The organism is Enterococcus sp. AZ095a (assembly GCF_050546735.1).
Lineage (GTDB): Bacteria > Bacillota > Bacilli > Lactobacillales > Enterococcaceae > Enterococcus_D > Enterococcus_D entomosocium.
This window is the reverse complement of record NZ_CP172953.1, coordinates 1,880,687-1,996,029: the sequence shown is the minus strand read 5'-3', so window position 1 is coordinate 1,996,029 and position 115,343 is coordinate 1,880,687. Positions and strand designations below refer to the sequence as shown.

The window sequence follows — 115,343 nt, the reverse complement described above, 5'->3', positions numbered from 1 at the left end:
TACTGAATGAAATCGGGGAAAAAGAAGCCTTGATCGTTAATGTCGTTGATATTTTCGATTTTAATGGTTCATTGATCCCAGGACTGCACCGCTTCGTCGGCAATAATCCTGTTTTATTAGTGGGCAACAAGGTGGATATTTTGCCAAAATCTTTGAAAAAATCGAAGATGACCCAATGGATGAAGGAACGTGCTCATGAAGCTGGTTTAAGACCAGTGGATGTATTATTGACGAGTGCCAAGAAGCCAGGTGAAACGGAAGCTTTACTGCAAGCGATCGAAACGTATCGTGAAGGTCGTGATGTGTATGTGGTTGGTGTGACGAATGTTGGAAAATCAACATTGATCAATCAAATCATCAAACAAACAGCAGGGATCAACGAGCTGATCACCACTTCGCGATTCCCTGGAACTACATTGGATAAAATTGAGATTCCATTGGACGACGGGCACTTTTTGATCGACACACCAGGAATCATTCATCGTCATCAAATGGCACACTATTTAGGTAAAAAAGATCTGAAAATCGTGGCACCAGCCAAAGAAATTAAACCGAAAGTGTATCAATTGAACCCTGAACAAACCTTGTTCTTAGGGGGACTTGCCCGTTTTGATTTCATACAAGGAGAACGAAGTTCGTTTGTTGCCTATGTAGCGAATGATGTGGCGATCCATCGGACCAAATTAACGAAAGCCGATGAGTTTTATGAGAAACATGTTGGTGGGCTGCTGCAGCCGCCGCGAGCAGATGAAGTGGCGGATTTTCCTGAACTCGTCCGTTTCGAATTTTCAATCAAAGAAAAAACCGATATCGTTTTTGCTGGACTTGGCTGGATCACGATCACCAAACCGTGTGTCATCGCTGGGTGGGCGCCAAAGGGTGTCGATGTGCTTAGACGTAAAGCATTAGTATAAGGAAGAAGGAAGAATATGGACTTACGAGGAAAACAAAAAAGATTTTTACGAAGTGAAGCGCACCATTTAAACCCGATTTTTCAAATCGGCAAAGGCGGCTTGAATGACGCGATGATGGCGCAAATTGAAGAAGCGCTAGAAAAACGAGAATTGATCAAAGTCTCATTGCTCCAAAATACCGATGAGGTTGCTGACGAAGCAGCTGAAACGATCCGTGAGAAAGTCGGCTGTGAAGTGGTACAGATCATCGGACGAGTAATCGTTTTATTCAAACCGTCAAGCAAAGAAAAATACCAAACGATTTCAAGCAAAGTTCGTTCAATTTAGGAGGGAGAAGGCATGCAAGGACAAACATTTGGAAAGGTACAAACGGTTTTAGAGACACAAACACAAGAACTGGTACCGAAAAAGCAAGTGGGCATTCTTGGTGGGAATTTTAATCCAGTACACTACGCACATCTGGTCATGGGTGAGCAAGTAGGGCAAGCATTAGGGCTGGATAAAGTTTATTTCATGCCTGAGTATTTACCGCCTCATGTTGATGAGAAAAAGACGATCCCAGCGGAGCATCGCTTAGCGATGTTGGAGTTGGCGATCGCCGATAATCCGCGATTTGCTGTAGAGACCATTGAGTTGGAACGAAAAGGTAAGAGTTATACGGTTGATACGATGCGGGAATTGACAGCTAAGAATCCAGATACCAATTATTATTTTATCATTGGCGGGGATATGGTGAACTATTTACCAAAATGGCATCAAATCGATGAGCTGATGGAATTGGTGACTTTTGTGGGGGTTCGCCGTCCAGAAGTGCCGATCGATAGCCCATACCCGATTATTTGGATCGATATCCCGCTAATGGATGTCAGCTCAACAACAATTCGTAAAAAAATGCAACAAGGTTGTTCGGTTCGCTACTTATTGCCAGATAATGTGTTACACTATATTCAAGAAAAGGGGTTGTACTTGGATGAAGAGTGAACACTACACACAAGCAGAACGGGAACTTTTGATGCAAAAGGTCCAAATGCAGATGAGTCAAAAGCGCTTTGAGCATGTGTTAGGTGTCGAAAAAACGGCCGTTGCCCTTGCGGAAAAATATGGTGCTTCACCGGTCAAAGCCAGTATCGCTGCCTTGACGCATGATTATGCGAAGGAACGCAGCGATGAAGAATTTCAATTAGTCATTCGTAGAGACGGATTCGACTTGGATCTCTTGAACTGGAACAATGCTATCTGGCATGGACTCGTCGGTGCTGATTTCGTTCAACGAGAATTAGAAATCGATGACGAAGAAATCTTACAAGCGATCCGTTTGCACACCACCGGAGCTGCCAAGATGAGCCTGTTAGATAAAATCATCTATGTGGCAGATTATATCGAACCCGGTCGTACGTTTCCTGGAGTCGTTGAAGCCAGAGAAATCGCAATGATCGACTTAGATGCCGCTGTTGCTTACGAAACGAAACATACCTTGCTTCATTTGATCGAAACAGAAGCAGTTATCTACCCAAAAACGATCGAAACCTACAATTTTTGGGTAGCCAAATATAGGAGGGAATTACCATAGATAGTCAGAAAATATTAGAAATTGCTGTAAAAGCCGCCGATTCAAAACATGCCGAAGATATTATGGCATTAGATGTGCGGGAAATCTCTTTGCTAGCAGATTACTTTGTGATCTGTTCAGGAAATAGCGAACGTCAAATCAATGCGATCATTGATGAAGTCATCGATAAAGAAGAAGAAAATCAAGTATCTGTTCGCCGTGTCGAAGGAAAAGATGGTGGAAAATGGGTCTTGATCGACTTAGGTGACGTGATCGTTCACGTATTCAGTGCCTCAGAACGTGCTTTTTACAACCTAGAAAAATTATGGTCTGATGCGCCGCTTGTGGATCTTAATGAATGGGTCGTGGCGTAATGGCTTACGAAACCTTCGCATTTGTCTATGACGAAGTAATGGATTCCAGTCTCTATAAAAAGTGGCTGGATTTTTCTTGTCGTCATTTAGGAAAAAGAAAACAGCTGTTAGAATTGGCTTGTGGAACCGGTGCGTTAGCCGTTGAATTTGCCAAGGCTGGGTTTGATGTGACTGGGTTAGATCTTTCAGAAGAGATGCTGATGATCGCTAGTCAACGGGCTGAAAAAGAAGAGGCGGCTGTGCAATTTGTTGCGGGTGATATGCTGGATCTCGTAGATATTGGCACCTATCAAGCTATTACTTGCTATTCTGACTCCCTTTGCTACATGGAAGACGAGCAGAGTGTGCAGCAAGTTTTTGATGGTGTTTACAGTTGTTTAGAAGAAGATGGCGTCTTTTTATTTGATGTGCATTCCTTATATCAAATCAATGAAGTGTTTCCTGATTATAGCTACCATTACCAGACGGATGAATTTGCCTTTCTTTGGGAAAGCTATCAAGGAGAAAAAGACCATAGCATTGAACATTTCTTGACCTTTTTTGTTGCACAAGAGAATGGGTTGTTTGAACGCTTAGATGAGCTTCATCAAGAAAGAACCTATCCTCTCGAAAGCTATTTAAGAATGTTAGAAAATGCTGGTTTTGCTAATGTTGAATGCTACGCTGATTTTATCGATACAAAACCAAATGAAAAAAGCCGTCGCTGGTTTTTTGTCTGCCATAAGTAACCGTTATGTAAAACAGGAGGGATGTCGATGAAGGCTTGCGGACTAGTCGTAGAATATAACCCTTTTCACCATGGCCACCAATACCATGTGGACAAAGCCAGGCAAGAAACCAACGCTGATGTCATTGTAGCCGTGATGAGTGGGAATTTTTTACAGCGTGGTGAACCAGCAATCATCGATAAATGGCAACGAGCCCAAGCGGCATTGCAAAATGGCGTCGATTTGGTCGTTGAACTGCCATCCGCTTGGGCCGTCCAGTCTGCTGATTTTTTTGCAGCGGGAGCGATTAGGATCTTACAAAATCTGCAATGTGATTCTTTGTGTTTTGGTACAGATGCGAAACAACCCTTTGACTATGCAAAGTTCGCTCAGTTTGAAAAAGAAAATCAGCGGATGATCGATGACGCATTTCAACGCATAGCTAGGCAAAATGCTACCTATAGTCAAAAAATGAGTATGGTCCTCAGTGAGCTTTATCCTGAGTACCATGCAGAAAAAGACCAGCCGAATCATCTGTTGGGTATGGCGTATGCACGGGAAGTGTTGTGTTATGAAAAACCAATGAGGCTTGTTCCCATTCAACGAATTGCGGCCTCTTATCATTCAGAACAATTTAAGCATCCAACGATCGCTAGTGCCACAGCCATTCGTCAAGGACTCAAACAAGGTGAAGCTGTTGTGGATTTTGTTCCTGAAGCAACACAAAAATTTCTTTCGCAAACAACAGTCGACTGGGAAGCCTTTTGGCCGTATCTTCAATACCAGATCATTTCTGCCCCCCTCGAAAAATTAGCTGCTATTTACCAGATGGAAGAAGGACTAGAATATCGACTAAAACAATATGTGACTGCGGCGGATTCGTTTGCAGATTTTATCAAGTTGTTAAAGACAAAACGCTATACCCAAACGAGACTGCAGCGTCTTGCTTGTTATGTATTGTTCCAAGTGACAAAAGCTGAAATGAAGGAAGCCCAAGCACATCCCTTTATTCGAGTCTTAGGCTATACAAAGCAAGGGCAGCACTATTTAAAAGAAGTCAAAAAAGAGCTGACCCTGCCGCTGATCGCTAAATTCGGTAAGAAAGAAGCACAGCGCTACGGCTTGTCATTGCGGATCGACCAGATTTATCAGCAAGGGAATGCTCAAATCTCAGAACAAAATTTTCGAAGAATTCCGCTTTTTATTGATAAATAAGTGAAAATTGCTTCACAGAACGCCATTTGACAAGTATAATGAATAAGGATTTTTAAAAACAAGAAAGCGAAGTGAAATCATGGGTCGTAAATGGGCAAATATCGTAGCGAAAAAAACTGCTAAAGATGCAAACAATAGCCGAGTTTATGCAAAATTTGGAATCGAAATCTACGCAGCAGCAAAATCGGGTGATCCTGATCCTCACGCGAACCAAAAATTACGCTTTGTTATCGAACGTGCGAAAACCTACAATGTGCCAAAACACATTATTGACCGTGCGATTGAAAAAGCCAAAGGTTCTGGCGATGAACAATACTCAGAACTTCGATATGAAGGATTTGGACCAAATGGATCAATGGTGATCGTCGATACTTTGACAAACAACGTCAACCGTACCGCAGCCGATGTTCGGGCCGCTTTTGGTAAAAACGGCGGGAATATGGGTGTTTCTGGGGCAGTTGCTTATATGTTTGATAACACAGCATTATTTGGCTTTGCTGGTGACGATGCCGATGAAATCTTAGAATACTTGATGGACAAAGAGATCGATGTTCGTGATGTTGTTGAAGAAGATGGACAAATTATCGTTCACGGTGAACCAAGTGACTTCCATGCCATTCAGGAAGCCTTGAAAGAAAAAGGAATCACCGAATTTTCAATTGCTGAAATGCAAATGATTCCTCAAAATGAAGTAACCTTAACTGGCGATGATCTAGAAAAATTCGAAAAAATGATCGATGTATTAGAAGATCTTGAAGATGTTCAAAATGTCTATCACAATGTGGCAGACGCTGAAGAATAAGACATACTGGCAGCCTAGAGGTGATCTGGCTGCCAGTTTTTGGTGTTTTTTTCATCAACCTTCCGTTGTTTAGTCAAGTGAAAAAAACAAGAGAGCGAGAAGCACTTCTCTTGAAAATTCTTCAATATTCATCGTCTTTTCAGTTGGTTTCCAGACATTTTATATGTTATGATTTACTACATAAGCAAACAACTCGTTAGGGGGGCAGACATGGAAGAAAAAATCGTTTTAGAGCCATTTAATCGAATCTTAAGTGGTTTTGAAAAGCTAGCAGAAGTGTCTGTATCGATTTCTGACTGCTCGGCTCTTTGTCGGAAATATCAAAAGTATGGGGTGGAAGGGTATCGTCTAGGCGATTATCGTGGTTCTTCTTATTTGAATCGTTATTTAAATGTCGTCGTTGATCGCGCACCCTTGTTAATTTATAAAGAGCGATTCTTGATTCCTTTGGTCTTTCGCATGTCGGAATACTCTGAACGGCTCTTTATCGATGATTATCGAATGGAAGGGTTCTTCATGCTGTTGGATTGGCTTTTGGAACACCGACCAGAAAAAGCAATTATTGATTATAAGCGAACGCGTGCTTTACCTCACAGAAAAGAATTGGTGATCGATAGTTCTTATGTGCTTTTTCGATTGACGGAAATTCTCGACGGTGCTGGTTTTCCTCTTAGTCGCTTTACAACGATCGAGGAATTTAGTCAATGGAATCGTACCCATCGTTTGATCGATAATGGCAGTATCGGACGTCATACAAAATTATTTGTTCCAGAAGATCCGGAACACGTTTCTGAGCTGCAGATGATTTTAACAATCGTTGGGATGCGTTATCCAGAAACCCGCTTATTTATTGGCGAATTAAAAGGCTAAAAAACATCACAATCGGCTGGTTTCATTTGAGAATCAGTCGATTGTGATGTTTTTTTGTTAGGTTATTCGTCAATCCGTGATGCTTCTTGAAACTGATAAGTGGCAGGATCAGCTTTCACTAGAAGCGGCAATTCTTCTTGGGTAAGGACGGTCAACTGATGCATCGCCCGTGTCGCCATTGTATAAAAAATCAATTGGTCTTGTTCAGTCGCGAAAGTGGCACCTGGTGTCCAGACAAATACTTGGTCAAACTCTAGCCCTTTTGCTAAAAAGGCCGGGAAGATCATGACATTGCGTTTCATGAAGTCTTCTTCAGAGGTGATCAGCTGCACTTGTTCCTGCATTGTTTCTGTCAGCTGGGCATATAACTGCTGGCAATCCTTTGCGGTTTTACAAATGATCGCGGTGCGCCAACGCTGATTCTCCGCTGCCTTTCGAATACTGGTTTCTAGGAAAGCCAGATTTTCAGATTCAGTTCCTTTAACAATTGTTGGTACCGCACCTTTACGAGCCGTCAATTCCACTTGATCACTGCCAACTAAAAATTGATTGGCGAAATCTGTGATTTCCTTAGTCGAACGATAGCTGGTTTTCAATTGATAACGTTTCACGCTTTCGTGGGGGAATAATTCTGCTAATGCTCCGACGATCGTTTCATTGCCATAAACTTTTTGGTTCAAATCGCCGCACAGGGTGATACCAGCCTTTGGATAAAGCTGACGCAGCAGAGCCACTTGTGCTGGTGGAAAATCCTGCATTTCATCGATAAAGATAAACCGAGCTTTTTCTTCGACGTGAACAGGATAAAGCTGTTTGATCAGTAAGAAAAACAAAACGGCGTCTTCTTGTTTGATTTGTCTTTGGCGCATTCCTTGGCGAATGTTGGCAATACTTTGCTGCCAAGCCGCAGCCTCGATGCCAGTTTCTTTGACTGCAGCAGACTCAACCGATTGTAAAAAGTGTAAGTATTGCTTGGCTTGGTTGATAAACTGAAAGTTTTTCACTCCCCGCGTCAAGGAACGGAACTTCTTACGGACGATCTGCTGTCTGAGTTTCTTCCGCAAACGGCGTTCGTTTTCTTCGCTGTATTCTTGATGAGGATCGTTGGTAAATACTTGTTGCAATTGCTCTTCGGTCGCTTCTTTGACCCAGTCTTTTTTGGCTTCATCTTTTTCCAAGCCGCCGATTTTTTTTAATAATTTTGTTTGAAGCAGTTGGGTTCTTTGGTAAATCGGCAATTCATGATTGGTTTCTTGGTACCAGCGGCGAATCTGTTCTTTTGTCAAATAGGTTTGCCCTTGGATTTTTAGATCACGGAACAAGGGGCCGATCGGTGCAATCGAACGGACATAACGGTTGATTTTTTCCACCAAGAAAAGACTACTTTTGATTTTTTCAATGGCATCATCGTCGCCGCTTAAAAAGTTCTCTTCTTGTTGGGTTTCTTTTGTTACTTCATAGCCAGTCAGAATCAATTGGATAAAGTGGTGGAAGGTTCTTGTGGGCACTTCACTTTCCCCTAATGAAGGCAGGACCATGGATATATAGTCAGAAAACAAATGATTGGGTGAAAACAGCAAGACTTGTTTTTCGTCCAGCCATTTGCGATTACGGTAAAGTAAAAAGGCGACCCGTTGCAATAAAGCAGAGGTTTTCCCACTTCCAGCAATCCCTTCGATCAGTAAAAATTTATTGGTGGTATCACGAATAATTTGGTTCTGTGCTTTTTGGATCGTTGAAACGATGTTACGCATTTGAGAAGAAGAGGCCTCATCCAAGATTTCCAATAAAAATTCGTCATTGATGATCTCCGAAGTATCGACCATCGATAAGATCTCACCATTTTGAATTTTAAACTGGCGTTTTAAGAGCAGCTCTACCGTAAAACGGTCGGTGTCTGTTTCGTAGAATGTTTCACCAAGTTCTCCTTCATAGTAAAGATTAGCGATCGGTGCGCGCCAGTCAATGACGATCGTTTCTTCCTCTTTGTCTCGTAAAGAAGCGATCCCTAAATAGAGGGTCTCGGTTTCTTGCTCTTCTTTGAAATCGATTCGAGCAAAGTAGGGATTGCCTGCCATCGTTGTTAGGGTTTTGACGCGTTTTTCTTGTGATTCTGCGGTTTGATACTTGATCAGCAGTTCTTGTTCATGCTGCTGGTACTCGATAACTGATTCATAAAAGGCTTCACTGTCGCCTCCGCGAATTTTCTTATCGGCGATTTCTTTTAATTGATCATCCATTTTAGCGGCTAATTCTTGTTTTTGCTGCGAAAGGATCGCTTGTTCTCTGTGGATCAGAGCAATGGTTTCATTGACATGTTGTTGTTCTTTTTGACGTTCGTTCACGAAGGATCCTCCTTAAAAAAATTGCGACATAAAATTATAGCATATTTTCCCTGTGAATGTCGTGGAAAAAAAGAAACTATGCTAATATTTATAAAAAGAGCTTAGGTGTTCAAAAACGAAACGAAATAGAGGTGGAAAAGGTGAGAGAAGAAGCAGAATTGCGCCAATTGATCCTGTCTGTTGGGAAACGTGTTGGGGCACGTGCCATCGGTTTATCTGGTTCACGGACCGATCCACAGGCGCCAAAAGATATTTTGCAGGATTTTGACGTGGTCTTCGTGATGGAGGATATTCAGCCTTTGGTCGATGATTCTTCATGGTTAGAAGCCTTTGGATCAATCATGATCAGGCAAACACCGGAAGCTAGCACGATTTATCCACCCAGCTTGGGTGGTTGTTTTACCTACTTAATGCATTTTCAAGACGGAGCACGAATCGATCTCATGCTTTGTCCTCTTGCACTGGTCGATCGTCTTGCTAAAGAACCAGGCTTGCAGCCGCTGCTTGATCCAGACCAATTACTAAGTTTTGCTAATCAAGCAAATCATTCGCATTACTGGATCAAGCGCCCGACCCAAGCCGCTTTTCAAGAACACTGCAATGAATTTTGGTGGGTAAGCACGTATGTTGTGAAAGGGCTGCTTCGAAAGCAGCTGATTTATGCTGCGGATCATTTATATACCATTTGTTGGCAAGAGTTGTTATGGATTGAAGATTTGTTTGTTGCCCATGCTCAGCAATTTCAGGTGAGTACTGGGAAAAATCATAAATACCTGCAGTCGTTTCTAACGGAAAAGGAGTGGCGGGAATTGACCTCATTGCTTGATTTTTCCACGATCACTGCTTGCGGTCAGTCCCTTTTGAAGATGCAAAAACGATTTGATAAGCAAGCAAAGAAAATCAGCGAGAAATTAGGGTTGGCCTATGATTGGCAAGAAGCTGAGAATGTCCAAACATATACGAAGTATTGGAGTGAAAAAAATTGGCAGATGAGACCAGAGAACCAAAAATAAAAGACAGTCAGATTCAAGCGTTTTGGCAGCGGTTTTTAAAAGCAAATCCAAGAAATCAATCTTCTCTGACCTATGAAGATGCTTGGTCCTTTGGTGATACTTCAGAAATGGCGGATGAACTGGCAGCACTTGTTTTAGCTGGCAAAAAGACAGCGACGACCTCCGCCGCTGCGCTCTATGAAATCGAGCAAGAAGCATTGCCACAATCAGAAACGTATAGTGTCCTTTTAGATGGTTCGGATGTACCAAGAGCTGTTCTTTATTTAGAGTCAGTGTCGATCGTGCCATTTGATGAAGTGACAGCAGCGTTTGCCTTTTTAGAAGGGGAAGGAGATCGCACTTTGGCTTATTGGCGCCGTGTTCATGAAGCTTTTTTTCGACGAGCTTATGCCTCAGCGGGGTTGTCTTTTCACGATCAAATGCTATGCGTTTGTGAAAAGTTTTCTGTCGTGTATCAGGAGGAATAAAGACACGTTTTTCTTTGGAAATCATGGGAATAGCTTTTGTCTTTTTGAAAAAGGTGTATAATCAAAAGCAAACAAAGGAGGAAATCGTATGCCATTTATTCATGTCGAACTAGTTGAAGGGCGTTCGCAAGAACAACTGACGAATATGATGAAAGAAATCACTGAGGCGGTCCATAAAAATACGGGTGCCCCTAAGGAGCATATCCATGTCATCATCAATGAAATGAAGCAAGGAACTTATGCTGTGAATGGCGATTGGAAATAATTCTCTTGCTTTTTCTTGTAGGTAGTGGTTTAATTGAGCCATAATCGATCAATAAAAAAGACACCTGAGTTTGAGAGTCTTCGATAAGAGAGGGAAATCTTGGCTGAAAATTTCCTGGAAGAAAACCAAAGGATGACCACTTTTTTAGACCTCTGTCGAAACGGAGGCGGTTGAACCGTTATCTCATGAAGAGGAAAACAGACTTTTTCTGTTTTCGAACAATAGGTGGAACCACGAGTGATCGTCCTAGTATCGTAACCGATACTAGGACTTTTTTATTGATTGAAATCATTCAAAGGAGGACATTCATATGTCATTATTTATTACATTTCCTGATGGCGCAAAAAAAGAATTTGCTGTTGGGGTAACAACTAAAGAGATTGCTGAAAGTATCTCGAAAAGTCTTGCAAAAAAAGCCTTAGCTGGAAAAGTCAATGGACAACTGATCGATCTTTCACGTCCGATCGAAGAAGATGCAACGATTGAGATCGTGACACCCGATCATGAAGACGCCTTAGGTTTACTTCGTCATTCGACAGCTCATTTAATGGCTCAAGCCATGCGCAGACTCTATCCATCGATCCATTTTGGAGTAGGACCTGCAATTGATTCTGGTTTTTACTATGACACAGACAATGGGGAAAACCCAGTAACTGCGGAAGATCTACCAGCAATCGAAGCAGAAATGATGAAAATCATTAAAGAAAATCTGCCAATTGAACGACGTGTATTAACAAAAGAGGAAGCTTTGGCTCTTTTTGCTGAAGATCCATACAAAGTTGAGTTGATCACAGAATTACCAGATGACGAAACGATTACTGCCTATCAGCAAGGAGAATTTGTTGACTTATGCCGCGGCCCTCATGTCCCATCGACAGGTCGTATCCAAGTGTACAAATTGTTATCAGTAGCCGGAGCCTATTGGCGTGGAAGTTCTGATAATCAAATGATGCAAAGGGTATATGGAACAGCCTTTTTCGATAAGAAAGACTTGAAGGAATTTATTCGTTTACGAGAAGAAGCAAAAGAACGCGATCATCGTAAATTAGGGAAAGAATTAGAATTGTTTATGTTGTCCCCTGAAGTCGGCGCGGGTTTGCCTTTCTGGTTGCCAAAAGGAGCAACGATCCGTCGTACGATCGAGCGTTATATCGTGGATAAAGAAGTTAGCCTTGGGTACCAACACGTTTACACACCAATCATGGCAAACGTGGATTTATACAAAACATCAGGGCACTGGGATCATTACCACGAGGACATGTTCCCACCAATGGATATGGGGGATGGCGAAATGCTGGTTCTACGACCAATGAATTGCCCGCATCACATGATGGTTTACAAAAATGACATCCATTCGTATCGTGAACTACCAATTCGGATCGCTGAATTAGGAATGATGCACCGCTATGAAAAATCAGGGGCACTATCAGGGTTGCAACGGGTTCGGGAAATGACCTTAAATGATGGTCATACATTTGTTCGTCCTGATCAAATCAAAGAAGAATTCAAACGGACACTGGATCTTATGGTGGGCGTTTACGAAGACTTTAATATTACTGACTATCGTTTCCGTTTAAGTTATCGCGATCCACAAAACAAAGACAAATATTTTGATGACGATGCGATGTGGGAAAATGCGCAAACAATGCTAAAAGCGGCCATGGATGAATTAGAATTGGATTATTTTGAAGCTGACGGTGAAGCAGCTTTCTACGGACCTAAACTAGATGTCCAAGTGAAAACAGCTTTAGGTATGGAAGAAACCTTGTCAACGATCCAATTGGATTTCTTATTGCCTGAACGGTTTGATCTAACATATGTTGGTGAAGATGGCGAAAACAATCACCGTCCAGTGGTGATCCACCGCGGAATCGTTTCAACGATGGAACGTTTTGTGGCTTACCTGACAGAAGTCTATAAAGGGGCATTCCCGACTTGGTTGGCACCAATCCAAGCATCGATCATTCCGGTCTCAGTCGAAGCCCACAGCGACTATGCTTACGAAATCAAAGAACGCCTGCAAGCGCAAGGACTGCGAGTGGAAGTGGATGACCGCAACGAAAAAATGGGGTATAAGATCCGTGCATCACAAACCCAAAAAATTCCTTACCAAATTGTTGTTGGGGATCAAGAAGTCAATGATGCGACAGTCAATATCCGTCGCTACGGCAGCAAGGAGACCCAAGTCGAAGAATTGAATCTGTTTGTTGATGCAATGGCTGCTGAAGTGAAAAATTATAGCCGAGCATAGCTTTTGGTTCAAAGAAAACGAATGATTTTATAGTATAGGCACCTGCTTTCAGCAGGTGCTATTTACCTTTTTTAATCTATAAAAAATAAAATGATTAGATTTTTTTTTGTTTTTGTGAATAAAATCGTGTATAATTAGTATGTGATAAAAAGGAATAAACTAGAAGGAGTTTGTGATGAATTATAATTACGGAGTTAGAAAGAAATCGGTTGTATCGGTCATTTTATTAACATTTATTACTTGTGGCATTTATACATTCTTTTGGATGTACCAAACAACCAAAGAGCTGGCAGAATACAGCGGGGATAATCGTCTTTCGCCAGAGACGTCGATTTTACTCACGATCCTTACTTGTGGATTGTATCAAATTTATTGGTGGTACCGAATTGCGGATATCTTTATGAGTGCACAACAGCGAGCGAATATGCCTCGTCTGAGTGACAACAAAATTCTTTTTGTCGTCTTGAGCCTGTTTGCTTTTGATTTCATCAACATGGCGATTTTACAAGGTGATATGAACCAAATGTGGGAAGCGGCTGATCAAAATGCCATGACCTCATCTAACAATACAAATGATTCGTCTGATTCAGATGATTGGGTAGATTATTGATTTGTCCGTTTAAATGGTTAACGGGGTTTCCTTGTCCAGGTTGTGGCATGACGCGCGCCTACTTGCACTTATTTCAGGGTGATCTTGAAGGTGCGCTGCATTTTCATCCCTTGTTTTGGTTAGTGCCGATCGTATTCGGAATCGTTTTATTCAAAAAAAATCCGAAAATCAGCAAACTTTACTACAGTCACAACCTGTGGGTGACATTGACACTTTTGGTACTAGTGGTTTATGGTGGTCGGCTCTGGCTTCATTTTCCACATGACGCGCCAATGGACTTTGATCCAGAGAGCATTTTCCCACAACTACTACGTCGGATTGGTCAAGTGATTCACTAACAGCCATTCACCCAAGCATTAAAAATCTTTAAGAAAATGCTTTGTTTTTTTCTGAAAGCGAAGGGAACATGCGACAGTAGTTGAATCTTTATGAAAATTGTGTTATATTTACAATGTAATGATACTTAGAGTGAGTGAGCGGTTTTTTCGCTCACTCTTTTTAATGGAATGAAGTTCGTTTCGTTGAGAAATAAAGGAGGCGATGTTGTGAGTACGGTAGTGGAAACTGTTACAGATATAGTGACCCCTATTCTGGATGCGCAAAAATTTGAATTAGTTGAAGTAGAATTCGTGAAGGAAGGGAAAAATTGGTTTCTTCGTGTGTTCATTGATAAAGAAGGCGGAATCGATATCGAGGAATGTGCCTTTGTCAGTGAACAACTTAGTGAACAATTAGACCAATGCGAACCTGATCCTATTCCACAGGCCTATTTCTTGGAAGTTTCTTCCCCTGGCGCCGAGCGTCCATTGAAGAAAGAAGCAGATTATCAACGGGCAGTCGGCGAGTACATTCATGTTTCTTTATATCAACCGATTGATGGAGAAAAACAGTTCGAAGGCTTTTTACAGTCATTCGATGAAAATCAGCTAGTTATGAAGACCCGAATCAAAACCAGAGAAAAAGAACGAACGATCGACCGGAAAAATATTGCCAAAGCTCGTTTAGCCATTCAATTTTAAACACGGAGGAATGAAAGAATCATGAGTAAAGAAATGTTGAATGCATTGGATGCATTAGAAGCAGAGAAAGGCATTTCAAAAGAGATTGTCATCGATGCCTTGGAAGCGGCATTGGTTTCAGCGTACAAACGTCATTACGGGCAAGCACAAAATGTGGAAGTAGAATTTGATCAGAAAAAAGGCAATATCCACGTCTATGCAGTCAAAGAAGTGACAGAAGAAGTCATGGACTCGCAACTAGAGGTTTCATTAAAAGAAGCGATGACAATCAACCCCGCTTATGAAATCGGCGACAAAATCCGCTTTGAAGTAACGCCTAAAGATTTTGGTCGTATTGCGGCGCAAACGGCAAAACAAGTCATTTTGCAACGGGTCCGTGAAGCGGAAAGAAACATTATCTATAACGAATTTAGTGCGTACGAAAAAGACATTTTGCAAGGAATCGTTGAACGCCAAGACAATCGTTATATCTATGTAAACTTAGGCAAAATTGAAGCCGTGCTTTCAAAACAAGACCAAATGCCAAATGAGTTTTATCAACCCCATGATCGGATCAAAGTATTCGTTTCTCGTGTTGAAAATACTTCAAAAGGACCTCAAGTATTCGTTAGCCGCAGCCATCCAGATTTGCTGCGCCGATTATTTGAACAAGAAGTGCCAGAAGTATATGATGGTACTGTAGAGATCGTAAGTATTGCTCGTGAAGCAGGGGATCGTGCCAAAGTTGCTGTTCGTTCCTTTGATGCCAACGTCGATCCAGTCGGCACTTGTGTTGGCCCTAAAGGTCAACGGGTTCAAGCGATCGTCAATGAACTAAAAGGCGAAAACATGGACATCGTGGAATGGAATGAAGATCCAGCGATCTTCATCGCCAATGCGTTGAATCCAGCAGAAGTCAGCGACGTTATTTTTGATGTTGATAATCCGAAGGCTTGTACTGTTGTCGTGCCTGATTACCAACTATCATTAGCGATCGGTAAACGCGGACAAAATGCTCGCCTAGCAGCCAAATTGACTGGCTTCAAAATCGATATCAAATCAGAAACAGACATGGAAGAATTTTATGCGAAGCTGGATGAAGGCGACTATATCGATGAGTATGATGCCAATGCTTCAGAAGCTGCTGAAGAAATCAGTACAGAAGCAACAGAATCTGCAGAAACAGTTGATGAAGCGATCCTTCCATCAGACATGACTGCGGATGATTATGAAAATGTTGAGTTTGACGAAAAATAGTTGAGGTGAGATCGTGATGAAAAAACGAAAAATTCCTTTACGAAAATCAGTGATTTCAGGCGAAATGCTACCTAAGAAAGAAATGCTTCGTATCACTCGTTCAAAAGAAGGCGTTGTTTCCATCGATCCGACAGGAAAAATGCCAGGTCGGGGAGCTTATATAGCGATCGAACCGGCTGAAGCCCAGAAAGCATGGGATAAGCGTATCTTGGATCGAGTGCTGGAAATGAAATTGACAGATGAATTTTACCAAGAACTATTGGACTATGTAACGCACCAAAAAGCGCGAAAAGAGTTATTTGCAAATGAATAAAACCAAAGCATTAAATATGTTAGGACTAGCCATGCGTGCTGGGAAATTAGTAACTGGTGAAGAAATGACTTTAAAAGAGATTCGCAATGAGAAAGCTGCTTTAGTCATTATCGCCAGTGATGCTGGTAAAAATACACAAAAGAAAATTAAGGACAAAAGTTCTTATTACGAAATTCCGCTCCTAGATGCATTTTCTGCTGATGAAATCAGTGCGGCCATTGGGAAACCAAGAATGGTCATTGGCATCTTAGATCAAGGATTTGCAAGGAAGGTGCAGGAATTAATATTAGGTTAGGAAGGTGATTGCATGGGAAAAAAAAGAATTTATGAACTTGCAAAAGAATGGAATAAGTCGAGCAAAGAGGTTGTTGAAAAAGCACAATCTTTAGGCTTTGATGTCAAAAATCATATGGGCGCGATCTCAGATGGAGAGGCGCAAAAATTGCAGCAGTCATTAGGCGGCAATCCAAATGGTAAAACATCTGCAAACTCAAATCCCGCAAATCAGAAACCAGCCAACCAGCCGGAAAAACAAGAACAAAAGAAATTTAAAACGCAAAGAAATAATCCTAACTTCCAAAACCGTCATAACAATCAAAGTCAACAGCGAACTACGCAAAGCAATAACCGTCCTGCTGGTCAAGGACAAGTAGATCGCACGAACAGTCAAGGAAGTAACAGACCAAATAACCAAGGAAGTCATAATCGAGTGAATAACCAAGAGAATCGTAACAATCAAGGGCAACAAAACCGCCCAACAAACCAAGGACAACAAAACCGTCCGAATAATCAAGGGCAACAAAATCGCCCAACAAACCAAGGACAACAAAATCGTCCGAACAATCAAGGACAACAAAATCGTCCGAACAATCAAGGACAGCAAAACCGTCCAAACAACCAAGGACAACAAAATCGTCCGAACAATCAAGGACAGCAAAACCGTCCGAATAATCAAGGGCAACAGAATCGCCCAACAAACCAAGGACAACAAAACCGTCCGAATAATCAAGGGCAACAAAATCGCCCAACAAACCAAGGACAGCAAAACCGTCCAAATAACCAAGGGCAACAAAACCGTCCGGCCGCTCAATCTGCAGGAAATACGCAAGGGGCAGACCGTAACAATAACCGTCCGCAAGGATCGAATGATTCTCGTGGAGGAAATCAAAACCGCGGCAAGTCAAACTACGGTGGACGCAACAATAATTTCAACAATAACAATCGCAACAAATTCAATAAAAAAGGCAAAAAAGGCCGTCAGCAGACGGAAAAGAAACCGCCAGTTCCAGCACGTAAATTCCGTGAGCTACCAGAAGTATTGGAATATTCAGAAGGCATGAACGTAGCGGATATCGCGAAAAAAATCTACCGTGAACCAGCAGAGATCATCAAGAAACTCTTTATGATGGGGGTTATGGTCAATCAAAACCAACCTTTAGATAAAGATACGATTGAACTGCTTGCTACCGATTACGGAATCGAACCACAAGAAAAAGTTCAAGTGGATATCGCAGACATCGATAAATTCTTCGAAGCAGAAGAACAAATTGAAGAGAATTTAGTATCACGACCACCTGTTGTGACGATCATGGGTCACGTTGACCACGGGAAAACAACATTGCTTGATACTTTACGTCATTCACGCGTAACAAGTGGTGAAGCTGGGGGAATTACGCAGCATATTGGCGCTTACCAAATCGACATCAATGGCAAACCAATTACTTTCTTAGATACTCCTGGACACGCGGCCTTCACTAGTATGCGTGCACGGGGAGCAAGTATCACCGATATCACGATTCTTGTTGTCGCCGCTGATGATGGAGTGATGCCACAAACAGTAGAAGCGATCAACCATGCGAAAGCAGCAAAAGTGCCGATCATCGTTGCAGTAAACAAAATCGATAAACCAGGTGCTAACCCACAACATGTGATGCAAGAATTAAGTGAACATGAGTTGATCCCAGAAGCTTGGGGTGGCGATACGATCTTCGTTGAAATCTCAGCGAAATTTGGGCAAAACATTGAAGAATTGCTTGAAATGATCCTCTTAGTAGCAGAAGTCGAAGATTTGAAAGCTGATCCTACCCAACGGGCGATCGGTACAGTCATTGAAGCGCGCCTTGATAAAGGAAAAGGTCCTGTAGCAACACTATTGGTTCAACAAGGGACTCTTCATGTAGGTGATCCAATTGTTGTAGGGAATACTTTCGGTCGTGTTCGCGTAATGACGAATGATTTAGGTCGTCGTGATAAAGCAGCTGGACCTGCTACACCAGTCGAAATCACAGGATTGAATGATGTGCCTCAAGCAGGTGATCGTTTCGTTACTTTTGAAGACGAGAAAACAGCTCGAGCAGCGGGTGAAGAACGTGCAAAACGTGCTTTGATGGAGCAACGCGCATCAAGCAGTCGTGTGACATTGGATAACTTGTTTGAAAGTCTAAAAGAAGGCGAACTGAAAGAAGTAAATGTCATCATCAAAGCAGACGTACAAGGTTCAGCTGAAGCATTAGCTGCTTCATTGAAGAAAATCGATGTTGAAGGTGTGCGAGTGAACATCGTCCATTCAGCCGTTGGTGCAATCAATGAAAGTGATGTAACGCTAGCAGCAGCAAGTAATGCCATCATCATCGGATTCAACGTCCGTCCAACACCGCAAGCCAAACAGCAAGCGGAAGCGGAAAAAGTCGATATTCGTTTGCATCGCATCATCTACAAAGCGATCGAAGAAATCGAAACTGCGATGAAAGGGATGCTTGATCCTGAATTCGAAGAAAAAATCACTGGTCAAATGATCGTTCGTGAAACATACAAAGTATCTAAAGTGGGCACGATCGCAGGTTGCTACGTAACGGAAGGCAGTATTCGCCGTGACAGTGGCGTCCGCGTGATCCGTGACGGCATCGTTATCTATGAAGGCAAACTTGCCAGCTTGAAACGCTTCAAAGATGATGTCAAAGAAGTGAAGCTAGGGTTTGAATGTGGCGCGATGATCGAGAAATTCAACGATCTTAAAGTTGATGACGTGATCGAAGGCTATGTCATGGAAGAAGTACCGACAAAATAACGGAATGACAACTATACAAGGAGGCTTTTTGAATGGCTAACTATCGAGATCGCCGAGTGGCACAAGAAATCTTAAAAGAAGTCAATCAAATTCTTCGTAAAAAAGTTCGTGATCCTCGCGTGCAAGATGTGACGATCACAGATGTACGAGTAACTGGAGATTTACAGCAAGCAACGATCTTTTACAGCACCCTAACGGACTTAGCTTCAGATAAGCAAAAAGCCCAAGCAGGACTGGAAAAAGCAACTGGCTTGGTTCGTCGTGAATTAGGTCAAGCGTTAACGCTCTATAAAGTTCCAGAAATCCAATTCGAATTGGATGAATCAGTACAATACGGGAATAAAATTGATGAAATGATTCGCGCATTGCACTCAGAAGAATAAAAAAAAGAGCAGCTTCCAATCGAAGCTGTTCTTTTTTATTTGAAAAGAGCATCAGGTATTCATCAGTAAAGTTACCAGTCCAGCAACACCTGTCCCCAAGAGCCAGCCTCCGATCACATCTGTTAAAAAATGGATCCCTAAGTAGACTCTGCTAAAGCCGATCATAAAGCTTAACAAAACTGCCAGCAGAGTCATCGGAAGGACTGCTGAGGGAACCAATTGTCCAAGATTCAAGGCGATCGTTCCGTACATGGCAGCGGATGTGGCAGCATGGGCACTAGGAAAGCTGTGATCTTTTTCTTCAACTAAACGATGATCGATCGGACGATCTCGTCGGACGATCCGTTTGATCAGGTAAGCAGCTGCTGATACTATGAAGATACTGACTGCTGTTTTTGGTGCAAGATCCGCCCGCGATGATGGAAAGACAAACAATAGTAAAGCGATCGCAACTGTCGGAAAGGCTTTTCCTAAATTGGTAAAAAAGTGCATCATGCGCGTCAAAGAAGGCGTACGGCTCTGGATGATCTGCAAAGCAAACGCTTCTTCCCAACGCTGCATCGTGCCGAGCTGAATCATGATCAAAAAGATGGCAAATCCAATAAATGACCCTATCGTTAAAACAACCATTTTAGGACCTCCTTATATGCTTAGTTTATCATGTAATGAGAAGGAGCGAAAAGGATTTTGTCGTGCAATGAATTTTTTTTATATGTTATAATAAGCAAGTTGAAGTGAAATGGAGGAATACGATGGACGGGATTTTACCATTATGGAAAGAGCGTGGACAAACAAGTCACGACTGCGTGTTTAAATTACGAAAAATATTAAAGACAAAAAAAATCGGACACAGCGGCACACTAGATCCTGACGTGGATGGTGTCTTGCCCATTTGTATCGGAAAAGGAACGAAGATCGTCGAATACTTGGTTGATTCTGGAAAAGTCTACACCGGGGAAATCACCTTGGGCTTCAGTACCACTACAGAAGATCGGTCGGGGGATATCGTTGAACAACAAGCACTAACTCGTCCGTTTACGAAGACAGAAATCGATCAGGCAATGAAACAGTTGACGGGGACGATTACCCAGATCCCGCCGATGTATTCGGCGGTCAAAGTCAATGGCAAACGACTTTACGAATATGCTCGCAACAATGAAACTGTCGAGCGACCACAGCGCAAAGCAGAAATTTATTCCTTCAAACGAATTTCAGAGCCGGTTTTTCATGAGGACAATACGCAAAGCTGGCGTTTTGAAGTTTCTTGTGGAAAAGGGACTTATGTTCGCACGTTAGCGGTCGACACAGGAAAATTGCTGGGTGTACCCGCGCATATGTCTGATTTGACTCGCTTAAAAAGCGGTGGTTTTTCTAAAGAACAATCTTACACGATTGCAGAGGTGCAAAAGGCAGTCGATGAACAACGTGTTTCGGAACTACTGCTACCGGTGGAATATGGGGTATCGGAGTTTGTTCAAGTGACGATCGATGCGGACCTCTGGCAGAAAGTAAAAAATGGCATGCGCTTGCCTTTCAGCGTGTTTGGATTACAAGAGCGCCCAGAGGAATTAGTGGCGATTTTTTATCGAGAACAATTGATCAGTATCTATAAAGCTCATGACAAATACCAAGATATGATGAAACCGGTAAAAGTCATCCGTACAGAAATAGGAGAATGAACATGGAAATCATTGAAATGAGACACCCTTATGATCACGAAACGATTCCTGATGAGGAGATCGTCTTAGTGTTAGGCTTTTTCGATGGCGTACATCTAGGTCATCAGAAAGTCATTGAAACAGGACGAAAGATCGCAGAAGAAAAAGGGTTAAAATTGGCATTAATGACCTTTAATCAACATCCCTCGATCGTTTTTCAAAAAGTCGATCCTGAAAAAATGCAATACCTGACCAGCTTGGCTCAAAAGGAAGCGCATATGGAAAAGCTTGGAGTAGATATTCTTTATATCATTGAGTTTACTTCTGCTTTTGCAAATCTGGCACCACAGGTGTTTGTGGATGAATACATGATCGGTCTGCATGCAAAAGTTGTTGTTGCTGGATTCGACTATACCTACGGCAAGAAAGAGATAGCCAACATGGCGCTGTTACCAACATATGCAGAAAATCGTTTTGAAGTTGTGACTGTCGCGCAAGAATCGTTTGATGAAGAAAAGGTTAGCTCCACACGCATTCGCTCTGCCCTACAAAATGGCGATATGGCACAAGTCAATCGCTTGTTAAGGTATATTTATGAATTTGAAGGAACCGTCGTTCACGGTGATGCTAGAGGACGAGAACTTGGGTTTCCAACCGCGAATATCAAAGTAAAGAGCACCGTTCGGTTGCCAAAAGAAGGCGTCTATGTGACGGAAATCAAAGTCGGTGACAAGTGGTATCCATCGATGGGATCGATTGGTCACAATGATACGTTTGGTCAGGGGCGCCAGTTAACAGTTGAAATCTATATTCTTGATTTTCACCAAGATATCTATGGTGAAACCGTGGCGATCCGCTGGCATCATTTCTTACGTGATCAAGTCGCTTTCAATGGCGCACAAGCGTTGATCGAACAATTAAAGCAAGATGAACGAGACACTGAAACTTATTTTGATGGGCTTTCTGAAGAAAACTAAGCATTCGTAGTGAAAAGAAGCGTTTCTGGCTTCTTTTCACTTTTTCTTTTTCTTTCTTTTTATAACGTAGTTTATTTGAATTCTAATGCTTTCCCCATGAGGAAAAAACGTTTTTTCGATATACTAAAAAATAGGCAAAAATGATAATTTATGCAGAACGCTGCAAAGGGAAAGGGAGAGAAAAAGTGACAATTGGAAAAAAAGCGAAAAAGGGGAAAGAAAAGAAAGATTTAACTAAAATGAAAACGCCTCATACGTATGTCATCATCTTTGGGGTCGTATTGTTGGCGTGGTTGCTGACTTTCTTAGTTCCCGCTGGAAAATTCAGTACACAAGAAATCGAGTATACCGATGCAAATGGGGAAATAAGTACCAGAACGGTCTTGATGCAAGATTCGTTTCGTTATGCCTACCCGTTAGATAACGAATACGTCTATCAACAGTTGAATCAATTGGAAGACGATCCACAAGAGTTGGAAGAATTAGATGTCGATCCTGAGGCTTTAGCAGCTGTTCTAGCTGAAGGGCCTAAAGAGTTGTCCCAGAGTCAATTAGATGAGGTGGGACTGACCGATGACACGCTTTACAGTCTTTACGGCGAAAAAATTTATGATACTTCTGAAAAACTGCACAAAACAGCCAAGGTTTGGGGAACTGATGACTTTAACGGTTTCGGCTTCTTAAATTTTGTTTTTGAAGGATTGGTTTCTGGTGATAAATACGGCTCAGCAGTTGGGATCGCAGCACTGATCCTAGTGGTCGGTGGTGCGTTTGGTATTATCATGCAAACCGGAGCGATTGATGCGGGGATCTTTGCATTTATCAGCAAAACTCGTGGATTAGAACGCTTGGCATTGCCGCTGTTGTTCTTTGCTTTTTCATTTGGGGGCGCTACCTTTGGGATGGCAGAAGAAGTCATTCCGTTTTCGATGGTCATGGTGCCTTTCGTGATCGCATTGGGGTATGATTCGATCGTGGCGGTCACCGTCACCTATGTCGCCTCCCAGATTGGAAATGCCACCTCGTGGATGAGTCCGTTTAGTGTGGCAGTAGCTCAAGGGATCGCAGGTATTCCCGTTCTTTCAGGCGCAACGTTCCGAATCATCATGTGGGTCGTGGTTACCGCACTATCCGCAGGGTACCTCATGATCTATGCCGAAAGAATTCGCAAGAATCCTGAGAAATCGCTAACGTATCAATCGGATGCGTATTTTAGAAATCATCTTGAAAAAACCTCCAGTGAGCAAAAACCATTTTTATTAGGTCATAAATTGATCTTGGTTGAAATGCTGGCGGTTTTGATCTGGATCGTATGGGGTGTGACGCAGAAAGGCTACTATATTCCCGAGATTGCTTCTCAATTCTTTGTTATGGGCTTAGGGGCAGGAATCATAGCGGTTCTTTTCAAATTAGAAAATATGGGCTTGAATGATGTGGCGAGTGCCTTTCAATCTGGTGCCTCAGAATTGGCAGGAACTGCAATCGTTGTAGGGATGGCCAAAGGGATTCTTCTGGTTCTCGGCGGTTCTGATGCCAATGTGCCGTCAGCGTTGAATACGATTTTGCACAGCATCGGCGGTTTGTTAAGCAATGTTCCAGCATTTATTGGTGCCTGGTTCATGTACATTTTCCAAAGCTTCTTCAATTTGATCGTGACTTCAAATTCAGGTCAAGCTGCATTAACCATGCCGATCATGGCGCCATTAGCCGATCTTTTAGGTGTCTCTAGACAGATCGCTGTCTTAGCTTATCAATTAGGCTCGGGCTTTATGGATGCCTTCACTCCAGTATCGGCAAGTCTGATCGGTGTCTTGGGTGTCGCAAGAATCGAATGGGTGAAATGGGCGAAATTCCAGATCAAAATGCAAGGTTTCTTATTTGTATTAGGAACGATTTTTATCTTTATTGCGGTCGCAATCGGCTTGCAATAAGAAGCAATCAGGCACAAGGAGGAAGCACTTATGAAGGTGATACGACAAGCAGAGGTTTACGCTCCTGACTATTTAGGAAAAAAAGATATTTTATTAAATGAAGACAAGATCATTGCTATTCAAGATTCGATTGAAGGAGGATTCTCAGGTGTTCCTCTTGAAGAAATCGATGGCACAGGGTTACTCGCTGTGCCCGGCTTTATTGACTGCCACTTTCATATCTTAGGAGGTGGCGGGGAAGGCGGCTTTCAAAACCGGACACCAGAAGTGAAATTGAGTCAATTGACCTCTGCAGGAGTAACGACAGTGGTTGGCTGTTTAGGTACTGACGGAGTAGGCAGAGATATGACTGCCTTGATCAGTAAGGCGCGTGGACTAGAGGCGGAAGGCATCACGACTTATCTTTATGACGGTTCGTATCGATTGCCTTTGGCGCCCGTCACGGATTCCATCATCCAAGATTTTTTGACTATCGATAAAATTATTGGTATCGGTGAAATTGCCGTTTCTGACCATCGTTCTTCACAACCAAGTTTCGAAGAATTTACCCGCGCGGTTGCGGATGCTCGTGTTGGTGGGATGCTTTCTGGAAAAGCAGGTATCGTAAACGTCCACTTAGGTGGAGGAAAGAAAAAATATGAGCTGCTTTTACGAACCATCGAAGAGACAGAGATTCCAATCAGCCAATTTTTACCGACACATGCCAATCGGACCAGCGAGCTTTTCGAAGCAAGTATTGCTTTTGCAAAAATGGGTGGAACGATTGATTTTACGGCGAGTGAAGATCCTGATTTCTGGGAAAAAGAAGACGATGAGGTTCGCTTCAGTAAAGGATTGAAACGTTTGTTAGCAGAAGGGATCGGCCTGGATCAATTTACCATGACCTCTGATGGGCAAGGCAGCCTCCCGTACTTTGATGAAAACAATCAATTCATAGGTCTGGGTGTCGGCAGTTCGCGAGCGCTGATGGTAGGCATTAAAGAAGCAGTCCAAAAAGAGCAGATTCCATTGGAGATCGCCATTCGAGCAATCACTTCCAATCCAGCGAAAGTATTGAAGCTTGATCAAAAGGGACGTCTTGCAGCAGGGATGGATGCTGATATTTGCTTGCTGAACAAAGACTCATTAGCAGTAGAAACGGTTCTAGCAAAAGGCAGAACAATGGTAGAAGAACAAGAAGTAAAAGTGTGGGGTACCTTTGAACAACTAACATAAGAAGAATTCAGTTTTAACAGACTAAGAAACGGTTGTTTTTCTAAACAGAGTTGTAGAAGAAAATAAGCAGCCCGATCCATGACCAGCATTTACTGGACTTGATCGGACTGCTTTTTTCAATTAAACGCAAGTATTCTTAAGCTTGCAACTCATCCAATTTCTTCATGTCTTCTTCAGAAATTTCAAAGTCAACTTTGGCATTGTCAGCAATGTATTCTTCATGAACGGATTTTGGCAATGGCAGAATGTCTTTTTGTAGCAAGTAACGAATTGAAAGTTGTGGAATAGATTTTCCATAGGCTTCAGCAATCGTCTTCACTGCATCGTTATCGAGTAAACGACCAGTAGCGATTGGTGAATAGCCTTCCACTAAAATTTCGTGCGCTTTGCAAAATGTCAATAGTTCTTCATTTGTGCGGCCAATATGGTAAATAAACTGGTTGACCATCGGTTTCACATCGCAATGATCAAAAATATTTTGCAAATCTTTTTGATCGAAGTTGGAAACACCAATCGATTTTACTTTTCCACTTAAGTAGGCTTCTTCTAATGCTTTCCAAACATCGATGTTTTCAAGATAAAAATCTTTGTTTTCTGGATTGTTTCCCATGATTTTCCAAGGACGAGGGGCATGGATCAAAATCAAATCGATATACCCTAAGTCAAGTTTTTTTAGAGAAGCATCAATGCTATCAACCGCTTCTTGGTAGGTCTTTAACTCAGCAGGTACTTTCGTGGTAACAAAAATTTCATCGCGGGCAACGCCTGAATCGCGCACAGCTTTCCCAACCGCTTCTTCGTTTTTGTAAGCTGCCGCTGTATCGACATGTCGATAACCATTTTGAATGGCAAATTTTGTTGCGTTGTAAGCATCTTCTGGAGAAGATTGCCAGGTTCCAAGGCCAATCTTAGGAATTGCCAGTTTGTTCTGCAAGGTAAATGTTTCTTGTAATATCACGTATCTCAACCTACTTTCATCGCTTTTTTTTGTTACATCTTCCATTATAAAACGTTTTCTTGTTTGAAACAAATCAGACGCTGAAACTTTTGAGGGAAATTGACTTTCAAAAGGATCTTTGATACATTATCAGCAACCTAAACACAGAAAGATGTGGAAAAAATGGATTTTGTTAAAGAAGATTTTGCCTATTATCGGCGCTCTTTTGAATTGATGTATCGCAGTTATTTCCGTAGAAGAATGATTGCCCTTGGTGTGGCGATTTTGATTATCTTAGGTTATTTACTTTTGTTACAAGAAAGTTTGCTTTTAAATATCATTTTGCTAGTTATATTGCTAGGCATAATGGCGTGGTTGGTTTCACTTTATCAGCGAGCGAGTGAGGTCGTACTTGCTTTCGAAGAAGAAAATCAGGTGCCGCAAATTCATCAACTGACAGAATTTGAGGATCATTATGCGTTCCAAATGAATGATGGAACAACGATGCGCGTGAAGAAAAACGGCAATCGCAACTTTCCTTCCAATAATAAGCAGTACACGTTGATGGCAGGCTATAAAAAAGTTTTCTTTGTGCAACAACCCTTGATGATTTTTTATTATGACCTCTTGGAGATGAAGTATGATGAAGCGTATCGTTTGAAACGAAACCGCCAAAACGGGTTCAATCGTTGGTCGCGTTATTTCAGTTTTCGCTCCTTTAAGGGATCGATTGGCAATGTCTTTCAATTCTTGCTGGGAAATATTTTCTTCTTATTTATTGCGTATCGGTTGATCCGCTATCTGATCGATATTTTGCTGCACATTTTATAACTGTTACCAAGGTGAAGATTCTCATCGTTTTCATAGACTGGTGAAAAAGATGATAGGACTTAATTTTTTTAAAAAGGTATACTTAAGTCAGATAAGACAAGCAATTGTCTTTCATGAATAAGAGTCCTGCTCTTGTTAAGTAAGCCGTCAACAACAGCTTATCTATTGTGGCGTTAACAGTTTGGGGGAAGTGTTAGTTCTTGTAACAAACAGATTTTTTTCTGGGCGGGATAAGAACAAAAGCGGTATTTTACCGTACTTAATAAGAGTAGTGCTCTTTATTTTTTCTATGAATATTTAAAGACATCACTTCTTGGAAGTGGTGTTTTTTCTTGCTTAAAAATAGTCCAAGTGATAGGAGAATTCTAAGAACTATGCTACAATGAGTGCCGGTGCTCTCAGCGGTGGGAGCAAAAAAGAAGGTAGAGGAGAATTACTTAGGAATGCCTGAAGGTCAAACAATAAACGATCCATCTACAAAAAGCGCGCAAAATATTTCTGCGTATATACATATACCTTTCTGTGAACATATCTGCTACTACTGTGACTTCAACAAAGTGTTTTTAGAAGGGCAGCCAGTGGATGAGTACATCGAAGCGTTACTAAAAGAAATTGAGCTGACCCTCTTGCGTCAGCCTCTCAATGAGGCGAAAACGATTTATATCGGCGGCGGGACGCCAACGTCGCTTTCGGCGAACCAACTGGATCGATTGCTTTCAGGTGTGCATGAATTGCTGCCAACACACACAACCAAAGAGTTTACAGTGGAAGCAAATCCTGGTGATTTGAGTGAAGAAAAAATGCTGGTTTTGAAAAATCATCAAGTCAATCGCTTGTCGATGGGGGTCCAGACCTTTGATAATCGCTTGCTTAAAAAAATTGGCCGCAAGCATACCGCTGAAGATGTTTATTCAACTATTCAGCTGCTGGAAAAACATGATTTTCAGAATGTGACGATCGATTTGATTTATGCACTTCCGGGACAAAGCATAGAAAGCTTCCGTGATACACTGACGCGAGCGATTGATCTCGGGTTGCCTCACTATGCGATGTATTCTTTGATTTTAGAAAACAAAACCATGTTTATGAACTGGGTTCGCCAAGGGAGAATGGCACTGCCTTCTCAAGAAGCTGAAACGCAGATGTTTGATGAGGCGATCGCCGCGATGACAAAAGCTGGATTGAACCAATATGAAATCAGTAATTTTGCACGACCAGGGTATGAGTCCTTACATAATCTAGTGTATTGGAACAATGAACATTATTTTGGCTTTGGGGCAGGCGCCAGCGGGTATCTTGGACAGACTCGCTATAAGAACAAAGGTCCAATCCAGCATTATTTGAAACCATTACAGGAAAATCAGTTGCCAATCCACGAAATCGAAGAATTGACAACCAGCAATCAAATGGAAGAGGAACTGTTTTTAGGCCTTCGTAAAAAGGTCGGCATTTCAAAAATACAGTTTGCAGAAAAATTCGGGAAGTCTTTTCAGGAAATCTATGGTTCAACGAGCGAACAGTTGATTCAAAAAGGCTGGTTGGCTAGTCAAGGTGACCGTGTCTTTTTAACGAAAGCTGGGATGTTTATTGGCAACGAAGTGTTTGAAGCATTTCTCTTGGATGGAGAAAAATAAGAAAGAACGAGTAAGAGAAGTAGCCATTTCGTGCTGCTTCTTTTTTTGATTTCTTTTTTAGCACTCTCTTAGAAAGAGTGCTAAAAAAGTGATGCAAATACTTGACATTCCTAGCAAATATGGTATATTTATAATCGTGTTAGCACTTAATAGGAATGAGTGCTAACGGAGGAGTGGATAAAATGTTGACACCTAGACAACAAATGATTTTACACCTCATCATCCAAAATTATACGAATACTGGTCAGCCCACGGGCTCGAAGCGATTGATGGAAGATGGGGTTGAAGCTAGCTCTGCCACCATTCGTAATGAGATGAAGGCGCTGGAAGAAGCTGGACTTCTGTTAAAGACACATTCATCTTCAGGGCGTGTGCCGTCAATAAAAGGGTATCGCTATTACGTTGATCACTTATTGAAGCCATCGGAAGTTGACCAAAACGAAATTCAAACCATTCGTCATTCTTTTGGAAAAGATTTTCATGAAATCAATGAAATCATCCAGCAGTCTGCCACGATCTTGTCCAACTTGACTAGCTATACAGCGTTGTCTCTCGGGCCAGATATGAAGGAAAGGAAATTGACCGGTTTTCGAATCGTCCCATTGAATGCACGACAGATCATCGCGATCATCGTGACGGATAAAGGGAATGTCGAAAATCAAGTCTTTACTCTTCCTGAATCGATGAGCAGCGAAGATTTGGAAAAAATGGTAAGGATCATCAACGACAAATTGATCGGTGAGCCTCTAATGACGGTCTACCATCGTTTAAGAACAGAGATTCCTATGATTCTGCATAAGTATTTTCAAACGACTGACGGAATCGTTGATCTCTTTGATACGATGCTGAGCCACATTTTTGAAGAAAAAATCTTCGTCGGCGGGCGAATGAATCTTCTGGATTTTGAACCGACGCAAGATGTTAGTCAGTTCAAATCGATGTATTCATTTATGAAAAATGCAGATCAGCTGACACAGCTGCTGGCGCCAAGAGATTCTGCGATTCAAATCAGAATCGGCTCTGAGCTTGGTAATGACTTGTTACAAAATATGAGTTTGATCCAAGCTAGCTATGAAATCGAAGGTCATGGACAAGGAACGATCGCTTTATTAGGTCCATCAAGTATGCCGTATTCACGGATGTTTGGTTTGATGGAAGTTTTTCGAGGCGAGTTAGCAAAAAAATTGGCCGATTATTATCGCGCATTAGACGCTGCCAATGAATAAGCGGCAATGAAACAAATCGTAGAAGGGATGGTTGAAACGTGACGGAAAAAGAAGAGCGTTTAGATGAAGAATTAGATAAATCTGCTGAAGAAACCGCAGAAACAACTGAATCTTCAAATGAATCAACTGAAACTGAAGCACAGACTCCTCAACCAGAGGAAGAAGCAGTGGAAAAAAGCGAATTGGAACTTTTGCAAGAAAAGAATAATGAATTGGAAGATCAATTCCTGCGTGCTCGTGCAGAGATCGCAAATATCACTTCACGTAACCGCAACGAGCGGGAACTTTTACAAAAATACCGCTCGCAAGATCTTGGCAAAAAACTGTTGCCAGCAATCGACAATTTGGAACGAGCGATGGCAGCAGATGTCGATCAAGACCAAGCGGCGAATTTGAAAAAAGGCGTTGAAATGGTTCTTGAAAGTCTGCGTCAAGCCTTAAAAGAAGAGGGAATCGAAGAGATTCCTGCTGAAGGTGCAATGTTCGATCCGAACTTGCATCAAGCGGTGCAGACTGTACCTGCCTCTGATGAAACACCGGCAGACACAATCGTTACTGTCTTGCAAAAAGGGTATAAATTGCATGATCGTGTCTTGCGTGCAAGCATGGTCATCGTTGCACAATAGTTCTTTCTATCTATAAGTAGATGTTTAAATTAAAAAAGGGAGTGTATTACTTATGAGTAAAATTATCGGTATCGACTTAGGAACAACAAACTCAGCTGTTGCTGTCCTTGAAGGCGGCGAAGCAAAAATCATTACGAATCCAGAAGGAAACCGTACCACACCTTCTGTTGTCTCATTCAAAAATGGTGAGATCCAAGTAGGGGAAGTTGCAAAACGCCAAGCAGTGACAAATCCTAATACGATTTCTTCTATTAAACGCCATATGGGTGAAGCTGGATACAAAGTAGAAGTTGAAGGCAAATCGTATACACCACAAGAAGTTTCCGCAATGGTTCTTCAATACATCAAAGGATTTGCTGAAGACTATTTAGGGGAAAAAGTTGAAAAAGCAGTCATCACTGTTCCTGCATACTTCAACGATGCACAACGTCAAGCAACCAAAGATGCTGGTAAAATTGCCGGTCTTGAAGTAGAACGGATCGTCAATGAACCAACTGCCGCAGCTTTAGCTTATGGGTTAGATAAAACAGATAAAGATGAAAAAATCTTGGTCTTTGACTTAGGTGGCGGTACTTTCGACGTATCGATCCTTGAATTAGGTGATGGCGTCTTTGACGTATTATCAACTGCTGGGGACAACAACCTAGGTGGGGATGACTTTGATAACAAAATCATCGATCACATGGTAGCAGAATTCAAAAAAGAAAACGGCATTGATCTTGGAAAAGACAAAATGGCTTTGCAACGTTTGAAAGATGCTGCTGAAAAAGCGAAAAAAGACTTGTCAGGTGTAACAAGTACACAAATCAGCTTACCGTTTATCACAGCTGGCGATGCTGGTCCATTGCACTTGGAAATGACCTTGACTCGTGCGAAATTTGATGAATTAACAGCAGACTTAGTAGAACGTACAAAAATTCCAGTACGTCAAGCTTTGAAAGATGCTGGTCTATCACAATCAGAAATCGACGAAGTGATCTTAGTTGGTGGTTCAACTCGTATTCCGGCAGTAGTTGATGCTGTACGTAAAGAAACCAATAAAGAACCAAACAAATCAGTAAACCCAGATGAAGTGGTAGCGATGGGGGCTGCGATCCAAGGTGGCGTGATCACTGGGGATGTGAAAGATGTTGTCTTACTAGACGTTACACCATTATCATTAGGTATCGAAACGATGGGTGCTGTCTTCACAAAACTGATCGATCGTAACACAACGATCCCTACAAGTAAATCACAAGTCTTCTCAACTGCAGCAGACAATCAACCAGCCGTTGATATCCATGTCTTGCAAGGGGAACGTCCAATGGCTGCTGATAACAAAACATTAGGAAGATTCCAATTGACGGATATTCCACCAGCACCTCGTGGCATCCCTCAAATCGAAGTAACATTTGATATCGATAAAAATGGGATCGTTAATGTTTCTGCAAAAGATTTAGGTACACAAAAAGAACAAAAAATCACGATCAAATCATCTTCAGGTTTATCAGATGAAGAAATCGAACGCATGGTAAAAGATGCTGAAGCAAATGCTGAAGCCGACAAACAGCGCAAAGAAGAAGTTGATCTACGCAATGACGTCGATGCATTGTTGTTCACTGTTGATAAAACATTGAAAGAGCTTGAAGGCAAAGTGGATGCAGACGAAGTCAAAAAAGCGGAAGAAGCTCGTGATGAGTTGAAAGCTGCGGTTGAAGCAAACAACTTAGAAGAAATGAAAACGAAACGTGATGCTTTGAATGAAATCGTACAAAACTTAACCGTTAAATTATACGAACAAGCAGCACAACAACAAGCACAAGAAAATCCAGAAGCTGCACAAGGCGGCGCAGACGATGTGGTTGACGCCGACTTTGAAGAAGTAGACGGTGACGATAAATAATCGCTGTTTGTGAAAAAGCCAAAGTCACCGCTTTGGCTTTTTCTTATGAATTTGCGAAACGTATTTTTCTAGAGCGAATTATATGCTAAAATACGAGAGACGCAAGAATAGAGTGGAGGGAAGCCAATGGCAGACAAAAGAGATTATTATGAGGTCTTAGGTCTACAAAAAGGGGCTTCGGATGACGAAATCAAAAAAGCTTATCGTAAGCTTTCAAAACAATATCATCCAGACATCAATAAAGAACCTGATGCAGAAGCAAAGTTTAAAGAGATTTCTGAGGCCTATGAAATATTAAGTGATTCCCAAAAAAGAGCTGCTTATGACCAGTATGGTCATGCTGGTACCGATCCGAACTACGGAGGCGGTTATGGCGGTGGATTCGGCGGCTTTAACAGTGGCGGATTCTCCGGTGGCGGTTTTGGTGGATTTGAAGACATTTTCGAATCGTTTTTTGGTGGTGGAGGCGGCAGAGCAGCCAATCCTAATGCACCTCGACAAGGAGCAGACTTGCAATATGCGGTTGATCTTTCCTTTGAAGAAGCGATTTTCGGAGTGGAAAAAACTGTTCAATACAATCGTGAAGAAACCTGTCATACCTGCGGCGGGAACGGGGCAAAACCAGGTACTTCACCAGAAACCTGTCATAAATGTCATGGTGCAGGTACTATCAATGTTGAACGTCAAACACCGCTTGGTCGTGTAATGAGCCGTCAAACCTGTGATGTTTGTCATGGAACTGGGAAAGAAATCAAAGAACCATGTACAACCTGTCATGGTACTGGCCATGAAAAGAAAAAACATAATGTAAAAGTCAACGTGCCTGCAGGTGTCGAAGATGGACAACAAATGCGTTTATCTGGCCAAGGGGAAGCTGGAACCAATGGTGGTCCTTATGGGGACCTATACGTTGTTTTCCGTGTGGAAGAAAGTGATATTTTTGATCGTGACGGTTCAGAGATTTATTACGAGTTGCCGTTGAACTTTGTCCAAGCAGCTTTAGGAGATGAGGTCAATGTGCCAACCGTTCACGGGAATGTGAAGTTAAAAATCCCAGCTGGGACCCAAACAGGTACGAACTTCCGCTTACGCGGTAAAGGAGCACCTCGCTTACGGGGAGGCGGCAATGGCGATCAACAAGTCAAAGTGAAGCTGATCACACCTAAGAACTTAAATGAGGAACAAAAAGAAGCATTGCGGGCTTATGCAAAAGCTAGTGGTCATGAAACCACCGAACAACAACCAGAAGGGTTTTTTGATAAAATGAAAGATGCTTTTGGTGGGAAAAAGAAATAACAAGTAAATAATCCAATTCATGCCCTTATAAAACCATCAGTTTTATAAGGGCATGAGTGTTTGTATGGCTATAAATGTGCAGTATGTGCGAGAATCGAATCTTCTTGGCCATCTTTTTTTCTTTTCCTTTGAAATCGCTTGCTTAGTGTGTCACAATAAAAGTAGACCAATTGAAGGAGGAGATACAATGGAAAGAATATTTGCGAGTCCGTCACGATACGTTCAAGGAAAAGGAGTATTGAAGGATGGTTTATCTCACATTAAAGATCTAGGAAAGAAAGTGCTGCTTTTGACCGATGAAACAGTTTGGAAAATTGCCGGGGAAGATTTATTTGAAAATCTCAAAGCGGCTGATTTAGGTCCGGTAAAAGAAATTTTTGGTGGAGAAGCTTCTGCAAATGAAATCGATCGTATCGTCTCTAAAGCCAAAAGCGAATCCATTGAAGTAATTGCTGCATTAGGTGGCGGGAAAACCATCGATACTGGGAAAGCTGTTGCGGATGAATTAAACATACCGATTGCTGTTTTGCCAACGATCGCTTCTACTGATGCACCAACTTCGGCACTTTCTGTTATTTATACAGATGAAGGTCGCTTTGAAAAATATCGTTTTTACAACAAAAACCCTGAACTTGTCTTAGTGGATACAGCCGTTATTGCGAAAGCGCCTGCCAAATTACTTGCAGCGGGTATTGCGGATGCACTAGCAACCTATGTCGAAGCACGCGCCGTTGCCCGAAGCCATAGTAAGAATATGGTGGGTGGTATTCAACCAATTGCCGGCATGGCAATCGCTGAAAAATGCGAAGAGATTCTTTTTGAGAATGCACTGAAAGCCTATCAAGCAAATAAAAAACAAGTCGTTACCGAAGCTTTTGAACAAATCGTGGAAGCCAACACTCTGTTAAGTGGTTTAGGCTTTGAAAGTGCTGGTTTGGCAGCAGCTCATGCGATCCATAATGGCTTGACAGCCCTTGAAGGAGACGTCCATGATTTGACTCATGGGGAGAAAGTTGCTTACGGGACACTTACACAATTGATGCTGGAAAACGCGGATCCTGATGAAATTGACCAATATATTGAGTTGTATCAGGCGTTGGAATTACCAACGACATTAGCTGAAATGCATCTTTCTGATGTTAGCGATGCAGAGCTTATGAAAGTCGGTAAACAAGCAACCATCGAAGGGGAGACGATTCACAATATGCCGTTCACGGTATCCGCAGAAGATGTTGTAGCCGCGATCAAAGCCGTGGATGCCTATGTGACTGCTTATTATCCTCTTTAATGTTATTTTATAATCGTTCATTGATCGATACTTGTTGATTAAAAAAAATATTTGACAAAAAAAAAGAGTCGTGCTATTTTGATAACAAGCAAATTAAAGGAGGGAACAAGACATGACGAACTTCAACACACAAACTACCTGTTGTTGTTGTATGGTGCAAAAAGCAGCATACCCATTTGTCATGCCTATTATTAGTTCCTTTGTCGCAGCAGATCGCTGATTTTTTTAGTGATTCGCTTCTATCCGGATAAGACGACATTTTTTTGGGGTACTGATGTAATAGTCAGTAGCCCTTTTTGTTTGCTTTTTTTTACCGCTTTCAATGGCGACGGCTGATGATTGCAAGCCAAAATATGTATATGAAGCTTACAAGTTTTGCCTAAAAATCTGAATAAGGAGTCAAACGATGATCGTTAAAAATGTAAAAGAATTGATAGGGCATACCCCGCTCTTTGAATTTGATGCCGCAGCTTTAGGCGGAAAAAAGGGAAGTAAAATCTATGCGAAACTTGAATATTTAAATCCTGGTGGCAGCATTAAGGACCGCTTAGGAAAGTACTTGATCGATGAGGCATTTCGAGAGCGTACAATCAATCATGAGACAACAGTAATTGAACCGACAGCCGGAAATACCGGGATTGGCTTAGCTATTGCCGGGATCGAGCATGGACTAAAAATGATTTTTGTTATTCCGGAGAAATTCAGCATTGAAAAGCAGCAATTGATTGAGGCATTAGGCGCAACTATCGTTCATACACCAACGGAAGCTGGCATTCAAGGGGCAATCGAAAAAGCAAAGGAATTAGCAAAAGGACAGCCGAATAGTTTTATGCCATTGCAGTTTCATAATCAGAACAATCCTGCAGCCTATCAAGCAACATTGGGGCCTGAGATCTATCAGGAATTACATGGAAAAATTGACAGCTTTGTTGCAGGCGCTGGCAGTGGTGGTACTTTTGCGGGTGTCGCGACGTACTTAAAGAAGCAAAAATCAAGCACTCGTCTTGCTGTTGTTGAACCGGAAGGATCAATCTTGAACGGCGGTCCTGCCTATGGCCACGAGATTGAAGGGATCGGTGTTGAGTTCATTCCACAATTTTTTGACGATTTGCTTATTGATAACATTTATACGATAAGTGATGCCGAAGGCTTTGCCTTTACTCGTTACTTGGCAAGAAACTATGGTCTGCTTGTTGGAAGTTCAAGTGGAGCCGTGATGGCAGCAGCAGTAAAAGAAAGCCTCGAATTACCAACCGGAAGCTCGATCGCCACAGTCTTTCCCGATGGTGGCGACCGCTATCTATCAAAAAAGATTTATGCTGGCCAATCAGCAATCACACCATTCATAGGAGGAAAAAACAATGCATTTTAATACAAAAGTAATTCACGGCGGTATCAGCGAAGACGAACTCACCGGTGCAGTCAGTGTGCCAATCTACCAAACATCTACCTATCGGCAAAATGCTCTTGGTCAGCCAAAGCAATATGAATACAGTCGTTCAGGCAACCCAACTCGTTTTGCCTTAGAAGAATTGATTGCGGATCTTGAAGAAGGCGCTCAAGGGTTTGCTTTTGCCTCTGGATTAGCAGCCACCCATGCGATCTTCACGCTTTTTCAGACAGGAGATCATGTCATTTTAGGAGATGACGTTTATGGTGGGACATTTCGTTTGCTTCATCAAGTATTAGAAAAAAGCGGGTTGACTTATTCACTTGTCAAAACCGATGATTTAGTTGCTATTGAAACAGCCATTCTTCCGGAGACCAAAGCGATTTTTCTGGAAACACCGACGAATCCGCTGTTAAAAATCACGGATATCAAATCGGTTGCGAGACTAGCTGCCCAGCACGATCTCTTGACGATCGTGGATAATACCTTTGCGACGCCATATTTTCAAAAGCCGCTACAATTAGGCGCAGATATTGTGATTCACAGTGCTACCAAGTATCTCGGTGGACACAGTGATGTAGTAGCTGGATTAGCGGTTGCCAAAGAGCCGCTAATCGCCGAAAGAATTGCCTTTTTACACAACGCTATTGGCGGTGTATTGGGGCCTCATGATAGCTGGTTGATCCAGCGAAGCATCAAAACACTTGCTTTGCGGATGAAAGCACATCAAAACAATGCGATGAAAATTGCCCACTACTTACAAGCACATCAAGCTGTCGCAAAGGTTTATTATCCAGGATTGATTGACCATGAAGGTTATGAGATCGCCAAATCACAGATGTCTGGGTATAGCGGTATGATATCTTTTGAACTAAACGATGAAACGAAAACAGCCGGCTTTGTTGAATCATTAAAGATTTTTACTTTAGCAGAAAGTTTAGGTGGGGTGGAAAGTTTGGTTGAAGTGCCAGCCGTGATGACTCATGCCTCAATCCCTAAAGAAATCCGCCAGCAATCGGGGATCAAAGATGGCCTGATTCGGTTGTCGGTTGGCATCGAAGACAGTGAGGATCTTCTGGCGGATTTAGAACAAGCGTTTGAAAAGGCAGGTAGCTAGTGATGGGCAGAGAGTTTATTCCAATTTTTTCTGACTGGGCAGCTGAGTACGATGAAACAGTTGCAGGTAAGGATGAAGAATATCGAGCGGTTTTTTTCAAATATGAACAGTTACTAGCTGAAATTGCTGAAAAGGCAGGGCGGTCTGTGGTAGAATTTGGTAGTGGAACTGGAAATCTAACACAAGCTCTACTTACTCAAGGAAAAAACGTGCTGGCAATCGAGCCATCGCCAGAGATGCGGCGGATCGCCAAGTCAAAACCCAGTCTTTCTAAAGTGACTTTTGTAGATGGTGATATGGAGGTTTTTCCTGAAATCACGGATGTAATCGATACGATCGTTTCTACCTATGTTTTTCATCATCTTACGGAGGACGAAAAACAACGGGCAATCGGCAAATATGCGGCGATGCTGCCAAAAGGCGGGAAAGTGCTTTTTGGGGATACGATGTTTCTTTCCCTAGCCCGAAAAATGGAGCTAATCGATGAAGCGCGGCAAGCTGGACACCAGCGACTAGCCGCTGATCTGCAACGGGAGTACTATCCAGTTACTGCGGATATCGAACGATATTTTCGCCAACATGGGTTTACCAGTCGTTTTAAGCAAATCAATGAGTATGTTTGGCTTGTGGAAGCACAAAAAGAGTAGGAGAGAAGTACAATGAAAATGAATGTTGAAAGCTTTAATTTGGATCATACGAAAGTCAAAGCACCTTATGTACGGGTTGCCGATAAAAAACAAGGAACAAATGATACCATCATCAAATATGATGTTCGTTTGAAGCAGCCGAACCAAGCACATATGGATATGGCAAGTCTGCATTCTTTAGAACATTTGACGGCAGAGTTGATTCGTAATCATGCAGATTATATCGTGGATTGGTCACCCATGGGATGCCAAACCGGCTTCTATCTGACTGTCTTGAATCATGACGATTATGAAGAGATTTTGACAGTCCTAGAAAAAACCATGAAGGATGTTTTGCAAGCAACTGAAGTACCTGCCAGCAATGAAGTGCAATGCGGTTGGGCGGCGAACCATACCTTAGAAGGTGCGCAAAAATTAGCGCAAGAATTTCTTGATGAACGTGACAATTGGTCGACCGTTTTTGCCTAAACAAAATAGAAGTAAAAAAAAGGTGCCTGCGTTTGTATTCGCGGACGCTTTTTTTGTTAATCCCGCAAAGAGAGGGGGGATTCACTATTTTTCGTTTATGGTTCTAACGCTTGGACGGTGATGCCGACTCCATTCGGATTGTAGGTATGACTAATGTAAAACTCAAATCCTTCATGAACAAAGAAAAGTCTCCGAATGGCGCTAACGTCCCTGATGTGAGCATCTAAACCATACTGTACGATCAATGTCTCTTTGATCTCCTCAACATCAGCCTCTTTCTCGAATTGTGAGAAATCAATACCGAAAAATTCTGGGACATCAACCAATGTGATTTTCGCTAATCTTTCATCACCAGAATCATCAAAGTCAAAATCAAAGCTGATTTTGGACAGTTTGTCCCGTGAACCTAAAGGCACTCTTTTTGTCTCGAGAGCGCTGCTATCAACCATCATTGATAACAAATCAATGGCTGAATCAGGTAAGCGAGTGGTTACTTTTCTTACTTCATCAACCATTGCTCCTTGATCGGGAGAAAAAACTTTTCTAGTCTCTTCTGTGACGATCACATTTTCGCGGCGCCGCTTTCGGTTGATGGCACTGCGCTCTTGGTTTACCCGATCACTACGTTTGATGAGATCGAGGCCAAGATCGCTGATGGACTCAGGGGAAGGTCTTTCTTCCAGTAAAGCAGTTAAGTAATCGATCTCTAAAAACTGCTCGTAGGCAGCTGCCGGCTGGTTTTCGCTGTAGAAGAGGGCAGCGCCAAGCGAAAAACAACTGATACCCAAAGAAAGCAAAAAGCTTCTTCTGCTATGCTCCCGGATTTTTTTTCTAAGTCGACTCAGTTTCATTTGATCCTTCAACTCCCAAGTTTTTTAGATGACTTCTGATAAAAGTGGTGATTGAATTTCATCATGCGTTTTACCAATATCAGTCACGTGAGATCGCTTAATGGATTACTCAATTTCTGATTCAGAAAACTGATCATGCCAGGCCACATCAGAAACGGTTCGGTTAATAAGAGTGACAATGATTGCTTCACCATCGGAATTGATCCAGGCATTGGATTCCACACCTACGACTGCTAGTCGCCAAGAAGGAAGGCCACCCATGGTTTCAAGAACTTGATCGCAAGACATTCCTATTTGCAGTTGATGGAGCAAGTCTTTGTTGACTGTTCGATTCCACCGTCGCGGCAGCCCGATCTGCAATTGTTCACAATACGAAAATTGAGGGGCAGCTGTTTCGGTACTGCTCTGAGCTTGTGCAACGTCATCAGGAGAATGAGTTGTTTCTGATGCGGGTTCTGATGCATGGTTCTCAGTTCTGGAAGAAGAAGCTCTGGTTTCTGAATCAGCTGACAAAGATTGAGAAGACGACGTTGCTTCTGGTGAAAAACTGCTTTTGGTGTTGTCATCCATGATTTCGTCAATCAAGGTACAGCCAGTGAGAAAGAGGGAGAGTATCATTAGTGGGAAAAATAAAATGATGGTTTTCATAAGATAGGTTCCTCCAAAATGATTTTCATGGCCTTCCTTTGTTATTTTAATGTTGGTTTTTTATTAGGAAAACCCCGTCATTTGCTATAAAATAAAAAAGAAAAACGTTTGTATACCTATTTTGGTTTGGAGGGAGTGTTGTTTAATAAGTGTAACATGTTGCTTCTGATCTGGCTACTTGATTTCAAATGTCCTTTCATGGTTTTAGTAAAATTAGTATCTGCAGCTTACGATGGTGAAAAGGAAATGTTATAATAGATTTAACTACTCAATAAAAATTTGCTATTTTAAAGGTGAACCCTGTTTACTCTTACCAGGTCAACAGGAACCAGCATACCGGTTGCTAAGAATTTATGTAAGGATTCATAACAAGGAGAGGAGGGAATGAAGATGAGCATCTTAAAGCAGTGGCAAGCAAAACATCAAGCGAAAAAAGAAGCGAAAAAACAAGCGTTACGTTTAAAAAATGCGCAACTTCGTGCAGCAGGGAAAGAGCCATTGAAGGGTTGGGGAAAGATGGTTGATACTGGCGTCGGAGGGGCGAACAAAGCCAACCCTATCGATACAAAAGTTTTTTTAGGTGAAAATCAAAAGCGGATTTCAGAAGAAACCAAACGAAAAAATCAATAAAAAAAAGACCTCTGCAACAGTCCGAGAAAAGAGCTGTTGCAGAGGTTTTTTTTAGATATTCAATACTTTGTCTAAGAAATCTTTCGTACGATCGTGCTTAGGGTTGGAAAAGATTTGCTCAGGTGTACCGTCTTCCAAGAAATTACCGCCATCAATAAACATCACACGGTTTGCTACTTCTTTGGCAAAGCCCATCTCATGAGTAACGATTACCATGGTCATTCCTTGTTTTGCCAAATCCTTCATAACATTGAGTACATCTCCAACCATTTCTGGATCGAGGGCGGAGGTTGGTTCATCGAACAACATCACATCGGGATTCATTGCTAAGGCTCTAGCGATTGCCACCCGTTGTTTTTGTCCTCCAGACAGATTGTCCGGGTACATGTCTTTTTTATCTGCCAAACCCACCGTCTCTAATAAACGAATCGCGTTTTGTTCCGCTTCTTGCCGAGAAGCATTTTTTAGATCCATTGGAGCTAAAATAATATTTTCTAAAACCGACAAGTGAGGGAAGAGATTGAAATGCTGAAACACCATGCCGATATGTTGACGAACAGCATTGATATTGGTGTTTTTATCCATCAGATGTGCGCCGTCAACGATAATATCGCCGCTGGTTGGTTCTTCTAAGCGGTTCAAACAGCGTAAGAACGTCGATTTCCCAGATCCTGAAGGGCCGATCACACAAACGACTTCTCCTTCAGCGATTGAAACATTGATATTGTTCAATACGGTATTGTCGCCGTATTTTTTTACAAGATTTTCAACTAAGATTTTTTCTTTCATGCTATTTCACCTTCTTTTCTAAAACTTTTGCAAGTTTCGTTAAAGCTGTGATCACGACTAAGTAAATAATCGCGATGATCAAGTAGACATAGGTACTTTGTGTGGTTCGTGCAACGATGATTTTCCCAGTTTGCAATAATTCTACGACTCCAATAACCGAGATGATCGTTGTATCTTTCAACGAGATAACGAATTGGTTAACGAAAGATGGAATCATGATTTTGATCGCTTGCGGTAAAATGATTTTCTGCATTGTCCGAGTGTAGGTCATCCCCAAACTACGAGAGGCTTCCATCTGACCTTTTGGCACCGCGTTGATCCCACCACGGACGATCTCAGCGATATAGGCACTGGCATTTAAGGTCAATGTAATGACCCCGGCTGCAAAGTCCGGAATCGTGATACCAATCGCATCGGAAAGACCGAAGAAGATGAAGAAAGCCAATACCATCATAGGAATACCACGAATGATATCAACATAGATCCCTGCAAAAACCCGCAATGCTTTGATTGGAGCAACACTGAATAGTCCAAAAATGATTCCGATCACTAATGCTAAGGCAAAAGAAATCAATGCTAGTAATAGGGTATTCCATAATCCTTTTAATAAGACGTTATAGTTGTTGCTGATCAAACCAGTGATCGTTGATTCATCCACTCGTTTTTCTGTGGCAGAGCCATCTTCAATGTATTTATTGATGATTTGATCGTACTCCCCAGTCCGTTTCATTTCTTTCAATGCTTCATTGAACATTTGGATCAGTTCAGGATTTTGGCCTTTTTTCACCGCAAATCCGTACTGACCACCAGATTCTTTTTCAATCGGTGTCACTAGTTTTTGACCTTGGCTGATGGCATAACCAATCACTGGATAATCATCCATCATGGCATCGATTTGCCCACCGTTAACAGCCGCATATAATTGATCGGCAGCATCATAATATTTGATGGAATAGCCATATTTCTCTTCGTTGGCGATCAAGAAGTCTGCACTTTCTGTCCCAACTTTTGCACCGACGGTTTTTCCATCTAGATCTTCATAGGATTTGATGGAATCATTGCCTTCTTTTACAGCGAGCTGAATGCCGCTTTCAAAGTAAGAATCAGAGAAGTCGTAGGATTGACGACGCTCATCAGTGATTGTCATCCCAGCGATCATCCCATCTGCTTGGTTACCATCCAAGGCTTGCAAAGCTCCGGAAAAACCGATGAAATTGAATTCGATGTTGAACCCTTGCAATTCTGCCGCTCGGTTCATTAAATCAACATCGATCCCTACATACTCATTGTCTTCATTTTGGAATTCAAATGGAGCGAAGGCGGAGTCACTAGCAATTCGGTAAACATCTTTCTTTGGTTCGACTTTCACCATTTCACTAGTGTCTGCATCTGTATCAGACGTTGTGATGTAAGTATTGACGATTTCGTCGTATTTGCCGGAAGCTTTCATATTGGCTAAACCAGCATTGAATTTTTCAAGGAGTTCTTGGTTTTGGCCTTTTCTGACGGCAAATCCGTAAGAAGCACCTTTTTCAGGTTCGCCGACAAGTTTCATCGGTTCGCCATTGTTGATAGCATAGCCAAGCACTGGATAATCATCAAAAGCGGCTGCCACAGTACCATTGCGTACAGCGCCATATAGTCCAGTAGCGTCATCATATAATTTGATGTTGTAGCCATATTGGTCTTTATTGCTTTCTAGAAAGCGGGCACTTTCGGTACCAACCTTTGCACCGACCGTTTCGCCTTCAAGATCCTCGTAGCTAGTAATACTGTCATTGTCAGCAGCTACCGCCATTTGAATCCCACTATCGAAATAAGGATCTGAGAAATCAAAGGTTTCTTTACGTTCCTCTGTGATACTCATCCCAGCGATCATGCCATCTAACTGATTTGATTGCACTCCTTGAATGGAGGCGTCAAAACCTAAAGGACGTAAATCAACTGCAAAACCTTGATCTTCTGCGATCGCATTTAATAAATCTATATCGATCCCAACGTATTCATTATTTTCATTTTGGAATTCGAAAGGAGCAAATGTTAAATCTGTTCCTATCTTATACGTAGTTTCCTCCGCACTTGCTGACTTTACTGAGAGCGTAAAAATGCTGATAATCAGCGCGATTAAAGCGAAGGACATGTGTTTTCTTTTCAAGAAAATTCCCCCTTTAGATATAACGTATTTATAGATTATATGGATTTTTTCTTCAACACACAAGTCTTTCTCTTTAAAAATATGACAAAATCGTTTAAACCTCACATTAAATGTTAGAAAATCAAACATGTTAAGTTATGCTTAATCGCATGAAACTTTCATAGCAAATGATGGCGAAAGTATGTTCGCTATGATATACTTATTTATGGAAAAGCGGCAGCGAGTTTTTCTTTTTTTGTTGTCGTTTAGAATAATCGAGGGGGAATGAAGATGATCGAAAGAACAACTTCCCATGAATTTGACTTAGTATCAAAATATCAACCAGCTGGGGATCAACCAGAAGCGATCCATCAATTGGTTGACGGGGTGGTCGGTGGAAAAAAAGCACAGATTTTGTTGGGAGCCACTGGGACCGGTAAGACTTATACGATTTCTAATCTAATCAAAGAAGTCAATAAACCGACATTGATCATTGCCCATAATAAAACATTGGCTGGACAATTATATGGCGAGTTTAAGGACTTCTTTCCAAATAATGCAGTCGAGTATTTTGTCAGTTACTATGATTACTATCAACCAGAAGCGTATGTTCCTTCCAGTGATACATACATCGAAAAAGACTCCAGTGTCAACGATGAAATCGATAAGCTCCGTCACTCGGCGACAAGTTCTTTATTAGAGAGAAACGATGTGATCGTTGTCGCTTCTGTCTCTTGTATTTTCGGTTTAGGTTCGCCGATCGAGTATGCAAGACAAGTTGTTTCTTTACGAGTAGGGATGGAAAAGTCTCGGGATCAACTATTAAAAGAATTGATCGAGATCCAATTTGAACGAAACGACATCGATTTTCAACGGGGGCGTTTTCGCGTGCGCGGCGATGTTGTGGAGATTTTCCCAGCTTCTCGTGATGAGCGAGCGTTGCGCATTGAGTTTTTTGGCGATGAAATCGATCGGATTCGTGAAGTTGATGCCTTGACGGGCGAGATCATGAGTGACACCGAACATGTGTCGATCTTTCCGGCAACCCACTTTGTGACCAATGAAGACCATATGGAACATGCGATCGCTTCAATCCAAAGTGAACTCGATGAACGACTGAAAGTTTTGCGAGCAGAAAATAAGCTGCTGGAAGCACAGCGTTTAGAGCAGCGAACCAACTATGATATTGAAATGATGCGAGAAATGGGGTATACCTCAGGAATCGAAAACTACTCTCGCCACATGGATGGACGAAAAGAAGGCGAACCGCCTTATACGTTATTGGATTTCTTCCCAGATGATTTTCTATTAGTAATCGACGAATCACACGTAACGATGCCCCAAGTTCGTGGGATGTATAATGGTGACCGTGCTAGAAAGCAAATGTTAGTGGATTATGGCTTCCGTTTGCCTTCTGCACTGGACAACCGTCCGTTACGCTTGGAAGAATTTGAGAAACATGTCAATCAAATCGTCTATGTGTCAGCAACACCTGGCCCCTATGAATACGATCAAACCGATACCGTCGTTCAACAAATCATTCGACCAACTGGTCTGTTAGATCCGGTGATCGAAGTACGACCGATCATGGGTCAAATTGACGACCTCGTGGGAGAAATCAATGAGCGCGTCGAGCGAAATGAACGGGTCTTTGTGACGACCTTGACGAAAAAAATGTCTGAAGATTTGACGGATTACTTCAAAGAATTAGGGATCAAAGTCAAATACTTGCACAGTGACATCAAAACATTGGAACGAACAGAGATCATTCGAGACCTGCGCCTCGGTGAATTTGATGTACTGGTCGGAATCAACTTACTGCGAGAAGGGTTAGACGTGCCGGAAGTTTCTCTGGTTGCGATTCTTGATGCCGATAAGGAAGGCTTCCTGCGCAGCGAACGCTCCTTAGTCCAAACCATTGGACGGGCAGCCCGAAACTCTGAAGGAAAAGTAATCATGTACGCTGATAAAATGACTGATTCGATGCAGCGAGCGATCGATGAAACGGCGCGACGCCGAAGTATCCAAGAAGCCTACAACGAAGAACATGGGATCGTACCGAAAACCATTATTAAAGAAATTCGCGATCTGATCGCGATCACAAAAGTGGCAGAAGAGACCGGTGAATACACCACGACTTCTTATGAAGAACTGAGTCGTGAGGAAAAAGCAACCTTGTTGCTGAAGCTAGAAAAAGAGATGAAAGATGCTGCGAAAGCATTGGATTTTGAAACGGCTGCTACCTTAAGAGATACTATTCTTGAGCTAAAAGCTGCTGATTAGAAGGAGAAACACTATGGCAAATGATAAAATCGTGATCCATGGGGCACGGGCCCATAATTTAAAAAATATCGATGTGACGATTCCCAGAGACCAACTCGTTGTTGTTACTGGTCTTTCGGGTTCAGGGAAAAGCTCCTTAGCTTTTGATACGTTGTATGCCGAAGGACAACGCCGATATGTAGAAAGTCTATCGGCGTATGCCCGTCAGTTTTTAGGTCAAATGGATAAACCAGACGTAGATAGCATTGATGGACTTAGTCCAGCGATTTCTATCGATCAAAAAACCACCAGCAAGAACCCGCGATCAACAGTAGGGACGGTTACTGAAATCAATGATTATCTGCGGCTTCTTTACGCTAGAATCGGTCACCCGATTTGTCCAAATGATCACATCGAGATCACTAGTCAGTCGGTTGAGCAGATGGTGGATGAAGTTTTGGCATTACCAGAACGCACCAAGATCCAATTGTTGGCACCGATCGTTTACCAAAAGAAAGGGCAGCACAAAAAAGTCTTCGAACGTATCCAAAGAGAAGGCTATGTAAGGATGCGCGTAGACGGTGAAGTCTATGATGTTTCTGAAGCGCCTGAATTAGAAAAAAATAAAAAGCACGATATTGCCATCATCATCGACCGGATTGTTGTGAAGGAAGGCATACGTTCACGCCTGTTTGATTCTTTTGAAGCGGCATTACGGTTAGCGGACGGCTACGCGGTAGTCGATGTGATCGGCCAAAAGGAAATGCTCTTCAGTGAACATTATTCTTGTCCTTATTGCGGTTTTACGGTTGGAGAATTAGAACCACGACTCTTTTCATTCAACGCGCCTTTTGGTGCTTGTCCAGACTGTGATGGTCTTGGCGTGAAGCTAGAAGTCGATGTCGACTTAGTGATTCCCGATCAAAGCAAAACGTTGCGTGAAGGCGCACTATTGCCATGGAATCCAATCAGTTCACAATATTATCCGCAAATGCTGGAACAAGCCTGTCAAGAATTCAATATCGATATGGACACACCATTTGAAGAATTGCCAGAAGAACACAGAGATATTATCTTGAATGGTTCGAATGGGGAGATGTTCCATTTCCATTATGAGAATGATTTTGGTGGGGTGCGTGATGTTGAGGTCGCTTTTGAAGGGATCTTACCAAATATCAAACGCCGTTATCATGAAACCAACTCTGATTTTACCCGTGATCAAATGCGTTTGTATATGACAGAGTTGACTTGTAAAACCTGTCATGGCTATCGCTTGAACCCTCAAGCGCTGTGCGTGCAAGTCAATGGGAAGCATATTGGTGAAATGAGTGAGATGGCGATCAACAATGCCTTGAACTTTGTCGAAGAATTGAAACTAACGGAACAAGAGCAAATGATTGCACGTCCGATCGTGAAAGAAGTCGATGATCGTTTAAGCTTCTTAAAAAATGTCGGATTGGACTATTTGACCTTGAGTCGTGCGTCAGGCACACTCTCTGGTGGGGAAGCGCAACGAATTCGCTTGGCAACACAAATCGGCTCCAATTTGTCTGGGGTGCTTTACATTCTTGATGAGCCATCGATCGGTCTTCACCAACGAGACAATGATCGCTTGCTAGATTCATTGCGGAAAATGCGTGATCTCGGGAATACCCTGATTGTCGTTGAGCATGACGAAGACACGATGAGGGCAGCAGACTACTTGATCGATGTCGGTCCGGGTGCAGGACATGCAGGTGGCGAGATCGTCGCTGCAGGCACTCCCGATGAAGTCGCTGCCAATGAGTCTTCTTTAACAGGTCAATACTTATCTGGAAAACGAGAAATCCCAACACCGACGGAACGCCGCAAAGGCAATGGTGAAAAGATTCGTGTGACCGGTGCCTCTGAGAATAACTTGAAAAACATTTCGGTCGATTTTCCATTAGGAAAGTTCGTCGCAGTTACAGGGGTCTCTGGCTCTGGTAAATCAACATTAGTCAATGAAATTTTGAAAAAAGCCTTGGCGCAAAAAATCAATCGGAATTCGAACAAACCTGGCCGCTTTAAAACCATTACTGGTTATGAAGCTATTGAGAAATTGATCGATATCGATCAGAGCCCGATTGGTCGGACACCTCGAAGCAATCCGGCAACGTATACCAGTGTCTTTGATGACATTCGTGATTTATTTGCTAAAACCAATGAGGCGAAAGTCCGTGGTTATAAAAAAGGCCGCTTTAGTTTTAATGTAAAAGGTGGACGCTGTGAAGCATGTAAAGGGGACGGAATCATCAAGATCGAGATGCACTTCTTACCTGATGTCTACGTACCTTGTGAGGTTTGTCATGGCAAACGTTATAACTCAGAAACGTTAGAAGTTCATTACAAAGGAAAAAATATTTCGGAAATCTTAGATATGACCGTGGAAGATGCAGTGGAATTTTTCCAACATATTCCCAAAATCCATCGAAAATTGCAAACGATCGTCGATGTCGGTTTAGGTTATGTCACTATGGGACAACCAGCGACTACTTTGTCTGGTGGGGAAGCGCAACGGATGAAGCTTGCCAGTGAACTGCACAAAAATTCCAATGGCAAGAGTTTTTATATCTTAGATGAACCGACGACTGGTCTGCATACGGATGATATTGCCCGTTTGTTGAAAGTTTTGGAACGATTTGTCGACGCTGGCAACACCGTTTTAGTGATCGAACACAACTTGGATGTCATCAAATCAGCGGACCATGTGATTGACCTAGGTCCAGAAGGTGGCGAAGGCGGTGGCACGATCATTGCAACTGGTACACCAGAAGAAATTGCTGCGGTTTCAGACAGCTACACCGGTCATTATTTGAAAAAAGTCCTTTAAGCAGATGAAAAAGCACTCACTTTTTCACTTGTCTGTCAATAGGTTTCGCTAAAGTTTAAGGAAGCGTGAAATATCTGCAAATTTCATGATAAGGGCTTGAAATCAAAATTTTATTTGATAGAATAGCAATAGGTATACGTATATTCGCATTGAATAAACTGCCTATAAGTTCTATCCGTTCAAAGTGGGAGAAAGCAATCAAAGATAGATACTTTGATTGCTTTTTTCTTTGTGGTATTATAATGCTATTGTAATCAAACGAAACGAGAGAGGTCGTTTTTCGTATTCAAAAGAGAGAGTGATTTTTGATGAGTCAGGAAAATTTTCTTCCCATATTATTAGGAAGCGATATGAATGTTTATGGTATGGCCAGAGCGTTCCACGAAGCATATGGTATTCAATCAGTTGCCTATGCAGGCGCCGAACTTGCACCAACCCGCTTTAGTAAAATTGTAAAAATCAATCAAGTGGAAGGTTTTGACCATGATCCCGGATTCACTGAGACGTTGATCAAGTTAGGAAAAAATACTTACAATGATCCTGCAATGAAATATTTGTTGATTCCTTGCGGCGATGGTTATGCGGAACTGTTGGCGAAGCATAAAGAAGAATTGGCGCCCTATTATACCTTTATCGCTAACGATTATTCTTTACTAAAACGGTTGATCAACAAAGTAAGCTTTTACGAAGTCTGCGAGGAATATGGCTTGCCTTATCCTAAGACCTTCATTTTAACGCCTGAACTGTTGACGGAAGGAACGTTCAAAGGAGAGCTGCCTTTTGATTTTCCTGTGGCATTGAAACCGGCAAATAGTGTAGCATGGCTGTCAGTTGATTTTGAAGGACGCAAAAAAGCCTTTATTATTGATAATCGAATAGAATTTGAAGAAATCGTTTCTCGCATTTATCAAGCGGGTTATCAATATGAAATGATCGTCCAAGATTTTATTCCCGGTGATGACAGCAACATGCGGGTTTTAAATGCCTATGTTGATGAGAATCACGAAGTTCGCGTGATGGGCTTAGGTCATCCTTTACTAGAAGACCCAACCCCTGGAGCTGTTGGGAATTACGTAGTGATCATTCCAGACGAAAATGATCAAATTTATCAAATGATCCGTAAGTTTTTAAAAGAGATCGAGTATGTTGGATTTGCCAATTTTGACTTGAAATATGATGCGCGAGACGGGCAATATAAACTATTTGAAATCAACTTGCGTCAAGGAAGAAGCAGTTTCTTTATTACCTTAAGCGGATTGAATTTGGCAAAGTTTATCACTGAAGATTTAGTCTTCGAAAAACCTTATACAGAAACGGTTTATGGCAAAGCTGACGCGCCAGAAGCGAAATTATGGCTAGGGGTACCAAAAAACATCTTCTTGACTTATGCAAAAGAAAATCCTGCGAAAGAACGAGCAAAAAAATTATTAGCAGAAAATCGCTGGGGAACGACCGTCTTTTATAAAGAAGACTTATCTCTGAAGCGTTGGATTCTGTTAAAGAGAATGTTCCATCTATACAACAAACGATTCAAAACGTATTTCCATACGAAAGAAGGCTAGAAGATGGAGAATTTTTTTAGTATTTTAGGCGGCATGGGAACGTTAGCGACGGAAAGTTTCGTCCGCATTTTAAACCGACGGACACAGACCCATAAAGACCAAGATTACTTGAACTATGTTTTATTCAATCATGCGACAGTACCGGATCGGACGGCATATATTTTAGACAATACGTTAGAAAACCCTGTTCCTTATTTAATGGACGACATCGAAAAACAAAATTTATTAAAGCCAAATTTTATTGTGTTGACTTGTAACACAGCGCATTATTTTTTTGATGAGTTGCAAGCGGCTACTGAGATTGAGATTTTGCATATGCCTCGTGAGGCAGCGAAAGTCGTTTTTGAAAAAGGCGTCACTGGAAAAGTGGCCTTTCTTGGGACAGAAGGCAGTGTCAAAGCCGGCATCTATGAGAAAGAATTGCGCCAGTTGGGACTTGATGTCTATCTCCCAGAGCCAGCGATCCAAAAAAAGGTCAATACATTGATCTATGATCGAATCAAAGAAAATGATCATCTGGATCAAGAACTTTACTTTGAGATACTGGAAGAAGTCACCGAACGCATCGGCTGTGAAAGCGTAGTACTTGGATGTACCGAGTTATCCTTGATGGATGAATTTGTGACTGACAATCCTTATCCAGTCGTGGATGCCCAATCCATTTTAGTTGATCGGACGATTGAAAAAGCATTGGCAAATCGCCAAGCAATCTAAAGCTGATAGCGACGTTAGCGGCATTTTTTGAGCTAACGTCTTTTTTTATGCCGGTGTTCCAATGATACGCCCGGCATGATATAATAGAGTTGTTTCAGAAAGGAGTTTTACCTATGACTGAAGTGGATCATTTAGAATTGGTCATTATTACTGGGATGAGCGGAGCCGGCAAAACGGTCGCGATCCAGAGTTTTGAAGATATGGGGTACTTTTGTATCGACAATATGCCCCCAAGCTTGATCCCTAAATTTTGGGAACTGATCAAAGAATCAGGAAAAGTGACAAAAATTGCCTTAGTTGTCGATCTGCGTTCAAGATCGTTTTTTGAAGAAATCCAAAGTATGCTGATCGATATTGAAAACACGAATTTTATCGACACACGGATGCTCTTTTTAGATGCATCGGACAATGAATTGGTGTCAAGATATAAGGAAACGAGAAGAGCACATCCATTAGCGATGGATGGCTTAGTTACGGAAGGCATTCGCAAAGAGCGAGCGATCTTAAACGATTTGAAGACGCGCGCCAGTATTGTTATCGACACAACGACGTTGACCCCTCGGCAACTGAGAGAAAAAATCAATCAAGAATTTCGTGCTTCTCATGAGACAGGGTTTCGTATTGAAATACTTTCGTTTGGCTTCAAGTATGGCTTGCCGATCGATGCTGATATCGTGATGGATGTTCGTTTCTTACCGAATCCCCATTACATTCCAGAGTTGCGTCCTTTAACGGGTAAAGATGAACCCGTGTATGATTACGTCATGTCTTTTCCAGAAACGGAAGAATTCTATCAGCAATTTAGTACACTGTTGCAAACGATCATGCCAGGCTATGTCAAGGAAGGTAAAAGCAGCTTGACGGTGGCTATCGGCTGTACTGGGGGTCAACACCGTTCGGTTGCATTATCGGAGCGCATCGGGGCGGTTTTGGCAGAAGACTATCGCGTCAATATTACTCATCGCGACAAAGATAAGCGCAAAGAGACGGTGAATCGTTCATGAAAATGAAAACGTACCGGATCAGAAAGCCGAAGATCGTTGTGGTAGGTGGCGGAACTGGGTTACCAGTCATCCTGAAGAGCTTGCGGAATCAAGGTGTCGACATCACAGCGATCGTTACGGTCGCTGATGATGGCGGTAGCAGCGGCGAGATCCGCAATTTGGTTTCCTCTATTTCACCACCGGGGGATCTGCGCAATGTTCTGGCGGCTCTATCTGATATGCCGCAATTATATAATGATATTTTTCAATACCGTTTTAAAGCGGAAGACAAATTTTTAGCCAATCATGCCCTTGGGAACTTGATTATTGCGGCGATTGCTGAAATGCGTAGCAGTACCTATGAAGCCATTCAAATTTTGTCGAAAATCATGCATATCGATGGACGAGTATATCCTTCCTCAGATCTGCCATTGGTGTTGCACGCTGTTTTTAAAGACGGCACCGAAGCGGTAGGCGAGTCCAAAATCGCGGTTGATCGCAAAACGATCGAACGGGTCTTTGTTCGTAATCAAGAAAATAATGATGAGCCGAAAGCAGCTCGTAAAGTTGTTTCTTCAATTATGGAGGCAGATATGATCGTCTTGGGTCCTGGTAGTCTCTTTACTAGTATTTTGCCCAATCTCATGATCAGCGAGATCGGCCAAGCAATGTTGGAAACACAAGCTGAAACGGTTTATATTTGTAATATCATGACCCAAAAAGGTGAAACCGAACACTTTAGTGATGCCGACCATGTGCGAGTCTTGCATAAGCATTTAGGCAAACCCTTTATTGATACGGTGTTAGTCAACACCGAGAAAGTTCCAGAAGGATATATGGACCCAGAGATTTATGATGAATATCTTGTACAAGTGAAACACGATTTCCAAGGACTGCGAGAAGAAGCCAGCCGTGTCATTTCAGCTGACTTTCTGGAGCTTAGAGATGGCGGAGTTTTTCATGACGGAGATAAAGTGATTGAAGAACTTCTACGTATCGTTTACGGGGCCAAAATCTAAGAAAGGAGGGATTTTTTAATGTCCTTTGCAGCAGAAGTAAAAAAAGAATTGACTGCATTAGAAGTTCATCGCGAACATGCCAAGGCAGAACTGGCAGCTTTGATTCGGATGAATGGGTCATTAAGTATCAACAACCAGCAATTTGTTTTAAACGTTCAAACAGAAAACGCGGCGATTGCCAGACGCATCTACTCTTTACTAAAAGATCATTACGACGTGCGCAGCGAGTTGCTGGTCCGTCGCAAAATGAAATTAAAAAAGAACAACGTCTACATCGTTCGTTTGAAGCAAGAGACAAAGCGCGTGCTTTTGGACTTAGATATCATGGACGGGCTGATGTTTCAAAGCCATGTTTCTGATGAGATCATGGGCAATACTCAAAAAATGCGTTCCTATTTACGAGGGGCTTTCATGGCATCAGGATCGATCAACAATCCAGAAACTAGCCGCTATCACTTAGAGATTTATTCCATCTACGAGGAGCATAACCAAGATATTTGCGATATGCTAAACGCATATGGTTTGAATGCCCGTGCATTAGAACGTAGAAATGGGTATATTTCTTACTTGAAAGGCGCTGAGAAAATCGCTGATTTTTTGACTCTGATCGGCGCCACCAATTCCATGTTGAAATTCGAGGACGTGCGGATCGTGCGAGACATGCGTAACTCAGTCAACCGTTTGGTGAATTGTGAAACCGCCAATATGAACAAAACGATCGATGCTGCTTCGAAGCAGATCGACAATATCGAGTTTATTCAAGATCGAGTTGGCTTGCAAGCTCTACCTGAAAAGCTGCAAGAAATCGCCGAATTACGTTTGGAACATCCCGAGGTCAGCTTGAAAGAGCTAGGAGAAATGATTCCATCAGGAGCGATCTCGAAATCAGGGATCAATCATCGCATTCGAAAAATCAACGAATTTGCCGATCATCTTCGTGAACAAGTCAGCTAGTCGAATGGAATAAAAATGAATCAAAAGAGCAGGAGCAGATTTGACGTGGATGTTCGCGTCAAATCTGCTCCTGCTCTTTTATTTGTGGTTACTCATTGATCAATGCAGTTAATTCCTCAGCAGTGATCGATTCATCAAAAATGTGCCCATCTAAGATAATCGTTGGCACAAATTGAATGTTGGCGTTTTTCGCTTCTTCCACAATTTCTCCGGCGATCGCAGGATGATTTTGTTCAGATAGCCCTAAGGTATTTTTCGCATATTCTGCCACTTCATTTAAAGATAAATGACCCCATTCGTCTTGTGTTTGATAAATTTTTGTAATCTCAGCGATCGTTGCCTGAGGATCTGTACTGGAAACAAACCGATGCATCACATTGCCTCGTTGCAATGATTCTTTTTCTTTGTCGAATAATTTGATGACACGGCGTAGTTTCCCAGCTGTGACAGCTTCACTTAAGGTCGGTAACGATTCCTCAAACCATTGCCGACAATAAGGACAACGCAAATTCATAAATTCGACGATCGGTTTAGCGGAAGGGTCTCCGATATGTATCCCTGTTACCGCATTTGTTTCTTGTGCTTTGATGATTGAAATATCCATTAAGATTCCTCCTTTTTCTTTTAGTTTACCGAAGTTTCTACTGAAAGAAAAGCCTCAGGTCTTTTGATCCGAGTCTGTGAAATGAGGAGGAAAATTAGCTAAATACTATGTATTTCGTTTCACGAAATAAAGAAAATTACCCAGCCGGTGCTTTTATATTCCTTGATTTTCAGCTATAATGAATTGTGTTTTATTGTGCAAAATGATGATTAAAGGAAGTTATATAGATGAGAAAAAGAAAAACAATGGATGGCAATACGGCAGCTGCCTATATTTCCTATGCCTTTACGGAACTTGCGGCGATCTATCCGATAACCCCTAGTTCAACCATGGCTGAATTAGTGGATCAGTGGTCTGCTCAGGGAAAGCATAATCTTTTTGGGCAGCCGGTGAAAGTGGTTGAAATGCAATCTGAAGCAGGGGCGGCGGGTGTGGTTCACGGCTCATTAAAAACCGGTGCCTTAACGACGACCTATACGGCATCTCAGGGACTTTTGTTAATGGTACCAAATATGTACAAGATTGCTGGGGAAATGCTGCCAGGCGTCTTTCATGTCGCCAGCCGAGCAGTAACAACCAATGCCTTGAATATTTTCGGAGATCATACCGACGTAATGGCCACTCGACAAACAGGCTTTGCTATGCTAGCGGAAAGCAGTGTTCAAGAAGTAATGGATTTAGCGCCAGTCGCTCATTTAGCAGCAATTGAAGCCAACATTCCATTTTTAAACTTTTTTGATGGTTTCCGAACCAGTCACGAGATTCAAAAAATCGAGGTGCTGGACTATGAAGAACTCGCACAACTGGTTAATCATGAAAAGTTGGCTGCTTTTCGTCAAAAAGCGATGAATCCGAATCACCCAACAACGAGTGGGACGAATCAAAATCCTGATATCCATTTTCAACAGCGGGAAACGATCAATCAGCACTATCAAACATTGCCTGAGATCGTTCGTTTTTACATGAAGAAAATCAATGCTTTAAGAGGAACCAACTATGATTTAGTGGACTATTATGGTGCTGCGGACGCCGAAGAAGTTATCGTTTCGATGGGGTCCTCAACGCAAACGATCCAGCAAACGGTGGATCATTTGTGCGCTTCTGGACGCAAGGTGGGAGTCTTGTCGATCCATCTGTATCGACCATTCCCATTAGAAGTCTTCTTAGAAAAACTGCCTGCTACCGTCAAAAGTATCGCTGTATTGGATCGCAGCAAAGAACCTGGTGCCAACGGAGAGTCTTTGCTTTTGGATGTGCAAAGTGCCATGTATGATGCAGCGATTCGGCCGACGATCATTGGTGGACGCTATGGTCTTGGGTCAAAAGATGTAACGCCTGATCAAATCGTTGCCGTTTATGACGAATTGATTAAGCCAAAAGCGAGCCAAAAGAAACGCTTCACCATTGGGATCACGGATGATGTGACGCAATTGTCGTTGCCCTCAAAAGGCACGCTAGATCTAACTGATCCATCCACCTTCCAAGCGAAATTCTGGGGATTCGGCTCTGATGGGACCGTTGGGGCGAATAAGTCAGCAATCAAAATCATCGGTGATCATACCGAAAAATATGTGCAAGGCTATTTCCACTATGATTCGAAAAAATCTGGTGGTCTAACGGTTTCCCATCTGCGATTTGGGGATACCCCCATTCGTTCTACCTATCTGATCGAACACGCGGATTTCGTTGCATGTCATACGCCTGCGTATTTGCATACGTATGATTTGCTGAAAGGACTCAAAAAAGGCGGAACCTTTTTATTAAATACGACCTGGTCACAAGAGCAAATTTTAAATAATCTACCGAAGAAGATGAAACGTTATCTTGCTGAAAACGAGATCCGTTTTTATACCATCAACGCCATGCAGTTGGCAATGGAAGTTGGCTTAGGTGGGCGGATCAATACCGCGATGGAAACAGCCTTCTTTTACTTGGCAAACATCATTCCGACCGAGGAAATCTTGCCGATTTTAAAAGAAGAGGCGCTGAAAAGTTATCGGCACAAATCGATGGCGATCGTTGAAAAGAACCAAGCAGCCATTGATCGCACCATCGAATTATTACAAGAAATCCCTGTTCCAAGCGAGTGGGCAACAATCGAAGTGCCGGAAAGGACATCCACTGCTATGACACAATTTGTGCGGGAAATTGTGGAACCCATCAACCGTCAAGAAGGCAATCAACTATCCGTCGGCACCCTCGTAAGGAACCAAATGACTGAAGGGGTGATCCCTGTCGGGACAACAGCGGTTGAGAAGCGGGGCATCGCTGTTGAAGTGCCCGAGTGGCTATCAGATCGCTGTACCATGTGCAATGAGTGTGCCTTCGTCTGTCCTCATGCGGCGATCCGCCCGTTTTTGGCAGATGAAGATGAATTAACCGAAGCACCGGAAGGCTTTATCGTTAGAGAGATGCGAGGAGCGAACGGCCAAAAATATCGAATTCAAGTTTCCGTTGAAGATTGTACAGGTTGCGGCCTTTGTGTGGAGGCATGTCCCGCCAAAGGGAAAGCCTTGACGATGCGTCCTTACGAAGAACAAAAAGAGCAAGCTGTAAATTGGGCTTTTGCGATGACTTTACGCCAAAAGGAAAATCCAGCAAAACCAGGAACTGTTTTGGGCTCCCAATTCAATAAGCCCTTATTGGAGTTCTCTGGTGCTTGTGCGGGCTGTGGGGAAACCCCTTATGTCAAACTTCTGACCCAAATGTTTGGTGATCGCATGATGATCGCCAATGCGACCGGTTGCTCTTCGATTTGGGGTGGAACCTCACCAGTATCCCCTTATACAACCAATCACTTAGGACAGGGTCCAGCTTGGTCAAACTCGCTGTTTGAAGACAATGCCGAATATGGCTACGGCATGTTCTTAGCCAACCAAACCCGACGGGAGAAATTAGCAGCCCAGTTGCAGTCATTGAAAGCCGCTGTATCAGAAGAATTGCAGGCTTTGATTGATGATTGGGACCTTCATCGAGAAGAAAGTGCTGGGACACAGCAGCGAGCAGCAAAATTGATCGCCGCCTTAGAAGCTGAGGCTTCCACGACACCTCAGCTGAACAAAATCCTGCAGGAAAAAGATTTGTTTGTTAAGCCAAGCCAATGGATGATAGGTGGCGATGGCTGGGCATATGATATTGGGTTTGGCGGTATCGATCATGTTCTCGCTTCTGGTGCAGATGTCAATATTCTTGTGTTAGATAATGAAGTTTATTCCAATACGGGGGGGCAAGTCTCCAAAGCGACACCAACTTCGGCTATTGCTAAATTCGCTGCTAGTGGCAAGTTTGTTTCCAAAAAAGATTTAGGAATGATGGCGATGACCTACGGACATGTCTACGTCGCACAAATCGCATCTGGTGCTAATCAAATGCAAACGATCAAAGCCTTTGAAGAAGCCGAGCGGTTCCCGGGACCGTCAATCATCATTGCCTATACGCCATGTATCACTCACGGTCTTGCTGGCGGAATGCGTCAATCCTTGAAAGAAGCGCAAGAAGCAGTTGCATCAGGGTATTGGAGTCTCTACCGCTATAACCCGCTGTTGGCAGAAAATGGGAAACAGCCAATGACGCTCGATTTCAAAAAGCCAGCATTTGATCAAATGCCTGCCTTTATGCAGACCCAAGTCCGATTTGCTTCCTTGCAGTCTGCCAATCCCAATGCGGCGGAAGCCTTGTTTGAAAAAACCGTTTCAGATGCGAAAACTCGTTTCTATAACTATGCCCGCTTAGCAGGTCAAGAAGAAAAAATTCGAGCAAAGCTTGAAAAAAATGTAAGTACTGATACAGAACAACCAATGGCAGTAAAAACGGAGCGTGTGCGAAGAGAAAAACAGCCGTTAAGCGAAGAACAGCTCGCTGAAAGAGCAGCACGGCGTGCAGCGCGCGCAAAACGTCGTCAGCAAGAATAATCGCTAGCTGAGGAACGACCCTGGAAAAACGCTTTATCACGTTTTTTCAGGGTCGTTTGTTGTTTTTCCTATGAAATGCGTGCAAGAAGCTCTTTTAGATGAAATCTTCTAAGACCTTTGACAAACAATGATTTCATGATAATGGTAAACTAAATAAAAGAGCTGATTATTTTTTCAAAACTTTTTCATAAATTTGTTTTTTTTCAAATCTTTGAAGAGGTCCTATGTTATACTATTATCTGAAGTCTTAAGAATAAAGGAAGGCTGTTTATGTTGATAAATTTCAGGGATTTTTTTAATTTAGATTATTGGAGAGAATTGCTCTCATTTGATATATTTTCTTGGTCTTTTTTAGTAAATGTTTTAGATGTGATCGTTGTTTGGTACTTGGTTTATAAGCTTATCCAGCTTGTGCGAGGGACAAAAGCGATCCAGTTGTTCAAAGGAGTCGGACTGTTCATTGTTCTAAGGTTTTTGGCTGGTATCGTAGGATTAAAGACGCTATCTTGGTTGATGGATCAAGTCATTACTTATGGGGTGATCGCCGCAATTGTTATTTTCCAACCAGAAATTCGACGGGGGCTAGAGCATCTTGGACGCAGCTCTTTCTTCAAGACTTCTAAAAACGAAAAACGGCGGGATGAAGTTTTGGTCCAAGCACTGGACAAAGCTGTTCAATATATGGCAAAACGAAAGATCGGTGCATTGATCACGATCGAGCGGACGACTGGTTTAGAAGAATACATCGAAACTGGGATTCCCTTAGATGCGGATGTGACGGGCGAACTACTGATCAATATTTTTATTCCTAATACACCGCTGCATGATGGTGCAGTCATTTTAAGAGATGATAAGATCGCTGTTGCTAGTGCCTACTTGCCATTGTCAGAAAGTCCACTGATTCCGAAAGAATTCGGGACACGTCATAGAGCAGCTGTTGGGATATCAGAAGTCAGTGACGCATTGACCATTATCGTCTCAGAAGAAACCGGCGACGTTAGTATTACGCTAAATAATCGCATGCTGACTGAACTTTCTCGCCAAGAGTATCTCGACGTGTTGAATCGCGAATTAGTTCCGGAAGAAAAACCTGGCAAACGCAACTTGCTGCAATCTTTCTTTGAAGGGGTCAACAAAGGAGGAAGAAAATGATCAAGAAAGAGCGTCGTCAAAACGTATTTTATGGTATACTAGCGCTGTTCTTTAGTCTGGTTTTGTTTTTCATCGCCAGCGGATCAAGCCTGCAAGTCAATCTTGCGGGAACATCAAATCCTTATGAGGAAGAGATCGAAAATGTACCGATTCAGACCACCTACGACACGGATGAATACTTCATCCAAGGATTTGAAACAACAGTGGATGTGACTTTATCTAGTCGAAATCGGGTACAATTGAATGCAGAACGTAGTGAGGAAACACGGAGCTTTCGAGTCGTAGCTGATTTGACTGGGCTCGATGAAGGAACCCATGAGGTCCCTTTAGAAGTAAAAAATCTTAGTTCAAGCGTCACAGCTGAAATCGAACCAAAAACAGTCACTGTGACGATCGAGAAAAAAGTGACCCAAACGTTTACCGTTGAACCCGTCATCTCCACTGACGGAGCAACGAGTGGTTACGGCGTCGATTCAATGAGTGTCGATCCGCAGAAAGTAGAAATCACAACTGGCGATCAAACATTAGCTGAAATCGACCGAGTGGTAGCGATCGTAAATCCAGATGATATCACTGGGGATTCGATCACTGTCAATGGAACCATCGAAGCCTGGGATAGCGACAACAATCCATTAGCGATCATCGCGGATCCTGATTCGGTAGATGTTGCATTGGTGATGGAGGCTCCAAGCAAAGAAATTGAATTGTTTGTTACACAACAAGGGACAACTCCAGACGGGATCTCCCATTACATTTATCGCATGAGTAGTATCAGTGCCGTTCTGACAGGACCACAAAGTATCTTGGATGAAACCCAACAGATCGGTGTGCCGGTGGACGTTAGTGAGATCACGACAACGACGGAACGGACAGTAACCATTCCAGTGCCTGAGGGGACAACAATCAATCCAACGGTCGTGACGATCCAAATCACACCGGTTGCAGAAGCTACTACGGAGAATCAATCAAACAATGATAGCAATGAAGCAGTGAATAGTGAGAATTCTCAAGACAACTCTTCAACAGACGACACGACGAACGAACAAACAGAGAATTCCGCAAGCAGCACGACGACAAGTAGTTCTTAGTCGTTTGACTGTAGAGAATGAATAAGAGAGGTTATTAAAATGGGAAAATATTTTGGTACTGATGGTGTTAGAGGAGAAGCTAACAAGGAATTGACACCTGAGTTAGCATTTAAATTGGGGCGTTACGGCGGCTATGTACTAAGTCAACATGAAACCGGAGACCGTCGTCCTCGCGTATTGGTTGGGCGAGACACACGAATTTCTGGACAAATGCTAGAAAGCGCATTGATTGCTGGTTTGTTATCCGTTGGGATCGAGGTATTTCAATTAGGCGTTATTTCCACACCAGGAGTGGCATACTTGACGAAAGTACAAAAAGCAAGCGCAGGTGTGATGATCTCTGCCTCTCACAATCCTGCACAAGACAATGGGATCAAGTTCTTCGGAAATGATGGCTTTAAATTAGTCGATGAACAAGAAGCTGAAATTGAAGCATTGCTTGATGCGCCGGAAGATACACTTCCTCGACCTTCTGCCGATGGCTTAGGAACGGTGGATGAGTTCCCAGAAGGGTTATTGAAATACTCTCAATTTCTACGTCAAACGATTCCTGACGATTTAGAAGGGATCACGGTTTGTGTCGATGCAGCAAATGGCGCAACAGCTACAAGCGTTAATCGTTTGTTTGCCGATCTAGAAACAGAATTCTTCACAATGGGAACTTCCCCAGATGGGTTGAACATCAATGATGGTGTTGGTTCGACTCACCCCGAACCATTAGCCGAATTCGTCGTTGAAAAAGGGGCCGATGCTGGTCTTGCATTTGATGGAGATGGCGATCGGGTCATCGCAGTTGATGAACTAGGAAATATCGTTGATGGCGATAAGATCATGTATATCTGTGCAAAATATTTAGCAGAACAAAAACGCTTGAACCAAGGAACGATCGTTACAACAGTCATGAGCAATTTAGGGTTCCACAAAGCAGTGGAAGCAATTGGTCTGAAAGATGTGATCACACAAGTCGGTGACCGTTATGTCGTAGAAGAAATGCGTAAAAACGATTATAATTTCGGTGGCGAGCAATCAGGGCATATGATTTTCTTGGATTTCAATACGACAGGTGACGGTTTACTATCAGGAATTCAACTATTGAATATCATGAAACAAACGGGCAAGAAACTGTCGGAATTAGCAGGAGAGGTAACGATCTATCCACAAAAACTTGTCAACATTCGAGTGACAGATAAAAATGGTGCGATGGATGTTCCAGCTATCCGTAAAATCGTGGAAGAGACAGAAGCAGAAATGAACGGTGAAGGCCGGATCTTGGTTCGTCCTTCAGGAACAGAACCATTGCTTCGGGTGATGGCAGAAGCACCAACCATTGAAAAAGTCGATTACTATGTTGAAAAAATCGCAGCGGTCGTTCGAGAAGAAATCGGTGCGGAATAAATGAAGAAGTAAGACGATCAAAGATATTCTTTGGTCGTCTTTTTTGTCTACTTACCAGCAAGAAGCCAACTTGCGAACTAGAGAAACTTGTCAACGAATTTGTCGACAACGCTTAAAAGGGAACACGCCGTGGGCAAGCCTTGCGAAGTATAGTTGCTTTTAAAAGTCTTTTCGGATTTGTTGGGCAGAAAACAAGAAAAAAGAACCCCTATGAACGATCGAGTCATCGAACGAGGAGTTCTTTTTATTAAACAGAAGATAACCAATTCGGTTTCAGTTTTTTAAAAAACTATTCAACGGTAACGGATTTTGCTAAGTTTCTTGGTTTATCAACATCGAATCCGCGTTGTAAAGTGGCAAAGTAAGCCAGCAGCTGTGTTGGAACGACTGCCACTAAGCTGGTTACCAATGGATGAACATTTGGCAAAATGATTTGATCAGTCGCTTTTGCTAACTCTTGACTAACGATCACAAGGGTGTGAGCCCCACGAGATTCGACTTCTTTCAAATTGCCTCGCGTATGAGAGCCAGTCACTTCTTCCGTGATCACACCGATCACTGGTGTACCTTCTTCGATCAACGCGATGGTGCCGTGTTTTAATTCACCAGCCGCAAAGCCTTCCGCTTGGATATAAGAAATTTCTTTTAATTTCAATGCCGCTTCCATTGATACATAGTAATCATTCCCACGACCAATGTAAAATGCATTACGGGTTTCGGAAAGAAAATCTTCAGCAAATTGACTGATAACAGCTTTTTCATCCACTAAAGCCTCCATTGCAGAAGCAACGATGCTTAGTTCATGGAACACGTCAAAATCCAATGCTTCAGGGACAGCTTTTTCATCACCAATGGCTTTTGCTAATAAGGTCATGACAGCGATCTGTCCGGTATATGCTTTTGTAGAGGCAACGGCGATTTCTGGACCAGCATGAAGCAATAAGGTATGGTTCGCTTCTCGAGAAAGAGTAGAACCAGCAACATTGGTAATCGTGAGACTAGGAAGACCTAACTGGTTGATCGTCACTAATACTTGACGGCTATCTGCCGTTTCACCACTTTGTGATAAGAACAAGAAGAAGGGTTTTGCTGACAACAATGGCATGTTGTAGCCAAACTCACTAGATAAGTGAACCTCAACAGGGATCTGTGTTAGCTTTTCTAAAATGGATTTTGCTGCCCAACCAGCATGATTACTGGTACCACATGCGATGATGTAGATTCGATCGCTCGCTAAAAGTTCGTTTTTTAACGCTGGATCGATTACTACTTCACCGGATTCTCCTTGATATTCTTGGATCAAGCGGCGCATCACGGTTGGTTGATCATCGATTTCTTTTAACATGTAGTAAGGGTACGTTCCTTTTTCGATGTCAGTCAGATCTAGTTGTGCTTCATAAGATTCACGGTACACAAGGTTTCCTTTTGGATCTTCGATTTCGATCGCATCGGCTGTTACGGTCACCATTTCGCCATCTTCGATCTCAACAAAATGAGTCGTTTGATCGAGCATTGCTAAGGCATCGCTGCAAATGACATTAAATCCATCTCCCAAACCGATCAATAAGGGACTTTTATTTTTAGCAACATAAATGGTTTCTGGATCTTTTTTTTCTACTAAAGCAAAGGCATAAGAGCCGCGAATCAAGGACAAAGCTTTTTTAAAGGCCGCTTTGGTCGTGCTGTTGTCTTGCTCTTTCAACACTTCAATCAAATGAACAACGATTTCGGTATCTGTTTGACCTTCAAACTGGTGGTTGCTTAAATATTCTTGATGAAGCTCTTCAAAGTTTTCGATCACACCATTATGAACCAAAACGAGTGCTTGGTTTGCCGAAGTGTGAGGATGAGCATTCATTTCTGATGGCTTGCCATGGGTCGCCCAACGGGTATGTCCGATACCGATCGTTCCTGTTACTTCAGAAGTCACTTTTTCTTCCAAGTTTTTGATTCTTCCTTGGGCTTTCACTAAATGATCCGAAGTCCGATCAGCGACATAAAGGCCTGCTGAGTCATAGCCCCGATACTCTAAGCGTTCCAATCCGTTTAAAATAATTCGTTCTGCATTTGATTTTCCTACGATTCCTACAATTCCACACATAATGATAATCCTACTTTCAAAAAATTTAGTTTGGCATTATGTATTTCTATCTGCGCAGCAAGTCTTTGTCATCATCTTACGATGAGATTTGTTCTTGCCTGTAGAGTGCAGTCCCTAGAGTCATCCGCCGAATGTTTCGATAAACTCTTTCCTCGTCATCTGTTTCCAGATCAGGCGCTATCCATATTGGTCTATCTATCCTCCTTGTGAAATATTTTATAGAAATACAAGCAATATCATAATATTTATTCCTGTTTCTGTCAACTGTAAGTTATATGAAAATAATTGGTATAGTTATTGGTAAGGTTGATTTGAACCAGTCTAAAGGGAATCAAAATAGCTGACATAGCTTTGTCGAATAAGATTCCCAAGAAATTTCCTCATAAAGCTATGCTTTTTTTTTTAAGTTCGCTACAATAAAAAAGTAAGAAAGTGAGGGAATGAAATGCCAGAATTTGTAAATTGTATGACTTTTTCAGAGCTAAAGAAAATAGTAGCTGCGATAGAAAAAGATCCTAATGTCACAGATGAAACAAAGGTCATGTTGGATACGGGCTGGGACAGCTTGCAAGAAATTTTACCCGGATCAGTCACCGTGGAAACCGCGCAAACATTCAAAGTCCAGGATGAACTAACAAAGGAATTTTTTGGCGGCTACGTCTTAGCTGAAAAAAGCGAGAAATTTGATGCGGTTGGTGACGAAGAAGCAGTGATCGTCATCAAAAATCTATACTAAATTATGGGAAAGGCGAAAAGTTAGGTGGGAAAATGAATAAAAGAAGATGGATCGCAGCGGCGATCGCAGCAGGGTTATTTATCTGCTCGGGGGTTTTTTCAGTAATCACAAATCGTCCAGAGCAAGAGGAAACTCAAACGCTGCAAGGTTTAAATGCTTTGTTCTACGGAAGTAATGCGATCGAAGAGACAACGTTAGTTGCCGGAGATCAAGACAATCGCATTGTTCGCTTATCTTTAGAAGGAACGATCGCCAGCAGCTCCAGTGGCGGCTTATTCACAACAGAATCTTATGATCATCAGCGATTTTTAGAAGAACTACGGATGATCCAAGAAGATCCAACTATTGGGGGCATCTTGATGGAAGTCAATACCCCAGGAGGCGGCGTCTATGAAAGTGCCGAGATTGCTCGTGAATTAGCAAAAATCAAAGAGTTAGGGATTCCGATGTATGTCAGTATGAAAAACATGGCAGCCAGTGGCGGTTATTATATTTCGGCAGGTGCTGATAAAATTTTCGCAACGGATGAAACGATTACCGGTTCGATCGGAGTGATCATGTCGGGGCTCAACTATGCCGGCTTATTCGAAAAGCTAGGGATCGAAGACAATACGTATAAAAGTGGTGCACTAAAAGATGTAGGTTCAGCAACGAGAGAGCCAACAGAAGCCGATAAAGAAGTCTTGCAGACCTATGTCGACAATGCTTATGGTCGGTTCGTTAAAATTGTGGCTGAAGGACGCGGCATGACAGAAGAAGCCGTTAGAAAGATCGCTGATGGCCGCATCTATGATGGTCAGCAAGCAGTGTCTGTTGGCTTAGTGGATGAAATCGGTTTTCCTGAAGATACATTAGCAGCAATGCAAGCAGATCTAGGCTTGGAAGATGCAGAGATTTTCAGCTATGACGTTTCATCTACTGGATTTGCTTCTACTTGGTTAGGTTCAAGTTTAGCCGAACTGCAAGGACTAAAAGAATCAAATACAGAACGAGTGATCCAATTGATGGAAAGCCTAGGAACAAGCGATGCCCCTAAACCTCTTTATTACTATGGAGGTGAATAACTATGACAGATAAAAACAAGTATTCCGCTGCCGCATCGTCAACAGATGACAATCACACAAGTACATCAATCGATCAAAGGGAACAGCGCGAAACCTCCACACCGTCAACCGGTCATACGGATGTACGAACTGAAGCGCAGGTTTCAGAAACAGCCGAACCAGTAAACGCCAGCAAAGCGATGAAGAACGCACAAGTAAACCATCCCGATGATTTTTATCAACAAGTCTTGACGTCTTTTCAAGAAGAAGAGTATAACCAAAGTGAAATCGAAGAAAGACAAAAAGCGTGGCAACATTTTGAAGAACCTGAAAAACAGACCGAAGACAAACGGTTCTTTAATGACTTTCCTAGCTACTTTTTTGCCGGTTTTTGGATACGTCTGTTTGCTTTTTTAGTGGATCTTCTAGTGATCCGGGCAATCACGCAAATAACGATCGGCAGTATCTATAATCTAGCGAATCTAACGGCAACTAACCAGCGGTTTGGACTTTACAACGTCTGTGCCTTAGCGATCTATCTGGGCTATTTTGTTCTGATGACGAAGCTGAATCATGGCCAAACAATTGGGAAAATGCTCTTTGGCATCCGCGTTATTTCTTTTGTAGAAGAAGAACTCAGTTGGCAAACGGTCTTGATCCGCGAACTTTGCGGGCGCTATGTGCTGCAATTCAATGTTTTCTTTTATCTCGGTTATTTACCAATCGTCTTTAATAAAAATAAGCAGCAGGCTGCGGATTATTTTGCAGAAACAAGTGTGGTAACCATCAATTTGATCAAGGCCTTTAATAAACAGGTGGATGCCAATCACGTAATGATTGGTGCACAAAACTAACTAGCAGATCAAGCAATTAGTAAAGGAGGGGTCGTGAATGGGTGAGACGATTGATTTCCCGGGACCAAATGAGCGGCTTCGTCTGGCGGCAGAAAAAGCCTACCAGTCAAAAGAGTTTTTGCAGGCTTTTCGTTTGTACAATGAACTTTATCAAAAAAACGCCAGTTTTGAGATCAATCAATGGCTCGTGGAATGCTTGCAACAGCTGAATGATTTTGCCAAAGCGTTAGATCTTGCGGAAGACTATCTAGATGATTATTTGAAACAAACTGATGGTTTTTTACAAATTGGTCATCTGCTGATCTTGGATGGTCAATACTTAAAAACTCGGCGCTGGCTTACATTAGGTCAGAAAACAAAAATTCCAAAACGCTATCAGGAACAGTTGGCTAGTGAACTAGCTAAAGTAGAAGAAGTACAACAAATTTTAGGATTGGAAGATTTTCATGGGAAACGCAAGCATTTACGCGCATTAGATGAAGCCAATCAACCGGTGAGTGCAACAGAGTGGCACATTTTTACCCAAGCTATTACCAAATCACAATTTATCTCGCTGATGCATGACACGTTGGCTTCCATCAAAAATCCGTATTTGCTACCTAAATTAGTGGATGAGCTCGTGCGTCTTGAAGTGGACGAACCTTTTGACCTAATCGATTACCTTGGGAATATGCAGCAAATCGTTCCGAAAGAATTGAAACTTTTACAGGAGGATGACGCTGTTAAAGCGATCCATAAAGCGATCGAAGAAACGATCGCCCAAGAGGACCCGATTTTAGCGGAAAGTGTCTCAGCAGAAATCGATGATCATTTAGCGATAAGTTACCCGTTTTTACCGGCAAAAGAAGAGGCAAACGCATGGGTGGCAAGCTACATTGAAGATTATCGCGGGTTATTTGAAGAAAAAGAACAGCCAAAAGCAGACAATGAAATAGAAGAACGCAAACGACACTTGCGCAATATCCTACGTTTGAGCATTCGCTGAAAGAAAAATTCGCAACTTTCATGGTAAAATGTTTACAATTAAACAACGTTAGTGTACTATTTAAAGGTATGCATGAAGCTATTTCATATGTAAATCAATTAATATTCGGAGGGAAATAAATGACTGCAAAATGGGAAAAAACAGGCACCAATGATGGTGTTTTGACATTTACGATCGCTCAAGCGGAAATCCAAAAAGGCTTGACGACTGCATTCAATAAAGTGAAAGGCAATCTTAACGTACCTGGCTTCCGTAAAGGGAAAGTTTCACGCCAAGTATTTAACCGTATGTACGGCGAAGAAGCGTTGTATGAAGATGCATTGAACGCTGTTCTTCCAGAAGCTTATGAAGCTGCTGTAAAAGAAGCAGGGATCGATCCGGTTTCGCAACCAAAAATCGACGTTGACAGCATGGAAAAAGGTCAAGACTGGGTAATCAAAGCAGAAGTTACTGTAAAACCTGAAGTAAAACTTGGTGATTACAAAGATTTAACTGTTGAAAAACAAGACCGTGAAGTAACAGAAGAAGACGTTGATGCACGCATCAAACGCGAACAAGAAGCACAAGCTGAATTAGTTATCAAAGAAGACGAAGCAGCTGAAAATGGCGACACAGTCGTTATCGACTTTGAAGGCTTCTTAGGAGAAGAAACATTTGAAGGCGGCAAAGGTGAAAACTACTCACTTGAACTTGGCTCAAACTCATTCATCCCTGGTTTTGAAGAACAATTAGTAGGAACAAAAGCTGGCGATAGCAAAGACGTTACCGTGACTTTCCCAGAAGATTATCAAGCAGAAGATTTAGCTGGTAAAGAAGCAGTCTTCAAAGTAACGGTTCACGAAGTAAAAGCAAAAGAACTTCCTGAATTAGATGATGAATTCGCAAAAGACGTTGATGACAGCGTTGAATCATTAGCTGAATTAAAAGAAAAATATCGTGCTGAATTGACTGAAACAAAAGAAAAAGCAGCAGAAGATGCAAAAGATGAAGCTGCGATCCGTCAAGCAGTTGAAAACGCAGAAATCGTTGAATTACCACATTCAATGGTACATGATGAAGTACACCGTTCAATGGATGAGTTCTTGAACAATATGCAACGTCAAGGAATCTCACCAGAAATGTATTATCAATTAACTGGTTCAACTGAAGCAGATCTTCACACACAATTTGAAGGCGAAGCAGAAACACGCGTGAAAACAAACCTTGTCATTGAAGCGATCGCTAAAGAAGAAGGTTTGGAAGCAACAGAAGAAGATATCGAAAAAGAAATCAAAGAACTTTCTGAAGCTTACAATATGCCAGTAGATCAAATCAAACGCGTCTTAACAGAAGACATGTTGAAACATGATATTACAATGAAAAAAGCAGTTGAACTTGTAACAGGTACTGCAAAAGAAGCGTAGGCAAAACTCTAAAAACGGCGAACATCTAGTGGTGTTGGCCGTTTTTTCATGGGAGTAAATAGGGGGTATTTCGGAATTACTAACAAATGATAAGAAAACGTTAGGCAAAGTAAAAATGACTTTTTCTTTCAAAAAAGTTATGATATGATTGTTTAAGACTGCAAAGTTAGTAAACCAAATTCCACTCCTTTAAATAGGTTGGAAAATTTTCAAGGGGTGAACAGTATGTACGATAATACAAACGGTAATGAAGCTGTTCGTTGTTCTTTTTGCGGAAAAACGCAAGAAGAGGTGAAAAAGATCGTTGCAGGGCCTGGGGTCTATATCTGTAATGAGTGCATTGATTTGTGCAAAGAAATCATTGATGAAGAGTTTTACGAAGAAGCAGTTCGGGAGTTTACCGAAGTGCCGAAACCGCAAGAACTATTGAATGTCCTCAATGAATATGTGATTGGACAAGATCGTGCCAAACGAACATTGGCTGTAGCGGTTTATAATCACTACAAACGCGTCAATGTAGAAACGACAGCTGAAGATGTGGAGTTACAGAAAAGCAATATTTGCTTGATCGGACCAACAGGTTCAGGTAAAACATTTTTGGCACAAACGCTAGCACGTTCACTGAATGTGCCTTTTGCAATCGCTGATGCAACCAGTTTAACAGAAGCCGGCTATGTCGGTGAAGATGTGGAAAATATTCTTTTGAAGCTTTTACAAGCTGCTGATTATAATGTAGAAATGGCTGAAAAAGGGATTATCTATATTGATGAGATCGATAAAATCGCCCGTAAGAGTGAAAATGTATCGATTACTCGTGATGTCTCCGGTGAAGGTGTTCAGCAAGCTTTGCTGAAAATCCTAGAAGGAACCACTGCTAGTGTGCCGCCTCAAGGGGGACGGAAACATCCGCATCAAGAGATGATCCAAATCGATACGACCAATATTCTCTTTATCGTTGGTGGGGCGTTTGACGGGATCGAAACAATTGTTAAAAACCGCTTAGGTGAAAAAACCATTGGGTTTGGTACAAACAACAAACGTCTTGAAGAAGGCGAGAGCGTGATGCAACAGATCATTCCTGAAGATTTGCTTAAATTCGGTTTGATCCCTGAATTTATCGGCCGTTTGCCAGTGATGGCTGCTTTAGAGAAATTGACGGTAGATGATTTAGTGCATATTTTGACTGAACCAAAAAATGCCCTTGTCAAACAATATCAAAAATTGATGGCATTAGATGACACAGAACTCGAATTTGAGCCAGAGGCTTTACGTGCGATTGCTGCGCAAGCAATTGAGCGAAACACCGGTGCTCGTGGATTACGTTCGATCATCGAAAATATCATGATGGAAGTCATGTTCAATGTTCCTTCTGATGAGTCGATTCAAAAAGTCACTATTACGGAAGAAGCTGCGAAAGGACTTGGCGAACCAAAAATCATTTACAATGAAGAGACAAAAAAAGCAGTCTAATCGAGACCAAGTCGGATAGTTTCATTGCTATCCGGCTTTCTTTTTGAAAAAAATGAAAAGGAGCGATCCAATGAAAGTACATGAAGCTGAGATCGTCATTAGTGCTGTTTCACCAGCACAATACCCAGATACACCCTTACCGGAGATTGCCTTAGCAGGGCGCTCCAATGTCGGTAAATCTTCCTTTATCAATACATTGATTAACCGTAAAAACTTAGCCCGAACCTCGTCAAAACCGGGGAAAACCCAAACATTGAATTTTTATTTGATTGAAAATACGCTGCATTTTGTCGATGTCCCTGGCTATGGCTATGCAAAAGTATCAAAAACCGAGCGAGCAAAATGGGGAAAAATGATTGAAACGTACCTCGAACAAAGAGAGCAGCTGCGAGCAGTAGTATCTTTGGTAGATTTGCGCCATGCACCTTCCCAAGAAGATGTTCAAATGTATGAATTTTTAAAGTATTATGAGATCCCTGTGATCGTTGTTGCCACCAAAGCAGACAAAATCCCTCGCGGGAAATGGAATAAGCATGAAAGTATGATCAAAAAAGCGTTGTCCTTTGATCCAGCTGATACGTTCATTCTTTTTTCTTCCATTACCAAACAAGGAAAAGAAGAAGCATGGAAAGCCATCGAAGCAGCAATCAAATAATTTTGAATAAAGAAACGAAGCGAGCAAGTCGCTCCCTTCGTTTTTTTGCTTTTTAAAAGTAAAAATTGGGGATTTAGGCTATTCTACGGAGCGTAGAGTGCCAAATTTGCCCAATTTCAGCGAAAATCTCCTTAATATTTGTTAAACTTGTAACAAGGAGGTGTGGTCGAATGCATGAAACATTAAGTAAAAAATTAAAAAAGTATCGATCAAGACATAACTTAACCCAGAAGGAATTAGCTGCGAGGTTATTTGTTTCTGATAAGGCCATTTCAAAATGGGAACGAGGAAATGGGTTGCCAGACATCGAGACATTGGTTCGTCTCGCCGATTTATTAGGCACTCCAGTGGAAGAGCTATTAAAAGAAAAGAAAGAAACCTACTATTATGAATACAAAAGTGAACGGAGGGTTCTACGGCTTCCGTTAATGCACATTTTGATTCCCAATTTATTCTTATTACTGAATCAAGTGACGAGCGTTCGAGAGTTTTTTGTTCTGATGAAAGAGGTACCCACTGCGTCTGGCTGGTTCTGTCTTGGCGTTAAAGCCAAAGGGGTCATTGCTATGGGGCTTATCAGTTTGGGACTGCTATCGATCGGTGTTATGTCCTTTGGCGCGTTGGCAATCGGGACCATCAGCATCGGCGCGTTCGCTTTTGGTCATTTCTGTTTTGCCTTGCTCGTTGGTATAGGAAATATCGCCGTTGGATCGGTTGTTGTTGGAAATGTTGGTATCGGATTACTTGCATTAGGAAATGTTGCTGTTGCATGGATTGGAGTTGCAAATTATGGTGTAGGGAGTTTTATGGCTGTTTTGCCATCGAGTGCAACGGCAAAGGATTTCAATCATGCGATTCAGCAACTGCTAGCGACAGACATCCCGGATTTGATCAAAACCACTTTTTTTGAACCAATGATTCGCTTTACTCAATCCCCAATCGTGGTAGCTGGCTTTGTGGTCACGATCCTAGCAGGCGTCGTTTTCATTCTTTGTCTGGTGATTATCGGCTTGATTCGCTTACGGCAAAGTGTTTTATATGAAGAGTTGTAATGTGAGAAGGAGGATCAGATTCTGATTCTCCCAGATAAGTTGATTTGGTCGCTCATTTCTTAGCTAAAAAGGTAAAAAAGGCAAGGACCTCACAGTCCTGTGCCTTTTTTGTTAGTCTGCTTTTTTTATATTATTTGCTTTTTTTTGCTCTTTTTCATCATCAGGTTCGTTTTTTAAGAAACGCTCAATGTCCTTTTCCTGCTTTTTATTGTCTTTGTCGTTATCGGGAAGAAAGGCAAAATCATCAAACATTTTATCTAGCGAGTCTTCTCGTTGGAATTTTAAGCCCATAAGGTTCACCTCCAAGCGCCTTTAGTTTACCACGAACGGTCGTAGATTTCACCAAAAAAAAGCGAAATAGTGTTCAATCGTTTCTCCCTTTACTATAATTAAAGAAAGGGGATAGAAAAGAGGGATAGCGATGATCAAAACTGAAAAAATTTACGGCTTTCTACAATCGACACAAATGGAAGCATCACAGTTGCGTTTGTTGATTGAAAATTGGTTCGCTTTGGTTCGTCTTAGCTATCAGCCGACGGAATACTATTACAATCAGCAAGAAAAGAAACCTTATGATTTTGATGAGGTCAGTCAACTGCTGCATAGCGCCCCTGAAGAAATCAATACTGAATTGATTGTGACGGACGGCCAAAATGAGTCCAGTATCCATATCATTCAAGAGGCTGTTTTACAACGGCACCTGTTTACGAAAGACGTATTCTCCACACAGAAAACAGTGATTTTAAGTTACTTCGATGAAACGATGCAAAGAGATGGAATGTTTGGCTATTTGCGTTCATATGATGAGTACCTGATGCATAACGTCGAGCGAATCGAGAAAAGACAAAATTTTCAATCGATTGCTGAAATCAACGCGTTACCGAAGCGGAAAAATTTTGAACAAGAGATCGTTATTGATTGCAATCAATTTGCTGGGTACGATGTTTTTTACAATGGCTACACACTGACCTCTTGTTGGCGAATGTACTTTTCGGTATTCTATGCCCGTATTATTCCTCAGGTGATCATTACGGATGCGCAACAAGTCGAGCAGGTCCAAGTTAGAGATCAGGGAATCGTGATGGTGGAATTGTATCGCGATCCGTTTCAGTGGGATCACGAGTTGAATCTTTCATACCAGCGTTTGTTTCGCGATCAAACTGGGATCGATCAATTGACATGGGATAATGGCGTCGGTATTTTGAGGGAACCATATATTGAGTACGCCTTTGGCGACCAATTGATCCAAACCATCCAGTACCAAAATGATCGGCTGCAGCCGACGACTAAGCGTAACGCGACACATTTCGTCACTCGAAGCTTCGATTTGGTGAACGAAGAGTACCAGGAGCGACGGGTGAAAGGTTACTTGAATGCACAAGCGTATTTTCCTTGGATCGACCAAGATCGGTTGCGCATGATGGATTATATTGTATTAAAACCGGAATTGACTGTAGATGATGGGGTCGAGGCATATGCCTTTTATATTCGGAATCACCTCGAAATTGATTACTCAGAGGATCGCTTTAAAGACTACACAGCTTGCTTACAATTTTATTTACCAGAAACAGCCTTGAAGGAGCTGCCGATAGACGGATTGAAAGCAGCGATGCCGGATGTTCATTTTGGGTATTTGCACCGCACGCGCAAATATACGTGGGTCAATCTAAAAAAGAATGGCAAGAAACTTCGAGTGTATTTTATGAATACCCAAAAGCTAGTCGAACAGCAGCTCTTTACCAATCAAGAATGAAAAAGACCCGCAAGATCACGAGGATCTTGCGGGTCTTTTCAATTAGGCAGCTTGTTCAGGCGCTTTTTTCAACAAACCGAATACAACGCCAGAAACGATCGCACCGATTAAGATGAATAGCAAGAACAAAATTGGTTTAGATAATAATAGAACAACAAAGATCCCACCATGTGGTGCCATTAATTGGATATCAAAGGCACCGACAAGCGCACCAGTCAGTGCAGAACCAACGATAAAGCTTGGGATCGCCCGCAATGGATCTGCTGCTGCAAATGGGATCGCACCTTCTGTGACGAAGGATAGCCCCATGACGATGTTTGTTAAACCAGCTTCTTTTTGGTCTTTGGTGAATTTATTTTTAAACAATAACGTTGCGACAAAGATTGCCAATGGAGGAACCATTCCGCCCGCCATTACAGATGCCATCACGACGCTACCACCTTCAGCAACGGTCGTTGCCAATGTTGCAGTACCGAAAACATAAGCGGCTTTGTTGATTGGGCCACCTAGATCGGCTGCCATCATTGCTGCTAACAAAGCACCAAGTAAAGCGGCGTTGGTACCACTTAAGCCAGTCAAGAAGCTATTCAAACCGTCATTGATGGCTTTCATTGGCACGTTGATCAGTAACATCAAGAAGCCAGTGATCAATAGGCCGAAAACAGGGTAGAAGAGGATCGTTTTGATTCCTTCTAATGATTTTGGTAAACCTTTGAATAATGAACGCAAGAACTTGATGACATAACCAGCTAAGAAACCGCCAATCAATGCTCCTAAGAATCCAGCACCACCCGTATTTGCTAGGGCACCTGCTGCGAAACCGACGATCAATCCAGGTCGGTCACTGATACTTGAAGCGATGAAACCAGCTAAGACAGGTAGCATAAAACCAAATGCCGCGCTACCGATTTGATTGAACCAAGAAGCTGCTTGGTTGTAGTTTCCTAATTGACTCAAGGCATCTTGAGGGACACCCATGAACTGGTCCACCATGAAGGAAATAGCGATCATGATTCCACCGGCAATAACAAATGGTAACATGTGAGAAACACCATTCATCAAATCTTTATAGATTCGTTGACCGACTGAACCATCAGCTGAAGCGTCCTCTTTATCAGAAGCTTGGCCGCTACCGTGAAAAACAGGAGCAGTTCCGCTCATTGCTTCATTGATTAATTGCTCGGTCTTACGGATACCATCGCTCACAGGACGGTTTACTAAATGTTTACCGTCAAAGCGATCCATTTCAACTTTTTTATCGGCAGCTACGATCACACCAGCAGCTCGGGCGATATCAGCTTCTGTTAAACGATTTTTGATTCCTTCTGAACCATTTGTTTCGACTTTGATGTCAACACCAAGTTCTTTGGCTTTCTTTTTCAAAGCATCTTCTGCCATGTAGGTGTGGGCGATCCCTGTCGGGCAAGCTGTAACTGCGACGATATAGGGACGTTCGCTAGCAGGTGCTGCTTCTTGGTTTGCCGCTTCTTCTGCTAAAGCATCGGCTTCTTGCTGTGCCTCAGCTTCTGAGAAAAGTTGTTGTACTTGATCAGCAGTTGTCGCTGTTTTTAGTTTAGCAACGAAATCTGGATCGATCAATAAGCGAGATAGAGCTGCTAACGCTTGTAAATGAGTATCATTTGCTCCTTCTGGTGCTGCGATCATAAAGAAGAGGTACGTTGGTTGTCCATCTAACGCCTCATAGTCGACACCCGCATTACTCTTTGCGAATAAAACCGTCGCTTCTTTGACTGCACTGTTTTTGGCATGAGGCATTGCGATGCCGTCACCTAACCCTGTTGAGGTTTGGGCTTCTCGGGCAAGAATTCCTTCTTTGTAGATTTCGACATCTGAAATCCGTCCGACAGCATATAATTTTGCTACCATTTCATCAATGGCACCTTTTTTGTCTGTTGCTTGCAAGTCCATGATCATGGCCTCTTTCAGCATCAACTCATTGATTTTCATTTTTTCCATCCTCCTATAGATTCACTTGTTCAATAATGACTTCCGGTAGTAATTCTTCGATAAATGACGCCTCAGCTAAATCATCTGAGAACGCAGTGGCACTGCCACAAGCGACTCCCCATTTGAATGCTTCAACCACATCTTTGGTCTTTGCGTAACGCCCAATGAATCCAGCAATCATGGAATCTCCAGCGCCAACTGAATTTTTCAAAGGTCGTTTCAACACATTGGAGCGATAGATCTCATTGCCAGTAAAGAGCAGGGCACCATCACCACCTAGAGAGACGATGACATTTTTAGCGCCATCCTTTAGCATTCTTTGGCCATAAGGCAAAATATCTTCGATTGTTGAAAAAGAAGTTTCATAAAGTTCCGCTAATTCATGATTATTTGGTTTGATCAGCAAAGGCTGATCGGATAAGGCATCAAATAGTTCCGCACCAGTCGTATCAATGACAAATTCTGCACCAGCTTCTTTAACGATTTTGATCAATTCTTTATAAAAGTCGGCTGGAAGACCAGCTGGTTTACTTCCTGATAGGATGACGATGTCTTCGGCAGAAAGAGCGGCTAATTGGTGTTTCAATTCAGCGATTTCTTGCTCTTGAATGACTGGACCAAGGCCGTTGATTTCTGTTTCTTCGCCGGATTTTAATTTGATATTGATCCGGGTATCGGCAGCGACTTGCGTAAAATTGCTGTTGATTTCCTCTTTGGTCAGCCACTCTTCAATAAAACGACCAGTAAATCCGCCAACAAAACCAAGGGCAGTCGAGGAGATGCCAATTCGCTTCAAAATACGTGAGACATTGATTCCTTTGCCACCAGGTAGTTTAAAGTCTTGTTTCATTCGATTAAGGGCACCGATCTCCAAATGATCGACGTGGACGATAAAGTCGATCGATGGATTGAGTGTTACTGTGTAAATCATTGTATTACCTCCATAATGGTTGTTTTTGCTCTGAATTTCGCTAAATAGTTTTTTGGGCAATAATCGGTGATGATCGTTGCACCTTCAATAAAAGCAACTTGAGCAAAAGTTGTTTGCTGAAACTTGGAATGGTCTAGCAAGACATAGGCTTGTTGACTGTGCTCTAGTGCAATCTGCTTGATCAGGGCTTCTTCAGGATCGGGTGTGGTGAAACCAGCTTCCGAATGAGCACCGTTCATGCCCATAAAACAGCGGTTAAAGCGCAATTTACGCAACTGTTCACCGGCATTGATCCCTAACACAGCGTTGGTAGCTATCTTGATAGTTCCCCCTAAAATCATGGTGTCGATCCCGTGATCAATCAGTAGGGAAGCGTGCTTGACGGAGTTCGTGACAACTTTCAGCGCTGTGATGGTCGATAAGAAAGGAATCATTTCAAGGGTCGTTGTTCCTGCGTCTAGATAAATGACTTCACCATTTTTGATCGTTTGTGCGGCTGCGCGAGCAATTTTTTGTTTTTCTGTTTGAAACTTCGCTTTTTTTTCAGACATGTTGGGTTCAAAACCTAATTGCTGGCTTTTTTTGGCCCCGCCGTGAATTCTAACTAGAAACCCTTTATCTTCCAGTTCTTGGAGATCTCTGCGGATTGTTGACTCTGAAGCATCCAGCAGTTGGATCAGTTCACTGACTTTGACGATTTCCTCTTGCTCTAATCGTGCCAAAATCGCTTGATGCCGCTCCTCTGTAAGCATTTACATCACCTCTTCACCTGCCATAGTAACATATGATTCATTCAAAATCAATCATAAACAGTAAAAAACATTCATAATGAAAGCGTGAATAATAGAAATCGGTCACAAACGGTCATGCTAACCTTCATTTTCCTGAGATTGCTGTCCTTATATTTGACAATTTTTACTATTATTTGGCTTAATTGAATTAAGGGGGGATAAATAAATGAATAACAAAGTCATTTTACAAGGGTTCGAATGGGACCTGCCGTCAGATAGCCAACACTGGAACAAATTGAAAGAAATGAGTAAAGAAATCAAAGAGTATGGATTTACCGCAATTTGGCTGCCGCCTGCCTATAAAGGGACAGCTGGGTCCGAAGACGTTGGGTATGGTGTCTATGATTATTATGATCTAGGCGAATTCGATCAAAAGGGGTCGGTGCCAACAAAATATGGAACCAAGGATGAGTATTTGGAAGCCATCAAAGCACTACAAGAACAAGGAGTTGAGGTTTATGCCGATATCGTCTTTAATCACTTGATCGGCGCCGATGAAAAGGAGGTCGTTCCGGCGGTTAAATACAATACCGAAAACCGCAATGAACCGATCAGTGATGAAGAAGAGATCGAAGCTTGGACTAAATTCACTTTCCCAGGACGTAAAGGAACTTACAATGACTATGTCTGGACCTGGCATAATTTTTCTGGTGTCGATTATGATGATCGCAATAAAGACCACGGGATTTTTAACTTCGCTGATAAGGGCTGGGAAAGCCAAGTGGATGATGAGATGGGCAATTATGACTACTTAATGGGTTGTGATCTGGACATGGAAAATCCTGAGACAGTGGAACAGCTCAATAAATGGGGGCAATGGTACCAAGAGCTGACTGGTGTTGATGGCTATCGCTTAGATGCGGTCAAACACATTGAGTTCAATTATTATGCGGACTGGATCTTGAACCGTCGGGAAGAAAAAGGCAAACCGCTATTCGTTGTGGGAGAATATTGGTCAGGGGATCTGCCAAAATTAGAAGAGTATTTAGATTCTTCAGGAAATCTGATTTATTTATTCGATGTGCCTTTGCACTATAATTTATATGAAGCATCTCACTCAAATGGCGAATATGATATGAGTCAAATTTTTGCCGGTACACTGACTGCCGCGCGCGAAGATTATGCCGTGACTTTTGTGGACAATCATGATACACAGGTTGGTCAAAGTTTACAATCTTGGATAGACGGTTGGTTTAAAGTCCATGCTTATTCATTGATCCTTTTACGAAAAGCGGGTGTACCGGTTGTTTTCTGGGGTGACTTATTCGGAATCCCAGCGCAAGAAATCGCTCCTGTTGGTGATGCTTTGATCCATATGTTAAAACTTCGAGAGAAGCTTGCATTTGGGAATCAAGTCGATTATTTCGATGATCCTAATTGTATTGGCTGGGTATTAACTGGCGATTATGAACATGAGCTTTCTGGATTGGCGGTCGTGATGACCAATGCTCAAGGTGCGGAAAAAGAAATGACCATCAGCGCGATCCATGGTGGAGAGACCTTCGTGGATATATTGAGAAATAATGAAGCGAAAGTTGTTTTAGATGATACCGGAAAAGGTGTTTTCCCGGTCAATGATGGGCAAGTGTCAATCTATGTGAATGAAAAGCTAGTAGAGAAATACTTTAGCTGATCTCTTTCAATAGTCATAATAAGAGGCTGGTAAGTTTACAGCCTTTTTATTATGTAAACAAACAACGGACTGACTTTTTTCTTTCAAAACTGATGGCATCGTGAGTACTAAAATCAAAGTGCTTTTAATTAAAAGTTTTCAAAGCGTTCGGTTTTCCCCTTTCCCGGATAATGCTATAATTGAGAAGATTGAGAAAGAAAGGATGTTTAAAAGCATGTCATCCAAAAGTGAATTACTTGAACGCATGAATCCACGGCAAAAAGAAGCCGTTATGCATACGGAAGGACCGTTGCTGCTGATGGCAGGGGCAGGAAGCGGGAAGACCCGTGTCCTAACCCACCGAATCGCCTATTTAATAGAAGAAAAAAATGTAAATCCATGGAACATTTTAGCCATCACTTTTACCAATAAAGCGGCGCGGGAAATGAAGGAACGGGTAAGCCAATTATTAGGTTCCGGTGGAGAAGACGTTTGGGTCTCGACCTTCCACTCGATGTGTGTCAGAATCTTGCGCAGAGATGTTGATCGAATCGGTTATTCGAAGAATTTTACTATCATTGATTCTTCTGAACAAAATACCCTGATGAAACGGGTATTAAAAGAATTGAATATCGATCCCAAAAAATATGATCCTCGTTCCATTTTGGGAACGATCTCTCATGCAAAGAACGAGCTATTGACACCTGAAGCTTACCAAGCCATGGAAGGTAGTCTATTTGAGCAGATCGTGGGTCGTTGTTATGAAAAATATCAAAAAGAGCTGCGCAATAATCAATGCATGGACTTCGATGATTTAATCATGAATACGATCCGCCTCTTCCAAGACAATGAAGATGCGCTGCAATTTTACCAACGGAAATTCCACTATATCCATGTCGATGAATACCAAGATACCAACCACGCCCAATACACGCTGGTCAATTTATTGGCCGCTCGTTTTCGAAATCTTTGTGTTGTTGGGGATGCGGACCAAAGTATTTACGGTTGGCGTGGTGCCAACATGCAAAATATTTTAGACTTTGAAAAAGACTATCCGGATGCCGCAACGATATTGTTAGAGCAAAACTATCGTTCAACGCAAACGATTTTAAATGCGGCAAACCAAGTAATCAAAAATAACCGCAACCGCCCAGACAAAAATCTGTGGACAGAAAATCGTGATGGGGAAAAAATCACTTATTATCGCGGGGATAGTGAACGAGATGAGGCGCGATTTATCGTCAGTGAAATGCAGAAACAAATTGCAGAAAAGAACCGTAAATTCGGTGATTTTGCGATTTTGTATCGGACCAACGCCCAGTCACGGATCATTGAAGAAATGCTTTTAAAAGCCAACGTTCCTTATACGATGGTCGGCGGCAGAAAGTTCTATGACCGCAAAGAAATCCGTGATATTTTGGCTTATTTATCGGCGATCGCCAATCCTCGTGATTCCATCAGCTTGGAACGAATCATCAATGTACCAAAACGTGGGATCGGTGCGACATCCGTCGAAAAACTACGAGATTTTGCGAATCTTCATGAGTGGTCATTGCTAGAAGCAGCCATGAACGTCGAGTTGGCGAATATTTCTGGAAAGGCCGGCAAAGAATTAGGAAGCTTTGGGATGATGATGGATGGCTTCGCCCAAATGGTTCCTTACCTCTCAGTAACTGAACTGACGAAAGAAATATTAGAAAAGACGGGTTATCGTCAAGAGTTAGTCAACCAGAATAATTTAGAAGCACAAGCTAGACTTGAAAACCTGGAAGAATTTTTATCGGTTACCCAAGAATTCGATAAACGATTTGAGGCGCAAAACGAAGACGATGCAGATGCACCAGATGAGAAGTTGAGTGTTTTCTTAAATGACTTAGCTTTATTGTCAGACGTCGATAGTTATGAAGAAGAAAGTAGTCAAGTGACGTTGATGACCTTGCATGCTGCAAAAGGACTGGAGTTTCCAGTGGTATTCTTGATTGGTTTGGAAGAAAATATCTTCCCGCTTTCTCGGGCTTTAATGGAAGAAAGCGAACTCGAAGAAGAACGGCGCCTTGCTTATGTGGGAATCACTCGTGCTGAGGAAGAGCTCTTTATGACCAACGCTTTTTCCAGAACATTATACGGTCGTACCCAATACAATCGTCCGTCACGGTTTATCGAGGAGATTGAACAAGATCTGCTGCAATCATTAGGCGAGCGTTCACAACCGAAAGCTGCTGCACCGTTTCAACCAAAAGTCTTTAAACCGAGCTATACACAGCCGCGTCAAACGACCGTCGCTTCTAAGCAACAGACCTCTGCAGCTGGTAATACATGGCAAGTAGGCGAGAAAGTTCAACATAAAAAATGGGGAATCGGTACGGTCGTTCGGACGACTGGCAGCGCGCAAGACATCGAATTAGATGTGGCGTTCCCACAACAAGGCGTCAAACGATTGTTGGCGGCCTTTGCGCCGATTGAAAAAGTTGAAAAATAAGGAGGATATTAGGATGGATGTCCCTTCAAAAGAAATCCAATCACGAGCAGAAGAGCTGCGTACGCAATTAAATCAGTACGCGTACGAATACTATGTAAAAGATCAACCTTCTGTTGAAGATTATCTCTATGATCAGCTGTATGCAGAACTGGTTGAAATTGAAACCAATTATCCGCAGCTAATAACCGAAGACTCGCCCACCCAACGAGTAGGCGGCATCATTTTACCTGGCTTTGAAAAAGTCACCCATGATATCCCACTTTATAGCCTGAACGATGTCTTTGACAAAGAAGGAATCGTGGCTTTTGATGCTCGTGTTCAAAAAGCATTGGGGAAAGCGGTAGATTATGTCTGCGAGTTAAAGATCGATGGATTGTCAATTTCCTTGAAATATGAAGAAGGGCGCTTTGTTCGGGGAGCGACTCGAGGAGATGGTACGGTAGGTGAAAACATTACAGAAAACCTAAAGACTGTCAAATCGATCCCACTGAAATTAAAAGAACCGATCTCGTTGGAAGTTCGTGGCGAATGCTATATGCCAAAGGCTTCGTTTTTGAAATTGAATCAACAGCGAGAAGAAGAAGGGGTGGAGGTTTTTGCCAATCCGAGAAACGCAGCTGCTGGAAGCTTACGTCAATTAGACACTCGGATCGCAGCCCAAAGAAACTTGAGCACCTTTTTATACACACTAGCTGACTTTGGTCCAATTGAAGCTAATGATCAATTTTCAGCATTGAATGAACTGGATCAATTAGGCTTTCGTACAAATCACGAACGCAGAGTGTGCCACACCATCGATGAAGTGTGGGCATATATCGAAGAGTTTCATGACAAGCGCAGTGAGCTCCCGTATGAGATTGACGGCGTAGTCATCAAAGTCAATAATTTTAAAGATCAAGATGCGTTAGGCTTTACCGTAAAAGCACCCCGATGGGCGGCGGCATATAAGTTTCCACCGGAAGAAGCGGAAACAGTGATCGAAACGATCGAATGGACCGTGGGACGGACGGGTGTTGTGACACCGACCGCTGTTATGACTCCTGTTCGTGTTGCTGGAACGACGGTCAGCCGTGCTAGTCTCCATAATGTAGATTTCATTAAAATGAAAGACATTCGCATTGGCGATTCGGTCATCATCTATAAGGCGGGGGACATTATTCCAGAGGTTGCGAAAGTCTTGGAAGAAAAACGCACGGAAACAAGTGAACCCTTTGAAGCGCCTACACATTGTCCCGAATGTGGGAGTGAGCTGATCCATTTAGATGAAGAAGTTGCCTTGCGTTGTATCAATCCGAAGTGTCCAGCGCAGATTAAAGAGGGCTTAAGCCACTTTGTTTCCCGAAATGCTATGAATATTGATGGTTTAGGGCCACGTGTTTTAGAGCAAATGTTCGATAAATCCTTAGTCAAAGATGTGGCCGACTTGTACTTTTTAACAGAAGAACAATTGCTGACCCTCGATAAAATCAAAGAGAAATCAGCTAATAACCTTTTGCGTGCCATCCATCAAAGCAAAGAAAATTCAGTTGAGCGCTTGATTTTCGGGCTAGGCATCCGTCATGTTGGTGCCAAAGCGGCTCGGATTTTAGCGGAACATTTTGGTGACCTTCGGACCCTTAGCAAAGCCAAAGAAGAAGAGATCATTTCGTTGGAAACCATTGGTGCTACAATTGCAGAAAGTGTCGTTACGTATTTTGACAATCAAGAAGTTCACGACCTTTTAGATGAACTTGAAAAAGCGGGTGTTAACTTTGCTTATCTAGGGCTGAGAACGGATCAATTGGAAGAAGTGGAGTCGCCATTTAAAGAGAAAACAGTCGTTTTGACAGGGAAATTGAGTCATTTCACCCGCGAAGAAGCCAAAGAAAGAATCGAAAACCTTGGTGGAAAAGTCACCGGAAGTGTGTCGAAAAAGACTGATATCGTTGTTGCCGGGGAAGAGGCTGGCAGTAAACTGACCAAAGCCCAGTCCCTAGGCGTTACCGTTTGGGATGAAGCTCAAATGGTGGCTGCGATCGAAGGCAGTCATTCGGCAGAACAATAACTGTTAAGTATTGTCACAGACGAGAAGCAGTTGTTTCTTCTTGTCTAATTGAAATCATTTCTTCCCTGCAATACGAGGAAAGAAATGATTTCTGCTTTTATTTGCAATTATATTTGATAATTTTCAAATTCTATTTCATGATTTGTTAAAAAAATGATACAATACATTGGAAAAACGTAAACGTAGATTACGGATACGAGAAAGAGGAGGATTTTATGGCGATCAGCGAAGAACAAGTCAAACACGTTGCCAAACTAGCAAAACTTTCATTCTCAGACGATGAATTACATGAGTTTACCTCTCAGCTAGGAAAAATTATTGATATGGTTGAAACACTTGAAGAAGTGGACACCACAGGAGTACCATTCACATCGAATGTCGCAGAAACGATCAATGTGATGCGTGAAGATGTAACGACCGGTGGCTGGGACCGTGATGAATTAATGAAAAATGTTCCAGAATCTGAAGAAGGCTTTATTAAAGTGCCTGCAATCATTGACAATGGGGAGGCGGGTGCCTAATGACTGAACTATATAATAAAAGCTTAGAAGAATTGCATAGCTTATTAGTATCAAAAGAAATCACTGCGACAGATCTAACGAGCGAAACCTTTGCTCGCATTAAAGAAACAGAGCCAAAAGTTGATGCGTTTCTTGCATTGAACGAAGAAAAAGCCCATGCGTTAGCGCAAGCTATCGATCAAAAAGGTATCACTGAAAGCAATGTGTTGGCAGGGATTCCCATTGGGATCAAAGATAACATTGTTACCAAAGATCTACGCACAACAGCTGCTTCTAAAATTTTAGGCAACTTTGACCCAATCTACGATGCAACCGTCATGGACAAAGTTTACCAAGCAGACATGATTCCAGTAGGTAAGTTAAACATGGATGAATTTGCGATGGGGGCGAGTACGGAAACGTCGTTCTTTAAGAAAACAAAAAACGCTTGGGACGAGACAAAAGTACCTGGTGGTTCATCAGGTGGCTCGGCGGCTGCCGTTGCAGCGGGACAAATCCCCTTATCATTAGGTAGCGATACGGGTGGTTCGATTCGCCAACCAGCAGCTTTCAATGGAATCGTCGGGTTGAAGCCAACATACGGACGGGTTTCTCGTTTTGGTTTGATCGCGTTTGCATCTTCGTTAGATCAAATTGGTCCAATGACCCGTGGTGTGAAAGACAATGCCATCGCATTAAATGCCATCAGTGGGTTTGATGCAAAAGATAGTACGTCAGCCGGGGCAGCTGTTCCTGATTTTACAGCAGGTCTGACTGGTGATATCAAAGGCATGAAAGTTGCTTTGCCAAAAGAATACTTAGGCGAAGGAATTCAAGCGGGCGTCCGAGAAGCGATCTTAAAAGCTGCAGACACTTTCCGTGCGTTAGGTGCGACCGTGGAAGAAGTCAGCTTGCCACATTCAAAGTATGGGGTAGCTGTTTACTATATCATCGCTTCTTCAGAAGCAAGTTCTAATTTGCAACGTTTTGACGGCATCCGTTACGGTTTCCGTTCAGAAAATGTCAGCAATTTAGAAGATGTCTATGTTAATTCGCGCAGTGAAGGATTCGGGGAAGAAGTAAAACGTCGGATCATGTTAGGTACGTTTTCACTAAGTGCTGGCTACTACGATGCCTACTTCAAAAAAGCCGGTCAAGTACGAACGTTGATCAAACAAGATTTCGATAAGGTCTTCAGCCAATACGACTTGATCATTGGCCCAGCTTCCCCAACGGTAGCATTTGGTATTGGAGAAAATATCAATGATCCGATCACTATGTACTTGAATGATATTTTAACCATTCCTGTGAACTTAGCAGGACTGCCAGGGATGTCGATTCCAGCAGGTTTTTCTGAAGGACTGCCTGTCGGCTTGCAAATCATTGGGAAACATTTTGATGAAGCAACCATGTATAAAGCGGCTTATGCCTTTGAACAAGCAACTGATTTCCACACGAAAAAACCAGTGATTTTAGGAGGGGATAAGGCATGAACTTCGAAACAGTCATTGGGCTTGAAGTCCACGTAGAATTAAAAACAGAATCAAAGATTTTTTCTCCAGCACCTGCTCACTTTGGCGCTGAACCAAATAGCAACACGAATGTGATCGACTGGGGCTATCCAGGTGTTTTACCAGTAATGAACAAAGCGGCTATCGAATTTGGGATGAAAGCTGCGCTTGCGTTGAATTGTGAAATCTCAAAAGAAACACATTTCGACCGCAAAAACTATTTCTATCCTGATAATCCAAAAGCCTATCAAATTTCACAATTCGATCAACCGATAGGTCATGATGGGTGGATTGAAATCGAAGTGGAAGGTAAAAAGAAAAAAATCCGCATTGAGCGAGTTCATTTGGAAGAAGATGCCGGGAAAAACATGCACGGCAAAGGCGGTTATTCTTATGTTGATCTAAATCGTCAAGGAACCCCTTTGATCGAGATCGTTTCCGAAGCAGATATGCGTTCGCCAGAAGAAGCATATGCGTATCTAGAAGCATTGCGCTCAATCATCTTGTTTACAGAAGTATCTGATGTGAAGATGGAAGAAGGTTCCATGCGTTGCGACGCCAATATTTCGTTGCGACCTTACGGCCAAGAACAATTCGGAACAAAAACAGAATTGAAAAACTTAAACTCTATGTCCTTCGTGAAAAAAGGTTTAGCATTTGAAGAAAAACGCCAAGCCAAAGTATTGCTTTCTGGAGGCGAGATCCAACAAGAAACTCGTCGTTTTGATGAAGCAACCAGCAAAACTTTATTGATGCGTGTCAAAGAAGGTTCTTCTGATTATCGTTACTTCCCAGAACCAGATATCCCACGATTTGTGATCGATGATGAATGGATCGAACGGGTACGTCAAAGCTTGCCAGAAATGCCGCAAAAACGTCGTGCCCGTTACATCTCTGAATTGGGCTTACCAGAATACGATGCAATGGTCTTGACTTTATCAAAAGAAATGTCCGATTTCTTTGAAAAAACCATTGATGCCGGTGCTGATCCCAAACAAGCTTCTAACTGGTTGATGGGGGAAGTTTCAGCGTATCTGAACAGTGAAAAATTGGAACTGCCAGAAACAAAATTAACCCCAGACAATTTAGCGGGAATGATTCGTTTGATCGCCGATGGCACCATCAGTTCGAAGATTGCGAAAAAAGTCTTCAAAGAATTGATCACAAACGGCGGCGACGCTGAAGAAGTCGTAAAAGCCAAAGGATTGATCCAATTATCAGATCCTGCGCAATTACTACCAATGATCAATGAAGTATTAGATAACAACCAACAATCCGTCGATGACTTCAAAAACGGAAAAGACCGCGCAGTTGGTTTCTTAGTTGGTCAAATCATGAAAGCAACCAAAGGACAAGCGAATCCAGGCGTTGTGAACAAGCTGTTGCAAGAAGAACTAGCAAAGCGATAAGAGGCAAGCGATGAAAAGAGCAAGAGTAATCTATAACCCGACATCTGGGAAAGAATTGATTCGAAAAAATTTAGCAGATATTTTAGATGTTTTGGAAAGAGGCGGTTATGAGGCGAGTGCGTTTGCCACGACCGCTGCACCATTTTCCGCCCGTGATGAAGCAAGAAGAGCTGGCGAAGCTGGTTTTGATTTGGTGGTAGCTGCCGGTGGTGATGGCACGATCAATGAAGTCGTCAATGGGATCGCTCCTTTAGAAAAGCGACCAAAAATGGCGATCATTCCTGGAGGAACCACCAATGACTACGCACGTGCACTAAAGATTCCTCGGACCGATATCAAAGCAGCTGCGGAAGTGATTTTGAAGCAGCAAACGGTGAAGATGGATGTTGGAAAAACACCTAACACGTATTTTATCAACATCGCTGCTGGCGGACACTTAACAGAACTGACCTATGATGTTCCTTCTGAGTTGAAAAGTGTTTTTGGCTACTTAGCTTATCTAGCAAAAGGAGCGGAATTACTCCCTCGTGTCAAACCGATCAAAATGCATCTAAAGTATGAAGACGGAGAATACATTGGCGGAGCGTCGATGTTCTTTTTAGGGCTGACGAATTCAGTGGGAGGCTTTGAACAGATTGCGCCTGATGCAAAGCTTGACGATGGGAAATTTTCGTTGATCATTGTCAAAACGGCCAATATTTTTGAGATTGTCCACTTAGTTGCTTTAATGATGAATGGTGGCAAGCACATCAACGATCGTCGTCTGATTTATACGAAAACATCTTTTCTTGAAGTAGACGCGCCAGAGCAGGTCAATCGATTAATGATCAACCTTGATGGTGAATACGGCGGAGATGCTCCTATGCGCTTTGAAAATCTACACAATCATATTGAGTTTTTTGCGAATGTCGATCAAATTCCTGATGATGCGGTCGTTGGTGAGCAGAACTATCAAGAGATGAGCGAAGGTTTTATTAAAGAAGTCGAACGTCTTTCCGATGAGGACATTAATGGAGATGGCAAGATCGGCGACGAAACAAGGTAAACGATTTTTCTTTTCATGCAAAGTGAAAGAACAGGGACTTTTGGACCTGTTCTTTTTTTAAAAAATAAATTGTGGAAAAAGTAACAGGAATATTTTTAAGAAAAGTTGATAGAACAGCTTTTCTTAAATTTTAGTAAAGGACGTTTTTTGCGTTATGTTCCACATCGGACGTTTGTTTCACGGATATTAGCGTGATTCATGAAGATAAAACGAATGAAAAATTGGAAAAACGAACGATCTTCGCTAAAAAACGAACTTTTTGAAAATATACTCGTTAAAGTTCGTCATTTACGTATTTCTATGCAATCTAATGATGCAAAAGCCAGAGAGAATATGCTATAATGGTGAAACGAAGAAATGGGGGGACCGGAATGGAGCACATCGATTCTACAAAAGCGCTAGATCTGCTTAGAGATGACGCAAAACGAATCAAAAAGCTGATCCGAAACCAAGAAAATAGTTTATGTATCGCACAATGCAAAGCATTTGAAGAAGTGGTTGATACCCAAATGTATGGTCTATCACGGCAAGTGGCATTTGCGATCCGCTTGGGGATCGTCGATAATCAAACAGGACAACAATTGATGGCGGATCTCGAAAAAGATCTGAACCAATTGTACAGCGAGGTCTATGAAGACCAGCGGACACCTGAAATCGGCAAGGAGGCATAAACTTGCCAGAAAAAGTAAAGAAAAGACATTTATTAGATTATAGTATTTTACTGCCTTATATAGTGATGTGTGTTACGGGTTTGATGATGGTCTACAGCTCCACATCCTATGTTGCGATGACCGCCACACAACCGACCACAGCTGCTTCTTACGTCATCAATCAAACATTATTTTGGTTGGTGAGCCTAGTAGCGATCACTGTCATGTATAAAATGAAAACGGATGTTTTTCGGAATAAAAAATTTGTCCAGATCGCCATGATCGTCATCTTGTTTTTATTGATCGCTGCTTTCTTTTTCCCAAGAAGAAACGGGGCCCATGGTTGGTTAACGATTGCGAGCTTTTCTATTCAACCAGCTGAGTACTTGAAATTTATTGTCATCTGGTTTTTATCGGTGACGCTATCTTATCGTCAAAAAGGCATCCAACAAGAGTTTTGGAAAACGGTTTGGCGTCCAATCGGAATCGTTTTCGTCTACACCGGGATCATGGCCTTTTATCCCGACTTAGGGAATGCTGTGATCGTCATGCTACTGGCTTTTGTCGTTTTATTATCTAGTGGATTGAATTACTTGTACACTTTGATATTGGGGTTGGCAGGTATCGTTGGGAGTATGTTGATTGTCCTATTTGTGAATCTAACTGGCGGTAAGCTTTTACCAGCTTATGTTTATAGTCGCTTTTCATCCTTTTTGAACCCGTTTGCTGATGAATACAATACAGGTCATCAAATGGTCAATGGGTATTACGCAATGTTCAACGGTGGGCTTTTCGGACGCGGACTTGGAAATAGTATCCAAAAACGTGGCTTCTTAAACGAAGCGCACACCGATTATATATTTTCGATCGTTATGGAAGAATTAGGCTTGATCCCATCGATCATTATCTTAGGTGTTTTGTTCTATATGGTGGGACGGATCTTTCTTGTCGGTATCCGTTCAAGAGATCCCTTTAATTCCATGATGTGTATCGGCATAGGGACATTATTTATGTCTCAGATTTTCATCAACTTAGGGGGGATCACTGGTTTGATCCCATTGACGGGAATCACTTTTCCGTTTTTAAGTCAGGGTGGGTCAAGTTTGCTGATGCTGTCGATTTGTATTGGTTTTGTATTAAATATCAGTGCCGAAGAAAAGAGGAAACAATATTATTTGAATTATTGATCAATTGAATGGAGTGGATTAGATGAAGAAAATTCTTGTTGCCAATCGTGGAGAAATCGCGATTCGTGTCTTCCGCGCATGTGCGGAGTTAGGAATCAAAACAGTCGGTATTTATGCTGCGGAGGATGAATACTCCGTCCATCGTTTTAAAGCAGACGAAGCGTATTTAGTGGGGAAAGGCAAACGGCCGATTGATGCGTATTTAGACATTGAAGATATTATTCGCACAGCGAAAAAAGCCGGGGCTGAAGGGATTCATCCAGGGTATGGTTTTTTATCAGAAAACCTGGGCTTTGCTCAGCGCTGTGAAGAAGAAGGTTTGATTTTCATCGGACCATCCACTCACCACTTAGATATTTTTGGCGACAAGATCAAAGCAAAAGCAGCAGCGATCGAGGCGGGGATTCAATCCATTCCCGGATCTGACGGTCCAGTGGCATCGATTGACGACGTTTTAGCATTCGCTGACGAACATGACTATCCAATCATGATCAAAGCAGCTCTTGGCGGCGGTGGTCGAGGCATGCGTGTCGCTCATGATGAAAAAGAAGCACGTGATGGCTACGAACGTGCCAAAAGTGAAGCGAAAGCGGCATTTGGTAGTGACGAAGTTTACGTTGAAAAATATATTAGTAATCCAAAACATATTGAAGTCCAAATTCTAGGGGATACGCACGGAAATGTCGTCCATCTATTTGAACGTGACTGCTCTGTTCAGCGCCGTCACCAAAAAGTAGTCGAAGTGGCACCTTGTGTGTCAATGACGACTGAACAACGGGAAAAAATTTGTCAAGCTGCCGTTCAATTGATGAAGCATGTTGGCTATATCAATGCCGGAACAGTGGAATTTTTAGTTGAAGGCGATAAATTTTACTTTATCGAAGTAAACCCTCGGGTCCAAGTGGAACATACAATCACTGAAATGATCACCAATTTAGATATCGTGACGACACAAATACTAATTGCACAAGGCAAGGATCTGCATAAAGAAATTGGGATTCCTGAACAAAAAGATATTCGCTTCGAAGGGGTTGCGATTCAATGTCGCGTGACAACGGAAGATCCAGCGAATAATTTTATGCCAGATACTGGTAAGATTGATACCTACCGTTCTCCAGGTGGATTTGGGGTTCGTTTGGATGTCGGAAATGCTTACGCCGGTGCGGTGGTAACCCCGTATTTCGACTCACTGCTTGTAAAAGTCTGTACACATGCGGCAACCTTTGATCAAGCGATTCAGAAAATGATGCGCTGTTTGAAAGAATTTCGTGTACGTGGGGTAAAAACAAACATTCTCTTCATGCGAAATGTCGTTTCTCATCCAGCCTTTCGTTCGGGTGAAGCCAAAACCACCTTTATCGACAATACGCCGGAACTATTCAATTTCCCTCGGATTCGTGATCGTGGAAACAAAACCATGAAGTATATCGGGGAAATTACCATCAATGGATTTCCGGGGATCGAAAAACAAAAGAAACCATTTTATAATGAGCCACGGATGCCACAACACATCCAAGCAACGCCTGATTTTGTCAGCGCCAAAAATATTTTAGATACGAAAGGTGCCGAGGGTGTCGTTGAATGGATCGGTCAACAAAACAATGTCTTACTGACGGATACAACCTTCCGAGATGCCCATCAAAGTTTGTTGGCAACTCGTGTAAGAACCCATGACTTTAAGAAAATTGCCGCGATGACGGAAGCTGGTCTGCCACAATTGTTCTCAAGTGAAATGTGGGGTGGAGCAACGTTCGACGTTGCCTACCGTTTCTTAACAGAAGATCCATGGGAAAGATTGCGGATGTTCCGGAAAAAAATGCCGAATACTTTGTTGCAAATGTTGTTTAGAGGCTCCAATGCTGTGGGATATTCCAATTATCCAGACAATGTATTGGAAGAATTCATCAAAGAATCTGCAGCGCAAGGAATTGATGTGTTCCGAATCTTTGATAGTTTAAACTGGGTTCCACAAATGGAGAAAAGTATTCAAGCCGTTCGCGATACAGGAAAAATTGCAGAAGCAACGATTTGCTATACCGGGGATATCAATGATCCGACCCGTCAAAAATATTCAGTACAATACTACAAAGATATGGCGAAAGAATTGCAAAACCTTGGTGCCCATATCATTGCTATCAAGGATATGGCTGGATTATTAAAACCGCAAGCGGCTTATCGTTTGATCAGTGAGCTAAAGGATACGATCGATGTGCCGATTCATCTGCATACCCATGATACGAGTGGAAATGGGATCATTACTTACTCAGCAGCTACTAAAGCCGGTGTTGACATCGTGGATGTCGCTATGTCAGCGGTCAGTGGCGCAACGAGTCAACCAAGTATGAGTAGTTTGTATTATGCACTATTGAACGGCGAACGCTGCCCAGAAATCAATGTAGACAATATCCAACAGTTGAACCACTACTGGGAAGATGTCCGCATGTACTACCATTCCTTTGAAAATGGCTTGAACGCACCTCAAACGGAAGTGTACAAGCATGAAATGCCGGGGGGACAATATACCAATCTCCAGCAGCAAGCCAAAGCCGTTGGTTTAGGCGAAAAATGGGATGAAATCAAAGAAATGTATCATGAAGTCAATATGATGTTTGGAGACATCGTGAAAGTGACGCCTTCTTCGAAAGTCGTTGGGGACATGGCACTCTTTATGGTTCAAAATGGCTTGTCTGAGAAAGATGTTTTTGAAAAAGGCGATACATTAAGCTTCCCTGAGTCAGTAATCACATTCTTTCAAGGTGAGTTAGGTCAGCCAGTTGGTGGCTTCCCGAAAGAATTACAGCGCATTATCTTGAAAGGACGCCCAGCCTTTACCGAACGTCCTGGAACATTCGCGAAGCCAGTTGATTTTGCTGATGTGAAGCAAGAACTAGCGGAGAAAATCGGCTATGAACCAAAACATGAAGAAGTCTTGAGCTACTTGATGTATCCGCAAGTCTTCCTTGATTATCGAAAAGCTTATGAACAGTTTGCAGATGTGAAAGTTCTTGATACTCCAACTTTCTTTAACGGCATGCGCTTAGGTGAAACGATCAATGTTGAATTAGAAAAAGGCAAAATCTTGATCATTCGTCTAGATGAGATCGGTGAGCCAGATATTGAAGGCAACCGAACCCTCTTCTTTAACTTGAACGGACAACGCCGAGAAATCGTCGTTAAGGACAACTCAATCATCAGCTCTGTTCAAACGAAACGTAAAGCAGAGCCAACGAACAAAGAACAGATCGGTGCTTCGATGAGTGGCTCAGTTTTAGAAGTATTAGTCAAAAAAGGCGACCGGGTGGCACGTGGACAAACCTTGATGGTCACGGAAGCGATGAAAATGGAAACTTCGGTTGAAGCCCGCTTCTCAGGCGTAGTTGAACATGTGTATGTAACCGATGGGGAACCAATTCAGTCAGGAGATCTTTTGATTGAAGTCAAAGAGAAGTAAGGAGTCGATCCACAGATGAAGCGAAGAGGATTATTGTTTTGCGGCTTATTTGTCCTAGCCCTAATAATCGTGTATTTGCAGCCAGTTTTCATGCAAAACGCTTCAGATTCAAGAGTGACGATCGAAAACCCAATCAAAGCACCAACAAACATGAATTACGAACCAATCGCAGCTCAAGGATTAGCTGAATTGATCGGGGAACCTGTTTCGGATTTCGAAGAAGTCTATGGTCTTCCAGTTCAAACATATCGATCAGGTTACGAGTTTGAAATTCGGGTCTACAATCAATTAGACGATCAACAGTATGTTGAGATCAATACCGATGGTGAAAGTGTGCAAGCAATCAAAGTAATCGGCGCCGGGGGCTCTTCCCTGACACCTTTTACGATGGGCATGACCTTGACTGACTTGACGGAGTTGACCATGATCTATCCTAACTTTACCTTGACACAAAATGATCGTGCGATCAGTTTCGAATTGATGGAAGAAGATATGAACTACCGTCCATTAGTGGCTTTTGACAACGGGACATTTGCTGTTTTGTTCTTTGATCAGGAGACTGCCCAACTGCAAGCCGTCACTTACTTGGATCAGACCACATTGCTTAAACTGGCACCTTATCCCTTGACGGAAGGGCAGCGACCGCTATTTCAAGTTTCGCAAACAATTGACCAAGCCCAAGCCAACCTTGAAAAAGAGACCCTGGCGTTTGTTATCATCGATAAAATTCGCCAGCAAATCGGCTTAGACAGCTTCTCACAAGATACCCAAACACATCAAGAAGCAGCTGGACTTTTATTTAATTTGACGAATAACCTATCAGACTATTTGACTTCTCAACGAATCCATTCTTATCAACGAGCACTTTCTTCGGAAAAGACAAGTAATTTTGTCTTATCGAATGACGAATGGCGAGAGTTGTTAGCGGAAAAGGAATTGGAAGCATCTGCTTCAATCTTCGAAGCGCCTGTTTATGATCCAACTTTTACGATTTTATCTTGGTTCAGTAATCCAAGATTTACTGAGCGCCTGACCCATGAACAATCAGAAAAGATAGGAATTGCTTTTTCTGAAGCAAATATGGTAGTCTTAGTGCAAGAAGATGTGGAAGGGACCGAGGATAGTACGTCAGATGATTTACGATGAAGCCTTTTTTGAGATTGAAGATCAAATCGAAGCACTTGTGAAGGCAATCAAAGCAAGTGAAACGTGTAAAACCTATCAAAAAGCGAAACAGGTCATGCATCAAGACCCTGATGTTCAGACATTGATGCGATCGTTTTTAGAAAAAAAACTAGATTTTGAAAGAATTGAAGCTTACGGTGAGTATGCGCCTGATTTCAAAGAAAAAAAACGGGCGTTGCGCACAGCCAAGCGGCAGTTGGATCTTAATGAACAAGTAAGTGAGTATCGCTGGAGTGAAACACAACTGCAGCGTTTGCTGGATGAACTGACTGTGGCGATCTCTACTTGTTTTTCTCCCTCTGTCAAAGTGGACGCTGGGAGTCCCTTTTTTCAATCAAAATCAAGTTGTGGAGGAAATTGTCATGCACGAGGATAAAGAGCCTTTTACGATGCAAAAGCGTCGAGGATTGATCGTATGGGTTTACAGCCTACGTCAACTAAAGAATTTGCGCCGTTTTGGTTTTGTTCATTATGTGTCACGCAAGATGAAATACGTGGTCATGTATTTGAACGAAGAAGAATACGAAAGCAAAAAAACAAAAATCGAGCAGTTTCACTTTGTTCGACAAGTTGAAGCTTCCTATCGACCAGATGTCGAAATGGATTTTGCTGAAAAAATTGGTACGTCAGCAGCCTATCCAGTGAAAGATGAAGGGTTTGATATCGAAGAAAAAAATACGATGATTCGATTGGCAGAAAACGTGTAATAAAAAAGTGGGGGTGCCTTGAGTCACCGCCATTTTTTTATTGCTATTTATAGAAACAGTGCTATATTTGTATTTACGAAGATCTTGGAGGGAAAAAAGCATGCGTGTAGTAGCCGGAGAATATGGTGGCCGCAGATTAAAAAGTCTCGCTGGAGACAACACTCGCCCCACGACAGACAAAGTAAAAGGGGCGATTTTTAACATGTTAGGGCAATATTTAGATGGAGGTGTTGTACTGGATTTATTCAGCGGAAGCGGGGGCTTAGCTATCGAAGCGGTCTCTCGGGGAGCTGATCATGCGGTTTGTGTCGACCGTAGTTTTCCAGCAACCAAAGTGATCCGCGAAAATATTGCTATAACCAAAGAACCCGAAAAGTTCACGGTGCTAAAAATGGATGCGAATCAAGCTTTACGGCAGTTTGCAGCTGAGGGACAAAGTTTTGACTATTTGTTTTTAGACCCGCCATACGCAAAGCAAGAGATTCTGCATCAGTTAGAAGCTATGCTGAAGGATGAATTGATTCGCCCGTCTGCATACGTAGTTTGCGAAACAGACAAGTCCATCGACTTACCAGAACAAATCGGCTCGTTGCATTTGGTCCGTGCCCAAACCTATGGCATATCGGCAGTGACGATCTATAGAAATGAGGGATAACGTGAAAAAGATTGCTTTATTTCCAGGGAGTTTTGACCCATTGACATCCGGTCATGTTGATCTGATCGAGCGAGGAGCCACGCTTTTCGATGAATTGATCGTCGGCGTTTTTACAAACACCAATAAAAAAAGTTTTTTTACGAGTGAAGAAAAAGTTCATTTGATCGAAGAAGCCCTCGCCCATATTCCTAACGTCAAGATTTTGGCACAAGAAACAGAGCTAACAGTCACGATTGCGAAAAAATTAGGTGCCCAGTTTCTGCTTAGAGGCATTCGCAGTGTGAAAGACTATGAATATGAGCGGGACATTATGGAAATGAACCATCACCTAGAACCCTCATTAGAGACCGTCTTTCTTTTAGCAGACGCAAAACATAGTTTCATCAGTTCCAGTTTGTTGAAAGAGATCTTAACCTTTAACGGCGATGTTGCCGAATATTTACCTCAAAATATCTACGATGCTATAGTAAAGAAGCGTGATACCAATGAATCTTAAATCAACGATCAAATATGTTCTCTTGTTTGTTTTAGCGCTGATCATCGCCGCTTGTGCCTTTTTGCCGATTCCCTATTATATCGAGCAACCAGGAGCAACGATCGATTTAAAAGAGCTGATTACCGTCAATCAAAAAGAAGACACATCAGCCGGCTCCTTTTCTTTGACCAGTGTTGGGATTCGACAAGCTACCGTGTTCACAGCGATTGGAACGAAATTCAATGAATTCCAAGACTTGATCAGTGAGGAAGAACTTTTAGGCGGTGCGACAGATGAGGAGTACAACCGCATTCAACGCTACTATATGGAATCCTCGCAAAATAGTGCGATTGAGCAAGCATTAAAGCTAGCAGACTTACCTTATGAAATGACCTATAAAGGGGTCTATGTCATGGGGATCGATCCAAATTCCAGCTTTGCTGGGAAAATATCCGTTGGAGATACCGTCACCGCAGTCAATGGTAAAGAATTTAAAAGCAGTCAAGATTTTATCGACTACGTCCAAAGTCAAACCATTGGTGATGAAATCACCGTGACTTACTTGCAAGATGGCGAAGAAAAAGAAGCAACGGGCAAACTAATTGAACTGGAGAGCAATCAAAAAGCCGGTATCGGCATCTCCCTCGTCGATCATACAGAGATCACTTCTGATGAAGAGATCGTGATCGATTCTGGCAATATCGGAGGACCTTCCGCTGGTTTGATGTTCACCCTTGAAATCTATGAACAGTTGACCGGAGATAACCTACGTAAAGGCCACAACATAGCTGGGACAGGAACGATCTCAGCTGACGGAACCGTTGGTCGAATCGGTGGGATCGATAAAAAAGTAGCGAGTGCCAGTGAAAGTGGTGCAGAAATCTTCTTTGCCCCAGATGATGAAATCACTGACGAAGAGCGTGAAATAGATCCTTCCATCAAAACAAATTATGAAGAGGCAGTGGCAGCAGCGAAGAAGTTAGACACGGATATGAAAATCGTTCCGATCGCCAATGTCCAAGATGCCTTGGATTATCTAGCAACACTGAAAGAAGCAAATTAAAACGGCGCTCGCCGTTTTTTTATTGTCTAAAGAATACAGTAGGCTCAAAGAAAAGGTTATGCTATACTTTTAGATAAGGAGTGTGAATCTAGTGGAATTAAAAAGACAACAACCGATCGTTGAAGCATATCATTTTGATATGAAACCGAAAGACAAAGAAATGGAAACAAAATTGAATGTCGGCTTTGCGCCGTTAAAAGTCAAAGATGAAGAATATATGGAAAAAAACAGTATTATTGGTGCCCGCTTAGAATTCCAATTGGTGTTCCCTGATTATGTTTTGTCAGGACGTGTCGGACAAGTCAATCATATTTTGAATCGCAAAGTCAATTCTGGAGAAGATCTAACAAAAGCTGAAACTGATCGTTTGGTTGAGCCCTTGTTTGATATCGTCAAACGCCTGACGTATGAGGTGACAGAAATCGTGACCGATAAACCAGGACTCCAACTGAACTTCAATACCAACTCGAACCCCACACAAGAATCGACCGAAGAAGAAAAATAAGTTGAAATAGGAGGGATTTCCATTGTTTTCCAACCAAATGCAAGTGATGCTCTACGTTGATGATGTGACGAAAGCTGTCGAGTTTTGGCAAGAATTAGGCTTTGTGATCATTGAACAGCAAACGATCGATGGAACATCCGTCGTCGAAATCGCTCCTTCAAAAGAGGCAGAGGCTCATTTTGTCTTATATGACCGTGAGTTCATCGAAACGCACTCACCTGAAGTCGCATTGAATTCTCCATCGATCATGTTTTTTGCTGAGGACATTACAGCTCTCTATAAAAAACTTTTAGAGATGGAAGCAGAAGTGGGTGAATTGATTCAGATGGAAGAACAACTGGTTTTCAATTTTGCCGATCCAGATGGCAATTATTTTGCTGTATCAGGAAAATAGGTTTTGCCGATCGTAACCAATCATTCGTCTTTATGAACCCGACTCTATGCTGTCGAACCGTTCAAGGCGAATGATTGTTTTTTGTTTTAATGCAAGACATTTTGCAACTAAAGGACTAGAATTGATAATAAAAGAATCAAATGCCTTTAAGGAGGGAATGACAATGCAAAAATATCTTTATGCAATCAGTGATATTCATGGAATGGCCGATCTTTTTAAAAGGCTTCTTACGGAATATGATCCTAAAATCCATCAGTTGCTTTTGATTGGTGATCTAAATGACCGAGGACCAAAGTCCAAAGAGTGTTTATTACTTGGAAAGAAATTAGTCGAAGAACATCAAGCGATTTATTTACGTGGCAATCACGAAGAGTATTTTCTGCAATTTCTAAATGCCCCTGAGGATTGGTTCGCCGCCTACGTACGCAATGGTGGCAAAGAAACGCTTGAAAGTCTTTTGCATACAGGCGCCACTGAGGAGTATTCGCCGACGGAAATCGCCTTAATGATCCGAAGTAGGTATGGAGACTTAATAGAGTTTTTAATGGAGCGGCCACTTTATTACGAGTGGGGAAAGTACCTCTTTGTCCATGCGGGCGTGGATTTAAGTAAAAAAGATTGGCGGAAGACCACCGACCACGATTTTATCTGGATTCGCGAACCTTTTCATAAAGGGAAAAACCGCACAGGAAAAACGATCGTTTTTGGCCATACCATCACGCCCATGCTGCATGGAGATATGCAGACAACGGATCTTTGGCAACAAGACGACAAAATCGGCATCGATGGTGGGGCAGTATTTGGTGGATCGGTGCATGGCGTGATTTTTGATGACAAAGGGGTCCTTCAAGATATCGAATATCAAAATTTAGCAGGACCTTGGCAACAAGACTTTTAAAAGTCTTTTCTAAAAAGAGAAAAGCAGCCATTACAAGAGCCCCGAAGCAATGTTCCTTTCGTGCCTTCTTGTTTCCTCAATGGCTGACTTTTTTATGTTAAAATAGCAAAAGCAACAAAGGAAAGGTGAGAACGAATGGCAGAAATGAATCAAGAGGTACTTGATTTAGTGAAACAAGAACTAACCTCTTTTACCCAAAAACAAATCAGTACGGTGTTACAATTATTGCAAGAAGGAAATACGGTTCCGTTTATTGCCCGCTACCGTAAAGAAATGACGAATGGACTTGACGAAGTTCAGATTCGAGAAATCGAAGAGCGGTATCAGTACTTAGAAAACCTAGAGAAACGCAAGCAAGAAGTTTTGCGCTTGATAGAAGAACAAGAAAAGCTAACGCCTGAACTAACACAGGCGATTTTAGTTGCGACAAAAATGCAGGCCGTTGAAGACCTGTATCGTCCTTACAAACAAAAACGACGCACCAAAGCGACGATCGCCAAAGAAAATGGCTTGGAACCATTTGCTCAGTGGCTGTTAAGCTTCTCAAAAACAGGTGACGTACAAGAAAAAGCGGCCGAATTTATGAGTGATGCTGTTCCTACTGTAGAAGATGTCTTGGCTGGCGCCCATGAGATCATTGCAGAAGGCGTTGGTGATACTGCAGAATTTCGAAGTTGGATTCGGAGCTATTATTCTAACAAAGGACTGTATAAGAGCACGGTCAAAAATGCTGAAAAAGATGAAAAAGGCGTTTATGAAATGTATTACGATTTCCAACATCCTATCAATAAGATGGTTTCCCACCGGGTTTTAGCCACCAATCGTGGAGAAAAAGAAGACATTTTGAAGGTAACGCTTGTGGCAGATGAAGAAAAAATCATGGAGTACCTACGTCGGAAATTGATCACGAATAGTGATTCACCCGCAGCCAGTTTTGTCCAAACTGCTGCTGCTGACGCCTTGAAACGGTTTATCTTACCAGCGATCGAACGAGAGATCCGCAATGAATTGACAGAAAAAGCCGACGAACAAGCAATTGCGATTTTCGGAGAAAATCTTCGCAATCTGTTGCTGCAGCCGCCATTGAAGGGCAAAGTCGTTTTAGGTTTTGATCCAGCGTATCGAACGGGCTGTAAATTGGCCGTCGTTGATGAGACAGGAAAAGTACTAGCGATCGAAGTGATCTATCCCCATAAACCGGCGCCGATGAACAAACGAGAAGCGGCTGGACCAGCGTTTCGTCGCTTATTGCAAACCTATAAAGTTGAAATGGTCGCAATCGGTAATGGAACGGCGAGTCGAGAGTCAGAGCAATTCGTCGCTGAACAATTAAAATTGATCGATCAAGAAGTATATTATGTGATCGTGAATGAGGCAGGCGCTTCTGTTTATTCGGCCAGTCCGATCGCCCGGCAAGAATTCCCTGATCTGCAAGTGGAAGAACGCAGTGCCATCAGTATTGGCCGCCGTCTCCAAGATCCCTTGGCAGAATTAGTTAAAATCGATCCACAATCGGTGGGCGTCGGGCAATACCAACATGACGTTTCGCAAAAGCGCTTAGCCGAACAATTGGATTTTGTCGTGGAAACGGTCGTCAACCAAGTAGGCGTTGATGTCAATACCGCAAGTGCGGCACTTTTACAGCACGTGGCGGGTTTAAATAAAACGACTGCCCAAAATATCGTGACTTATCGAGAAGAAAATGGTGTATTCACGCAGCGGAATCAACTGAAAAAAGTCCCTCGCTTAGGACCAAAAGCTTATGAACAGGCGATCGGCTTTATGCGGATACCTGGCGGAAAAGTCATTTTGGACAATACCGGGATCCATCCAGAAAGTTATGACACTGCCAAAGAAATTTTGGCGCTCGCGGGTATTTCTTTAGCGGAGCTAGGGAAAGAGCAAATGGAAGAAAATAAAGCGAAACTTGCCCAACTACGCCCAGCGGAGCTTTCCGCAAAATTGTCAGTCGGCAAAGAAACCATCACGGATATCCTAAAGGCGTTAATGCAGCCTGGACGCGATATGCGTGATGAAATGCCAGCCCCATTATTGCGCAAAGATGTGCTGAGTATGGAGGACCTAAAACCGGGAATGGAACTGAAGGGAACGGTTCGAAATGTGATCGACTTTGGTGCTTTCGTCGATATCGGTGTCAAACAAGATGGACTGGTGCATTTGTCGAAGCTGAGCCGTTCGTTTGTAAAGCATCCGAAAGACGTTGTTTCCGTCGGTGATGTCGTAACCGTTTGGATCGAGCAAGTAGATGTCAAAAAAGGCCGTATCAGTTTAACCATGGTCGATCCAGGAAATGCAAAATGACCCAACAAGAATTGCAGCATTTGGTGGAAGAGCTGTCGCTGTCTGTTTTCAACAAACCATTCACGCATCGAGCGGTGTTTAATTCTCGCTTAAAAACAACCGGTGGCCGCTACCATCTAAGTGATCACCACTTGGATTTCAATCCAACCATGCTCACAGAACAAGGGATGGAGGTTTTTATCGGCATTATCAAGCATGAATTGTGTCATTATCATTTGCACTTAGCAGGTCTTGGTCACCGTCACCAAGATCCTGCTTTTAAAGCATTGCTGGCAAAAACGGGAGGCCTGCGGTATGCACCTCCTGCCATAAGAACAGCTAAGCATTGCTATCGATGTCAAAATTGTGGCTGCGAGATTCGGCGGCAGAGGCGTGTGGATATCAAAAAATTTGTTTGTGGAAAATGTCGCGGACGTTTGCTAGAAATAGGAAATGATGAGAAAAGTCAAGTCGAAAAATAAAACTCGTTGCTATTTTTTTCATTTTGTATGATAATGTAGGTCGTGTGACAACCTGATATTTGTCAATACACGCGTTTTTTTACGACGCGGATTTGAGAAAAGAGGATTATAATAATGGAAAATCAAAACAAAATACATCATTTTGTTGGAATCAAAGGTTCCGGTATGAGTTCATTGGCTTTGATTCTGCACGAAAAAGGCTACCAAGTACAAGGCTCTGATGTGGAAGAATATTTCTTCACTCAACGTGATCTAGAAAAAGCAGCAATCAAATTGTTGCCTTTCGATAAAGCAAACATTCAACCAGAAATGGTCATTATCCAAGGGAATGCTTTCCCTGACACCCACGAAGAAATCATACGGGCCAAAGAACTTGGTTTAGAAGTCACTCGTTATCATGACTTTATTGGCCAATTCATTCAGCCCTATACGAGTATTGCTGTGACTGGTTCTCACGGAAAAACCAGTACGACAGGATTGCTTTCTCATGTTTTAAGCGGCATCCGGCCAACAAGTTTCTTGATTGGCGATGGTACCGGTCATGGAGAGCCCGATGCGGAATTCTTCTCGTTTGAAGCTTGTGAATACCGCCGTCATTTCTTAGCTTATTCACCGGACTATGCAATTATGACCAACATCGATTTTGATCATCCGGACTATTTCCACTCGATTGACGATGTCTTCTCAGCCTTTCAATCGATGGCAAGTCAAGTAAAAAAAGGCATTTTTGCTTTTGGTGATGACGAGTACCTGCGTAAACTTGAAGCAGATGTCCCGATCTACTATTACGGCGTCAACGATAACGACGATGTTCAAGCAAAAAACATTGAACGCACCACCCAAGGTTCAGAGTTCGACGTCTTTATCCATGGTGAAAATATTGGCCATTTTGTCTTGCCGGCGTTTGGTCAACACAACATCAACAACGCACTCAGTGTGATCGTTGTGGCTTTCAAAGAAGGATTGGACATGAAAGAAGTTGCCGCTGAGATGCTCTCATTCCCTGGAGTGAAACGTCGCTTCAGCGAAAAAATCGTAGCGGATATGACGATCGTAGACGATTACGCCCATCATCCTGCAGAAATCAAAGCAACGATTGATGGCGCTCGTCAAAAATATCCGGATAAAGAGATTATTGCTGTCTTCCAACCTCATACCTTTACCCGTACGATCGCTTTAATGGATGAATTTGCGGAAGCGTTAGATCTTGCAGACCATGTCTATCTATGTGATATTTTTGGATCTGCTCGTGAATCCCGAGGGGATGTTAAAATTGAAGATCTGGGCAATAAAATTCAAAGAGGCGGAACTGTGATCAAAGAAGAGAACGTTTCTCCGCTACTAGATCATCAAAATGCTGTCGTGATTTTTATGGGAGCAGGCGATGTGCAAAAATTTGAAACAGCCTATGAAAAACTACTAAGCAATACAACTCGTAACGTATTGTAATCAAAGACTCTTGTGGCGTGTTTGCTGCAAGAGTTTTTTACATCTGAAGTTTTTGCAAAAGCAGCACCGCGAACTTGCACTTTTGTCGGCATCTGATAGAATATACTCAGATGAAACTATTCTTTTTGGAGGAATTAAATTTTGAATATAGGAAAACCGCGAAAAATAGGGAAAAGTATTGAAGATATCGAGGAAGGCGATTCGTTATCCTTAACAGAATCGATCGAAGACAATCAACTGTTGTTATATTTAGGACTTACTAATGATGCAAACCCTTTGTATATTCAACATGACTACACGCAAAATACTGAGTATCAGCGTCCAATCGTCCCATCCATCATGTTGATGGGGATCATCACCAGTGCCGTATCGAAACATTTGCCTGGTCCTGGCTCTCATGTAGTCAATTTTTCGGTGAACTTTATTGAACCTGTATATCATTATGAAACATTGACCTTTGAATTCGAAGTGATCAAAGTGGATAAAATGAAAGACGTGGTAACTATTTCGGTTGAAGCGATCAACACAGAAGATCATCGTATTTTAGATGCTGTGGTCATGGTCCAGCCGCCAAAAGCAGTAGCAGTAAATGAGGAGGAACAACAAGATGAATAATTTAAACAATGAAAACGTCCAAGCCCAAGGCTTAAATCGCTTTTATTCAAAAGTGTATTTATTCTTCGGCGTTGGGCTTGCGATCAGTGCGATTTCAGCCTATATTTTTGGGGAAGTCTTCAAAGCGCAAACCCTGCAATTTATCGACAATTTTCCGCTAGGATTTACCGGTCTTTGGATCTTACAGATCATTCTAGTTATTGTATTAGGGGTGAAGGCGCAGAAAAATCCGTCCTTGACCGTTGCTGGCTTTTTAGTCTATTCGCTCTTGAATGGATTGACCTTGTCTGTGACATTGATGATCTATGACTTTGGATCGATCGTGGGAGCATTTGTTTCAGCAGCCGTCACTTTTGGTGTCATGTCAGCATTTGGGATCATGACCAAACGTGATCTAAGTGTGGTTGGTCGTATCGGCTATGGTCTGTTGATCGGGATCATCATCTCAACGCTCTTGAATGTATTTATTTTACGCAGTCAACCGGTTGACTTTTTCTTATCGATCGTGACCGTCTTTGTCTTTATGGGAATCACCGCTTATGACAATCAGCAAATCCGCAATGTATACTTCGCAACGAATGGTGGCGCAAATACTGGAGTGGCCGTTTTCATGGCATTACAACTGTATTTAGACTTCATCAACTTATTCCTAGCGTTATTGCGAATCTTTGGCAAAAACAACTAAAAAAAGTGCGAGGAAACTCGCCTTTTTTTTTGTATAAAATGAGAGAGAAAACAAAGCAATTCATCGCTTTTGTGCCCGTTCTTTGATAGAATAAAGAGGAACTTTTTGAGAAAAGGAGTAATCAAATGCCAAAAAATAAATTACTACTCGTTGATGGGAATAGTGTGGCTTTTCGCGCGTTTTTTGCGTTGCATAATTCATTAGAACGGTTTAAAAATGCCAACGGGCTGCACACAAATGCCATCTATGCGTTTCATACTATGTTTGAAAATGTGATGGCAAAAGAACAGCCAACACATGTTTTAGTGGCTTTTGATGCTGGAAAAACCACCTTCAGGACAGCGATGTATGAAGATTATAAAGGTGGGCGTTCAAAAACCCCTGGGGAATTTAAAGAACAAATGCCTTACATTCGCGAATTGATCAACGCGTTAGGTGTTCAATACTACGAATTAGATAACTATGAAGCCGATGATATCATTGGCACATTGGCAAATAAAGTCGATAAAGAGCTATTTGATGTCGTCGTTTTATCTGGCGATCGCGATTTGACCCAGCTGGCAACGGAGCACGTGAAAGTTGACATTACGGTCAAAGGCGTTAGCGAAATTGAAAGTTATACGCCCGCTCATGTGGCTGAAAAATATGACGGCCTAACGCCCTTACAAATCATCGACATGAAAGGACTAGCTGGCGATGCTTCCGATAATATTCCCGGCGTCACCAAAATTGGTGAGAAGACAGCCATCAAGCTATTGAAAGAATATGGCTCTGTTGAGGGGATCTATGAACACATCGATGAAATGAAAAAAAGCAAGATGAAAGAAAACTTGATCAATGATCGTGAGATCGCCTTTCTTTCAAAACAATTAGCAACCATTGATGTGGATGCGCCCATTGAGGTCGATGTTGACAAACTGAAATATGAAGGCAAAGATTTAGAGAAGTTAGTGCCATTCTACCAAGAAATGAACTTTAATAGCTTCTTAGATAAGCTGCAAATTACAGCTGAACCAGTTGAGATGGAAGACATTTTGTTTTCGGTCGTTGAAGAAGTAACGGAAGATATGTTCCAGGGAGACACAGCATTGTATGTCGAGATGATGGGGGATAACTATCATTTGGAAGACATTGTCGGTGTTGCTTGGGGCAATCAAGAAAAAATTTATGTCAGCAATCGTGAAGAATTGTTTGAAAGTCCAGCCTTTACCGATTGGTTAAAAGACGAGAAACGTAAAAAATTCGTCTATGATGCCAAACGCACGTACGTGGCGTTAAACCGGTACACGACAGCACCAAAAGGAATCGCTTTTGATGTTTTATTGGCAGCTTATCTTTTAGACACGAATGATACGAATAATGACATCGCAGGTGTTGCCGCTCACTATGGCTATGATGCGATCCAATCGGATGAAGCGATTTATGGAAAAGGAGCGAAAAAAGGGCTGCCGGCGGATGAGGAAGACTTCTTTGCTCATTTAGCCCGTAAAGTAGCGGCGATTACAAACCTAACCCCAAAACTTACGGAAGAATTGGCAGCGAAGAATCAAACAGCGCTCTTTGAAGAAATGGAATTGCCTTTATCAATGATTTTAGCTGAGATGGAGATTACCGGCATCAAAGTTGATGCGTCTCGCTTGCATCAGATGAAGGGCGAATTTGCACAACGGTTGCATGAAATTGAAGAAAAAATCTACGCCGAAGCTGGAGAAACCTTCAACTTAAACTCGCCGAAACAATTAGGTGTGATTTTATTTGAAAAAATGGGCTTACCAGTTATCAAAAAAACCAAAACTGGCTATTCGACAGCAGTCGATGTGTTAGAACAACTAAAAGAGCAAGCACCAATCGTTGAAGACATTTTGACTTATCGTCAAATCGCTAAGATCCAATCAACCTATGTAGAAGGCTTATTAAAAGTGATCCAAGGAGATGGCAAAGTCCATACGCGATATGTACAAACCTTGACCCAAACTGGTCGTTTAAGTTCTGTCGATCCAAACTTACAAAACATTCCGATTCGTTTAGAAGAAGGTCGAAAGATCCGCGAAGCCTTTGTGCCACGAGAAACTGATTGGGTTATCTATTCCTCGGACTACTCTCAAATCGAATTACGGGTGTTGGCACATATTTCAGATGATACCCATTTGAAAGAAGCCTTTATCGAAGGTCAGGATATCCACTCAAGTACAGCGATGCGAGTCTTTGGTATCGAAAAAGCAGAAGATGTGACACCAAATATGCGTCGTCAAGCCAAAGCGGTCAACTTCGGTATCGTTTATGGGATTTCTGATTATGGATTATCACAGAATCTAGGAATCACCAGAAAAGCCGCCCAACAATACATCGATACGTATTTTGAAAAATATCCTGGTGTGAAAACGTATATGGAGGATGTGGTTCGTGAGGCGAAGGACAAAGGGTACGTTGAAACCTTGTATCATCGCCGTCGTTACCTACCTGATATCAATTCTCGCAATTTCAATATTCGAACTTTTGCCGAAAGAACCGCCATCAATACACCGGTTCAAGGCAGTGCGGCGGATATCTTAAAAATTGCCATGATCGATTTGGCGAAACGTTTGAAAGAAGAAAAATTAGCAGCAACGATGCTGCTGCAAGTACACGATGAACTAGTCTTTGAAGTACCTGAATCTGAATTGCCTCGTCTTGACGCTTTAGTGAAAGAAGTGATGGAGCAAGCCGTTGCATTGCATGTCCCTTTACTGACAGACAGCAATTGGGGCAAAACATGGTACGATGCAAAATAAATGAGGTGAACAGAGGTGCCGGAATTACCAGAAGTTGAAACGGTCCGCAAAGGACTTGAAAAACTTGTTTTAAATAAAACGATCGAATCGGTCGAGATCCTTTGGCCGCGAATCATCGAAAGTCCTGAAGTGCCGATCTTTTCGGCACTGTTGAAAGGGCAACGTTTTGAAAAATTTGAACGACGTGGAAAATTTTTGATTTTTAAATTGACAGATTATGATCTGATCTCTCATCTACGAATGGAAGGCAAGTACGAGTATTTTGAGTCAGACCCGATTGTCGATAAACATACACATGTCATTTTCCATTTTACAGATGGCAGTCAGTTAAATTACCATGATGTAAGAAAATTTGGTCGTATGACCTTAGTGGATAAAGACCAAAGCGCAGCCTATAAAGGGATCATGCAATTAGGTCCTGAACCTAAGCCTGAATTGTTTTTATTAGAAGCATTTGAACAAGGATTGAAGCGTTCGAAAAAAGCCATCAAACCGTTATTGCTTGACCAAAAGCTCGTTACTGGTTTGGGCAATATTTATGTAGATGAGGCGCTGTGGCAAGCAAAAATCCATCCAGAGCAACCAGCGGATTCATTAATGCCAACTGAAGTAGATGTGCTGCATGAAGCAATCATCGATGTCTTAGAGCGAGCTGTTGAAGCAGGCGGAACTACCATTCGGACCTATCTCAATGCACTAGGAGAAGCCGGGAAATTCCAAATGTCATTAAATGTCTATGGCCAGACAGGCAATCCTTGTGGCCGATGTGGCACACCAATCGTCAAGATCAAAGTTGCCCAACGGGGGACGCATTTTTGTCCTCAGTGTCAAAAACTGCATGTGAGGTCCAACAAATGAGTTTTGTTTTAGGCGTCACTGGGGGAATCGCCACTGGAAAAAGTACTGCAGTCGCGCATTTTCGATCACTGGGTTTACCGATTATTGATGCCGATATCATCGCAAGAGAAGTCGTTGAACCGAATACGGAGGGCTTGCAGGCGGTGACGCAAGCCTTTGGTCCGCAGATTTTGACCGATGATGGGCACCTAGATCGACAAACCCTCGGTGCTTTGATTTTTAACGATCCAGAAAAACGCCGCATGCTGAATCAGACGTTATCTCCTTTTATTCGACAAGAGATTTTGTCTCAGATCGAAGAAAAAAAACAGGAAGTGCCCTTGTTGATCGTTGACATTCCTTTGCTTTATGAAGCCGACTACGACCAATACATGGATCAAACCGCAGTCGTTTATGTGCCAGAAGCGATTCAAAAAGAGCGGTTGATGGCACGTAATCAATTGAATGAGCAAGACGCGCAACAACGAATCGACAGTCAGCTTTCAATTGAGAAAAAGAAACAACGGGCCGATATTGTCTTTGATAATCAAGGAACGATCGCCCAACTCAATCAGCAGATCGATGATTGGTTAGCATCCTTAAACAAATAGATAAGACAGCAGGTTCCCTTCAGTAAAAGGGAACCTGCTATTTTATCTTTCAATAGCAAACCTAGCCCTATCATTTCTAAAAACAACTGGCGCTGAAACATGTCGGAAACTGTTTGGTTTGGAAAGTAAGACGATCGTTTATGAATGGTTAAATATCAAAGTACCAGCCCTGATTTATTTTGGGGTCACGATCACGCGATTGCTGGAAAAGGGGTGAAGAACGATCGGCTGATCATAAAAAGAGGTGAGAACCTCCTCAGTAAAAATCGTCTCTCGTTGACCAGCGGCGTGGACTTTGCCGTTTTTTAACATCAGCAAATGAGTGAAAATCGGTAGTAGCTCTTCTGTATGATGGGTAACGTAAAGAAGAGTCGGCGTATTCGGCAGTTGTGAAAAAGCCTCCAGACGGGTTAGCAGTTCTTCTCGCGCAAATAGATCAAGGCCCGTACAAGGTTCGTCCAAAATCAGGATCTCTGGTTGTGCCATCATGGCCCGTGCGATCATGACAAATTGTTTTTCCCCTTGAGAAAGGACGTGATAGGAACGATGGATCAAATGCGACAAACCTAAGTCAGTCAAAAGCGCTTTTGCTTGGATCAGCTGCTCTTCTTCATAGGACTCATAAAGACCAATACTGGAATAAAGCCCCGAAAAAACGATCTCTTCGGCAAGATCGCGACCATAAAACTTGCTTTGCAGCGCTGAACTGACCCAACCAATGCGCCGTTGAAGATCGGGCACAGACGTTTTTCCGTAACGCTCACCTAAGACCGTTCGTTGACCAGAAGAAGGCCATAAACTTCCCGTGATCATTTGGAGTAATAAACTTTTGCCAGCACCATTCAGACCTAAAATCACCCAATGCTCATTTTTTTTCACTTGCCAATTGATCGCTTTTAATAAATAGTTCTTGTCGCGAACGAATGAAACCTGTTGGAAATCGAGGATTGTCATCTATTGTCGAACCTTAAACAGGTTCTTCACCTCCAGTTGTAAGAATATTCAGAAAATAATCGCTCATATTATAGCATAAAGAAAAACATTTTGCTGACTGTTTGGTATCGCATTCATATCTTTTGTCAGAATTCAGAATGCTTGTTATGATGAAACTATACAGGAGGGATGATAACTATGGGTACTTTTAAAGACGAAAAAGATGTGATCGTTGGCAAGGCTAAAGAAAAAATCGGTGAGTGGACCAATAATGAAGAACTTGCCCATTCTGGGAAAGAACAAGCACACGAAGGTCAGATCAAGAAAGAGCACGATCAAAAAAGAGTCAATGAATTAGAAGATCAAAATGACGAGCGCGATGCCCGCAATGATCGAACTACCCCAGAAAATGTCAGCAGTGAAGAATTGTTGCGAGCTGAAAATCCTGATGCCAATAAAATTTCTTCTGCCGATCGTCGAGATGCAGACCAGCTGAAGCATTATACTGGAATTGAAGATAAATTATAACTGAACACGGATGCCTTCGTCTTCTAGACGAGGCATTTTTTTGTTAACCAGAGTGGATGAAGAGTCAAGAGACTACTGCTCAGTTGACAATTGCTCAACATCTCATTATAATCCATTAAGATCGCATAGAGAGAAGCAAAGAAATTGGGAGGTGGTCATCAAATGCTTATTTATGCATTGTGTACGACTGTCAAGAAAGTAGAACAGCCGCAATAGGAAACGGAAAATTAGAAAGAAGGCTTTTTATGATCGAACCTTACCAATTTCATTCAATTAAACATCAAGTATACCAATTAGTTCGAACCTATCAATCGGTGAATGATCCTCGAACGATCAAAACGGTTGAAACGATGACCAAAGACGCCATAGAACATTTTTTTCCTGAAGAAGAAACAGCACCACGTGAAATTTTAGCTGCTTTCTTTCAACACGGGATGACGATCAGTCGCAGCAATGAGCTGTTAACAGAACTCAAAGAGTACGTCCGACCCTTTCAGGTGCCGACAACAAAACAAATTGAAAAAATGTTTCGGAAAGTAAAAAAACTGAAAATACCTGATTTTGCTTCCGTTGATTTAAAAGAGACCACTTATCTTGCTTGGGATGATATCGGTAGTCAAAGCAAGTTTATGATCATAGCCACTGAGCAGGGATTTACAGGACTTCACGGTCATGTGTCAACCGAGGTCAAAAAAGGGATCTGTCCCTTGTGCCAGCATGAAGGAAATGTGTCGATGTTTCTTTCTTTGACCAAGAGCAACGGCGATGGAACATATACGAAACGCGGGAATTATATTTGCCGTGATAGCCAAAGGTGCAATCAGCAGTTGGAACAGCCAGCAAATTTGCATGATTTTGTTTCTTTGCTGCAAATGAAAGATAAATAACGAAATGAAACGGCAGAAATCTTTCTGCCGTTTTTTCTCATTGAAAAAAACAACAGTTATAGCATTATTTAAATTTTGTATTAAATGAACAGAATAAACCACTTTGGCTATTGTACCAATGGATTTCATGTTATAATTAATCATAGAAACCGATGACTTTACGTGAAAACGTAAGCGCATAAGAGAGAAAATGAGGTGGAACTATGCAATGTCCAAAATGTCATCATAACAATTCGAGGGTAGTTGATAGTCGACAAGCCGATGATGGACGTGTGATTCGCCGTCGTCGTGAGTGCGAAAATTGCGGCTATCGCTTTACAACATTTGAACGTATTGAAGAGGCACCCTTGCTTGTGATCAAGAAAAATGGTGCCCGTGAAGAATTCAACCGAGAAAAAATTTTACGGGGCTTGATTCGTTCTGCTGAAAAACGACCAGTGACAATGGATCAGATGGAAACAATCGTCGATCATGTGGAAAGTCGTGTCCGTGCTCTTGGTGAAAATGAAATATCTACGACACAAATTGGTGAGTATGTGATGGAAGATCTAGTTGATTTAGACGAGATCGCTTATATCCGTTTTGCCAGTGTATACCGCCAGTTTAAAGACATGTCAGTTTTCTTAAAAGAACTACAAGACATCGTCGAAAAAGCGAAAGAACCACAAGAATAGAGGGGGACAACAAGTGGGCAATAGTTTACCGAATCAATCGTACAAAGTGTTCAAAAGCCGTCCACTTACAACGGAAGGGAAAGACGCCCTCATTTATTTGTATCAACCAATTATTGAAAGTGATGCTTTAGCGTTGTATTTGACACTAGCAAGCGATGTCCAAGCCCAAAGCATTTCTGGCGAGGAGTCGATGACGACCGTGCATCTAGATATCTTGAATGCCATGAATGTCGGAATGCCTCGCTTCATAAAAGCCAAGCAAAACCTAGAAGGTATCGGCTTGCTGAAATCATATGAAAAAGCAGATTTGCAAAACGGATCCTCCTATCTGTATTGGTTGCAAGAACCGGTCCATCCAGCAGCGTTTTTTCAAGATGAATTGTATGCCTATCTGTTGTTGGAAAGAGTCGGAGAGCGTAAATTTAATCAGCTGGTCAAGCTGTATCAGCCAAAGCAGTGTTCCTTGACCGATTATCAGGAAGTGACTCAATCCTTCTCAGCCGCCTATGGGTTAAATACCGCACGTTTTGCTTCCCATGAAGAAACGTTACAGGCAGTCAGTGATTCTTTTCAAGAAACCAATGCGAACTTGGTGCTTGACGAAAAGCAGTTGGATTGGGACTTTCTTTTATATGAAGCGCAGCGTCGGTATATCCGTGCCGCTAATTTCACGCCAAGTTTTCGACAAAAGTTAGTTCTATACCATTCTTTATATGGCTATGATGTGTTGGAACTGTTGGATTTGATGGCGGACAATGTTTCTTTGACAACAGGCGAGGTCGACCAGAAAAAGCTGGAACAAGCCATCATGAAGAAATCACGACAAACATTCACGAAAACATCAAAAAGAGAAGATCCCCAAGCGGAAAGTCAGTTGCGCCGCTTCAATACCTTAAAACAGAATGGTTTTTCAGAAAATGATGTATTATTGATTCAAGAAAGTGAGAACAATGCACCGATCGCTTTTCTAAAGGCGATCAAAGCGGAGAAAAACAGTTTCATGACGGATTCAGAACAATGGCTGATCAAGAGCCTTGTCGAACGGTCACCATTGCCTAATAGTGTGATCAATGTTCTGGTTCATTATGTCTTGGTGGTCCAAAACAATGCCGCTTTGTCAGGGAATTATGTGAACAATATCGCCGCCCAATGGTCAGAATTAAAAATCGGCACGGCAGAAGATGCCATCAAACATGTTCGGAGCCTTGTTCGAAGTGCCAAGGAAAAACGCAGCCGACCACAAACTAGCGGCAAAAAAATCATTCGCGAAGAAAAGCTGCCTTCTTGGGCTGAAAAACCAGTGAAAGAGACAGCCTTAACACCAGAGCGACAAGCAGAATTAGATAAAAAACTGCAAAACTACTTGCATAAGAAAGCTGGTGACAAGTAATGGAAGATGTAGGGAAAAACTTAGGAAAACTATTGGATAAACGCAATTACCGTGATCAGTTTTCAGCAATGATGGCAGAGGTTTTACAAGATCCTGATGTCAAAGCGTTTATTGCCGAAAATGAAGAGGTATTGACCGAAGCAGATATTCAAAAAAGCTATGCGAAACTGTATGAGTTCGTCCAAGAAAAGCGGAAATTCCGCATCAATGATCCATCCATGATCGCACCGGGCTATGAGCCGCGCTTAGCATTAAATTTTCATTTTATTGACGTCACCTATGTACCAACGAAAGAACTACTGGCATATCAAAAACAAGAAGAAATTCGCAGTCGCATCAAAGCGATGGATATGCCTAAAGATATACAAGAAGCAAGTTTTGCAGATTATCAGCAAACGCCTGGCCGAATGGAGGCCATCGCAGCTGCCGTTGATTTTATTAGTGAGTTGACAGCCAATCCACAGGAGTTTCATAAAGGCCTTTACTTTGTGGGAAGTTTTGGGATCGGAAAAACCTATCTGCTTGGCGCGATCGCCAGAGATTTAGCGGAGGCAGGCTACACGACGACATTGGTTCACTTCCCGACATTTGCAGTAGAGATGAAGCAAGCAATCGGCAAAGATCAGGTGGGGGATAAGCTGAACGCAGTGAAAAAAGCCCCAATCTTAATGATGGACGATATCGGTGCTGATGCGATGAGCAGCTGGATTCGCGACGAAGTCTTCGGTGTCATATTGCAATACCGCATGCAAGAACAACTGCCGACCTTCTTTACTTCGAATTTTACTATGCATGAGTTGGAACAGCATCTTTCGGTGACGCAACGAGGTGAATCCGAACCATTAAAAGCCAAGCGCATTATGGAACGTATCCGTTATTTGACACAAGAAATTCAAATGACTGGTAAAAACCGACGAAATGATGGCCAATAACTGACTATTACTGGAGGAAGAAGATGATGACAAAACAGGTAATAATAGGATTATCCTTTGCAGCAATGCTGCTTTTAACAGCTTGCGGCAATCAGGGAAACAGCGCTGCAAATGGGGAGACTGGAACTTCTGAAACTAGCGAGCAGACCAGTTCCGTATCAAATAGTACATCAGAAACGGAAACAGCCGCAATTTTTACTGGTGTTATCCAAGAAGATGCGATAGCAGGATCGGATGATACCTTTTCACTCTTTTTGAAAGAGGTGGCGGCAGTGGAAGATGACGATCAAGTCGTCCAAAGTTTTCAAAATGATGGGGTCATCCTACATGTCCCAGTCGAGGCTTATTCAGGAGATCTGGAGGAATTGACGGAAGGTGCTACCGTCCAGGTGACGTTGCAAGGCATACCGATCATGACGATGTCGATCCCACCGCAAATTCCCGGTAACTCGATTCAAAAGGTTGAATTAGTGAACGATTAATGCAATGTGCGCCTTGGCAATGGCACCACAGTCAAGACGCACATTTTTTTCTATTTATGGAAAGCGTGTTATACTACAAAAGAAGGAGTGACAATATGAACGAACATGCATTATCGGATCGTTTGGCTTGCGTGGGCGAACAAATTCCCGACCAAGCACGTTTCGCCGACATCGGTTCCGACCA

Annotated in this window: 105 protein-coding genes (2 of these 105 running past the window's edge); 91 read left to right on the top strand and 14 right to left on the bottom strand. The window is 42.3% G+C overall.

Translation table 11 applies throughout. From position 1 onward, the window contains the following. From yqeH to IGJ26_RS09210, 9 genes are all read left to right on the top strand, one after another. A protein-coding gene (gene yqeH, locus IGJ26_RS09250; protein WP_194199631.1) for a ribosome biogenesis GTPase YqeH crosses the window boundary here: on the top strand, positions 1 to 914 show its 3' portion. Its footprint begins 205 nt before the window's first position; the window shows 914 of its 1,119 coding nt (coding positions 206–1,119); the start codon falls outside the window, past its left edge; the stop codon is at positions 912 to 914. 15 nt (positions 915 to 929) lie between these two features. Next, the gene (yhbY, locus tag IGJ26_RS09245) at positions 930 to 1,241 is read left to right on the top strand and encodes a ribosome assembly RNA-binding protein YhbY (protein ID WP_005225905.1); all 312 of its coding nucleotides are present in this window, start codon (positions 930 to 932) and stop codon (positions 1,239 to 1,241) included. Between the two features lie 12 nt (positions 1,242 to 1,253). After that, on the top strand, positions 1,254 to 1,895 hold the full coding sequence (locus tag IGJ26_RS09240) for a nicotinate-nucleotide adenylyltransferase (protein ID WP_194199630.1): 642 nt from the start codon (positions 1,254 to 1,256) through the stop codon (positions 1,893 to 1,895). Next, on the top strand, positions 1,885 to 2,484 hold the full coding sequence (gene yqeK, locus IGJ26_RS09235; RefSeq protein ID WP_005225907.1) for a bis(5'-nucleosyl)-tetraphosphatase (symmetrical) YqeK: 600 nt from the start codon (positions 1,885 to 1,887) through the stop codon (positions 2,482 to 2,484). Before IGJ26_RS09240 ends, yqeK begins: the two co-directional genes overlap by 11 nt. Before the next feature lie 11 nt (positions 2,485 to 2,495). After that, the gene (gene rsfS / locus IGJ26_RS09230; RefSeq protein ID WP_034695537.1) at positions 2,496 to 2,837 is read left to right on the top strand and encodes a ribosome silencing factor; all 342 of its coding nucleotides are present in this window, start codon (positions 2,496 to 2,498) and stop codon (positions 2,835 to 2,837) included. Then, positions 2,837 to 3,565, top strand: coding sequence for a class I SAM-dependent DNA methyltransferase (locus IGJ26_RS09225; protein WP_016612181.1), 729 nt, complete (start codon positions 2,837 to 2,839; stop codon positions 3,563 to 3,565). Before rsfS ends, IGJ26_RS09225 begins: the two co-directional genes overlap by 1 nt. A 27-nt stretch (positions 3,566 to 3,592) precedes the next feature. Next, positions 3,593 to 4,759 carry a nucleotidyltransferase gene (locus tag IGJ26_RS09220; protein WP_061054242.1) on the top strand — a complete coding sequence of 389 codons (1,167 nt, stop codon included), beginning with the start codon at positions 3,593 to 3,595 and terminating at the stop codon, positions 4,757 to 4,759. Positions 4,760 to 4,838: 79 nt separating this feature from the next. Further along, the gene (locus IGJ26_RS09215; RefSeq protein WP_005225911.1) at positions 4,839 to 5,561 is read left to right on the top strand and encodes a YebC/PmpR family DNA-binding transcriptional regulator; all 723 of its coding nucleotides are present in this window, start codon (positions 4,839 to 4,841) and stop codon (positions 5,559 to 5,561) included. 210 nt (positions 5,562 to 5,771) lie between these two features. Beyond that, positions 5,772 to 6,431, top strand: a complete 660-nt coding sequence (locus tag IGJ26_RS09210) for a hypothetical protein (protein WP_008378159.1) — start codon at positions 5,772 to 5,774, stop codon at positions 6,429 to 6,431. Positions 6,432 to 6,493: 62 nt separating this feature from the next. Here IGJ26_RS09210 and helD read toward each other — a convergent pair whose 3' ends face one another. Then, positions 6,494 to 8,776 carry an RNA polymerase recycling motor HelD gene (helD, locus tag IGJ26_RS09205; RefSeq protein ID WP_086299382.1) on the bottom strand — a complete coding sequence of 761 codons (2,283 nt, stop codon included), beginning with the start codon at positions 8,774 to 8,776 and terminating at the stop codon, positions 6,494 to 6,496. A gap of 140 nt (positions 8,777 to 8,916) precedes the next feature. On the opposite strand from helD, the gene IGJ26_RS09200 reads away from it, so the two are divergent. From IGJ26_RS09200 to rbfA, 12 genes are all read left to right on the top strand, one after another. Next, positions 8,917 to 9,789: an aminoglycoside 6-adenylyltransferase gene (locus IGJ26_RS09200; protein WP_042890922.1), complete on the top strand. Its 873-nt coding sequence runs from the start codon at positions 8,917 to 8,919 to the stop codon at positions 9,787 to 9,789. Further along, on the top strand, positions 9,759 to 10,256 hold the full coding sequence (locus IGJ26_RS09195) for an ASCH domain-containing protein (RefSeq protein ID WP_005235615.1): 498 nt from the start codon (positions 9,759 to 9,761) through the stop codon (positions 10,254 to 10,256). Before IGJ26_RS09200 ends, IGJ26_RS09195 begins: the two co-directional genes overlap by 31 nt. 88 nt (positions 10,257 to 10,344) lie before the next feature. After that, complete coding sequence (locus tag IGJ26_RS09190) at positions 10,345 to 10,521, top strand: 2-hydroxymuconate tautomerase (RefSeq protein ID WP_005225916.1); 177 nt, start codon at positions 10,345 to 10,347, stop codon at positions 10,519 to 10,521. Between the two features lie 310 nt (positions 10,522 to 10,831). Further along, positions 10,832 to 12,772, top strand: a complete 1,941-nt coding sequence (thrS, locus tag IGJ26_RS09185) for a threonine--tRNA ligase (RefSeq protein ID WP_005235617.1) — start codon at positions 10,832 to 10,834, stop codon at positions 12,770 to 12,772. Between the two features lie 175 nt (positions 12,773 to 12,947). Beyond that, on the top strand, positions 12,948 to 13,382 hold the full coding sequence (locus IGJ26_RS09180; protein ID WP_008378150.1) for a DUF4234 domain-containing protein: 435 nt from the start codon (positions 12,948 to 12,950) through the stop codon (positions 13,380 to 13,382). Beyond that, positions 13,367 to 13,720: a DUF2752 domain-containing protein gene (locus IGJ26_RS09175; RefSeq protein WP_034695542.1), complete on the top strand. Its 354-nt coding sequence runs from the start codon at positions 13,367 to 13,369 to the stop codon at positions 13,718 to 13,720. Before IGJ26_RS09180 ends, IGJ26_RS09175 begins: the two co-directional genes overlap by 16 nt. A gap of 207 nt (positions 13,721 to 13,927) precedes the next feature. After that, complete coding sequence (rimP, locus tag IGJ26_RS09170) at positions 13,928 to 14,401, top strand: ribosome maturation factor RimP (RefSeq protein WP_008378146.1); 474 nt, start codon at positions 13,928 to 13,930, stop codon at positions 14,399 to 14,401. A gap of 21 nt (positions 14,402 to 14,422) precedes the next feature. Further along, on the top strand, positions 14,423 to 15,637 hold the full coding sequence (gene nusA, locus IGJ26_RS09165; protein WP_008378144.1) for a transcription termination factor NusA: 1,215 nt from the start codon (positions 14,423 to 14,425) through the stop codon (positions 15,635 to 15,637). A gap of 16 nt (positions 15,638 to 15,653) precedes the next feature. Further along, a complete protein-coding gene (gene rnpM, locus IGJ26_RS09160; protein ID WP_430599560.1) occupies positions 15,654 to 15,950 on the top strand; it encodes an RNase P modulator RnpM in 297 nt (98 codons plus the stop codon). After that, a complete protein-coding gene (locus IGJ26_RS09155) occupies positions 15,943 to 16,245 on the top strand; it encodes a YlxQ-related RNA-binding protein (protein ID WP_005235626.1) in 303 nt (100 codons plus the stop codon). The genes rnpM and IGJ26_RS09155 overlap by 8 nt, the downstream gene beginning before the upstream one ends. 12 nt (positions 16,246 to 16,257) lie before the next feature. Continuing rightward, complete coding sequence (gene infB / locus IGJ26_RS09150; RefSeq protein WP_194188498.1) at positions 16,258 to 19,017, top strand: translation initiation factor IF-2; 2,760 nt, start codon at positions 16,258 to 16,260, stop codon at positions 19,015 to 19,017. A 32-nt stretch (positions 19,018 to 19,049) separates the two neighbouring features. After that, positions 19,050 to 19,400: a 30S ribosome-binding factor RbfA gene (gene rbfA, locus IGJ26_RS09145; protein ID WP_005225925.1), complete on the top strand. Its 351-nt coding sequence runs from the start codon at positions 19,050 to 19,052 to the stop codon at positions 19,398 to 19,400. Positions 19,401 to 19,451: 51 nt separating this feature from the next. Here the strand turns inward: rbfA and IGJ26_RS09140 are convergent, their stop codons facing one another. After that, on the bottom strand, positions 19,452 to 20,030 hold the full coding sequence (locus IGJ26_RS09140; protein WP_005235629.1) for a phosphatase PAP2 family protein: 579 nt from the start codon (positions 20,028 to 20,030) through the stop codon (positions 19,452 to 19,454). Positions 20,031 to 20,152: 122 nt separating this feature from the next. On the opposite strand from IGJ26_RS09140, the gene truB reads away from it, so the two are divergent. The 4 genes from truB to iadA all read left to right on the top strand — a co-directional run bounded on the left by truB (position 20,153) and on the right by iadA (position 25,181). Beyond that, on the top strand, positions 20,153 to 21,079 hold the full coding sequence (gene truB, locus IGJ26_RS09135; protein WP_016610162.1) for a tRNA pseudouridine(55) synthase TruB: 927 nt from the start codon (positions 20,153 to 20,155) through the stop codon (positions 21,077 to 21,079). Positions 21,080 to 21,081: 2 nt separating this feature from the next. After that, the gene (ribF, locus tag IGJ26_RS09130; RefSeq protein ID WP_194199627.1) at positions 21,082 to 22,035 is read left to right on the top strand and encodes a riboflavin biosynthesis protein RibF; all 954 of its coding nucleotides are present in this window, start codon (positions 21,082 to 21,084) and stop codon (positions 22,033 to 22,035) included. Positions 22,036 to 22,274: 239 nt separating this feature from the next. Then, entirely contained in the window at positions 22,275 to 23,966 is a 1,692-nt protein-coding gene (yfcC, locus tag IGJ26_RS09125; protein ID WP_176273503.1) for a putative basic amino acid antiporter YfcC, read from the top strand. A gap of 30 nt (positions 23,967 to 23,996) precedes the next feature. Next, a complete protein-coding gene (gene iadA, locus IGJ26_RS09120; protein ID WP_016620344.1) occupies positions 23,997 to 25,181 on the top strand; it encodes a beta-aspartyl-peptidase in 1,185 nt (394 codons plus the stop codon). A 136-nt stretch (positions 25,182 to 25,317) separates the two neighbouring features. On the opposite strand, the gene IGJ26_RS09115 is transcribed toward iadA, so the two are convergent. Further along, a complete protein-coding gene (locus tag IGJ26_RS09115) occupies positions 25,318 to 26,184 on the bottom strand; it encodes an aldo/keto reductase (protein ID WP_005235638.1) in 867 nt (288 codons plus the stop codon). 117 nt (positions 26,185 to 26,301) lie between these two features. Between IGJ26_RS09115 and IGJ26_RS09110 the strand changes: the two genes are divergently transcribed. From IGJ26_RS09110 to IGJ26_RS09060, 11 genes are all read left to right on the top strand, one after another. Beyond that, the gene (locus IGJ26_RS09110; RefSeq protein WP_005235640.1) at positions 26,302 to 26,949 is read left to right on the top strand and encodes a hypothetical protein; all 648 of its coding nucleotides are present in this window, start codon (positions 26,302 to 26,304) and stop codon (positions 26,947 to 26,949) included. Positions 26,950 to 27,392: 443 nt separating this feature from the next. Beyond that, entirely contained in the window at positions 27,393 to 28,583 is a 1,191-nt protein-coding gene (hemW, locus tag IGJ26_RS09105; RefSeq protein WP_008378119.1) for a radical SAM family heme chaperone HemW, read from the top strand. 182 nt (positions 28,584 to 28,765) lie between these two features. Continuing rightward, a complete protein-coding gene (hrcA, locus tag IGJ26_RS09100; RefSeq protein WP_005225934.1) occupies positions 28,766 to 29,809 on the top strand; it encodes a heat-inducible transcriptional repressor HrcA in 1,044 nt (347 codons plus the stop codon). Between the two features lie 38 nt (positions 29,810 to 29,847). Then, the gene (grpE, locus tag IGJ26_RS09095; RefSeq protein ID WP_010748105.1) at positions 29,848 to 30,435 is read left to right on the top strand and encodes a nucleotide exchange factor GrpE; all 588 of its coding nucleotides are present in this window, start codon (positions 29,848 to 29,850) and stop codon (positions 30,433 to 30,435) included. Between the two features lie 52 nt (positions 30,436 to 30,487). Then, positions 30,488 to 32,317 (top strand): molecular chaperone DnaK, encoded by a 1,830-nt coding sequence (gene dnaK, locus IGJ26_RS09090; protein ID WP_005235649.1) that lies wholly within the window; start codon positions 30,488 to 30,490, stop codon positions 32,315 to 32,317. 126 nt (positions 32,318 to 32,443) lie between these two features. After that, complete coding sequence (gene dnaJ / locus IGJ26_RS09085; RefSeq protein ID WP_005235650.1) at positions 32,444 to 33,613, top strand: molecular chaperone DnaJ; 1,170 nt, start codon at positions 32,444 to 32,446, stop codon at positions 33,611 to 33,613. 187 nt (positions 33,614 to 33,800) lie between these two features. Beyond that, positions 33,801 to 34,901: a glycerol dehydrogenase gene (locus IGJ26_RS09080; protein WP_087664081.1), complete on the top strand. Its 1,101-nt coding sequence runs from the start codon at positions 33,801 to 33,803 to the stop codon at positions 34,899 to 34,901. A 406-nt stretch (positions 34,902 to 35,307) separates the two neighbouring features. Beyond that, on the top strand, positions 35,308 to 36,273 hold the full coding sequence (locus IGJ26_RS09075; RefSeq protein ID WP_430599558.1) for a PLP-dependent cysteine synthase family protein: 966 nt from the start codon (positions 35,308 to 35,310) through the stop codon (positions 36,271 to 36,273). Continuing rightward, the gene (locus tag IGJ26_RS09070; RefSeq protein ID WP_086332418.1) at positions 36,263 to 37,408 is read left to right on the top strand and encodes a cystathionine gamma-synthase; all 1,146 of its coding nucleotides are present in this window, start codon (positions 36,263 to 36,265) and stop codon (positions 37,406 to 37,408) included. Before IGJ26_RS09075 ends, IGJ26_RS09070 begins: the two co-directional genes overlap by 11 nt. A gap of 2 nt (positions 37,409 to 37,410) precedes the next feature. Then, positions 37,411 to 38,055, top strand: a complete 645-nt coding sequence (locus IGJ26_RS09065) for a class I SAM-dependent methyltransferase (protein ID WP_005235661.1) — start codon at positions 37,411 to 37,413, stop codon at positions 38,053 to 38,055. Between the two features lie 12 nt (positions 38,056 to 38,067). Continuing rightward, positions 38,068 to 38,523 (top strand): S-ribosylhomocysteine lyase, encoded by a 456-nt coding sequence (locus tag IGJ26_RS09060; protein ID WP_008382180.1) that lies wholly within the window; start codon positions 38,068 to 38,070, stop codon positions 38,521 to 38,523. A 95-nt stretch (positions 38,524 to 38,618) separates the two neighbouring features. Here IGJ26_RS09060 and IGJ26_RS09055 read toward each other — a convergent pair whose 3' ends face one another. Both IGJ26_RS09055 and IGJ26_RS09050 read right to left on the bottom strand, forming a co-directional pair. After that, positions 38,619 to 39,374: a Tat pathway signal sequence domain protein gene (locus IGJ26_RS09055; protein WP_194199626.1), complete on the bottom strand. Its 756-nt coding sequence runs from the start codon at positions 39,372 to 39,374 to the stop codon at positions 38,619 to 38,621. 105 nt (positions 39,375 to 39,479) lie between these two features. Then, positions 39,480 to 40,022 (bottom strand): hypothetical protein, encoded by a 543-nt coding sequence (locus IGJ26_RS09050; RefSeq protein WP_016620337.1) that lies wholly within the window; start codon positions 40,020 to 40,022, stop codon positions 39,480 to 39,482. A 390-nt stretch (positions 40,023 to 40,412) separates the two neighbouring features. Between IGJ26_RS09050 and IGJ26_RS09045 the strand changes: the two genes are divergently transcribed. After that, entirely contained in the window at positions 40,413 to 40,652 is a 240-nt protein-coding gene (locus tag IGJ26_RS09045) for a hypothetical protein (RefSeq protein WP_008382185.1), read from the top strand. Positions 40,653 to 40,703: 51 nt separating this feature from the next. On the opposite strand, the gene IGJ26_RS09040 is transcribed toward IGJ26_RS09045, so the two are convergent. Together IGJ26_RS09040 and IGJ26_RS09035 are read right to left on the bottom strand one after the other, a co-directional pair. Beyond that, on the bottom strand, positions 40,704 to 41,441 hold the full coding sequence (locus IGJ26_RS09040) for an amino acid ABC transporter ATP-binding protein (RefSeq protein WP_005235668.1): 738 nt from the start codon (positions 41,439 to 41,441) through the stop codon (positions 40,704 to 40,706). 1 nt (position 41,442) lies between these two features. Beyond that, positions 41,443 to 43,596 carry an amino acid ABC transporter substrate-binding protein/permease gene (locus IGJ26_RS09035; protein ID WP_086332415.1) on the bottom strand — a complete coding sequence of 718 codons (2,154 nt, stop codon included), beginning with the start codon at positions 43,594 to 43,596 and terminating at the stop codon, positions 41,443 to 41,445. 270 nt (positions 43,597 to 43,866) lie between these two features. Here IGJ26_RS09035 and uvrB point away from each other — a divergent pair, with 270 nt between their 5' ends. The 7 genes from uvrB to whiA all read left to right on the top strand — a co-directional run bounded on the left by uvrB (position 43,867) and on the right by whiA (position 53,920). Then, entirely contained in the window at positions 43,867 to 45,858 is a 1,992-nt protein-coding gene (uvrB, locus tag IGJ26_RS09030; RefSeq protein ID WP_008382187.1) for an excinuclease ABC subunit UvrB, read from the top strand. Between the two features lie 13 nt (positions 45,859 to 45,871). Continuing rightward, the gene (gene uvrA / locus IGJ26_RS09025) at positions 45,872 to 48,688 is read left to right on the top strand and encodes an excinuclease ABC subunit UvrA (protein ID WP_086299388.1); all 2,817 of its coding nucleotides are present in this window, start codon (positions 45,872 to 45,874) and stop codon (positions 48,686 to 48,688) included. Between the two features lie 308 nt (positions 48,689 to 48,996). Then, the gene (locus tag IGJ26_RS09020) at positions 48,997 to 50,250 is read left to right on the top strand and encodes a hypothetical protein (protein ID WP_016611874.1); all 1,254 of its coding nucleotides are present in this window, start codon (positions 48,997 to 48,999) and stop codon (positions 50,248 to 50,250) included. Between the two features lie 3 nt (positions 50,251 to 50,253). Further along, positions 50,254 to 50,964 carry an amino acid racemase gene (locus IGJ26_RS09015; protein ID WP_005235674.1) on the top strand — a complete coding sequence of 237 codons (711 nt, stop codon included), beginning with the start codon at positions 50,254 to 50,256 and terminating at the stop codon, positions 50,962 to 50,964. A gap of 113 nt (positions 50,965 to 51,077) precedes the next feature. After that, positions 51,078 to 51,968, top strand: coding sequence for an RNase adapter RapZ (gene rapZ, locus IGJ26_RS09010; protein WP_005235675.1), 891 nt, complete (start codon positions 51,078 to 51,080; stop codon positions 51,966 to 51,968). After that, positions 51,965 to 52,966, top strand: coding sequence for a gluconeogenesis factor YvcK family protein (locus tag IGJ26_RS09005; protein ID WP_008382192.1), 1,002 nt, complete (start codon positions 51,965 to 51,967; stop codon positions 52,964 to 52,966). Before rapZ ends, IGJ26_RS09005 begins: the two co-directional genes overlap by 4 nt. An 18-nt stretch (positions 52,967 to 52,984) precedes the next feature. Next, a complete protein-coding gene (gene whiA / locus IGJ26_RS09000; protein WP_005235679.1) occupies positions 52,985 to 53,920 on the top strand; it encodes a DNA-binding protein WhiA in 936 nt (311 codons plus the stop codon). 88 nt (positions 53,921 to 54,008) lie between these two features. Here the strand turns inward: whiA and IGJ26_RS08995 are convergent, their stop codons facing one another. Then, on the bottom strand, positions 54,009 to 54,524 hold the full coding sequence (locus IGJ26_RS08995) for a DsbA family protein (RefSeq protein ID WP_005235682.1): 516 nt from the start codon (positions 54,522 to 54,524) through the stop codon (positions 54,009 to 54,011). A 227-nt stretch (positions 54,525 to 54,751) separates the two neighbouring features. Here IGJ26_RS08995 and nifJ point away from each other — a divergent pair, with 227 nt between their 5' ends. The 4 genes from nifJ to glmM all read left to right on the top strand — a co-directional run bounded on the left by nifJ (position 54,752) and on the right by glmM (position 62,070). After that, on the top strand, positions 54,752 to 58,435 hold the full coding sequence (nifJ, locus tag IGJ26_RS08990) for a pyruvate:ferredoxin (flavodoxin) oxidoreductase (protein ID WP_086332414.1): 3,684 nt from the start codon (positions 54,752 to 54,754) through the stop codon (positions 58,433 to 58,435). 270 nt (positions 58,436 to 58,705) lie between these two features. Continuing rightward, positions 58,706 to 59,587, top strand: coding sequence for a diadenylate cyclase CdaA (gene cdaA / locus IGJ26_RS08985; protein WP_005235688.1), 882 nt, complete (start codon positions 58,706 to 58,708; stop codon positions 59,585 to 59,587). Further along, the gene (locus IGJ26_RS08980; protein ID WP_016620048.1) at positions 59,584 to 60,675 is read left to right on the top strand and encodes a CdaR family protein; all 1,092 of its coding nucleotides are present in this window, start codon (positions 59,584 to 59,586) and stop codon (positions 60,673 to 60,675) included. The genes cdaA and IGJ26_RS08980 overlap by 4 nt, the downstream gene beginning before the upstream one ends. A 39-nt stretch (positions 60,676 to 60,714) precedes the next feature. Next, on the top strand, positions 60,715 to 62,070 hold the full coding sequence (gene glmM / locus IGJ26_RS08975; protein ID WP_016620049.1) for a phosphoglucosamine mutase: 1,356 nt from the start codon (positions 60,715 to 60,717) through the stop codon (positions 62,068 to 62,070). 289 nt (positions 62,071 to 62,359) lie between these two features. Here the strand turns inward: glmM and glmS are convergent, their stop codons facing one another. Continuing rightward, positions 62,360 to 64,171, bottom strand: a complete 1,812-nt coding sequence (gene glmS, locus IGJ26_RS08970) for a glutamine--fructose-6-phosphate transaminase (isomerizing) (protein ID WP_008382201.1) — start codon at positions 64,169 to 64,171, stop codon at positions 62,360 to 62,362. Between the two features lie 445 nt (positions 64,172 to 64,616). Between glmS and IGJ26_RS08965 the strand changes: the two genes are divergently transcribed. From IGJ26_RS08965 to IGJ26_RS08930, 8 genes are all read left to right on the top strand, one after another. After that, a complete protein-coding gene (locus IGJ26_RS08965; RefSeq protein ID WP_005235701.1) occupies positions 64,617 to 64,907 on the top strand; it encodes a hypothetical protein in 291 nt (96 codons plus the stop codon). Positions 64,908 to 64,939: 32 nt separating this feature from the next. Further along, a complete protein-coding gene (gene sppA / locus IGJ26_RS08960) occupies positions 64,940 to 65,971 on the top strand; it encodes a signal peptide peptidase SppA (protein WP_005235703.1) in 1,032 nt (343 codons plus the stop codon). A gap of 2 nt (positions 65,972 to 65,973) precedes the next feature. Continuing rightward, positions 65,974 to 66,804, top strand: coding sequence for an RDD family protein (locus tag IGJ26_RS08955; RefSeq protein WP_086332413.1), 831 nt, complete (start codon positions 65,974 to 65,976; stop codon positions 66,802 to 66,804). Between the two features lie 37 nt (positions 66,805 to 66,841). Continuing rightward, positions 66,842 to 67,789, top strand: a complete 948-nt coding sequence (locus IGJ26_RS08950) for a hypothetical protein (RefSeq protein WP_086332412.1) — start codon at positions 66,842 to 66,844, stop codon at positions 67,787 to 67,789. 119 nt (positions 67,790 to 67,908) lie between these two features. Beyond that, positions 67,909 to 69,192 (top strand): trigger factor, encoded by a 1,284-nt coding sequence (gene tig, locus IGJ26_RS08945; RefSeq protein WP_005235710.1) that lies wholly within the window; start codon positions 67,909 to 67,911, stop codon positions 69,190 to 69,192. A gap of 225 nt (positions 69,193 to 69,417) precedes the next feature. Continuing rightward, on the top strand, positions 69,418 to 70,662 hold the full coding sequence (gene clpX / locus IGJ26_RS08940) for an ATP-dependent Clp protease ATP-binding subunit ClpX (RefSeq protein WP_005235713.1): 1,245 nt from the start codon (positions 69,418 to 69,420) through the stop codon (positions 70,660 to 70,662). Positions 70,663 to 70,732: 70 nt separating this feature from the next. Beyond that, on the top strand, positions 70,733 to 71,317 hold the full coding sequence (yihA, locus tag IGJ26_RS08935) for a ribosome biogenesis GTP-binding protein YihA/YsxC (protein WP_008382206.1): 585 nt from the start codon (positions 70,733 to 70,735) through the stop codon (positions 71,315 to 71,317). A 170-nt stretch (positions 71,318 to 71,487) separates the two neighbouring features. Next, entirely contained in the window at positions 71,488 to 72,369 is an 882-nt protein-coding gene (locus IGJ26_RS08930; RefSeq protein ID WP_194199625.1) for a helix-turn-helix domain-containing protein, read from the top strand. Between the two features lie 111 nt (positions 72,370 to 72,480). On the opposite strand, the gene IGJ26_RS08925 is transcribed toward IGJ26_RS08930, so the two are convergent. After that, positions 72,481 to 72,660: an SPJ_0845 family protein gene (locus IGJ26_RS08925; RefSeq protein WP_008380128.1), complete on the bottom strand. Its 180-nt coding sequence runs from the start codon at positions 72,658 to 72,660 to the stop codon at positions 72,481 to 72,483. A 130-nt stretch (positions 72,661 to 72,790) separates the two neighbouring features. Here IGJ26_RS08925 and IGJ26_RS08920 point away from each other — a divergent pair, with 130 nt between their 5' ends. Continuing rightward, complete coding sequence (locus IGJ26_RS08920; RefSeq protein ID WP_016611865.1) at positions 72,791 to 74,122, top strand: hypothetical protein; 1,332 nt, start codon at positions 72,791 to 72,793, stop codon at positions 74,120 to 74,122. 42 nt (positions 74,123 to 74,164) lie between these two features. Here the strand turns inward: IGJ26_RS08920 and IGJ26_RS08915 are convergent, their stop codons facing one another. Genes IGJ26_RS08915 through IGJ26_RS08905 form a run of 3 tightly spaced genes read right to left on the bottom strand, consistent with a single transcriptional unit; the run spans position 74,165 to position 77,773 of the window. Then, positions 74,165 to 76,090: a PTS fructose transporter subunit IIABC gene (locus tag IGJ26_RS08915; RefSeq protein ID WP_087664091.1), complete on the bottom strand. Its 1,926-nt coding sequence runs from the start codon at positions 76,088 to 76,090 to the stop codon at positions 74,165 to 74,167. A 13-nt stretch (positions 76,091 to 76,103) separates the two neighbouring features. Further along, positions 76,104 to 77,021, bottom strand: a complete 918-nt coding sequence (gene pfkB, locus IGJ26_RS08910) for a 1-phosphofructokinase (protein WP_008380122.1) — start codon at positions 77,019 to 77,021, stop codon at positions 76,104 to 76,106. Beyond that, positions 77,018 to 77,773 carry a DeoR/GlpR family DNA-binding transcription regulator gene (locus tag IGJ26_RS08905; protein WP_194199708.1) on the bottom strand — a complete coding sequence of 252 codons (756 nt, stop codon included), beginning with the start codon at positions 77,771 to 77,773 and terminating at the stop codon, positions 77,018 to 77,020. Before IGJ26_RS08905 ends, pfkB begins: the two co-directional genes overlap by 4 nt. Before the next feature lie 205 nt (positions 77,774 to 77,978). On the opposite strand from IGJ26_RS08905, the gene IGJ26_RS08900 reads away from it, so the two are divergent. The 27 genes from IGJ26_RS08900 (at position 77,979) to coaE (ending at position 109,333) form a co-directional block, all read left to right on the top strand. Beyond that, the gene (locus IGJ26_RS08900; RefSeq protein WP_194199709.1) at positions 77,979 to 79,445 is read left to right on the top strand and encodes an alpha-amylase; all 1,467 of its coding nucleotides are present in this window, start codon (positions 77,979 to 77,981) and stop codon (positions 79,443 to 79,445) included. Positions 79,446 to 79,659: 214 nt separating this feature from the next. Beyond that, the gene (pcrA, locus tag IGJ26_RS08895; protein WP_194188485.1) at positions 79,660 to 81,903 is read left to right on the top strand and encodes a DNA helicase PcrA; all 2,244 of its coding nucleotides are present in this window, start codon (positions 79,660 to 79,662) and stop codon (positions 81,901 to 81,903) included. Positions 81,904 to 81,916: 13 nt separating this feature from the next. Further along, on the top strand, positions 81,917 to 83,947 hold the full coding sequence (gene ligA / locus IGJ26_RS08890) for an NAD-dependent DNA ligase LigA (RefSeq protein WP_034872674.1): 2,031 nt from the start codon (positions 81,917 to 81,919) through the stop codon (positions 83,945 to 83,947). Between the two features lie 215 nt (positions 83,948 to 84,162). Next, on the top strand, positions 84,163 to 84,468 hold the full coding sequence (gatC, locus tag IGJ26_RS08885) for an Asp-tRNA(Asn)/Glu-tRNA(Gln) amidotransferase subunit GatC (RefSeq protein WP_005225977.1): 306 nt from the start codon (positions 84,163 to 84,165) through the stop codon (positions 84,466 to 84,468). Continuing rightward, positions 84,468 to 85,940, top strand: a complete 1,473-nt coding sequence (gene gatA / locus IGJ26_RS08880; RefSeq protein ID WP_005235733.1) for an Asp-tRNA(Asn)/Glu-tRNA(Gln) amidotransferase subunit GatA — start codon at positions 84,468 to 84,470, stop codon at positions 85,938 to 85,940. The genes gatC and gatA overlap by 1 nt, the downstream gene beginning before the upstream one ends. After that, positions 85,937 to 87,367, top strand: coding sequence for an Asp-tRNA(Asn)/Glu-tRNA(Gln) amidotransferase subunit GatB (gene gatB, locus IGJ26_RS08875; protein WP_005225979.1), 1,431 nt, complete (start codon positions 85,937 to 85,939; stop codon positions 87,365 to 87,367). Before gatA ends, gatB begins: the two co-directional genes overlap by 4 nt. 10 nt (positions 87,368 to 87,377) lie before the next feature. Further along, on the top strand, positions 87,378 to 88,412 hold the full coding sequence (locus IGJ26_RS08870) for a diacylglycerol kinase (protein ID WP_005235735.1): 1,035 nt from the start codon (positions 87,378 to 87,380) through the stop codon (positions 88,410 to 88,412). A gap of 371 nt (positions 88,413 to 88,783) precedes the next feature. Then, complete coding sequence (locus IGJ26_RS08865) at positions 88,784 to 89,083, top strand: YlaN family protein (protein WP_430599553.1); 300 nt, start codon at positions 88,784 to 88,786, stop codon at positions 89,081 to 89,083. A 2-nt stretch (positions 89,084 to 89,085) separates the two neighbouring features. Further along, positions 89,086 to 90,249, top strand: coding sequence for an FtsW/RodA/SpoVE family cell cycle protein (locus IGJ26_RS08860; protein ID WP_008380107.1), 1,164 nt, complete (start codon positions 89,086 to 89,088; stop codon positions 90,247 to 90,249). 22 nt (positions 90,250 to 90,271) lie between these two features. After that, positions 90,272 to 93,700, top strand: a complete 3,429-nt coding sequence (locus IGJ26_RS08855) for a pyruvate carboxylase (protein ID WP_005235747.1) — start codon at positions 90,272 to 90,274, stop codon at positions 93,698 to 93,700. Between the two features lie 15 nt (positions 93,701 to 93,715). Continuing rightward, positions 93,716 to 94,846 (top strand): CAP-associated domain-containing protein, encoded by a 1,131-nt coding sequence (locus IGJ26_RS08850; RefSeq protein ID WP_430599552.1) that lies wholly within the window; start codon positions 93,716 to 93,718, stop codon positions 94,844 to 94,846. Continuing rightward, a complete protein-coding gene (locus tag IGJ26_RS08845; protein WP_005235752.1) occupies positions 94,833 to 95,261 on the top strand; it encodes a YlbF family regulator in 429 nt (142 codons plus the stop codon). The genes IGJ26_RS08850 and IGJ26_RS08845 overlap by 14 nt, the downstream gene beginning before the upstream one ends. After that, positions 95,248 to 95,592, top strand: a complete 345-nt coding sequence (locus IGJ26_RS08840; RefSeq protein ID WP_005235753.1) for a YlbG family protein — start codon at positions 95,248 to 95,250, stop codon at positions 95,590 to 95,592. Before IGJ26_RS08845 ends, IGJ26_RS08840 begins: the two co-directional genes overlap by 14 nt. A 100-nt stretch (positions 95,593 to 95,692) precedes the next feature. Continuing rightward, positions 95,693 to 96,247, top strand: coding sequence for a 16S rRNA (guanine(966)-N(2))-methyltransferase RsmD (gene rsmD / locus IGJ26_RS08835; RefSeq protein ID WP_087664094.1), 555 nt, complete (start codon positions 95,693 to 95,695; stop codon positions 96,245 to 96,247). A 1-nt stretch (position 96,248) separates the two neighbouring features. Next, the gene (gene coaD / locus IGJ26_RS08830) at positions 96,249 to 96,743 is read left to right on the top strand and encodes a pantetheine-phosphate adenylyltransferase (protein WP_005231326.1); all 495 of its coding nucleotides are present in this window, start codon (positions 96,249 to 96,251) and stop codon (positions 96,741 to 96,743) included. Further along, on the top strand, positions 96,733 to 97,785 hold the full coding sequence (locus IGJ26_RS08825; protein ID WP_005235759.1) for a SepM family pheromone-processing serine protease: 1,053 nt from the start codon (positions 96,733 to 96,735) through the stop codon (positions 97,783 to 97,785). Before coaD ends, IGJ26_RS08825 begins: the two co-directional genes overlap by 11 nt. Positions 97,786 to 97,876: 91 nt before the next feature. Next, a complete protein-coding gene (locus IGJ26_RS08820; protein WP_008380094.1) occupies positions 97,877 to 98,290 on the top strand; it encodes a DUF1149 family protein in 414 nt (137 codons plus the stop codon). 22 nt (positions 98,291 to 98,312) lie between these two features. Beyond that, positions 98,313 to 98,684 (top strand): VOC family protein, encoded by a 372-nt coding sequence (locus IGJ26_RS08815; protein ID WP_008380092.1) that lies wholly within the window; start codon positions 98,313 to 98,315, stop codon positions 98,682 to 98,684. A gap of 163 nt (positions 98,685 to 98,847) precedes the next feature. After that, positions 98,848 to 99,582 carry a metallophosphoesterase family protein gene (locus tag IGJ26_RS08810; RefSeq protein WP_430599550.1) on the top strand — a complete coding sequence of 245 codons (735 nt, stop codon included), beginning with the start codon at positions 98,848 to 98,850 and terminating at the stop codon, positions 99,580 to 99,582. 135 nt (positions 99,583 to 99,717) lie between these two features. Continuing rightward, positions 99,718 to 101,904, top strand: a complete 2,187-nt coding sequence (locus tag IGJ26_RS08805) for a Tex family protein (protein ID WP_244731736.1) — start codon at positions 99,718 to 99,720, stop codon at positions 101,902 to 101,904. Beyond that, a complete protein-coding gene (locus IGJ26_RS08800; RefSeq protein WP_244731734.1) occupies positions 101,901 to 102,365 on the top strand; it encodes a SprT family protein in 465 nt (154 codons plus the stop codon). The genes IGJ26_RS08805 and IGJ26_RS08800 overlap by 4 nt, the downstream gene beginning before the upstream one ends. A 114-nt stretch (positions 102,366 to 102,479) precedes the next feature. Further along, the gene (gene murC, locus IGJ26_RS08795) at positions 102,480 to 103,814 is read left to right on the top strand and encodes a UDP-N-acetylmuramate--L-alanine ligase (RefSeq protein WP_430599549.1); all 1,335 of its coding nucleotides are present in this window, start codon (positions 102,480 to 102,482) and stop codon (positions 103,812 to 103,814) included. A 141-nt stretch (positions 103,815 to 103,955) separates the two neighbouring features. After that, positions 103,956 to 104,429, top strand: coding sequence for a MaoC family dehydratase (locus IGJ26_RS08790; RefSeq protein WP_005235769.1), 474 nt, complete (start codon positions 103,956 to 103,958; stop codon positions 104,427 to 104,429). Next, the gene (locus IGJ26_RS08785; protein WP_430599548.1) at positions 104,422 to 105,114 is read left to right on the top strand and encodes a Bax inhibitor-1/YccA family protein; all 693 of its coding nucleotides are present in this window, start codon (positions 104,422 to 104,424) and stop codon (positions 105,112 to 105,114) included. Before IGJ26_RS08790 ends, IGJ26_RS08785 begins: the two co-directional genes overlap by 8 nt. Positions 105,115 to 105,239: 125 nt before the next feature. Beyond that, positions 105,240 to 107,885, top strand: coding sequence for a DNA polymerase I (gene polA / locus IGJ26_RS08780; protein WP_430599547.1), 2,646 nt, complete (start codon positions 105,240 to 105,242; stop codon positions 107,883 to 107,885). Between the two features lie 15 nt (positions 107,886 to 107,900). Beyond that, complete coding sequence (mutM, locus tag IGJ26_RS08775; protein ID WP_016620072.1) at positions 107,901 to 108,743, top strand: DNA-formamidopyrimidine glycosylase; 843 nt, start codon at positions 107,901 to 107,903, stop codon at positions 108,741 to 108,743. Beyond that, positions 108,740 to 109,333 (top strand): dephospho-CoA kinase, encoded by a 594-nt coding sequence (coaE, locus tag IGJ26_RS08770; protein WP_005235783.1) that lies wholly within the window; start codon positions 108,740 to 108,742, stop codon positions 109,331 to 109,333. The genes mutM and coaE overlap by 4 nt, the downstream gene beginning before the upstream one ends. A 174-nt stretch (positions 109,334 to 109,507) precedes the next feature. Here coaE and IGJ26_RS08765 read toward each other — a convergent pair whose 3' ends face one another. Continuing rightward, positions 109,508 to 110,287, bottom strand: coding sequence for an ABC transporter ATP-binding protein (locus tag IGJ26_RS08765; protein ID WP_430599546.1), 780 nt, complete (start codon positions 110,285 to 110,287; stop codon positions 109,508 to 109,510). 177 nt (positions 110,288 to 110,464) lie between these two features. Here IGJ26_RS08765 and IGJ26_RS08760 point away from each other — a divergent pair, with 177 nt between their 5' ends. The 7 genes from IGJ26_RS08760 to IGJ26_RS08730 all read left to right on the top strand — a co-directional run. Beyond that, positions 110,465 to 110,794 carry a hypothetical protein gene (locus IGJ26_RS08760; protein ID WP_008380072.1) on the top strand — a complete coding sequence of 110 codons (330 nt, stop codon included), beginning with the start codon at positions 110,465 to 110,467 and terminating at the stop codon, positions 110,792 to 110,794. 245 nt (positions 110,795 to 111,039) lie between these two features. Continuing rightward, a complete protein-coding gene (locus IGJ26_RS08755; RefSeq protein ID WP_008380069.1) occupies positions 111,040 to 111,681 on the top strand; it encodes a FusB/FusC family EF-G-binding protein in 642 nt (213 codons plus the stop codon). Between the two features lie 203 nt (positions 111,682 to 111,884). After that, on the top strand, positions 111,885 to 112,355 hold the full coding sequence (gene nrdR, locus IGJ26_RS08750) for a transcriptional regulator NrdR (protein WP_005226004.1): 471 nt from the start codon (positions 111,885 to 111,887) through the stop codon (positions 112,353 to 112,355). 13 nt (positions 112,356 to 112,368) lie between these two features. Then, the gene (locus tag IGJ26_RS08745) at positions 112,369 to 113,745 is read left to right on the top strand and encodes a replication initiation and membrane attachment family protein (protein ID WP_430599545.1); all 1,377 of its coding nucleotides are present in this window, start codon (positions 112,369 to 112,371) and stop codon (positions 113,743 to 113,745) included. Beyond that, complete coding sequence (gene dnaI, locus IGJ26_RS08740) at positions 113,745 to 114,677, top strand: primosomal protein DnaI (RefSeq protein WP_008380067.1); 933 nt, start codon at positions 113,745 to 113,747, stop codon at positions 114,675 to 114,677. The genes IGJ26_RS08745 and dnaI overlap by 1 nt, the downstream gene beginning before the upstream one ends. Positions 114,678 to 114,700: 23 nt before the next feature. Continuing rightward, on the top strand, positions 114,701 to 115,159 hold the full coding sequence (locus IGJ26_RS08735) for a hypothetical protein (protein ID WP_008380064.1): 459 nt from the start codon (positions 114,701 to 114,703) through the stop codon (positions 115,157 to 115,159). Between the two features lie 95 nt (positions 115,160 to 115,254). Beyond that, a protein-coding gene (locus IGJ26_RS08730; RefSeq protein WP_008380063.1) for a tRNA (adenine(22)-N(1))-methyltransferase crosses the window boundary here: on the top strand, positions 115,255 to 115,343 show its 5' portion. The gene runs 607 nt beyond the window's last position; only the first 89 of its 696 coding nucleotides appear in the window; the start codon lies at positions 115,255 to 115,257; the stop codon falls past the right edge of the window.

What these genes read in the sequence shown, in the direction of transcription:
- IGJ26_RS08855 (WP_005235747.1), top strand. Translation starts at nt 90,272, where the DNA reads ATGAAGAAAATTCTTGTTGCCAATCGTGGAGAAATCGCGATTCGTGTC.
- IGJ26_RS09070 (WP_086332418.1), top strand. Translation starts at nt 36,263, where the DNA reads ATGCATTTTAATACAAAAGTAATTCACGGCGGTATCAGCGAAGACGAA.
- IGJ26_RS08980 (WP_016620048.1), top strand. Translation starts at nt 59,584, where the DNA reads ATGATCAAGAAAGAGCGTCGTCAAAACGTATTTTATGGTATACTAGCG.
- yhbY (WP_005225905.1), top strand. Translation starts at nt 930, where the DNA reads ATGGACTTACGAGGAAAACAAAAAAGATTTTTACGAAGTGAAGCGCAC.
- IGJ26_RS09055 (WP_194199626.1), bottom strand. Translation starts at nt 39,374, where the DNA reads ATGAAACTGAGTCGACTTAGAAAAAAAATCCGGGAGCATAGCAGAAGA.
- uvrA (WP_086299388.1), top strand. Translation starts at nt 45,872, where the DNA reads ATGGCAAATGATAAAATCGTGATCCATGGGGCACGGGCCCATAATTTA.
- IGJ26_RS09065 (WP_005235661.1), top strand. Translation starts at nt 37,411, where the DNA reads ATGGGCAGAGAGTTTATTCCAATTTTTTCTGACTGGGCAGCTGAGTAC.
- IGJ26_RS09005 (WP_008382192.1), top strand. Translation starts at nt 51,965, where the DNA reads ATGAAAATGAAAACGTACCGGATCAGAAAGCCGAAGATCGTTGTGGTA.
- iadA (WP_016620344.1), top strand. Translation starts at nt 23,997, where the DNA reads ATGAAGGTGATACGACAAGCAGAGGTTTACGCTCCTGACTATTTAGGA.
- hrcA (WP_005225934.1), top strand. Translation starts at nt 28,766, where the DNA reads ATGTTGACACCTAGACAACAAATGATTTTACACCTCATCATCCAAAAT.
- IGJ26_RS08845 (WP_005235752.1), top strand. Translation starts at nt 94,833, where the DNA reads ATGATTTACGATGAAGCCTTTTTTGAGATTGAAGATCAAATCGAAGCA.
- rbfA (WP_005225925.1), top strand. Translation starts at nt 19,050, where the DNA reads ATGGCTAACTATCGAGATCGCCGAGTGGCACAAGAAATCTTAAAAGAA.
- IGJ26_RS09220 (WP_061054242.1), top strand. Translation starts at nt 3,593, where the DNA reads ATGAAGGCTTGCGGACTAGTCGTAGAATATAACCCTTTTCACCATGGC.
- cdaA (WP_005235688.1), top strand. Translation starts at nt 58,706, where the DNA reads ATGTTGATAAATTTCAGGGATTTTTTTAATTTAGATTATTGGAGAGAA.
- IGJ26_RS09140 (WP_005235629.1), bottom strand. Translation starts at nt 20,030, where the DNA reads ATGGTTGTTTTAACGATAGGGTCATTTATTGGATTTGCCATCTTTTTG.
- IGJ26_RS09060 (WP_008382180.1), top strand. Translation starts at nt 38,068, where the DNA reads ATGAAAATGAATGTTGAAAGCTTTAATTTGGATCATACGAAAGTCAAA.
- clpX (WP_005235713.1), top strand. Translation starts at nt 69,418, where the DNA reads ATGTACGATAATACAAACGGTAATGAAGCTGTTCGTTGTTCTTTTTGC.
- gatC (WP_005225977.1), top strand. Translation starts at nt 84,163, where the DNA reads ATGGCGATCAGCGAAGAACAAGTCAAACACGTTGCCAAACTAGCAAAA.
- IGJ26_RS08755 (WP_008380069.1), top strand. Translation starts at nt 111,040, where the DNA reads ATGATCGAACCTTACCAATTTCATTCAATTAAACATCAAGTATACCAA.
- IGJ26_RS08955 (WP_086332413.1), top strand. Translation starts at nt 65,974, where the DNA reads ATGACAGATAAAAACAAGTATTCCGCTGCCGCATCGTCAACAGATGAC.
- IGJ26_RS08735 (WP_008380064.1), top strand. Translation starts at nt 114,701, where the DNA reads ATGATGACAAAACAGGTAATAATAGGATTATCCTTTGCAGCAATGCTG.
- IGJ26_RS08905 (WP_194199708.1), bottom strand. Translation starts at nt 77,773, where the DNA reads ATGCTTACAGAGGAGCGGCATCAAGCGATTTTGGCACGATTAGAGCAA.
- IGJ26_RS08865 (WP_430599553.1), top strand. Translation starts at nt 88,784, where the DNA reads ATGGAGCACATCGATTCTACAAAAGCGCTAGATCTGCTTAGAGATGAC.
- IGJ26_RS08950 (WP_086332412.1), top strand. Translation starts at nt 66,842, where the DNA reads ATGGGTGAGACGATTGATTTCCCGGGACCAAATGAGCGGCTTCGTCTG.
- nifJ (WP_086332414.1), top strand. Translation starts at nt 54,752, where the DNA reads ATGAGAAAAAGAAAAACAATGGATGGCAATACGGCAGCTGCCTATATT.
- IGJ26_RS09210 (WP_008378159.1), top strand. Translation starts at nt 5,772, where the DNA reads ATGGAAGAAAAAATCGTTTTAGAGCCATTTAATCGAATCTTAAGTGGT.
- whiA (WP_005235679.1), top strand. Translation starts at nt 52,985, where the DNA reads ATGTCCTTTGCAGCAGAAGTAAAAAAAGAATTGACTGCATTAGAAGTT.
- IGJ26_RS08925 (WP_008380128.1), bottom strand. Translation starts at nt 72,660, where the DNA reads ATGGGCTTAAAATTCCAACGAGAAGACTCGCTAGATAAAATGTTTGAT.
- IGJ26_RS09020 (WP_016611874.1), top strand. Translation starts at nt 48,997, where the DNA reads ATGAGTCAGGAAAATTTTCTTCCCATATTATTAGGAAGCGATATGAAT.
- IGJ26_RS09110 (WP_005235640.1), top strand. Translation starts at nt 26,302, where the DNA reads ATGGATTTTGTTAAAGAAGATTTTGCCTATTATCGGCGCTCTTTTGAA.
- rsmD (WP_087664094.1), top strand. Translation starts at nt 95,693, where the DNA reads ATGCGTGTAGTAGCCGGAGAATATGGTGGCCGCAGATTAAAAAGTCTC.
- nrdR (WP_005226004.1), top strand. Translation starts at nt 111,885, where the DNA reads ATGCAATGTCCAAAATGTCATCATAACAATTCGAGGGTAGTTGATAGT.
- IGJ26_RS08810 (WP_430599550.1), top strand. Translation starts at nt 98,848, where the DNA reads ATGCAAAAATATCTTTATGCAATCAGTGATATTCATGGAATGGCCGAT.
- pcrA (WP_194188485.1), top strand. Translation starts at nt 79,660, where the DNA reads ATGTCATCCAAAAGTGAATTACTTGAACGCATGAATCCACGGCAAAAA.
- nusA (WP_008378144.1), top strand. Translation starts at nt 14,423, where the DNA reads ATGAGTAAAGAAATGTTGAATGCATTGGATGCATTAGAAGCAGAGAAA.
- IGJ26_RS09045 (WP_008382185.1), top strand. Translation starts at nt 40,413, where the DNA reads ATGAGCATCTTAAAGCAGTGGCAAGCAAAACATCAAGCGAAAAAAGAA.
- IGJ26_RS08930 (WP_194199625.1), top strand. Translation starts at nt 71,488, where the DNA reads ATGCATGAAACATTAAGTAAAAAATTAAAAAAGTATCGATCAAGACAT.
- hemW (WP_008378119.1), top strand. Translation starts at nt 27,393, where the DNA reads ATGCCTGAAGGTCAAACAATAAACGATCCATCTACAAAAAGCGCGCAA.
- IGJ26_RS09190 (WP_005225916.1), top strand. Translation starts at nt 10,345, where the DNA reads ATGCCATTTATTCATGTCGAACTAGTTGAAGGGCGTTCGCAAGAACAA.
- IGJ26_RS08840 (WP_005235753.1), top strand. Translation starts at nt 95,248, where the DNA reads ATGCACGAGGATAAAGAGCCTTTTACGATGCAAAAGCGTCGAGGATTG.
- tig (WP_005235710.1), top strand. Translation starts at nt 67,909, where the DNA reads ATGACTGCAAAATGGGAAAAAACAGGCACCAATGATGGTGTTTTGACA.
- IGJ26_RS09050 (WP_016620337.1), bottom strand. Translation starts at nt 40,022, where the DNA reads ATGAAAACCATCATTTTATTTTTCCCACTAATGATACTCTCCCTCTTT.
- IGJ26_RS09215 (WP_005225911.1), top strand. Translation starts at nt 4,839, where the DNA reads ATGGGTCGTAAATGGGCAAATATCGTAGCGAAAAAAACTGCTAAAGAT.
- IGJ26_RS09040 (WP_005235668.1), bottom strand. Translation starts at nt 41,441, where the DNA reads ATGAAAGAAAAAATCTTAGTTGAAAATCTTGTAAAAAAATACGGCGAC.
- uvrB (WP_008382187.1), top strand. Translation starts at nt 43,867, where the DNA reads ATGATCGAAAGAACAACTTCCCATGAATTTGACTTAGTATCAAAATAT.
- IGJ26_RS09080 (WP_087664081.1), top strand. Translation starts at nt 33,801, where the DNA reads ATGGAAAGAATATTTGCGAGTCCGTCACGATACGTTCAAGGAAAAGGA.
- sppA (WP_005235703.1), top strand. Translation starts at nt 64,940, where the DNA reads ATGAATAAAAGAAGATGGATCGCAGCGGCGATCGCAGCAGGGTTATTT.
- polA (WP_430599547.1), top strand. Translation starts at nt 105,240, where the DNA reads ATGCCAAAAAATAAATTACTACTCGTTGATGGGAATAGTGTGGCTTTT.
- IGJ26_RS08920 (WP_016611865.1), top strand. Translation starts at nt 72,791, where the DNA reads ATGATCAAAACTGAAAAAATTTACGGCTTTCTACAATCGACACAAATG.
- murC (WP_430599549.1), top strand. Translation starts at nt 102,480, where the DNA reads ATGGAAAATCAAAACAAAATACATCATTTTGTTGGAATCAAAGGTTCC.
- IGJ26_RS09180 (WP_008378150.1), top strand. Translation starts at nt 12,948, where the DNA reads ATGAATTATAATTACGGAGTTAGAAAGAAATCGGTTGTATCGGTCATT.
- IGJ26_RS08825 (WP_005235759.1), top strand. Translation starts at nt 96,733, where the DNA reads ATGAATCTTAAATCAACGATCAAATATGTTCTCTTGTTTGTTTTAGCG.
- gatB (WP_005225979.1), top strand. Translation starts at nt 85,937, where the DNA reads ATGAACTTCGAAACAGTCATTGGGCTTGAAGTCCACGTAGAATTAAAA.
- IGJ26_RS08765 (WP_430599546.1), bottom strand. Translation starts at nt 110,287, where the DNA reads ATGACAATCCTCGATTTCCAACAGGTTTCATTCGTTCGCGACAAGAAC.
- IGJ26_RS09015 (WP_005235674.1), top strand. Translation starts at nt 50,254, where the DNA reads ATGGAGAATTTTTTTAGTATTTTAGGCGGCATGGGAACGTTAGCGACG.
- dnaI (WP_008380067.1), top strand. Translation starts at nt 113,745, where the DNA reads ATGGAAGATGTAGGGAAAAACTTAGGAAAACTATTGGATAAACGCAAT.
- yihA (WP_008382206.1), top strand. Translation starts at nt 70,733, where the DNA reads ATGAAAGTACATGAAGCTGAGATCGTCATTAGTGCTGTTTCACCAGCA.
- gatA (WP_005235733.1), top strand. Translation starts at nt 84,468, where the DNA reads ATGACTGAACTATATAATAAAAGCTTAGAAGAATTGCATAGCTTATTA.
- IGJ26_RS08850 (WP_430599552.1), top strand. Translation starts at nt 93,716, where the DNA reads ATGAAGCGAAGAGGATTATTGTTTTGCGGCTTATTTGTCCTAGCCCTA.
- yqeK (WP_005225907.1), top strand. Translation starts at nt 1,885, where the DNA reads ATGAAGAGTGAACACTACACACAAGCAGAACGGGAACTTTTGATGCAA.
- rapZ (WP_005235675.1), top strand. Translation starts at nt 51,078, where the DNA reads ATGACTGAAGTGGATCATTTAGAATTGGTCATTATTACTGGGATGAGC.
- thrS (WP_005235617.1), top strand. Translation starts at nt 10,832, where the DNA reads ATGTCATTATTTATTACATTTCCTGATGGCGCAAAAAAAGAATTTGCT.
- ligA (WP_034872674.1), top strand. Translation starts at nt 81,917, where the DNA reads ATGGATGTCCCTTCAAAAGAAATCCAATCACGAGCAGAAGAGCTGCGT.
- IGJ26_RS09155 (WP_005235626.1), top strand. Translation starts at nt 15,943, where the DNA reads ATGAATAAAACCAAAGCATTAAATATGTTAGGACTAGCCATGCGTGCT.
- IGJ26_RS08805 (WP_244731736.1), top strand. Translation starts at nt 99,718, where the DNA reads ATGGCAGAAATGAATCAAGAGGTACTTGATTTAGTGAAACAAGAACTA.
- IGJ26_RS08760 (WP_008380072.1), top strand. Translation starts at nt 110,465, where the DNA reads ATGGGTACTTTTAAAGACGAAAAAGATGTGATCGTTGGCAAGGCTAAA.
- IGJ26_RS09240 (WP_194199630.1), top strand. Translation starts at nt 1,254, where the DNA reads ATGCAAGGACAAACATTTGGAAAGGTACAAACGGTTTTAGAGACACAA.
- IGJ26_RS08995 (WP_005235682.1), bottom strand. Translation starts at nt 54,524, where the DNA reads ATGGATATTTCAATCATCAAAGCACAAGAAACAAATGCGGTAACAGGG.
- glmM (WP_016620049.1), top strand. Translation starts at nt 60,715, where the DNA reads ATGGGAAAATATTTTGGTACTGATGGTGTTAGAGGAGAAGCTAACAAG.
- truB (WP_016610162.1), top strand. Translation starts at nt 20,153, where the DNA reads ATGGACGGGATTTTACCATTATGGAAAGAGCGTGGACAAACAAGTCAC.
- IGJ26_RS08915 (WP_087664091.1), bottom strand. Translation starts at nt 76,090, where the DNA reads ATGAAAATCAATGAGTTGATGCTGAAAGAGGCCATGATCATGGACTTG.
- dnaJ (WP_005235650.1), top strand. Translation starts at nt 32,444, where the DNA reads ATGGCAGACAAAAGAGATTATTATGAGGTCTTAGGTCTACAAAAAGGG.
- infB (WP_194188498.1), top strand. Translation starts at nt 16,258, where the DNA reads ATGGGAAAAAAAAGAATTTATGAACTTGCAAAAGAATGGAATAAGTCG.
- IGJ26_RS08785 (WP_430599548.1), top strand. Translation starts at nt 104,422, where the DNA reads ATGAATAATTTAAACAATGAAAACGTCCAAGCCCAAGGCTTAAATCGC.
- IGJ26_RS08965 (WP_005235701.1), top strand. Translation starts at nt 64,617, where the DNA reads ATGCCAGAATTTGTAAATTGTATGACTTTTTCAGAGCTAAAGAAAATA.
- glmS (WP_008382201.1), bottom strand. Translation starts at nt 64,171, where the DNA reads ATGTGTGGAATTGTAGGAATCGTAGGAAAATCAAATGCAGAACGAATT.
- IGJ26_RS08870 (WP_005235735.1), top strand. Translation starts at nt 87,378, where the DNA reads ATGAAAAGAGCAAGAGTAATCTATAACCCGACATCTGGGAAAGAATTG.
- coaE (WP_005235783.1), top strand. Translation starts at nt 108,740, where the DNA reads ATGAGTTTTGTTTTAGGCGTCACTGGGGGAATCGCCACTGGAAAAAGT.
- IGJ26_RS08900 (WP_194199709.1), top strand. Translation starts at nt 77,979, where the DNA reads ATGAATAACAAAGTCATTTTACAAGGGTTCGAATGGGACCTGCCGTCA.
- rnpM (WP_430599560.1), top strand. Translation starts at nt 15,654, where the DNA reads ATGAAAAAACGAAAAATTCCTTTACGAAAATCAGTGATTTCAGGCGAA.
- IGJ26_RS09115 (WP_005235638.1), bottom strand. Translation starts at nt 26,184, where the DNA reads ATGGAAGATGTAACAAAAAAAAGCGATGAAAGTAGGTTGAGATACGTG.
- IGJ26_RS08800 (WP_244731734.1), top strand. Translation starts at nt 101,901, where the DNA reads ATGACCCAACAAGAATTGCAGCATTTGGTGGAAGAGCTGTCGCTGTCT.
- IGJ26_RS09225 (WP_016612181.1), top strand. Translation starts at nt 2,837, where the DNA reads ATGGCTTACGAAACCTTCGCATTTGTCTATGACGAAGTAATGGATTCC.
- ribF (WP_194199627.1), top strand. Translation starts at nt 21,082, where the DNA reads ATGGAAATCATTGAAATGAGACACCCTTATGATCACGAAACGATTCCT.
- yfcC (WP_176273503.1), top strand. Translation starts at nt 22,275, where the DNA reads ATGAAAACGCCTCATACGTATGTCATCATCTTTGGGGTCGTATTGTTG.
- pfkB (WP_008380122.1), bottom strand. Translation starts at nt 77,021, where the DNA reads ATGATTTACACAGTAACACTCAATCCATCGATCGACTTTATCGTCCAC.
- dnaK (WP_005235649.1), top strand. Translation starts at nt 30,488, where the DNA reads ATGAGTAAAATTATCGGTATCGACTTAGGAACAACAAACTCAGCTGTT.
- IGJ26_RS09075 (WP_430599558.1), top strand. Translation starts at nt 35,308, where the DNA reads ATGATCGTTAAAAATGTAAAAGAATTGATAGGGCATACCCCGCTCTTT.